Genomic DNA, 114,668 nt, shown 5'->3' on the forward strand with positions numbered 1-114,668 from the left:
CCAGATCTTCTCGGCGCTGGGCGCGATGTCGCAGGCCGGTGGCGGCGCGGCGGCGAGCCTGGGCGAAGTCGGCAAGGCCAGCGAGGATGCGGGCAAGGATGCCGCCGACCTCGGGCAGTCGGTGGTCGATGTCGCCGACAAGGTCGAGAACACCGGCACCAAGTTCGGCGCGGTCGCGGGCTTCCTGGCGGGGCCGTGGGGTGCCGCGATCCTGGTGGCGGTGTCCGTCCTGACGCCGCTGGTCGGCAAGCTGTTCGAGGCGGACGATGCCGCCGAAAAGGCCGCCAAGGGCGGGCTGGAACTGGTCGATGCTCTCAAGGAGCAGAACTACGCTACCGACGCGGGGAAAGCTGCGATCGAGGCGTATAACGACGCCCTCGAGAAGCAGATCAAGACCGGGCAGCTTGCGCGCGAGGAGTCGATCCGGAATGCCCAGGCGGCCGTTAATGCCGCCATTCATATCCGTAATGAAACTCAGGCCTTGCTCGACAAGGCAAAAGCCCAGGCGGCGCTCGCTGAAGGGCCGCAGCCGAACGTAGAAGGAGGTGTCGGCGTAGCGATGACGGGGGCGACCCTCACAGTCAACGCGATGAAAAGTGAACTGGATGCCAATCAAAAAATCATCGACGCCTTAAAAACCACTTTGCGCGGCCTGCAAGGCGATCAGGCTTCTGCAAACGCGAAAGCAAATGTTGACCCTATTGAGAGGATCAACCGGGCCTATGATCGACAGGTCGAGGCAGCTAAGCGAGCCGCTGCCGGCAACGATCGTTTGACCGCTAGCCTTGAAAAAACGCTGACCGCGATCGAGCGCAACCGAAAGGCAGAGGTCGATGCCGAACAAGAGCGGCAACGTGCCCTTAATCGTAAGCCCGAAAAAGTGTCGCTCGGCGATCAGCTTCAGCGTGAACAGGCTGCGACCGCCCTGGCCTATGCCCAGCGGTACAAAGGGCTCAGCGAGAATGACGCTGGAGATCGTGATCAGCTTCGCCAACTGTTCAGACAGGCGAACATCAACGTCGATCCCAAGATGGTTGCCTGGTGTGCGGCATTCGTAAACAGCGTTCTGGCGGCTGGAGGGGTCAAAGGGACCGATAGCTTATCGGCGCGGTCGTTCCTCAATTACGGCCAGTCCACCGACGATCCCAACAAGGGCGACATCGTCGTCTCCCGGCGCGGCAGGAATGAGGCGCAGGGCCATGTCGGCTTCTACCAGGGCACGGACGCCAAGGGGAACATCCTGGTCTTGGGCGGCAACACCAGCGATAAGGTCGGCACCTCGACGATCGCGCGCAAGGACGTGCTGGGCTTCCGTCGCGCACCCACGGCGGCCGAGGCGTACAAGGATGCCGAAAAGGACGCGCAGGATGCGCTGAAGGATTTTCAGAAAGACCTGGAACAGGTCACCGCACAGTATCTGCCCGCGACCGCCGAGGCGAAGAAGTACGCCGACGAGCTGGCGCGGATCGACAAGCTGGCCAAGTCCTACGATCCCAAGAAGGCCGATAGCGGTTTGTCGGCCGAGGATGCCGAGGCGGCGCGCAAGGCGCTGGCGACCGCGCATGAAAAGCGGCTGAAGGAGATCAACACCACGCCCGAGCAGAAGGCCGCCGAGGACGCCAAGAAGGCGATCGACGGCGTCATTTCGTCGCTCGGCGAGGAACTGACCGCGCGCAAGGCGCTCGATCCCGTCACCAGGGCGATGGCCAAGCACCAGGACGAACTGAACAAGCTGTCCGGGGAAGCGCGGGTCAAGAAGGAAGCCGAGCTGCGCGCCGGCTATGCCCAGGTCGAGGCGTATAAGGAGATCGAGGAGGCGACGCGTGCCGCCGCGCAGGCGCAGCGTCAGTTCCAGGACCTGGCGCTGGACGCCTTCGACGCGATCGTCGTCGGGGGCGAGAAGGCCGGCGACGTGATCGACCGCCTGGCGCAGACCATCGCGTCGGCCGCGATCGAGGCGACCGTGTTCGGCACCGGACCGCTGGCGGCGCTCCTGAAGGCCCCCGGCGCTGGCGGCAAGGGCGCGACCGCGCCCGCCGCGTCCGGTGTCACCGGCGTTGCCGGCCAGCTGGTCGCCGACCAGATCGGCAAGACGACGGGCAAGTCTGTCGGTGACCGGCTGGACAAGCTGTTCGGTGACAAGACGAGCAAGGCCCAGCTGCTGCAAAATGCGGGTTATGGCTATACCGCTGCCAGCGTCACCGGCGGCAACGGCATCGGTGGTGCGCTGGGCGGGGCGCTGGGCGGCAAAGCAGTCACTGCATTGCTGGGCAACCTTGGCGGCTTTGCCGGGCCGATCGGCTCGGTCGTCGGCGGCATCCTGGGCGGGATCGTCGGCAACCTGTTCAACAAGCCGAAATCGGGCAGCGCGGTCATCACCTCGGTGGATACCGGCGCGACGCTGGGGGGCAACAAGGAGATCACCGCCGCGCTGTCGGGCAGCGCCAAGTCGATCCAGTCGGGCATCCAGAAGATCGCCGACCAGCTGGGCGGCGGGGTGGGCGCGTTCAGCGTCTCGATCGGCAAGCGGGAGGATTACTACCGCGTCGATGGCAACGGATCCACGCGGGTATCGGACAAGCATCCGGGCTCGGGGCTACTCTACAACGGCAAGGATGAGGCGGAAGCCATCACCATCGCGATCGCCAATGCGATTGCGGACGGGGCGGTGACAGGGCTGTCGCCAAGGGTGCAGCGTGCCATTCAATCGACGCCGGACATCGACAAGGCGTTGGCCGAGGCGGTGAAGGTCCAGGACCTCGAACTGACGATGGGCGGCATCACCGCCCAGATCGACAAGGCGTTTGCCGATTTCGAGCGCCAGGCCAAGGATCGTGTCCGGATCGCGCAGACCTACGGCTTCGACGTAGTCGCGATCGAGAAGAAGAACGCCGAGGACCGGGTGAAGCTGGCCGAACAGCTGACCAAGCAACAGGTCGGCAGCCTGCAAAAGCTGATCGAGGAAATGACGACCGGGTCGCTGGCCGAAGGTACGGCCATGGACAAGATCGCAGCCGTCAACACCTCGATCGCGAAGGCCAAGGCCGACCTGGACGCGGGCGTCGAGGGGGCGGGCGACACGCTCGCCTCGCTCTACCAGCAGCGCCTGGCGCTTTCCAAGGAGGCCTACGGCACCACCTCGGGCTATGCCGCCGATCGCGCCGCCACGCTCGATGAGGCGCGGACCGCGATCGCCAAGGCCAATGCGCGGATCGTGGCGGCGTCGGGTGGCACAAGTAGCGATCCGGCGCTCAAGACCACCAACTCCGCGCTGGCAGCCGCCAACACCACGCTCGATGAGATGGCCGACCAGAATGCGCGGATGGTCGCGGCGCTGGAGCGTAGCAACGAGTTGCTGGCGTCGATGGCGAGCAGTAGCAGCCCTTATTATGGCAACCTCAAGCAGCTCGCTGTCGTCTGACACTGGCGCAAGGTCACGCGATCGGCTAAGCCACCACCCAGCGGACACTTCCACTGCCGACCTCATGCCCGCCTAGGCGGGCATATTTTTTGGGCAGACACTGGGGCACTCGCATGAGGTGCCCAATCATCCGCCCCTTTCCATCTGATGGCCGCCAACGTCGTACTGGTGGAGGCGCGACCGCGTAGCGCCGGTGACGGGGCCGCCGTCACTGTTCGCCTGGCCGGGTGCGGCGGGTCCTATCCCTATTTCTATGACAACGCGCATTGGAAGGCCGGCATCGCCGGATTGCCGCGCACCATTGCATCGCTCGATTTTGATGGCGAGCAGCTGGGCGGCGGTGGCGTGCCCCAGGCGATGGAACTTGGCTGGTCGCCCGCGACCCGCGCGGCGCTGGCCGATGTCGCCGCGCTTTACTGGGCAGATGCCCCTATCACGGTGCGGATCGGCCCGGAGGGTGACGCGCTGCCGCCGATCGCGGCATCCGGCTTGGTCCTGGACGGCGCGGTCGAGGGCGGGAGTTTGCGCATCGCGCTGTCGGACGCGGCGGCCGAGCTGAAGAAGCCGCTGCTGAACGAGCGCTTCCTAGGCACGGGCGGGATCGAAGGCCCGGTCGAGCTTGAGAATATCATCAAGTCCCGCAGCTGGGGCCGGTGTTTCAATGTGCCGGGGCAGCTCATCGAGCGCGCGAACAACATCTGGTGTTTCGGTGACCCGCGTCGCGCCTGGCAGCGGTTCGTCCAGGTGCGTGACCGGGGCGTGGCGGCGACGGAAGTTCTGTTGCTCGCGTGGCAGGGTACGCCCGAGGCCACCTTCGCGGCGCTGAAGGGCGCGGCTGCACCCGAGGGCGGGTGTGTGGTCTGCCCGTCGATCGCTTGCGTGAAGTGGTGGTCCGAGCCCGCCGGTGACCTGAAGGCCGACATCGAGGGCGAGACGGCGGGCGGTTATGTCGAGACCGCCCCGGAGATCGTGGCGCGTCTGGTGGCGGTCCGCTCCGCGATCCCGATCGCGGCCGGCGCGGTAGCGGAGGCCCGCGCCTGGCGTCCTGCACCGTATGGCTCGCGCGTCGATAATGAGTCGACCACCGCCGCCGACGCGATCAGCGAGGTTCTGGGCGACGTGTCGCTTTCCTGGCTGCTGATCGGTGGCGCGATCCGTTTCCGGCGCTGGGAATGGACGGCATCGACGCGGGTGGCGCGTAGTCACCGGGTGTCTCGGCGCTCGACGGTGAAGCCGGTGGCCACACGCAAGCTGGGCTATCGGCGCAACTGGTCGCCGATGGCGCGTGGTGACCTGGCGGCGATCGTGCTGGCGACGGACGTTGCCTATGAGGATGGCACGCCCGTCGAGGCGTTGAAGCCAGCCCAGCCCGGCGCGGACAAGACTGCTGACCACCCCGAGGCATTCGTCCAGTGGACGGGCAGGCCAGCGGCGGATGTCGTCGCCGACCTCAACCAGAACATCCTGAACGTCGCCGCTGAAATGGTGGTCAACGGCACCTGGCGGGCGGGCACCGACCAAATCCTGTTCGTGGACGGCAAGCCCATCCGGCAGGTGATCGAGCAGATCGCCTTGACCCAGGAAGGCCTCTCGCTGTTCGTCACGCAATTGCAGGAGGTCAATGCCAACACCGGAACCGCGCGGTTCATGTTCGCGGCGAATGCCAACGGAGATATAGTTGGCATTCAAGGAACCGCAGGCGGCAAGATCAGCGGCCTTAGCTTCGTCGCCGGAAGGTATCAATTCGTGGACCCGAACGGCGGCAACGCGATCAACGCGCTGGTCTATGACGAAGACGATGTGTGGCGCTTGCGCAAGGTCGAGGTGACCGAGATCAAGGCGGACACCGTCATCACCAAGCATCTGGTCACGTCCTCGATCAGCCAGACGCGGGTGGCCCCGGTCAGCGGCAACATCTCGATTGCCCGCAACGCCAGCGCCAACGTCGCGAGCGTGTCGATGACCAAGCAGGAGCCGGACAGCGTCATGAAGGTGACGTTCTTCGGCATGTTCCAGTCCGACGACGACATCCAGATGACGTGCACCGTCGAGGTGGACGGAGCCACCTCCTATCCGGCCGGGCGCATCAACAACGTCTTCGATAGCACGCAGAGCAAGGCCGAGTCGACCCTTACCCCGTTCGTCTACATCTACGACCTTCCGGCGGGAGACCACACCTTCGTGTTCAAGGTCGTGAATCAGGAGGTCGATAACATCGCGCTGATCGTCAAGATGGGGTCGGCCATGGAAGTCCTCGAACAGAAAAGGCCGCTTCTCTGATGGCTGACCAGACGCTTACTCCGCAGAATGTCGCGGACTTCATCGCGGTGTGGCAGGCATGGGGCGCAAGCGTTGACCAGTTCAACGCATGGATGATGGGCACCGCGACCGGCGGGCCGAACGGCGACGGTCGCTACCCGCTGACCAACCGGAGCAACCAGACGGTGCTGGTCATGTGCCCGGCCAAGCTGGCGACGCTTGTCCCGACCGGCCAGCCCTTTGACTGGGCCTTCGATTGCTACAGCCCGCGCGAGATGGTCCGGGTCGCCACCGGCCTGTCACCGCTGCGCGCGCCGCGCGTGCTGATCCTGTCGGAAATCCGCGCGTTCGTGGACGTGGCCGACATGTCGCCATCCCAGTCCTACGGGATTAGGATGAACGTCCGGGTGGACGGCGCGTCGATCCTGTCCGCACCGCTGCGCATCCTGCCCGGCCAGCTATCGAGCAAGGCGGACGGCACGCCGCAACCGACGATTTCGACCCCGCGCATCCCCGACGACGCGCTGGTCAGCATCGATGTCGAGGCGGAGGGCTCGGGCGCGCGCGGCCTGAAGGTCTATCTGAAGGGGAATTACGAATGATCCTCCAGAGCCGAAAGCCGCGCGTCATCCTGCGGGCGGATTTCCTGACCGGCGACTATCAGGCGAACAACGCCGCGTTCGCGTCCGCCATGGCGATGAAGGAGATCGAGATCGCGGGGCCGGGCGGGGTGTCGGCGGCATCGTCCGGCGCGCTGTATATCGCCCCGGCCGGGCAACCCCGGATCGTCCCCGGCCTCGGTTTCCTACGCGAACCTGCGGCCAAGAACCTGCTGTTCATGCGCAACGCCGCGCCGGTGTCGATCGAGGGGTGGACGCTGCTCAACAGCCGACCCAGCGGCGCGTCGGCCGCCCTTGTCGATGATACCGACAGCCTGCGATTTGCCCGCACGCCGGACGGCAGCGAGTACATCTTCGCGGCGCTGCTGGATGCCGGCGTCATGAACGGCAAGGTGGTCGAGTTCTACAATCCGAGCACGACGACCGACTTTGCCATTCCGTTCTTCAGCGCCGGGGCGGGCGCGCGGGTGGCGTCGAGCGTCTATGCCAAGTCCATCACCGGGGCCTGCTATCTGACCGTCACGGGCGGCGGTGGATCGACGGCCGACTATTTCGGCGGGCAATGGGCGCGGATCGGTCGCGTGCACACCGCAACGACCACTGGCGGGCAGGGCCGCCTTGTGGTGCGGCCGGGCGGCCGGGTCCGCGTCATCCTGGCGCAAGTCGAGATGGAGGTGATCACCAGCCCCATCGTCACGGTCGGCCAGCCGGTCGCGCGCGGTGGCGACATATTGGAGGTGAGCGGGCGCAACCTGTTCGATCGGCCCCATACGATCGTCATCGAGGCGGAGATCCAGCAGCAGAACAATATCGAGCGCACGTTCATGCAGCTGGGCAATCCGAACGGCGAGGTCATGACGGTGGCGCGCACCACCGACCATGCGCTGACCGGCACGCAGTGGGATAGCCATAAGCGGCCTTGCGTGCCCCGGCTCTACGGGCCCGGCAAGGTCCGCCTGGCCCACCGGGTCAGCACGCGCGGCCAGACGATCGCGGCGGCCGGGCTATGCGCCCATGCGCCGTTCCTGGAGCCGCCCGCCCGACTGGACCGGCTGGCGGTCGGCGCGCGGCTGGACGGCACCTTGCCGATGTCGGGATGGGTGCGCTCGATCGAGATCATCGAAGAGGTCGGCGACGATGACCTTGAGGCGCTGACCGCCGACCGGAATGACGCCTTCCTGGCCGAGACGCGGCGTTATGTCAGCCCGACCGGCGACGACAGCAAGGACGGACGTACCCCGGCGACCGCGTGGAAGACGCTGGCCAAGGCGGCAGACGGCACGCAGTTCTGGCCGGGGACGCACTTCTTTCTCGAACGCGGCGGCTCCTGGAACGAGACGCTCCTGCCCGGCAACCGCTGTACATACCGCGCATACGGCTCCGGCGCTGCCCCCAGGGTCGGCATCGGCCAGCTCTTCGCGCTCGATGAGAACAGCGCCAGCGACTTCCGTGTCATGGGGCTGCACCTGACCGGTGCTCGGCAGCGCGGCGTCAACAGCTACGGCGGCTACGGCATCATGCTGGTGGACTGCGAGGTGTCGGGCAACGGCTCGCGTACCGATGACAATTCGATCGGGATCGCGATACGCGGCAACACCCGCAAGGCCGAGGCGGCGCTGGGCGCGGTTCCGCCATCCGTCACCGTGCAGGCCTATGCGACCACCGAAGCGGGGCTGACCGGCATCTTCCGGGTGGAATGCACGACAGGCGGCAGCGGATCGGCGACCCGGTGGCGGGTGCGCCGACCCGATGGTTCCCTGGTCACGGGCACGGCCAGCGGCGGGGTCGCATTCTCGGGCGGTGGCGTGTCCTTCACCCTGACCGGCACGGCGTCGGTCGGCGACGTGGTGGAAATCCGCAACAAGCCGTTCAGCGAGATCGCGCTGCCCACGACCGCCGTGGCCGAAGACGTGTGGATCGAGCGCTGCTACGTCCACGACAATATCGGCAAGGCGGCGGGCGATGCCGTCTATATCGAGGGCATCGGCGGCCTGGTCGCGGTCATCGGCTGCGACATTCCGCCGCCCGAGGGCGTGCAGGCCGACTGTATCCAGATCGGCCGGAACACCGCGCTCTACGTCTCCAACCCTGCCCATGCGATCGTGCGGGGCAACCGGGTCGCGGCTTTCACGGGCGGCGGCAAGGGCGCAATCGTGGTGCGGTCGGAAACCTGCCTGGTCGAAGGCAACCGGGTCCGGGGGCACAACTTCTGCATCGCCGTCATGGCGCGCGGGATCATCCGCTGGAATTACTGCGAGAACGCCGATCTCTACAATTATTCGTGGGGGATCGGGCCGGGCGAGGACAATGATGTCGTCGGCCAGGAGATTTACGAGAACGTCATCGTCGGTTGTCGGCGTGGCCTGTCCTTCTCGGGCAACGGCGGTTCGACCATGACCCTGGGCGGGCGCATCCCACGCCTGCAATACCGATCCGGCATCGCCGCCTGGTCCAATGACATCCGCAATGCCGATGCGGGCGTTTTCATCGATCGGCCGACCGGCGGGCGCATTCAGTTCAACACCGCGCAGAACGTGAAGACGCTGCTCGATCGCCGGACCCAGGCGCTGCCGCCGGGGCAAACCGAATTGCGCACGACGCTGGCCTTCGTGGCAGCCACCGCATGAGTGTCGATCCCCTCTTCGCGCAATGGCTGCAAGCCCAGGCCGATTACGTCGTGGTGTCGGACGCCGCCGGTCTGGCGAGGTGGGCTGCGACGGCCGTTACCGCCTCGCGCACGACATCGATCGCGACGAAAGAAGCCGCGCAGGCGGAAGCGGCGCGCCAGCTCGCGTTCTTCTCACGTGGGCCGTTCGCCATCGACGTACACGAGTTTGCCTCGACCGATTGGCTGGAGACGATCGGGCTGGTCGTGACGATCAGCAATGACGACCTCGGCTATGCTGACGGCATCGACGTGTTCGTCCTGGGGGTCGAAAGCGATGCCCAGACCGGGATCAGCGCGGTCACCGTTCTGCGCCCTCTGAAGGGTGTCTCATGAGCCGCTTAGTCATCGTCCAACCGCTTCTGGTCAGCGCCGCCGCCTCGACGCGTGGGACGGGTGCGGACAATCTTCGCTCCGCCAACCCCAAAGAGGTTTGGATGGATGGTGCAACCGGCGGCGATGTGTCGATCACCATCGACCTGGGCGTAGGCGCTACGATCGACACGATCTGCCTCGGCTATATCCGGGGGAGCGTGGCGGGCACCACCTGGTCGATCACCGGCGGCATGGTTTCGGCGGATCAGGTGGCGATCCAGGCTGCCACGTCTCTGCGCGTTCCGGACGCGGCCGACAGCTTCGAGCCGGTCAGCCACGGGCTTTGGTCGGGTGCAGCGCTGACGATCCGCTATCTGAAGATCACGTTGAGCCATCCCGGTCCCGACCGCCTTAGCGCAGGCGTCCTGGTGGTCGGCAAAGCCTTCCGCCCTGTCCTCGGTCAAGATTGGGGCGGTGGTCGCCAGCCGATCGACACGGGAACCGCGACTCCGTTGCCAGACGGTGGGTTCGCCACGGTCGAAGGCGTGATCAAGAGCGGTTTCAGTTGCACGTTGAGCGACCTTTCAGAGGCCGAGACCCTGCAACTGGAGCGGATCGCCAAGGCGTTGGGAACAGTCCGCCCCGGTCTCTTGATCGAGGACGACACCCGGTCGGCCGGGCTGATCACTCGCATGCATTACGGCCTGTTCGGCAAATGGAAGCCGTTCGAGCGCCGCAACCGTGCCCAGACGCGCTGGGACATCTCAATCGAGCAATGGGTGTGACTATGAGGATGTCGAAAAGACTGTTGTGCGCGGTCGTCGCTTTGGCGGCTGTTGCCGCGCCAGCGATCGCGCAGGTCAAGCGCGCGGGCGAGGTCGTCAACTCGCCGGCCGTGGTGGCCCTGACGTTGCCGAACGGTACCTACATCACGCCAGGCGCATTGGTTCAAATCGACCAAAGGGGCGATATCGTCGTGCAGCGTGAGGCGTTCCAGTTGGTCAACGCGAACACGTCCAGCGCGCCCGTCACCATCTACGGGGGCGACTACATCCTGTCACAGCTCTGCGGCTCTTACGGCACGCTACGGCTGGAAGTGCGCGGCGCAGACGGGCTGACCTGGTTGCCGCTGGTGACCAAGACCGCATCCGACAGCGGTTCCGGCACGGGTGTCGCGCTGGGCTCGTACGCCGTCGTTCGCGTCTCGGTCAGCGGTACGGCAGGCTGCTATGCCAGCTTGTCGCGGGTGCCTGCATAATGGTGCGCTTCCTCGATCGCATCGGCTTGGGCGGTGGACAGGTGCCGGGGTTCGTGCCGCCGTCATGGGTGCCGACGCCGGTGACCGATGCCGCCCGCTATATGTTCTGGGCGACACGGTCGCGGTTCCCATCCGGCACGCTGGTGACGGCCGCGACGGGCACGAACTATGTCATGACCCGGATCGTGCTGGCCTCGACCGTCCACACCGTCACCAATCCGCGCTTCCACTTTTCCGGCTTCGCCTCGACCGAGGGCGGTAGCAGCCCCCAGGAAACCGTGCTGCCTGGCAACGCCACGGTGATCGATGGCGTGTGGATCAGCGTCAACGGCGCGGCCCCGGTGCCGCTGACCTTCGCCGGACAGTCCGGGGTCTCGATCGCCAGCGGCAATATCGGGGCCTGGACCGACGAGCCGACGATCACGATCCCGCCCGAGGCCAGCGTGGCGATCTATACGCTCTACCATACCGCGTCGGGCGAAAAGCAGATCCCGGTCTATCGCATCCAGACCGCGCGCGGCGAACGGGTCTGGGGCGCGGCGGATGCCGCGACGCTGACGCCGATGCTGAATGCACCCGCGACGGCATCGACCGCGTCGCTCGATACCGGCTTCGGTCAGTCGATGCCTGCCTATTACGGCCCGGACATGACGGTCGCACGCGGCTGGGACGGTCGCCCGGTGGCGCTGGGCATCGTGGACAGCATCGGCGAGGCGCGGCAGGAATATGCCGCGGAGGCCGATGCGCGGGGCAATCTGGGCTGGCTTCGCCGCTGGCTCGACAAGGACGATCAGGCGTACCGGCGGGTGCCCTTCATGATGATGGGTATGCCCGGGGCCGGGTCGGCGCGCGAACTGGGCACCAACGCCACGCTTCGCTGGCAGGTGCTCGACCAGGCGGCGGCGTTCAACAGCGGTTCGGCGCTGCCTTTCACCATCGCGCTAAACCAGCTCGGACAGAACGACGCCAATTCGACCTATTCGACCATGCAGGGCAACTGGACCGGCTTCGTCGATCGGTTCAAGCAGCGCTACGCGAGCATCAAGATGGTGGCGACCGGCGTTCTGCCTCGCACCACCTCGACCAACGGCTGGACCAGCCGCGACGGACAGACAGCATCCCAGTATAACGAGTGGGCCTCGACCACGAACGGTTGGGGCAACGGCTTCAAATGGCAGCTGGAGGCGTTCAAGGAAGCGGGCGGCGGTGGTCGCCTTGCCGCTTACATCGATACCAGGCCCTATTGGTATGATGCATCGGCGCAGGGGACGTGGCCCGTCGTCGCGGATACCTACACGCTGACCGCGCAGGCGGGGACGGACGGCACCGCCACCTACACGACGATCCAGACGGCGACCGCTCCGCGTATCGGGGACGTGCTTGTAGGGGGTGGTTCATCGCTGACGGTGCAGGCGGTCACGGGTGACGGCCCCTACACGGTGACGACATCCGCCCGCGCCACGGTCATCCCGATCGGAACCGCCATGCGCCCCCAGGCCAGTGCCGAGGGGGTCCATCCCTTGCCGTCAGCGGTGCAGGCGATCGTCGCCGCCATTCCCCAGACACAGAAGGCGCTGCTGGCGGCATGACGCGGGATGCGACGGCAGGGATTATGAGAAATGAAATGCTCTAGATTGTCTTGTCAAAGACTCCAGAAGCTCTTGTCCCGCTTCAGCCTGTTCCTCCCGTCATGTGTCCACCCCCGGTCGGGGGATGGGCGGGGAGGGCCAGCCATGAGTCTTCGCGCATGCGCTCGTGACCTCCCCTTATGCGAAGGCCGAAACCATGGTGAAGCAGGATGCGATGCCGAAATTCCGATTTCGGAATTTATTCAGATGGTTAATGGAAGTTTAAATCGCGACCTTTCGCGTGGGTGGCGAAAGGTCGCGCTCCTGGCGATCAGCGTCGGCGTGCCGAGGCCAGCACGGGCGCATCCGCGTCGGTCATCCGCACCGGGCGGATCGTGCCGTCCGGGGCATAGGTGATACGGTCGATCGCGACGACGCGCTCGCCCTGAAACGGCCCCGGTCCCGGTGCGCGGTCCCAGCGGTGATAGACGATCAGCCACCGGCCATCGGGCGTCTTGACGAAGCTGTGATGGCCCGGCCCCTGATGCCGATCGTCGCTGGTCAGGATCGCACCGCGATAGCGCCACGGCCCGATGGGCGAGGGGGCGGTGGCATAATGGACCGAATAGTCCGGGCCGTTGAAGCGCCCATGGCTGTAGGACAGATAATAGACGCCGTTCCGCTCATGCATGAAGGCGCCTTCGGTAAATTGCGGCGGGTTGGGAACCTTCACCTCGCGCGCGACGGTGACCATGTCGGGCTTCAATTCCCATACGCGCAGGGTCGAGCCCGCGCTGCCACCCGCATAGAGATAGATTTTGCCCGACCGGCGATCGGGGAAGACCATCGGGTCGATCGCCTCGAACCCCTTGTCGCCGGTGATCAACGGGCGTCCGCTATCGCGGTACGGGCCCGCCGGACGGTCGGCCACCGCAACACCGATCCGGCTGGGGGTCGGATTTTGCGGACCGACCGAATAATAGAGATAATATTTCCCGTTCCGGGTCGCGATGCCGGGGGCCCAGAGGAAATGCTCGGGCGCGCCGTCATCCTTGATCCAGCCGATCTGGTCGCGCCGGATCAATTCGCCACGCGGACGCCATGTCTTGAGGTCGCGGCTGGAAAAGGCGCCGAACCGGTCGGCGGCCCAGCTTCCCCCCGGCCCGCCGGTGGGGAATACCCATAGTTCCCGGCCGATCATGACCGCATGGGGATCCGCTCCCTGGAATTGCGGATTGCGGGCGGTGACCGTGCCCGCCAGCGTCAGGGCGAGCGCACCGGCGGCGGCAAGGGTTCGCAACAGCTTCATCGTCATCCTCCCCGATCAGAAACGGAACCGCACGCCCAGCGAATAGGTCCGCTCGATATAGCGCACCTGGAACGGATAGCTGTCCCCGGCGGCGTTGTAGCTCCGCTCGGTCCGCACCGGCGTGCCCAGCAGATTGAGCACATCGAACGCGACCGTCACATTCTTCGTCGGCGTGACGGTGGCGGAAAAGTCCATCACCCCCAGGGCCTTCTGATAGAGCGGCGACAGGAAGCCGTTCTGCAGATCCTGATATTCGATCACGAAGCGCGACCGCCAATTATAGGCCAGGCGCGCCGAGAAGACCGGCCGCTCGTAGAGGCCGACCAGGTTGAAGGCGTGCTTGGAGACGCCGGGGAAGGACTGCCGCCCCGGCAGGCGGTCCTGGAAGGCGGGCTGCAACTCGGTCGCGGCATCGAGATAGGTGTAATTGGCCTGCATGCCGAAGCCACGCGCCCATTCAGGCAGCGCGTCGATGTCGAGGAAGCCGGTGAACGACGCCTCCAGCCCCTGGATGCGCCCCTTGCCGCCATTGCTGGGAGCGTTGACGCGGCGGTCGGGCTGGCCCGCAATCTCGGTCAGCACCGTGTTGCGGAAGATGAAGTTGTCGACGTCGCGGCGGAACAGCCCGGCGGTCAGCGACCCGGTGCGCGAGAAATACCATTCCAGCGATAGGTCGTAATTGTTCGAGGTCAGCGGGCGCAGGTTCGGATTGCCGCTGCTGATGTCGATGATGCAGTTGGGCGCGTCCGGCCCCGTCGTCGGATCACCCGCGACCGGCGTACAGGCCAGCGGCGCGGTGTTGACGACGCTCGACGGATTCAGATCGATGAAGTTGGGCCGCGTCCGCGTCTGGGTATAGGCGAGGCGCAGTTGCAGCGTGCGGGTTAGCTCTGCCCGGAGCGAGGCGTTGGGCAGGTAATCGGTATATTCGTTGGTCTGCGCCACCGGCGTAAAGGTGTTGGTCGCGGCGTCATAGGTGTTGCCGTTCACCCGCGTGCGCGTGCGGATGACACGCACGCCCAGATTGCCGTCGATCGGGATGCCGGGATTCACCGCATAACGGAGCTGCGCATAACCGGCATAGGCGCGCTCGTTCGCGGTGAACGTCTCCTGCTCGTTGAACGGCACGTCGCCTTCCGGGAAGCCCGCGATCCCGCGAAGCGCGTCGAGATTGGCGAACACGCTCTCGAAGGTCGCACCGGGGAACACCGTATCGCGCTGTGCCTGGTCGAAGCGGAAGCCGCGCGTGATCGGTGCGATCGTGACCGGCAACTGGTCATAACCGATGCCGCGGTCGAGCAGGCTTTGATAACGCTGTCCGTTGTACCGCGCGGCGTCGCGGTCGTTGAAGCGGAACCCGGCCTGGATGCGGGGCAGGAACGGGATGCCGGTCTCATACTCGGCATCGACTCGCGCCTGCACATCCTGACCCTCGGCGCGGAACTGGCGGTCGAACAGGCCGCGCAGCAGATAATTGGCCGGATCGGCGGCGTTGAAGTTCACGAACTCGAACGCGCCGCCGCCATGGTTGCCGCTGATGTCGAAGGCGACGTTGCGCGTGGGCGAACTGGCAAAGGCATAGTCGATATTGGCCTGATGCTCAGTATAGCGGCTGTTCGTGTAGGCGAGGTCGGTCGTCAGCTTCAGCCGATCGCCCGACCAGATCGCACCGCCCGCAATCTGATAGGTGTCGGTGCGCGCGCGGGTGAAGCCGTCATAGCCGTCTGGCGCGTTGGCGCCGCTGACCGTCATGCTGTTCGCCGCATTGCTGCCGTCGCCGCGCAGCACGACATTGGTATATTGCGCGTTCGCCCCGAAGGTCGGCACGAACAGCCAGTGATTGCGGTCCTCGGCACGGTAGCCCTGGAACAGCCCGTCGACATAGATTTCCAGCCGCTCGGCGGGCTTCCACTGGATCGCGGCATTGACCGATGGGCGCCAGCGGTTGCCGCTGCCATAGAACAGGCCATTGCCGTTGGGCCGGGTAAAGCCGAACGCATCGGCCGCGTCGCCCGGTGCGGGGGTGACGAACCGATCGACCTCGCGCGTCGAATCCAGATAGTCGATATTGGTCATCGCGGCGTTCACGAGCACGCCGATCTCGCCGATGCCGGTGTTCCAGCGGTCGCTGATCAGGATATTGCCGTTGTAATCGACGCTCTGGCTCTGCTGCCAATGCACCCCGTTGAGCGAGCCCGACAGCTCGAATCCATCGAAGTCGAACGGACGGCGCGAGCGGACATTGACCTGGCCGCCGATCCCGCCCTCGATCAGGTTGGCGGTGCCGGACTTATAGACTTCCAGCGCCTGCACCGCGCCCGCCGGGAAATCCTGGATCGCGACGAAGCGGTTCTCGGCGGTAAAGATTTCGCGGCCATTATAGGTGGTGGAGATGTCGGGCAGGCCGCGGATCTGGACCTGCGCCGCTTCGCCCGCCGCGCGGTTGACCTGAACGCCGGTGACGCGGGCCAGTGCGGCGGAGGCGGTCACGTCGGGCAGCTTGCCGATATCCTCGGAGACGATTGCATCGACGATCCCCTCGGCATTGCGCTTGATCGCCTGGGCGGAGGCCAGGCTGCGGCGCAGGCCGGTGACAACGATCTCACCCCCTTCGACGGGCGCGGCCTGTTCGGCGGGGGCGGGGGTGGTGGGGCTGACGCTCTGGTCGGCCGCGCCGACGGGCTTGGGGGCCTCCTGCGCGATGGCGGGGGCCGCCATGACGAGCGCGAGAAGCGAAACCGATGCCGAACCCCGTGCCGATACGGTCATAGCCATAAGCTGCCGCATGATCCTCTCCTGACAAAATATTGATAAGTCCGACTTTTTCACGGGCTTTGCGAAAGGCTGCTACAGAGCGGCGATCGGTTCATCAACCCCTGAAAGCCATATAATATGTTGGAAAGTCAGCGATTTCTTGGCTAACCTCGGCAAAACAAATCAGACCATTAGGGAGGAACGGGATGAGAATGCGGCTGCTGACGGGAATCGCGCTGGTCGCGATCATGCCCTGCGCGCCTGCCGAGGCGCGGGCCCGCTGGAGCGAGGCGCAGGCGAAGAGCTGGTATGATCGGCAGCCCTGGCTGGTCGGGGCCAATTACACGCCCGCCAGCGCGATCAACCAGCTTGAGATGTGGCAGGCCGAGACCTGGGATCCCAAGCGGATCGATTACGAACTGGGCCTCGCTCAGGGGATCGGCATGAACACGATGCGCGTGTTCCTCCACGACCAGCTTTGGGCGCAGGATCCGGAAGGCTTCAAGCGCCGCATCGACGAATTCCTGACCATCGCGCAGCGCCACGGCATCCGTCCGCTCTTCGTGCTGTTCGATAGCTGCTGGGACCCCGATCCCAAGCTGGGGCCGCAGCATCCGCCGATCCCCGGCGTCCACAATTCAGGCTGGGTGCAGGGGCCGGGCATGGCGGGGCTGCGCGACCGCGCGAACTGGCCCAAATATCGCGGCTATGTCCAGGGCGTGATCGGTGCGTTCAAGGACGATCCGCGCATCCTGGGCTGGGACCTGTGGAACGAGCCCGACAATGGCGCCGACCAGTATAAGGGGCAGGAGGGCAAGGAGCCGCTGGTTCGTGCGATGCTGGCGCAGGTGTTCGACTGGGCGCGCGCGGCCGAACCCTCGCAGCCGCTGACCTCCGGCGTGTGGCAGGGCGACGATTGGACGCCGGGCGGACGCAACTCGGCGATGGACAGGCTGCAATTGTCGCAGTCCGACGTCATCACCTTCCACGACTATAGCTGGCCCGAAACCTTCGAGCGGCGGATAAAGCAGTTGCAGCTTTATAAGCGGCCGATCCTGTGCACCGAATATATGGCGCGCGGCAACGGATCGACCTTCGACGGGGCGCTGCCCATCGCCAAGCGCTACAATATCGCGATGATGAACTGGGGCTTTGTCGATGGGAAGACGCAGACGCGGCTCCCCTGGGACAGTTGGAAGAAGCCCTATGTGCTGGAGGAGCCGACCATCTGGTTCCATGAGGTGTTCCGCGCCGATGGCCAACCCTATCGCCAGGCGGAAACCGATCTGATCCGCCGCCTGTCCGCCGCACCCAAGGGAGTGGTTCCGGCGGTGCGTTAAGGGGCGGGGGCGGCGAACCGATCGCCGCCCCCCGGACGTCACGCCCGAAGCCGGTACAGTCCCGCGTCATGCGGGGGCAGGGTCTGGGCGAAGCGGCCCTTGGCCCTGCCGAGGGAGGCGCCGCTCCATAGATCGGTCACGCCTACCTCCCGCGACAGGCCCAGATGATGCAATGCGAGGCCGACCTGTCTGGGCTTGTCGGTCGTGTTGAACAGCGCGAGGTAACGGTCGGCGGCGGCTCCCTCGGGCTTGGCGGACCAGATACGCGCGCCATCCTCCACGAAATGCGGCTGATTGTCGGTCGAGGCCTGGTTGACCGCCAGCACCGCGCGGTTGGTCAACAGCGCCAGCGTCGGCGCATCCAGATAGCGCAGGTCGCCGCCCATGATCAGCGGCGAGCGCGCGATCGACCATAGGGTCATCAGCGTCTTCTGCTCGTCGGGCGTGAATTTCGTATCGCGCTTGCCGAGCGCCAGCCGCCCGAGCGGGAGCATGTCGGCATCGGGCCAGGAGCCGGGCCCGCGATAGGGCGTCCAGTTTTCCAATCGGGTGAACTGCGCCTCCAGCATCGCCCATTCGTCCCAGAAATCGTCCGAGATGCGCCACATCTGCGCAAAGCGGCGGACATGGGGGCCGCGAAGGACGGGGGTCTCGCCTGGCGACAGGCTGAGGATCATCGGGCGGCCAGTGGCCCCGATCGCCTTGTGTGCCGCCTCGATCTCGGGCGCATGCGCGTCATAGGGGCGGCTCATATCGTCCATCTTGACGAAATCGACGCCCCACGACGCGTACAGCGCGAAGACGCTGTCATAATAGGCCTGCGCGCCCGCCTTGGTCATATCGACCCCGTACATGTCGGGGTTCCAGGCGCAGATGCTGTCGGTATCGGCAATATCGGCGGCGCGGTAGCGGGTGCCCAGGATCGGCAGGTTCTTCTTCACCGCCAGACGCGGAATGCCACGCATCAGGTGGATGCCGAACTTCATCCCCATGGCATGGACATCGGCCGCCAGCCTGGTGAAGCCCGATCCATCCGCGCTGGACGGAAAGCGGTTGGGTGCGGGGATCAACCGGCCATAGCCGTCCATCGCGGGCACCGGTTCGGCATTATAGGTATAGCTCGACGCCTCGGGCTCATACCACTGAATGTCGACGGTGAAGACGTCATAGCCGAAGGGCAGCAGCTTCTCGCGCATGATCGCCGCGGTCTCGCGCGCCTGCGCCTCGGTGATGGTGGTGGCGAAACTGTTCCAGCTGTTCCACCCCATGGGCGGGCGCGGCGCCAGGGGGCCTGCCGCGGGTCGCGCGCCCTGCGCCGCGCCGCTCGTCAGCATGGCGGTGCCTGTCCAGGCGGCACCCGCCAGCGCCTGCCTGCGGCTGATCGCCGCCCCGATGTCCGTCATTCCTCCACTCCCGTATCGATGGCTTATAGTCGAACAAGTGTAGAGCGGATGCGGGCCGCAGCAAGCGCTAGCACCGGGCAAAGGATGGAAATTCCTGCGATTTGGACGGGTCGTTAAAGTCCGACATTGCGCAGGCGCGCCCGTCATCGACCGGGCATGGGCTTCCGCTTGTCTTCCCGGGGAATTTTGTCGATCATCCGCTTTGGCGGCTGGCGGAGCCCGGTCGTTTCCTCCCCCGTTCCACAGGGTTCGCGATGCCGACTATCCTCGATCCAGGCCATGACGGCCCGACCCTCAACCGCCGTACGATGATGGCCGGGACGGGGGCGGCCATACTAGGCCTAGCCAGCCCCGTATCCGCCGAGCCCGGCATGGCGGCGATCGTCGATCCCGCCGCCCGCTTGCGCACGCTTCATAGCGGTGGGCGCTGGATGGAGGGGCCCGCCTGGGACAGTCGCCGGGGTGCGCTGATCTGTAGCGACGTGAAGCGCAACGTCATGCTGCGTATCGATGCCAAAGGCACAAGCGTGTTCCGTACGCCTTCCAACAACGCCAACGGCAATTGTTTCGACTCGCGCGGCCGTCTCCTGACCTGCGAGCATCGCACTCGCCGCGTGGTGCGGCAGGAGGCGGATGGCCGGATGACTGTCCTTGCCGATCGGTACCAGGGCAGGCGACTGAATTCGCCCAATGACCTGGCGGTCGCGCCCGACGGAGCGGTCTGGTTCACCGACCCGATCTACGGCATCACCGTGCCGGATGAGGGAATTCGCGCCGAACCGGAACAGCCGGGGCGCTTCGTCTATCGCATCGACTGCTCGGGCGCGCTGACCATGGTCGAGGGCGAGATGGACCAACCCAACGGCATCGTCTTTTCACCCGATGGCCGCACCTTGTATATCAGCGAGACCGGCGGCGCGATGAATCCCGACGGGCCACGCGAAATCCTGGCCTTCGACGTGGTCGATGGGCGCAGACTGGCGCGGCGGCGCGTCTTCGCGCGACTGGACCAAGGTATTCCCGACGGACTGGCGGTGGATCGGGCAGGACGCGTCTATGCCGGGGTGGCGGAGGGGGCGGGCATCTGGTCCGCCAATGGCGAACGGCTGGGCACTATCCCGACCCCGAAGCCCTGCGCGAACATCGCCTTTGGCGGGCGCGACGGGCGAACGCTTTACCTCTGCGCCACCGATAGCGTGCATGCGATCGCATTGCGGACGCAGGGCCTATTCTGAAGGCAGCGAGCGCGGCTGGCGTGCCGCGCCCGTGTCATGACCCTCAGTCGCGGAACAGCAGCGGCGCCATCGCCTGAAGGCTGCGCCGCCAGGTCTGGAATTCATGCCCCGTATCGGGGGATACGAAGAACACGCTGTTCAGTCCGGCCTGCTTGAGCGCCGCCGCATTGGCGCGCGGGTCGCTGCGCGGCCCACCGGGCGGGCCGCTGCGTCCGCCCTCCAACTCGCGGCTGCCGAAGCTGACAAAGGTCAGCTTGACCTTGTCGCGATAACCCGGCGTCGCGTTCACGTCGTCCAGCGAGACGGTGCCACCGCTGAGCAACCCGATATAGGCGAAGGTGTCGAGATGCTTGGGCGCGATCAGCTTGGTCTCGAACCCGCCCATCGACAGGCCCGCCATGGCGCGGTGACGCTGGTCGGACAAGGTCCGGAAATGCCCGTCGACATAGGGGATCAGCTCATTCAGCAACACGGTCTGGAAAGGGCGGATGTCGAATGCGGCCAGCCCGCCGGGAGCGCCCGGGCGCAGGTCGTTGGTCATGCCATAGGTCATGACGATGATGAACGGCCGCGTCTTTCCGGCGGCGATCAGATTGTCCATGATCAGATTGGCATGGCCCTGGTTCGACCAGGCGGTCTCGTCCTCGCCCCAGCCATGCTGGAGATAGAGCACCGGATAGCGCTCCCGCGCATTCTTGTCATAGCCCGGCGGCGTGTAGACGAAAGCCCGCCGCTGCGTCGCGCTACTGGGGGAGGGGAACAATATCTGCTCGACCCGGCCATGGGGCACATCCTTCAGCGCATAGAAATCCGCATCATGCGCCGGAATCTCGATCCCGCTTTCCCATCGGGTCGAGCCATAGAAGTTCAAAGTACCCGGATCGTTGAACGTCCCGCCATCGACCGTCAGGTGATAATAATGGAAACCTTCGTCCAGCGGCCCTTCCGACGTCCCGACCCATGCACCGTCCGGCCCTTTGGTAAGCACCGTGCCGCCTCGTCCGCCAAGCCCCAGGCTGACCTTCACCGCCTTGGCATCGGGGGCGACGATGCGGAAACGGGCATAGCCTTGCGAATTGACCTGCGGATAGGATTGGCCCGGCTGGTTGAGTGAGGAGGGTTTGAAGTCTTCGATGACGGGGGCCGCCGCAGCGGGGGCTGGCGCCTTCTGGGCGAAGGCTGGTGGGACCGCTACCATAGCCGATAGCAAAGCGGCGCAGACTAACCTCATCGACATCCTCCCGTTTCGATTGCCGGCCAGCCCTGTCGGCCATGCCTTGTGCGGGGCTATGGTGAACCCAAGTGCGATAGGACACAAGACCTGCCGCACATCGCTCCGATAACGGAGCAGATCGGGGGCTCGGATCGGAGTGTCCTGCTCGTCAAGGCGACTAGGGTCAGGACCCATTGATGTGAGCGTCGCGATCTGATTCAGGCTCCGCAAGGAGACCGAGATGAGTGACCTGTTTTGGCTGACGGACGAGCAGATGGAGCGGCTGCGGCCCTTCTTTCCCAAGAGCCATGGCAAGCCGAGGGTGGACGACCGGCGGGTGCTGAGCGGCATCGTATTCGTCAATCGCAACGGGCTTCGCTGGCGAGATGCGCCTAGCGAGTATGGCCCCCACAAGACGCTGTACAATCGGTGGAAGCGTTGGGGCGAGGCCGGCGTGTTCACGCGAATGATGGAAGGTCTGGCTGCAGCTGGCGCCGAGCCGCAGACGGTCATGATCGACGCAACCTATCTGAAGGCGCACCGCACGGCATCAAGCCTGCGGGTAAAAAAGGGGATCTTGGCCGCCTGATCGGCCGCACCAAAGGCGGTATGAATACCAAGCTACATGCCGTCGCCGATGCAAACGGGCGCCCCTTAAGCTTTTTCATGACCGCGGGCCAGGTCAGCGACTACACCGGCGCGGCAGCGCTGCTGGATGACATGCCGAAGGCGCAGTGGCTGCTCGGCGACCGCGGCTACGACGCCGACTGGTTCAGGGACGCCCTCCAGGCCAAAGGCATCCAGCCCTGCATCCCGGGCCGGCGATCACGCAACGAGCCGGTCAAATACGACAAGCGCCGCTACCGGCGCCGCAGCCGCATCGAGATCATGTTCGGCCGCCTCAAAGACTGGCGTCGGGTCGCTACCCGCTACGATCGCTGCCCCACTGCCTTCTTTGCCGCCGTCACCCTCGCTGCCACCGTCATCTTCTGGCTGTGATCAACGAGTCCTGACCCTAGGGCTCTCGCTATCGTCAGCCTATGGCGATGTTGTTCGACCGGTCGCGGTCGGGCAGCTTGTGATCGGGGTCGAGCTCGACCTTCACCACCTTGCCCGCCGGCACCGGCACCGCTGTGGATGTCTGGCGTATCCAAGTCTCGGCGGGCACGCGTATGTCGCGCGTCTTGCCATCGGCATAGCCGACCCGCAGCGTCGCGGGCATCACCAGCTTGTCGCGCGACGCCACCCGGACCAGCGGCGTACCGTCCTTGGCTGCCTCTATCCCCGTCACCGCCAGATCGAGTTGCCAGTTGTTGGCGTACCAGCCGCGCCACCAATAGGAGAGATCCTCGCCCGCCTCGCTTTCCATCGCGCGGAAGAAGTCGGCGGGTTGCGGATGGCGATAGGCCCAGGTGGCGATGAAGCGGCGGAAGGCGGGGTCGAAGCGCTCCGGCCCCAATATCTGTTCGCGCAGCAGGACCAGGCCCAGCGCGGATTTGAAATAGGTGACCGGATGCCGCCACTTTTCGATCACGGTATCCGCGCGGGACAGGATCGGCGGCGCATCCTTGTCGGCCAGGACGGGCAGGATCTCGTCGACCGGATTGCCGCCGCCCTCGGCATATTCGCTGTCGCGCTTGGGGCCATATTCGCCGTGGTTGAAGTCATCCGACTGATAGACGTCGATGAAGGTGTTGAAGCCCTCGTCCATCCACGCATGGCGTCGTTCGTCGAAGCCGACGATCATCGGGAACCAATTGTGCCCGATCTCATGCGCGGTGACCCAGAACAGCTCCTTGCCCGCGTCCTCGGGTGCGTCGAACACGATGCCGGGATATTCCATGCCGCTGGTCGGCCCCGCGACGTTGATCGCGGCGGGCCAGGGATAGGGATACCAGCGCGCCGAAAATCGCTCGACCGTGTCCTTCACATATTCGGTCGAGCGGCCCCAGCGCGCGGTCCCCGCGCTTTCGGCCGGGTAATAGGACATGGCGAGCGACGTGCCGCCGTTCGGCAGGCGGATGCGCGCGGCGTCCCAGGCAAAGGCGGACGAGGCGGCGAAGGCGACGTCGCGCGTATTTTGCATCCGGTAATGCCAGGTCAGCGTCCCGCCGCGCGTCGGGCGGGAGGCGGGATCGGCAATTTCCGCGACGCTGCGGATCGGGACGGTCGCATCGCTGCCCCGTGCCTTGTCCAACCGCGCGACCTGCGTCGGGGTCAGCACCTCGCGCGGGTTCATGAGCTCGCCCGATCCCGCCATCAGCATCGACGCGGGCAACGTCACCCAATAGTCGAAATCGCCATATTCGAGATAGAATTCCTGCGCGAGATAGGGTGCCGTGTCCCAACCGCGAATATCGTCATACACCGCCATGCGCGGATACCATTGCGCTATGTCGTAAATGTCGCCGCCCGGCGATTTGCCCCAGGAGGTGCGGCCGCCCCAGGCCTCGGGGATGGTATAGTGATAGCGGATCGTCACCACCGCCTTGGCATGCGGTGCGAGCGGTGTCGGCAGGCGGAGTTGCGCGCGGGTATCGCTGACCAGCGGCGTCACCGCTGCCGCCGGGCCGCCGGCGATGGCGACGCCGACCGCTTCCATCACCATGCCATCGGTATGGCCTGCCGGGGCACCGCCACGCGCCATGCCGCCGCGCGATACCGGCTTGTAGAGATTCTGGTCGATCTGCAGCCACAGCACGTCGAGCGTGTCGGGGCTGTTGTTGGTGTAGGTGATCGTCGCCGTCCCCGCGATCGTCCGGGTCGCGGGGTCGAGGGTCACGCGCAATTGATAGTCCGCGCGATTCTGCCAGAAATCGGGGCCGGGCAGGCCGTTCGCGCTGCGATAGCGGTTGACGGCCTGACCCATGTCGAACGGCGCGAAGGTCTCGCGCGGCTGATAGTCCTGCGCGCTCGCGGTGGCGGCGACCAGCGCGAGAAGGGGAAGGACGCGCCTCAACGGTCGAGCCTCGGCATGACGCGCTGCGCGATCAGCGACTCCTCGGCGGCGCAGCCCTGCGGCTTGGGGCTTGCGGGATCGGCACGCAGTCGGGCGATCTCCTCGCGGGCGGCTGTCAGATCCTGTTGGTAGGCGGGCTTGGTACGGACCAGCGCCATGGTCGCGCTGGCGGAGAGCATCCCGCCCTCCACCGCGCTTTCGTTATGCGCGCCGCAGACGAAGCGGCTGTCGCCATAGGCCCGGCCCCGGCGCAGGATCGGCCCGGCGCGGTCGGGTGCCAGTTCGGTGAGGATCAGCGCCCAGGTCCAGCCCCAGGTGGTATGGCCGGACGGATAGTCGAAGCTGTCGGCAAGCTGCGCGACCGGCTGGCACACCCGCCCCTTGTCCTGATGGAAGGGGCGGGCCCGGCGATAGACATTCTTGGCGATATTGGTCTGCCCGGCGGTATCGGCTCCGGCGCGCGACACCAGCCGGAGCGTCAGCGGCGCATTCTCCGGCGTCAGCGCGACACCGATGGCGCAGCTGAAGTCGCGCATCAGCGCGGGCCGCGAGGTATCGACATCGTTGGTCGCCAATTGCCAGCGCGGGGTATCCGCCAGCGTGCGCGTCGCCCGGAAAATCCTGCGGTCGGTATCGTAGCGTGGATCGCCCTTGCGTGGGGCGGGCTCGATCACCTGCGTCACGTCGAATTCGCCGGGGGCGAGATAACCCGCATAACCGTCATTCCTCGCGACGCTGGCGCTCGTCGACAAGGCGATCAACAGGCCACCCGCCAGACCGGCGACGACCCGCCGCGCGCGACGATTGGCGAATGAGGGGAGGGCGTTCATGGGCTGGGGCATGGACCGATCTCGTAAGGGGATTCTTGGGATACCATGTATCATTCGTTTCGCACCGGCAACGGGTGTTCGGTGTTTTCGGACGGGCAGCGGGGGTGGTGGTTGATCGCTCTAGCGCTGGTCGATGCTCGCACGGCGGTAATCAAGCGGCGGCTTTCGGTCGCCGAGCATGGCCTTGTACCGGAAGTCGGGGCCCCGGCGGCGGATCAGTTCGGCCTTGGCATCGGCCAGCAATTGCGGTGCGACCATCAGATCGGCGGCGGTCAGCGCGATGGTCTTCGCCGCGACGGTGCCGCCCTTGGCACCGATCGAGAAGCCCGATGCGGCCACCGCCTGCCAGCTATGGGCGGGCGTGCCCGGCACCCAGGTCGCCGCGTTGAGCCCGATCGTCGGCACCACCCATGACACATCGGCGACGTCGGTCGATGCGCCCATGTCCGCATCGGTGATCGCGGCGACGCTGGCCGCGCTTTCGAGCGGCTTTCGGGCCGGCAGGGTCGATTGAAGCCCGCTGGCCCAGGCATTTTCCTCCGGCGTCCAGCGCACACCACCGACCGCGTGCAGGTTCGCGTCCATCACCTTCGCCAACGTCTCGCTGGCCAGCATCGAATAGACGCCGCCGGTCGCCTCGAACTCGGATGTCGTACCGGTCGCGATCGCGGCCCCCTCGGCGGCCTTGCGGACGCGCTCCATCACGCCGCGAACGACCTGCGGGTCGGTGTGACGGACATAGTAATAGCTTTCGGCGAAATCGGGGACGACATTGGGCGCCTCGCCACCCTTGGTGACGACATAGTGGATCCGTGTCGTCATCGGCACATGCTCGCGCAGATAATTCACCGCGACGTTCATCACCTCGACCCCGTCCAGCGCGGAACGCCCCTTGTCGGGCGCGGCGGAGGCATGGGCCGACAGGCCGTGAAAGCGGAACTTGCCCGAGATATTGGCCTGGCTCGTCCCGGTGCTGACCTGGTTGATGTCGCCCGGATGCCAGTGGAGGACGGCGTCCACGTCATCGAAAAGGCCGGCGCGGACGAGGTAGACCTTGCCCGATCCGCCCTCTTCGGCGGGCGAGCCATAGACGCGGACCTCACCATCGATCCGGTTGGCGACCATCCAGTCCTTGACCGCCACGGCCGCCGTGATCGACGCCGCACCGAAGATATTGTGGCCGCAACCATGGCCCGCCGCCTGGCCGGCGATCGGCTCGCGCTTCGGCTCCGCGCGCTGGGCGAGACCGGGAAGGGCGTCATATTCGGCTAGGATACCGACCACCGGTCCTTTGCCACGCCGAAAGCTCGCGACGAAGGCGGTGGGCATGTCGGCGACGCCGGGCGTGACGGTGAAGCCCGCGCGTTTCAACTCGGCTTGCAACAGCGCGCTGCTCTTCGTCTCCTGATAGCCGACCTCGGCGGCATTCCAGATGGCGAGTGCGGTGCGCGCCAGATCGGGGGCACGCGCATCCACGTCCGCCAGGATCACCTGGCGCTGCGGCTCGGCGATCTGGGCGGTGGCCGGAGTGGCAGCGAGAAGAGCGAAGGCCAAGGTCATATGGTGCATGTCGAGCTCCTAGCGAACGGCTATGGCGGCGGCGTCGGGACGGCGGGTGTCGGCGGCGCCGAGGAAGCGTTCGCCATCGACCATGATCGACTGGATCGAACCCATGGTGTTCGAGCGGCGGACCTTGTGTCCCTTCGCTTCGAGCAGGGGGACGATGTCGGGCGAGAAGCCTTCCTCCAGCTCCAGCGCGGCGTCGCCGCCGCCCTGGTTGATGCGGGGGCGCTCCGCCGCCTCGCTGACGTTGAGGCCATGGTCGATGACGTTCGACAGGAGCTGCACCATCGTCGCGATGATATAGCCCCCGCCGGGGGTTCCGGTGACCAGCCATGGCCGGTCGGCGTCGAAGACGATGATCGGGGTGATCGTCGATCCAACGCGCTTGTTGGCGACGGGCCGCGTCGCGCGCCGTTCGCTGGCGGTGCCCCGGCGGCCCCAGGCGAGGTTGCCGAGGGAATTGTTGAGCAGGATGCCGGTCCCCGGCGCGACGACATGCGCACCATAAGAGGCGGACAGGGTGTAGGTGTTGCTGACCGCGTTGCCCGCCGCGTCCGCGACCGAGAAATGCGTCGTGTCGCGGCTTTCATAGGGATAGGGGTTGCCGTCGGGGACGTCGTCCTTGCCCAGCGACTTGTCCGCGCGGATCAGCTTGGCCCGCTCGGCGGCATAGCCCTTGCTGGCGAGGCCGAGCGCGGGCGTGCGCCAATCGGGGCCGCCGCCCACCAGCCGACGGTCGGCGGACACGATCTTCATCGTCTCGGACAACAGGTGCAGGTTGGCGACGCTGCCCCATTTCGCTTGCGCGACCGGAAAGGTTTCGAGGATGTTCATCGCCTCGGCGACGCTGACGCCCGAGGCGGTCGGCGGCATATAGGCGATGCGCTTGCCGCGATAGCTCGACCAGATCGGCGCGGAGACGATCGCGCGATAGCCTGCAAGGTCGCCCGCATTGATGATGCCGCCACCGGCGCGGATACCCGCCGCGATCCGTTCGGCCAGCGGACCGGTATAGAAGCCGTCGCGACCCTTAGCGGCGATCGTCCTGAGCGTGGCGGCGAGGTCCGGCTGGCGGAAGGTCTCGCCCGGCGCATAGGCGCTGCCGTCCGGCTTGAAGAACATGGCCGTCGCCGCGGGGTCGTCGGCCATCAGCTTGCGCTGCGCGGCCTGCGCGTGCGCCTCGTCGTCGGACAGGGTGACGCCCTTTTCCGCCATGGCGATGGCGGGGGCGATCAGCGTTCCCCAGGGCAGCGAGCCGAAGCGGCGGTGCGCCTCCCACAGCCCCGCGACGGTGCCGGGGATGGCCACGCCCTTCATCGACATGACCTTGGCGGGATCGACCTTGCCGTCCGTGCCGAGCAGCAGGTCGTCGGTCGTGTGGCGCGAGGCCTGGCCATAATAGTCGATGGCAATGTCCTGCGCGGGCTTGTCGTCCTTGGCCGCCATGTGGACGAGCATATAGCCGCCACCGCCGACATTGCCCGCGCGCGGCAGTGTCACCGCCAGCGCGAAGCCGACCGCGACGGAGGCGTCGACCGCATTGCCGCCCTTGCGCAGGATGTCCGCGCCGATGTCGGCGGCCAGCTTGTTCTGGCTGACGACCATCCCGCCCCGCCCGACGACCGGCTTGTGGATCTGGTCATAGGCGACGATGTCGCCGCCGGAGGGCGAACGAGCCTGTGGTTCCTCCTCCTGCGCGGCCAGCAGCGACGGGACGAGCAGCGCGATCAGCGCCAGACGATGGATGCGCATCAGAAGGACGCCTGGATATTGGCGTACCAGTAGCGGCCATAGGGATTGTACAGCGAACCGAGGAAGCCGTTCGACGATAGTGGCGGCTTTTCGTTGGTAAGGTTCCTGACGCCGATCCGCATGCGATGCTGCCCCTCGCGCTTGTTGCCCACGCTGACCTGGCCATAGAGGTTATAGGTCATCTGATCCTGGATCAGCCATGCCGCGCCTGTCGAATCGATCATGCCGGTATCGTCCACATCGCCGGTATATTGGGTAAAGCCCCCGATCTGGAAATTGCGATAGCGCCACGTCACCGTCCCGGTCGCGCGCCAGCGCGGCTTGCCGTTCTGGCGGACGAGATCACCCGCGTCGGCGATCCTGGTTCCGGCGTTGATCGTGCCGGCGGCGCGCGCGTCGATCAACGCCTGGATCGGATCGGAGGGTTCGAGGAAGAAGCGGCGGAGATAGGCGGCATTGGCGGACAGAGTCAGTTCCCCCGCGCCGAAATCGGGCAGCCGCCAGTCGAAGCCGAGGTCCAGGCCCGACGCCTGTTGCGGCAACAGGTTTACATAGCGATCATTGACATAGAGCACGCGGCCCGCGGGCTGGAGCCCCGATCCGGCGAACAGCGCGATGTCGTCGGCGGTCGGTGCCTGACGGACGACATTGGGGTTGGTAGTGCCGCCGACACGCGCCAGATAGTCGGCGATCAATGCATTGCCTTCGCCGAAGATGCCGACAATGCCCTTCTGCTTCACGTTCCAATAATCGGCGGTCAGGGTGATCCGGCCGATCACGGTGTCGAGGAAATGCGGCTCCAGTACGACGCCTGCGCTCCATGTGTTCGACGTTTCGGGCTTCAGATCGGGATTGCCCGAACGCTGCGCGCTGATCGCGAATGACTGGCTGCAATTGGCGAAGGAGCTGATCGCGCCGGTCCGCAATTGCGCCTCGCACCGCACATAATCCACGCGACTGTTCGAGCGGGTGACGACGCGAGCGTTGATCTGTTCGAGATTGGGGGCCTTGAACCCCTCCGCATAGGAGCCGCGCAGGCGGATGCCGCAGACCACGTCCCAGGCACCGGCGATCTTCGGCTTCGCGACCGAGCCGACGTCGCTATAATGTTCGAACCGCCCGGCAAGCTGGAATTCGAAGTTGCGGACCAGCGACCGCCCAGATCGGATGGCCCAGCCCCACCGCGCCCGCCACCAACGCGGCGAGCATCGCCGATCCGGTGCAGCGCGCGACGAATGCCACCGCGCGCAGCCTTCCGGCCGACCATGTCGGGCGCGGCGAGGCGATCACCGAAAGATATTGGCCTTGGCCAGTTCGATCACCTCGTCGCCGCGCCCGCTGAGCACGGCGCGTGCCGCATAGAGGCTGAAGCCCTTGGCCTGTTCCGCCTGGATCTTGGGCGGCATGATCAGTTCGAACCCCTCGGTCACCACATCGACCAGCGCCGGGCCGTCATGCGCGAAGGCGTCGCGCAACGCCTGTTCCAGCGCATCGGATCGCGTGACGCGGACGCCGAAATAGCCCATTTCGCGCGCCACGGCGGCGAAGTCCGGATTGTCGAGCGAGACATTGGTGTCGACATAGCCCGATGCCTTCTGCTCCAGTTCGACAAAGCCCAGCGTCGAGTTGTTGAAGACGACGATCTTGATCGGCAGCGCCATCTGCACCGCGGTCAGCATGTCGCCCATCAACATGGACAGCCCGCCATCGCCCGACAGCGATATGATTTGCCGCCCCGGAAACGCGCCCTGTGCGCCCAGCGCCTGGGGCAGGGCATTGGCCATCGATCCGTGGTTGAACGATCCGACAATCCGCCGCCGACCGTTCATCGTCAGATAGCGCGCGGCCCAGACGGCGGGCGTGCCGACATCGGCGGTGAACACCGCGTCCTCCGCCGCGATCCGATCGATCAACGTCGCGACATATTGCGGATGAAGCGGCTTTTCCCCGGTGCGCGGGGTGGCGAGGTCGTCCAGCCCCTTGCGGGCATCGCGATAATGCGCCCGCGCCTTGTCGAGGAAGGCGCCGTCGCGTCCTGCCCGGATCAGGGGGAGCAGGCCGCTGGCCACTTCCTTCACATCGGCGACCACCGCCATGTCCAAGGGCACGCGCCGCCCCAGCGCGCTCGGGTCGCGATCGACCTGCACCACTTTCGCCTTGTCGGGATAGAAATTGCGATAGGGGAAGTCGGTGCCCAGCATCAGCAGCGTGTCGCACTCCATCATCGCGTGATAGCCCGACGAGAAGCCGATCAGCCCGGTCATGCCGACGTCATAGGGGTTGTCATACTCGATCCATTCCTTGCCGCGATAGGCATGGACGATCGGCGCCTGGAGCGCTTCGACCAGCGCCACGACCTCATCATGTGCGCCTGCGGTGCCCGAACCGCATAGCAGCGTGACCGCTCGGGATTGGTCGAGCAGCGCGGCGATGCTGGCCAGATCCTGCGGCTGCGGCACCAGCCGGGGCGTTGCGGGCGGCGCGAAGGCCACCGCGCGCGTCTCGGGCGCGGGCTGCAACGCGACGTCGCCGGGGATGACCAGAACCGCGACCCCGCGCTGCCCGATGGCGGTACGGATCGCCCGGTGCAGAAGCTCCGGCATCTGGCGCGCGTCCTGCACCATTTCGCAGAAATGGCTGCATTCGCGGAACAACTCGGTCGGGCGCGTTTCCTGGAAATAACGCAGCCCGATCTCACTCGACGGGATATGCGCCGCGATCGCCAGCACCGGCACGTGATTGCGGTGACAATCGTAAAGCCCGTTGATGAGATGCAGGTTGCCCGGCCCGCAACTGCCCGCGCACACCGCCAGTTCGCCCGTCACCGCCGCCTCGGCCCCGGCGGCGAAGGCGCCGGCTTCCTCGTTTCGTACGTGCATCCAGGCGATCTTGCCCGACCGGCGCATGCTGTCGTTGAAGCCGTTGAGGCTGTCGCCCGTCACACCCCAGATACGCGACACGCCGGCCTCGACCAGCGTGTCGTTCAACATATCGGCGATCGTCCTGGCCATAGTCCGCTATTCCCTTGCCGTGGCGGGCCGAACGGCCCTTTCAGCAGGAGATAACGTTTCGGCTGCGGCAAGTTGCGTTCGAAGTGCAGCCCGTCGATTGCAGTTTATGCATGCAACCGATGGAAAAAGCTGCCGATGTCTCTGCCTGGGGGACATCGGCAGCGGTCTTCACTCCGCCGCCTGGAGCAGGGGTTCGGGCTTCAGCGCGCGACTGGAGGCGCCGTTCAGGCCTACCGGGACCGATCCCGCGATCGTCGCGCGGCGCAGGTGACGCCGCTGTTTGCCGAAGTCGGCGATCGCCCGGTGCTGCGTTGCGCGATTGTCCCAGATCGCCACGTCGCCAGGCTGCCAGCGCCATCGCACCGTGTTCTCGGGCTTGGTGACCTGATCCTGCAAAATCTGGAACACGCGGTTGGAATCGTCGCGGTTGAGGCCGACGAAGCTCTTGACGAAATTGCCCAGCAGCAGCGCCGTCTCGCCGGTCACCGGATGGATGTGCACCACCGGATGCTCCGTTTCATAGACGGTGGAGGCGAAAGTCTCGCGGTGGCGGCGGATCGCCTCCGACGATGCCTCCGGACTGGCGGTGGCATAGTCATAGGCGTTGGTATGCACCGCGCGCAGATCGTCGACCAGCGCCTTGAGCGCGGGGGGCAACCCGTCATAGGCGGCGACGGCATTGGCCCATAGCGTGTCGCCGCCCGCCGGTGGGATCACCAGCGCGCGCAGGATCGATGCGGCGGGGAAGGCGGGGAGGAAGGTGATGTCGGTATGCCATTGCGATGCCGCCTCGCCCTCGCGCGAGTTGAGTTCGAGCAGGAAGCGCGACCCTTCCGCCACCGGGACGGTGGGATGCGCCAGCGGCTCGCCCAGCCGTGCGGCGAAGGCTTCGTGCGTTTCGTCGTCGAGATGCGTCTGGCCACGAAAGAAGATCACCTTGTGGCGGCCGAGCGCCTGTTTGATCGCGTCGACGGTCGGGTCGTCGAGATCGCCGGATAGCGCGACGCCGCGGATTTCGGCCCCGATCCGCCCTGCGACGGGCACGATGTCGAGCGGGTTCTGGGTGTCGGCGGCATTGTAGAATTGGTGCTGGATCACGGTCATGTCACACACTCCTTCAGGCTTCGACGGGAACGGTGGCCGCACGCGCATCGAGTGCGCGGCGGATCGCGGCGTGGCGGGTCTGGTCGAGCGGAAAATGCCAGATCAGCGCAGCCGAGATGATGTGCGCGACGGCAGGGCCGAGCGCGAAGACGTATTTGAGGGCTTCCAGCGCGGCGGGCGCGCTATGCCCCTTGGGCTGGAAGCCCAGCCAGGCGAGCAAGGGGAGCGCGAGGCCGATGCCGATCGCGGGACCCGCCTTGGTCGCCAGGCTGAAGACCGAGAAGAACAGGCCGGTGCGGTTATGCCCCGTCGCCAATTCGTGCGCGTCGGCGACATCGGCGACCATCGCGCGCAGCATCAGGTTGCCCGACCCCTGGGTCAGCCCCTGCGCCACCGCCAGCGCGATCAACAGCCACAGCATGTCGGGGAAGACCGCGAGCAAGGCGATGTTGATCGCCGCCTGTGCGAGTTCCCCCGCAATCGCCGTCTCGCGCTTGCCCAGCCGTCGCCCGATCGCCAGCCAGAGCGGCCCGGCGGCAACGCCGAAGACGAATTGCAGGAGATAGAGCCCGCTCGCCCATTGCGGCAGCCCCATATAGCTGACGCAGAAGAAGGCGATCAGCCCGGCGCGGATCGACTGGCCCGCGGTCACCGCCAGATCGGAGGCGAGCACGCGCAGCAGCAACCGGTCTCGGAAGACGACCGTTGCCGTCCGCCAGAAGCCGATGCGATGGGAGGGCAGGGCGGCGACCGGCGGTTCGGCTATCGCGTTCAGGCCCAGTGGCAGAGCAACCGCCAGGGTCCCCAGGACGAAAAGGCCTGTGGCGTGCAGCTTCAGCACGCCGTCCGCCGGGCGCCATTGCTCGATCAACGTCGGCAGGATCAGAACCAGCAACAGACCGATGGCGGACATGGTCTGTTTGTAGGTCACGATGCGTGTGCGCTCATGATATGCGTCCGACAACTCCCCCGCCCAGGCGGAGAAGGGAATTTCGATCATCGTCCAGCCCGCGTAGAAGACGAAGAGGGCGGCACCCAGATAAAGCGGTGCGACGGTTGCGGGCGGAAAGAACAGCAGCGCCGAGCCGATTCCGAACAGCAGGCCGCCCGCCGCGATCCACGGCTTTCGTCGCCCGAAGCGGCTGCGGGTGCGATCCGATAGCGTACCGACGATCGGATCCGCCGCCACGTCCCAGAAGCGGCCGAGGAAGAAGATGAAGCCGATCGTCGCCAGCGACAGCCCGAAATGGCTGGCATAGAGCTGCGGCACGAACAGCGCGAGCGGAAGGCCAGCACCCGCCAGCGGAATGGAGAGTGATCCAAAGCCGATCAGTCGGTGCGCCGCCGCGCCGTCGCTCCGTTCGACGGAGCCTTGGTCGCGCGGGGCGCGTACGTCATCGAAGGGAATGCTGGCCATCGCCGTCTCCGTCAGAAACGGACCTTGAGCGTCGCGCCATAGGTGCCCGGATCGCCCAGAATGGCGGAGACGAGCCCGTAATTGACGACGTTCAAAGTCTGGAAATAGTCTTTGTCGAACAGGTTGCGTGCCCAGACCGACAGGTCGTAGCGACCATCCTCGCCCAGCCGGATGCCGGCGCGCGCATTGACCAGGCCATAGCCGGGGACGAGCCCGTATCGGCTGTTGCTGGCGACGGTGTAATAGGAGGAGCGGTACGACCAGTCGCCGTGCAGATAGGCCTCCGCACCGCCGCCGATCGTGCGGGTCACGTCGGCGCCGACCGAGGCCGCCCATTTGGGCACACCCGCCAGACGCTCGCCCGTGAAATCGCGCACCGGCGACCCGCCGGGACTGGCGGCGGTCGGGTTGAGCGCCTCCACCGGTGTCGGGCCGTTGGGATAGTCGCGATAGGTCGCGTCGGTATAGGCGACCGAGCCGGTCAGGCTCAGCCAGTTGGCGGGGCGGACCGCCAGATCGCCCTCCAACCCACGTGAGCGGACCTTGGGGATGTTGGCGATATAGTTGATATAGGTGTTGGTGCCGATCACCTGCTGCACGATCGTCGTCTGATAATCATGCACGTTGGTCTGATAGGCAGCGAGGTTGAGCGTCACGCGCCGGTCGAGGAACTGTGATTTCAACCCGACCTCGAAATTGTCGACCGTTTCGGGCCGGACGACCGGGTCGATCCCGGCGGGGAGATTGGTGAGGTTCAGGCCCTGCGACTTCGCGCCGCGCGAATAGGTGGCATAGACCAGCACGTCCTCCACCGGCTTCCACCCCAGCGTGGCGAGCCCCGAGACGCTGTCGTCGTCGGTGTCGACCGAAAAGGCCTGAACCGGGGTCAACGCGTTGCGGATCGCGGCGACGCGCGCGATCTGTGCTGCGGTCAGCCCGGTGCTCGGCTGCGCGAAGAGAAGGTCGTTGGCGTAGCTGCCCCATTTCTCTTCATGGGTGTAGCGGAGACCGCCGGTCAGGCTGAGCGCGGGGCTGATATGCCAGGTCGCCTGGCCGAAGAATGCCCCGCTCTTGGTATGCGGATCGGACCGGGCGCCGGAGAGCAGGCCGTTGGTGGCGATGCTCGCGACCGTCTGATTGTCCGATGGGAACAGCGCGAGCGCGGCATCCGGCCCGAATTCGGTGCGGCCATAGCCGCGCACCACCTGCTGGAAATAATAGACGCCCAGCAGCCAGTCGACCGTGCGGGAGCCGGTGGAGGCGAGCCGCAATTCCTGGCTGAACTGCCGCTGGAAATTGAGGATATGGCCCTGCGTGTTGATCGACAGCGCGGTCAGGTCGCCGTCATTGCGCGGGAACCAGTTCCATTGCCGCACCGCCGTGATCGAGGTCAGCGCCGCGCCGCCCAGATCATAATCGACCTGACCCGACACGCCCCAAGTGTCCATATTCGCCTGGAACGGCGAATTGGCGTCGGTCCGGCGGGCGAAGGGATCGATCGGCAGCGGCGTATAATTCGGGAAACGCGCCAGCCTCTGGAGGAAATTGTTCGCGATGGGGGCGCCATTGTCATAGGCCGTGAAGGTCCGGACCGGCACGTTGATGCAGCAGGACTGGTCCTGCTGGCCCCAGTCGCCGATGACGCGGATGGTCAGGGCGGGGGCGGGCGTCAGCAGCAACTGGCCGCGCACCGTGGCATTCTCATAATCATGGACGCGGCGCCGCGTCGTCGTGTCGTAGAGAAAGCCGTCGCGGCGCGTATAGGCGGCGCTCAGGCGAAAGGCAGCCAGGCCGTCGATCAACGGGCCGGTGACGGAGCCGCGCACCTGTCGATAATCGTAATTGCCGATATCGGCCTGTCCGTCGGCGTGCCATTGAAACTGCGGCAGGCGGCTGGAGATGTTGATCGCGCCTGCGGTGGTGTTCTTGCCGAACAGCGTGCCCTGCGGTCCGCGCAGCACCTCGACCCGATCGAGATCGACGAGGTCGAACTGGCTCTGTCCGACGCGCCCATAATAGACATTGTCGATATAGACGCCGACGCCATTCTCCAGACCGTCATTGGTCAGCGCGACATTAGAGCCGAGCCCGCGGATGTTGATGTTGGTGTTACGCGGATTGAAGCTGAAGACCTGGAGCGACGGCACCAGTTGCTGCACCTGATCCAGCCGATAGTCGCCACGGATCCCGAGCTGCTCCGCGCCGACCACGCTGAGCGCGATCGGCACATCCTGCGCCCGCTCTTCGCGCCGTCGTGCGGTGACGAGAATTTCAGCAGCGGAATCATCCACGGCGTCGGCCGCTCGGACATCGGTGCTTGGCGCAGTCGCCTCCGCCTTTGCCGATACATCGTTGCTGGCGAGAACGACCTGTGCGGCGGCACCCGAGGGCAGCAGCGCGGTGGCGGCGAGCAGCAGGTAGCGGCGGCGATGGGCGAGCGCCATCGTTGCCGGAAATCCCCTTTTCATGGATTGGCTTTCTTATGGTTTTGGCGATCGATCGCGGGCGCGTTCCTTCCCGTGCGGACGCGCCAATCGCGGCCGACATGGGGCGGAACCGTCGCTCGAAAAGGCCGGGCGTTACCCGGCGGCGCGGTCGTTAGCGGTCAGTATGTCGGATGCTTCGCCCCGGCGGGCGGATCGTGGAATCGGATCGGGCTCATCCCTGTCTCCCTCATGCACCGGGCCATCGGCGCAGGGATAATCCTATCGATAAGATGGGAATTAGGGGAAAAGCATATGTTGCGTAGCGGTTAGGCAAGCTATCCGCACCGGCGGTTCGCCAGCAGATCATTTTTCCTGTCGAGGGAGGATGGCTGTGTCACCCTAGCGACGCCGACATGGCGGACATGCGATGGTACGCTTTTCAACCGCTTGGCCGCCGCGATCCACCGCTCGGCGTGCGTCGGGAGCGTCCGAGACAGTCATGTCGGAGCCGATAGCCAAGTGCCCGACTTCCGGGGGACATAAGGACGTGATGGTGTCCACCACCGCATGCCCCCGGAGTGACCTAGAGACGGATGCCCAGGCCGACGCCGAACACCAGCGGGTCGAGGCCGAGCTTTACCTTCTGGGTGCCAGCCGCGGCGGTGTCGAGCTGAACGCGCGTGTCGATGTCGATATATTTGACGTCGAGATTCAGGAAGACCTTCGGCGTGATGTCTATGTCGACCCCGGCTTGCGCCACCCAGCCGAAGCTGTCCTTCATGTGGACGCGGGTCGTGCCGACGGCGGCCTGCAGCCCGTCGGATGCCTTCTCGTTCCAGAAGATCGTGTAGTTGATGCCCGCGCCGAGATAGGGACGCACATGGCTGGCCGGTGCGAAGTGATACTGTGCGGTCAGCGTCGGCGGCAGGACCCAGGTGGTCGCCAGCTTGCCGATGCCGCCGGTCGTGCCGCTCGTCCCCTTGGCGGTATGTTTGGTCGTCGAGGCGATCAGTTCGAAGCCGATATGGTCGGTCGCCATATAGGTCACGTCCAATTCGGGCATGACCGCGTTGCCGACAGACAGCCGTTCCTGTGGAAAGGCGGGGGTGATGCCGCCCGAATCCTCGTTCGGTACGACCGTGATCGCGCGCGCGCGCACCAGCACGTCACCGGCCGCGATGCCGATGCGGGGCGCGGCATTGGGCGGCTCGGCGGTCTGCGCCATGGCGGGAACCGCGACGGTGGCGGCGGACATCGCCCCCAGCGCCAACGCCGCGTTCTTTACGATCGTCATTCCCCGAACCTCCTTTGTCACGACAGGGTGTGAGGGAAGACGTAAACCCGCAGCTCCCGAGCCGACTTGACCACGGACAAGCCCGAAGTTGATCGCGGTCAAATTTCAAAGCGTTGACGGGCGGACGGGCGACACATTCATCTCTCCCTGCTACACTGGGTCCCATGATCCAGACCAAGATTTGCGCGGATTGTGCCGTCCGCGATCATGCGCTGTGCGGCAGCCTCGACGATCGCGAGTTGAAGGTGCTGAACGAACTCGGCCAACGTCGCCATGTCGCTCGGGGGCAGACGGTGGCCTGGAGCGGCGACGAGGCGGTGGTGTGCGGCAACGTCCTGTCGGGCGTGCTGAAACTGGTGGCCGGGACGGCGGACGGTCGCGAGCAGATCGTGGGCCTGCTGTACCAGGCGGATTTCTTCGGTCAGCCCTATGCCGGGGTGACGGATTTCACGACCGTGGCGTTGAGCGACGCCGAATTGTGCGTGTTTCCCCGCGCGGCGTTCCAGAATGTCCTGGAAGAGCATCCGCGCATGGAACATCTGCTTCTCCAGCGCACCTTCGCGTCGTTGAACGAGGCGCGCGGGCGGATGCTGGTGCTGGCGCGGCAGTCGGCGAGCGAGAAGCTGGCCGGTTTTATCGTCGATGTCGCGGGCCGCCTGGGGGAGAAGGCGTGCAACGCATGTCCCGACACGCCGGTCCGCTTCGACCTTCCCCTGACGCGCGGTCAAATCGCCGATGTTCTGGGCATGACGATCGAAACGGTCAGCCGCCAATTGACCCGGTTGAAGGAGGCGGGCGTCATCGCTTTGCCAGGCGGTCGCGCGATCACGATCATGGATGGCGCATCGCTGGCCGCGCGGGCCGAGGCGGCCTGAGCTTTCGCACCGCCCCCGTACGTCGGCAGGACAATATAGGGGCTAGGATCATGGCCGCGCCCGGAAGCGGTGCCATGATCCCGATATATCCATCTATTCCATCGGTCCGCGCGTCGGCGGCAGGTCCTCCTCCTGCGGCAGGTGGAATTCATGCCACATGCCGTTCAGGATACCGAAGCCGAGCGCGAGGCCGAGGCCAAGAACCCAGGAAAAATACCACATGGCAGGAGCCTTTCAGTAGAAATCGGGACTGGTGCGCACCGCGTCGCTGGTCACGCGCCCGAACATCACCCGGTATGCCCAGGCGGTGTAGGCGAGCACGATCGGCAGGAAGACGATGGTGACGATCAGCATGATGCCCAGCGTCTTGTGCGTGGAGGATGCGTTCCATACCGTCAGGCTGCTATGCGCATCGATGCTGGATGGCAGGATGAAGGGAAACATCGAACAGCCCACCGTGGCGATGATCCCCGTCGCCGCCAGTGAGGAGCCGGTGAAGGCCAGCGCCTCGCGCCCGCCACGGATGCCGATCAGCGCCAGCACTGCACCGGCAAAACCGATCAGGGGCAGCGCCATCATCCAGGGATAGGTCGTATAGTTGGTCAGCCATGCGCCGCCCGCCGGTTCCGCCGTCATGCGCAGCGGGTTGGACGGCCCCTGCGGATCGACCGCGCCGATGACCCGGTATCCGATATCGCCCCAGGCGACGAAGGCGAACCCGGCCGCGAAGAGCAGGATCGCCGCGATCGCCGCCACCGTTCCGAAGGTTCGCGCCCGGTCGTGCACCGGCCCATGCTCGACCTTGATCGATAGCCATGCCGCGCCGTGCAACACCAGCATCGCCACCGACAACAGGCCGCACAGCAGCGCGAAGGGGGTGAACAGGCCGATCAGCGTGCCGTCGTAAAAGGCGCGTAGATCGCCATCGAGACGGAAGGGCGCACCCAGCAGCACGTTGCCGACCGCGACGCCGAAGACCAGTGCGGGCACCAGTCCGCCGACGAACAATGCCCAGTCCCAACGAGCGCGCCATGCCGGGTCGGGCTTCTTCGAACGGTATTTGAACCCCACCGGCCGTAGGATCAGCGCGGCCAGAACGAGGAACATCGCCAGATAAAAGCCCGAAAAACTGACCGCATAGACGAAGGGCCAGGCGGCGAAGATCGCGCCGCCCCCCAGGATGAACCACACCTGGTTGCCCTCCCAGGTCGGCCCGACCGAGTTGATGACCATCCGCCGCTCGGTATCGTCCCTCGCGACGAAGGGCAGGAGGGCGGCAACGCCAAGATCGAACCCGTCGGTCAGCGCGAAACCGATCAGCAGCACGCCGAGCAGCGCCCACCAGATGAGGCGTAGCATTTCATAATCGAACATGTCCCAGTCCCTTTCTTCAGGCGGTGACGGGAATGGCGGCGGGGATCGCACCCGGTGCCGGCTGGTCGTCGCGTTCCTCGGGACCATGGGCGATGGCAGCGAGGATCAAGCGCACCTCGATCACCGCCAGCATGCCATAGAGCAGGGTGAAACCCGCAAGCGTCGTCCATAGCGCCCCGCGCGACAGCGAACTGGTCGCCAGGAAGGTCGGAAGCACGCCCTCAATCGCCCAAGGCTGTCGCCCCAGTTCGGCGACGAGCCATCCCAGCTCGATCGCGACCCAGGGCAGCGGGATCGCCGCCACCGCCAGCTTCAGGAACCAGCGCGCATCCATGTGCATCCGAAGCGAACACAGGGTGAAGGCGGTCGCGAACAACCCGATCATTGCGAAGCCGATCGCCGCCATGATGCGGAAGCTCCAGAAGAGCAGGCCGACATCGGGCACCGTGTCCCAGGCCGCCGCCTCGATCTGCTTTGGCGTCGCGCTGCGCGGATCGGCCATTTGCCGCTTGAGCAGCAAGGCATAGCCCAGGTCGCGCTTGTGCGCCTCGAACCGTGCCCGCTGGACCATGTCCTGCGGGTCGGCCTTCAGCCGTTGCACCGCGTCATAGGCGATCACCCCCGAGGCGATGCGCTCCTGCGCTTTCAGCACCAGTTCGGACATGCCCGTCACCGTGCCGTCCAGGCTGCGCGTCGCGATCAGGCCGAGCAGCCACGGAATCTCGACCTTGTAGCGCGTCTCGCGTGCCACCGTGTCGGGATAGCCGAACAGCGTCAGGCCCGACGGCCCCGGCTCGGTATGCCAGACCGCCTCGATCGCGGCGAGCTTCATCTTCTGGTTGTCGGTCAGCGCATAGCCGCTCTCGTCGCCCAGCACGACGACCGACAGCGAGGAGGCGAGGCCGAACGCCGCCGCCACCGTCATCGACCTGCGCGCGACGGGCAGGAAGCGGCCCTTGAGCAACCAGAAGGCCGACACGCCCAGCACCACGACCGAGGCGCAGACATAGCCCGCGCTGACCGTATGGACGAACTTGGCCTGGGCGACCGGGTTGAATAGCACCGCGCCGAAATCCGCGACTTCCATCCGCATCGTATCGGGGTTGAAGGTCGCGCCGACCGGATTCTGCATCCAGCCATTGGCGATCAGGATCCACAGCGCCGACAGGTTGGTGCCGAGCGCGACCATGAAGGTGACGATCAGATGCCCCAGCTTCGACAAGCGGTCCCAGCCGAAGAACATCAGCCCGACGAACGTGGCCTCCAGAAAGAAGGCCATCAGTCCTTCGATCGCTAGTGGCGCGCCGAAGATGTCGCCGACATAATGCGAGAAATAGGACCAGTTGGTGCCGAACTGGAATTCCATGGTCAGGCCGGTGGCGACGCCCAGCACGAAGTTGATGCCGAAGATTTTGCCCCAGAACCGCGTCGTGACCCGCCATTCCGGGCGATTGGTCATGACATAGACCGATTCCATGATGACCAGCATCATCGACAGGCCGAGCGTCAACGGCACGAACAGGAAATGATACAGGGCGGTGGCCGCGAATTGCAGCCGTGACAGGTCGATGACTCCGGGGTCCATGTGACTCCTCCATAAAAGGAGCCATCCCCGGCCCCTTGTCGCGCGAGTCGCTAGGCGTCGGTCCGGGTTCCGACATTGACGGCGGTCAAAGACGGTGGCGGCCGTCGCTGCGACGGTCCCGGCATGACGACGGTCACTCATGATCCCATCGCGGCCAAGGCGCGCACCCGATGGCTGAAGCAAGCGGCCGGACGCCGTGACGGTGCAGCGGGCCTGTTGCTGCTCGATACGGGCGCAGCGATCGGCTTTGCGGCGGGGATCGCGGGCGGGGTGACGGCGGTCTCGACACAGGCGATGCTTCTGCCCTGGCTATTGCTCGCGGTCGCGGGCGGCGGCTTGCGCGGCGCGTTCGCCACCATGGCCATGCGGCAGGGGGCGGTGCGGGCGGGGGCGTCAAGCGGGTGCAACGGCGGCGCGTCGTCGACGCCGTGCTGCACCGGACGGCCGGGGAAGCTTTGGACGGCGGGATGCTGGCGACGCGTGCCGTGGATGCGGTCGAGGCGCTGGACGGCTATGTCGCGCGCTTCCTGCCCGCGCGAAAGGCCGCCGCCGCCGCGCCGATACTGGTGATCGCCGCGACCGCCTGCGCCAGTTGGGTCGCGGCGCTCATCCTTGCCGCAACCCTGTTGCCCTTCGTCGCGACGATGATCCTGGCGGGCGGCGCGGCGGCGGAGGAATCGCGCCGCCAGTTCGTCGCGCTGCATCGCCTGTCGGCGCGGTTCGCCGACCGCGTGCGCGCCCTGCCGGTGGTGCTCGCCTTTCGCGCCGAAACCCGCGAGACCGACGCCATCGGCGCGGCGGCGCAGGAACTGGCGGAGCGCACCATGCGCGTTCTGCGCGTGGCCTTTCTGTCCTCCGCCGCGCTGGAGTTCTTCGCGGCGCTGTCGGTCGCGCTGGTTGCGGTCTATTGCGGCTTTTCGCTGCTCGGCCTGCTGCCCTTCGCCGCGCCGGAGACGCTGACCCTGGGCAGCGCTTTCTTCGTGCTGGCGCTGGCACCCGAATTCTATGCGCCGATGCGTCGGCTCGCTGCCGCCTATCATGACAAGCAGGCGGCGGAGACGGCGGCCGATGCGCTGATCCCGCTGCCCGATCCGGTTGTCGCGACGGCGGAAGCAGTGACGGTTCCGCTCGCCTTGCGCGACGTGACGATCCATTATCCGGGCAGCGACGCACCCGCCGTGTCGCATCTGTCATTGCATATCGATGCAGGCGAGACGGTGGCGCTGCTGGGCCCGTCGGGCAGCGGCAAGACCAGCGTCCTGCATCTGCTGCTGGGGCTCGTGCCCTTGTCGGCCGGGACGATCGAGGCGGGTGGTAAGGCCTTTGTCTCTCTGGCCGGACAGGCGAGTTGGGCGGGGCAGCATCCCCTGCTGATCGCGGGTACGATCCGCGAGAATCTCGTGCTGGCGCATCCACAGGCCGACGAGATGGCGATCCACAGGGCGGTCGCGGCGGCGGGGCTTGGCCCGATGCTGGCGCGTCGGCCGGGCGGACTGGACGCGCCGCTCGACGCGCGGGGCAGCGGCCTGTCTGGCGGCGAACGGCGGCGGATCGCGCTGGCCCGCGCCTTGCTCCGCCCCGCGCCGTTCCTGCTGCTCGACGAGCCGACCGCGCATCTCGATGCGGCGGCCGAAGCCGATCTGATCGCGACCATCGCGCGTGCCGCCCATGGGCGTACGACGCTGATCGCCACCCATAGCACCGCGCTCGCTGCCATCGCGACGCGGGTCGTCCGCCTGGGACCTGCCGCATGACCCTTCATAGCCTGATCGCCGCCGAACGGCGCAACGAACGCCGCCGCTTGCGACAGGCTGGGGCCTGCGCCGCCCTGGTCGCCGCCGCGTCGGTGCTGCTTCTCGCGCTGTCGGGCTGGTTCCTGACCGCGGCGGCGCTGGCGGGTGGGGCGGGGATCGTCGCGGCGCAGACCTTCAACTATATGCTGCCCTCCGCCGCGATCCGTTTGCTGGCGATCGTACGGACGGGCGCGCGTTATGGTGAGCGGCTGGCGGGGCATGGCGCGGCCTTCGGCGCGCTGGCGCGGCTGCGTCCGGCGCTCTACCGCGCCCTCACCGCTGCGCCCCCCGCCATGGCGCTGGCACTTGGCCGGGGCGAGGCGACCGCGCGACTGATCGGCGATGTCGATGCGGTGGAATGGCGGTTCGTGCGGCTGTCGGGGCCCTGGGGTGTCGCCGCCGCTCTGCTATCCGGTGCGGCGCTGACCTCGCTGGGAGGCTGGCCAGCCATGGTCTCGACGCTGGCGTGCGTGGCGGGCGCGCTGCTGGTGGGGCGCTACTGGGCGCGTCAGTTCCAGGAGCGGGGGCGGGCGGTGCAGCGCGCCGCCGGCGTCTTGCGCGAAGAGGTCGCCATGCTCGGCGGTGCGGCAGCGGAGCTGCGCTGCTTCGCGCTAGAGGATTGGGCGGCGACCCGGATCGCGGCGGCGGGCGACCGGCTGGCCGAGGCGCAGGTCCGGCAGGCCGGGGTCGCGGCGCGGTTCGAGGCGCTGCACGCTATCGGCATCGCCGTCGCGGCCGCATCGGCGCTGGCGCTGGCGGCGCGGGCGGGCGCGCCGACCGCGGCACTCGCGGCGCTGGCGGCGGCGATGACGGTCGATGCGATCGCGCCGCTACTGCGATCGCTGACCGAAGGCGGACGGCTGCGCGAGGCGGAGGCGCGGCTCGATGGGATATTCGGCGCGGTGGAGGCGGAGCGGCCGGTCGGCGCCTTGCCGGGTGACGCGGTGCTGACCATCGATGGCGACCGCTTCGCACCCGGTACGCGCATCGCGCTGACGGGACGTTCGGGATGCGGCAAGACGACGCTGATTGAGGGGATGCTGGCGCTTCGTCCGCTGGCGCCCGGGTGGATCAAGGTCGACGGACGGGATGCGACGACCCTCTCGCCCGAGACGCTGCGCGCGACCTTCGCCTGGGCGCCGCAGGATGCCGCGCTCCTCACCGGTACGGTTCGCGAGAACCTGCTGCTTGCCGATCCCGATGCGGACGAGGATCGGATGTGGCAGGCGCTGGAGGATGCGGCGATCGACGGCGTGGTGCGGGCTTTGCCGCAAGGGCTCGATAGCTGGTTGGGCGACGATGGCACGCGCCTGTCGGGTGGCGAGAGGCGGCGTCTGTCACTGGCGCGGGCCTTTCTGGCGGATGCGCCCTGGCTGCTGCTCGACGAGCCTGGCGAGGGGTTGGATGCGGAGGTCACCGCCCAGGTCGCGCGCCGTCTCGACGCACGGCTCGCGCGGACCGGGCAGGGGATGATCCTGGTCAGCCACCGCCCGGAGCTGACCGCGCTGTGCGAGCGACAATGGTCGGCGGAACGCACGCAGCGCCGGTCCGCCGCCTAGGAGCATCCCGCAATGGCGGCGAGGCGTACCGGGTCGATCAGGCGTAGCCGATGCGGCCCGGATGTGACGATCAGCCCCTGTTGATCAAATCCGGTCATGTGGCGGCTCACCGTCTCGATCGCCAGGCCCAGCGCCTCGGCCATCGCGCCGCGCGACAGCGGCGATCGGAACAGGCCTTGCGCATCCGCCTCGCACCGCTGCGCCATGTCGATCAGCAGCGCGGCCACGCGCGCTTCCGCCCGGCCGCGAGCCAGAATGGCCATCCACCGGCGCGCTTCGGCAAGTGTCGCCCATGTGCGTTTTAGCAGGAGCCGTCCGATGGCGGGCTGGTCGATCAGCAACGCCTCCAAGGGCCCGCGCGGATAGACGCACAGATCGGCGTCGTTCAGCGCTACGATCGTGTCGGGCGATCGTTCGGCAAAGAGGATGCCGGCAAAGTCGCCGGGATAGAGCAGGCCGACGATCTGCACACGCCCGTCCGGTTCGCCCCGCAACACCTTGAGCACGCCGGAGACGAGATTGGCGCAAGTGGCGGCGGGTTCGCCCGCCCAGCCCAGCGCCTGCCCGGCGGCCAGCCGACGGCGACGACCGATATGATTCAGCGCCACGATCTGTCGACGATCCAGTTCCGCGCACAGGGCCACGCCATGGGCGGCACAGGCCGCACAGCGCGGCGGCGGGTCAGACGGCATGGCTGAAGCGCATATCGTCCTCCGTTCGCCATGCATCGAAGGCGGCGGCGATACTGCGCGCATAGGGCAGGGCATCGCCGTTCAGCCTCAGGCGCGTCCCCTGCCAGTCGATCAGTCCGGCCTGCTCGAAACGGTCGAGGCGCAGGCGGATCGCCTCCCGTTCGGGCAGATCGGCGAGTTCGGCGCGGCCGTGGCACAGCACCGCTGCGATCGCCCTGGCGCGTCGTTGCTCCACCGGGTCGCGCGCCACTCCTCGGGCGGTGGCGAAGCGACCCGCGCCGATCGCCTGATGCCACTCCCCGGCATTCTTGGCATTTTGCAGCAGGCGATCGGGAAACTCGCTGATCGCGCTGGCGCCCAGCCCGATCAGGATCTCAGCCTGATCGTCGGTGAAGCCCTGGAAATTGCGGCGCAGCGTTCCGCTGTCGGCGGCGCGGGCCAGGGTGTCGTCGGCAAGCGCGAAATGGTCGAAGCCGACCGTGCGATAGCCCGCCGCGATCAGCCGCTCATGCGCCAGCGCCGCCTGTGCGAAGCGCTCCGCCGCACCGGGCAGCGCGCGTGCATCGATCCGTCGCTGGTGCGGGATGAGGTGCGGGACATGCGCATAGCCGAAAACCGCCAGCCGTTCCGGGGCGAGCGCAATGCTCTGCTCCAGCGTCGCCGCCAACGCTGCTTCGTCCTGTCCGGGCAGGCCGTACATCAGGTCGAAATTGATCGAGCCAACCCCGGCGGCGCGAAGCAGGCCGACTGTTCGGATAATCTCGTCATGCGGCTGAACCCGGCCGATCGCGGCCTGAAGCGCGGGGGCGAAGGTCTGCACGCCTAAGCTAGCGCGCGTGACGCCGGCATCCGCGACGACCGCCGCCCAGTCGGAGTCGAACCCGCGGGGATCGATTTCCAGCGACAGGGTCGTCCGTTCGCAGGCGAATGCGGCACGAAGATGCGCGACCAGCGCGGCAAAGGCGGCGGGCGGAATCGCATTGGGGCTGCCCCCGCCAAAGGCGATCCGCCCGATCCGCCCCCGTCCGCCCAGCCGCGCGGCGACCAGATCGATCTCCTCATGCAACCGCGCCAGATAGGCGTCGAGTCGTGCGGTTCGGTTCGCCGCCCCGGTATGGCATCCGCAATACCAGCAGATCGCCCGGCAATAGGGGATGTGCAGATAGAGCGAGATCGACGTATCGCCCTCCACCGCGTCCAGCGCGGCGGCCATGTCGCCATGGCCCACCGCATCCCGGAATTCGGCGGCGGTGGGATAGCTGGTGTAGCGCGGCACGGGCCGTGCGAGTAGTTCGGGATGATAGGGCCACATGCCCGACCTTGTGCCCCGCTGCCGGGTCGATGCCTTTGACCGCTGTCAAACCGGCGATCGCAGGTGGTCGGGCTGCGGGATGCGCTATCGCCGTGCGGCGGCGAAGCGCTCCGATACCGTCTTCCAGTCCACGACCTGCCACCATGCATCCAGATAGTCGGCGCGGCGGTTGCGGTGCTTCAGATAATAGGCATGTTCCCACACATCGTTGCCGAGCAGCGGCGTGCCGTGGGTTTCGGCCACGTCCATCAGCGGATTGTCCTGATTGGGTGTCGAGGCGATGGCGAGCCTGCCGTCCGGTCCCAGGATCAGCCAGACCCAGCCCGAGCCGAAGCGCCCCGTGCCTGCCGTTTTGAACGCCGCCTTCATCGCGTCCATTGACCCGAAGGCGGCATCGATCGCCCGCGCGAGTTCGGGCGAAGGCTGGCCGCCGGTGCCCGGACGCGCCATCGTCTTCCAGAAGAAGCTGTGGTTCCAATGGCCGCCCGCATTGTTGCGCACCGCCGCCGGTTCCGACCCGGCGCCGGCGAGCAACTGCTCCAGCGACCGCCCCGCCAGTGCCGGATCGGCGGCGATCGCCTTGTTGAGCGCATCGACATAGGCCTGATGATGCCGGTCATGGTGCAGCGTCATCGTTTCGGCGTCGATCACCGGCTCGAGCGCGGTGGCCGGATAGGGAAGCGGCGCAAGGACGAACGGCGTCGTGGCCTTCTGTTCCTGCGCGGTGGCGGGCGTTGCAAGCGCGGCGAGACAGGCAATCCAGTATGTCATCGTTGCTCTCCGGTTCAGGGGGCCTGGTGTGATGTGCGGTCCGGCACAGGTCGCCGCTATCCGCGAACGCGGCGAAGCCGTCCGCTGATCGCGGTGCCTGTCATTCGGCGGCCTGCAACTGCGGCGTGCCCCATGCGGGGAAGGGGTCGTGCAGCGTGGCCCACAGGTTCGGCGTGAAGGCGGGGGCGGCGAGGAGACAGGCGTCGAGCCGCTGCCGGATGCGTGCCTCGTCCATGCCGATGCCGATGAACACCAGTTCCTGTCGCCGATCGCCCCAGATGGGGTCCCAGTGGCTGGCGACGAACTCCTCGAACCGGCCGTCATCGGGCCACTGGTTCTTCGGGATCGACGCCCACCACCGGCCGAGGCGCGAGCTCATCGTCTGGCTGCCCGCCACCGCCAGTTCGCCGACCCAGTCTGGCCGCGTCGCCAGCCAGAAATGCCCCTTGGCGCGCACTATGTGATCCAGCCCGCCATCGGTCAGGAAGGCGCGGAACTTCGCCGGATCGAAGGGCTGCCGGGCGCGATAGACGAAGCTCTCTATGCCATATTCCTCCGTCTCGGGCTGGTGGTGCTCATAGCCGTACAGCTCCTTGGCCCAGAGCGGGTGGCGCGACGCCTTCTCCTCGTCGAACAAGCCGGTGGCGAGAACGAGGTCCAGATCGACCCGGCCGTGGTCGGCGGGCACGATGACGGCATCGGCGTTGAGGCTGGCGACCAGCTTCCTGACGGTCGCGAACTGTTCGGGCGATACCGACGACGCCTTGTTGATCACCACCACATCGGCGAACTCGATCTGTTCCACCAGCAGGCCGACCAGACTGCGCGTGTCCTCCTCACCCATCGTCTCGCCCCGATCGGCGAGGAAATCCTGGCTGGAATAATCGGCCAGCAGGTTGATCGCATCGACCACGGTCACCATCGTGTCGAGCCGCGCGACATCGCCCAGCGACACGCCCTCCTCGTCGCGGAAGGAGAAGGTGGTGGCGACCGGCAGCGGTTCGGAAATGCCGGTCGACTCGATCACCAGATAGTCGAACCGCCCCGCCTCGGCGAGCGCGCGCACCTCCGCCAGCAGGTCGTCGCGCAGCGTGCAGCAGATGCAGCCATTGGTCATCTCGACCAGCGCCTCTTCCGATCGCGAAAGTGCCGCCTCGCCGCCCCGCACCAGATCGGCGTCGATATTCACTTCCGACATGTCGTTGACGATCACCGCGACGCGGCGCCCCTCGCGATTGGCCAGGATATGGTTGAGCAGCGTCGTCTTTCCCGCGCCGAGAAAACCCGACAGCACCGTGACGGGGAGACGATCCTGAGACGGAAGGGTTGCCATGACGATATTCCCATGTGATACGTTACAACATAACGTAACGAAAAGAGCTATTCGGTGTCCAGTGTCTTCAAGATCGCTTTTGGTCGGCAATATTGGCTCGACGGTTTCGCGGTGACCGCGTCGGTGCTGTGCCTGATCCACTGCCTGTTGCTGCCGGTCCTGCTGGTCGCGCTGCCGGTGCTGGCGACGATGCTGACGGTGCCCGAAAGCTTCCATGCCGTCGCCTTCGCGCTGGCGCTGCCGACCAGCATGCTGGCGATGGCGCTGGGGCGGCGGCGGCATGACAGCCGCTGGCCCCTGCTCCTCGCGGTTGTCGGGCTGGCGCTGCTCGGTATCGGAGCCTTTGCCGTCTCGGTCGAGACGACCGAGCGCGGGGTCAGCAGCCTGGGCGCAGTGCTGCTCGCGGTGGCGCATGTCGGGAATTGGCGCGCCATGTCGCATGGGAAGGGCGCACCCGCCGCCTGTCCGGCGGAGGACCAGGCATGAGCGGCGTGGTGGCGGACGCGCGCATTCCGGTGTCGGTACTGACCGGCTTTCTCGGCAGCGGCAAGACGACGGTCCTTAATCATCTGGTCCGCTCGGCGGACATGGCGCGGGCGCTGGTCGTCATCAACGAGTTCGGCGCGGTCGGGCTGGATCACGATCTCGTCGCGCGGTCGAGCGAGGATATGGTCGTCGAAATGATCGGCGGCTGCCTGTGCTGCACGATCAGGGGCGATCTGGCGCGCACCTTGCGGGACGCACCGTGGCGCTTCGCACGCCATGGCCAGCCATGGTTCGACCGGGTGGTGATCGAGACGACGGGGCTGGCCGATCCGGCACCGATCCTGCACACGCTGATGACCGACCCCCGGCTGGCGTCGCTCTATCGGCTCGACGCGGTCATCGCGACGGTCGATGCGGCGACCGGAATGGCGACGCTGGACAGCCAGGCCGAGGCGGTCAAGCAGGCCGCGGTTGCCGATCGGCTCTTGCTGACCAAGACCGATCTGGTCGGGATGGGCGCGCAGGACAGGCTGCGCGATCGCCTGGCCACGCTCAACGCCGCCGCACCGGTTATTCCTGTCACCAACGGCATCGTCGACGCCGCCCTATTGTTCGGCGTGGGGCTGTACGATCCCGCCGCCAAGAGCGAGGATGTCCGCCGCTGGCTGGCCGACGAAGCCTATGAGGACGGGCACCACCACCACCATCACGACCATCACCACCACGACGTCAATCGCCATGACGACGGCATCCGCGCCACCTGCCTGACCTTCGACACGCCGCTCGACCCGGTCGCCTTCGACCGCTGGCTGGGGCTGCTCACCATGTTCAAGGGCGCGGACCTGCTGCGCGTGAAGGGAATCGTCAACCTGGCGGGGTTCGATGCGCCGGTGGTGGTGCACGGCGTGCAGCACATATTCCACCCGCCGGTCGAGCTGGAACGATGGCCATCCGACGACCGACGCACGCGCATGGTGTTCATCACGCGGGGGATCGACCCGGAGGAGCTTCGCGGAACCCTGGCCCTGATGACGCTGGGGCTGAACGAGGTGCAGTTGCAGGGGCTGGTGGAGAGCGTCGCGGCGAGCGACCGCGTATGACCCATGACGGCAAGGTCGCGCCCCGGCGGCGTTGTGGCGAGATCGAGGCGCTGGTCCATGGCATATTGGCGGAAGGGGGCCGACCGCTCAGCGCCTATGACATTGCCGCGCGGGCCAGCGAACGGGTCAACCCGATCGTCCCGGCGCAGGTCTATCGTACGCTCGCGCGACTGGTCCGCCAGCGGCTTGTGCTGCGGGTGGAGATGCTGCGCGCCTATGTCGTGTGTTCGCGGCCGATCGATCTGTGCCTCGTCTGCCTGTCTTGCCACCATGTGCAATTGATCGAGCATGGCGCGATGCGGTCCATCCAAGCGCAAGCGGTGCAGCGCGGTTTCGTACTGGCCGCCGCACCGCTCGAAGCCGCCGGCTTGTGCGATGCCTGCGCCGGCCATGCCTCTGCGTCATCCGCGCGAAACATGGCTGCGACAGGATATGGTCATGCTTGATCTCACCCCGACCCGCCGCTCCGCCACGCTCGGCCTGACCGCCACCGCCTTTGCGGGCCTTGCCCGTATCGCGAATGCCGCCGTCCCCGACACGGGCCGGGTCGGATACGGCCCGCTGCTGCCCGATCCCGCCGGACTGCTCGACCTGCCAAGCGGCTTTTCCTACCGCATCGTCTCGGCGCTGGGTGACAGGATGGACGATGGGCTGGTCGTACCCGATCACGCCGACGGCATGGGCTGCATCCCGCTGCCCGGCAAACGCCATGCCCTGGTCCGCAACCACGAGCTTTTGCCCGAGGATGCCGCAAAGGGTGCGCGTGCCGGTGCCTTGGGAGCGGCGTTCGACCGCCACCCCGATGGGCTCGCCCTGCCGGGTGGTACGACCACGCTGGTCATCGACGATGCCAGCGGACGGGTCCTGTCACAGCATCTGAGCCTGGCGGGAACGATCCGCAATTGTGCTGGTGGAACGACGCCATGGGGGAGCTGGCTGACCTGCGAAGAGGATGTGACCCGTGCGGGCGGCGGCGTGTCGCAGGATCATGGCTGGGTCTTCGAGGTGCCGGCGGCGGCGCGCGGGCGCGTCGATCCGGTGCCGTTGCGCGCCATGGGTCGTTTTAACCACGAGGCGGCGGCGGTCGATCCGCGCACCGGCATCGTCTATCTGACCGAGGATCGCGACGATAGCCTGCTCTATCGGTTTCTGCCCGCCCGCCCCGGCCGGCTGGCGGCGGGCGGACGGCTTCAGGCGCTCGCGGCGCGCGATCCGGCTCTCCGCGACAGCCGGAACTGGACGGGTATCGGCGTGGCGCCGGGCGAATGGCTGCCGACCCGCTGGATCGATCTCGACCATGTCGATAGCCCGCAGGACGATCTGCGCGCGCGCGGCGCGGCCGCTGGAGCATTGTTGTTCGCCCGTGGCGAGGGCATCCATATGGGCCGTGGCGAACTCTATTTCTGCTGTACGTCGGGCGGAGCTGCCGGGCTGGGCCAGATCATGCGCTATCGCCCCGCCCGCGACGAAGGGCATCAGGCGACGGGCGGTATGGTGCAGATCTTCGTCGAGTCGACCGGCAAGCCGATGCTCGACTTCGGCGACAATCTGACGGTCGCGCCGAACGGCCATCTGATCGTGTGCGAGGACCAATATACCGAGACCGTCACCAACCGGCTCATCGGCGTCACGCCCGCGGGGCAGACCTATATATTGGGCTTTCTGCACGCGCAGACCGAGTTGGCGGGGGCCTGTTTTTCACCCGATGGCCGCACCCTCTACGTCAACCTTTACAACCCGGCACGGACCCTGGCGATCACCATGCCCGCAAGCGTGCTGGCTTGAGCTTTTCGCCGCTTTTCGGGGCGTGCTTTTGGTCCATTGCTGTCGCTGCCGAGGAACGTAACGGCTGACGGCATTGCCGATCCGTGGAGGATAGCTGGGGCCCGATGCGGATACGGCGCAGGGCCCCATCCCGAACCGATTTGCCTCCCGAGAATTCCACAAACATCTTAATCCCTTACCAAATGCGATTGACTCGCATTATCCATCGTAGCTAAGGGCGATCCCGCATTGTCCGCGACGGACCTCAAAGGCAGCGGATACCAGGGGCGGGAGACCTATGAAGATTTATTGGGGTGTCGGGTTGCTGCTGTCGTCGGCGGCATCGCCGGTGGTGGCGCAGGAAAAAACCGGCGACGCACTGCGCAACAGCGAGATCGTCGTGACGGCCACGGGGCAGACTCAGGCGACGTCGGGAACCAAAACCTCGACGCGTTTGATCGAAGTGCCGCAATCCATCTCGGTCATCACCCGCGAGGAACTCGACGTCCGCGCGGTCCATAGCGTCACCGAGGCGCTGGCTTATACCGCGGGCGTCCAGGCCGAGCAGGACGGTATCGACAGCCGTGCCGACAGCTTTTCGGTACGCGGCTTCGCGGCCGGCAGCTTCAGCGACAATCTGTTCCTCGACGGCATTCGCCTGCCGGCCGGTGGGCAATGGACGCGGACCGCGTTCGACCCGTTCGCGCTTCAGCAGATCGAGGTCCTGAAGGGCCCTTCGGCGGTTCTGTTCGGGCAGGTGGCGCCGGGCGGTATCGTCAATCTGGTAACGAAGCGCCCGACCGCGCGTCCGCGAGGCGAGATCATGGTCCAGGGGGCCGGGTTCACCGATCTCGGCAAATGGCAATATCAGGGCGCGGCCGATGTATCCGGGCCGCTCACACGCGACGGCACGATCAGCGCGCGGCTCGTCGGCCTGGCGCGCTATGGCGATGCACAGATCGATGCGATCAAGACCGGGCGTTATTATATCGCCCCCAGCCTGAGCTGGGCACCCGACGCGGCGACCAGCATCACGCTGATGGCGCAATATCAGCGTGACGAGGGTGGATCGACCTTCCAGTTCCTGCCTGATGTCGGATCGCGGCAGCCGGGGGCGGGGGGGCGCCATATCCGGCTCGACGCCTTTCTTGGCGAACCCCAGTTCAACACCTTCGACCGCGACCAGTATCTGGTCGGATACGAAATGCGCCATGCCTTTTCCGATCGGCTCGAGCTGAGGCAGAATGGTCGCTACACCCATGTCGAGACGCTGTTCCAGGGAACCGTACTGCGTGGCGGCACGCTGGCCAATGGTCAGACGATCAACCGGCGCGCGGTGCAAGGCGTCGGCCATTCGGATGGCTATGGCCTTGATACCAAGATCGAAGGCCGTATCGACACGGGTCCCCTGGCGCACCGGGTACTGGTCGGCCTCGATCTGCTCGATACCGAATGGCGGCACCGGCGCGATCTGTCGACGGACGTTCCGCCGATGCCCGACATCTTCAATCCCGTGTCGCAAGGCGTGGGGCGGATCTTCCAGACGCTGAAGCCGCAGGTCTATCTGAACGCGCGGGTGGAGCAGGTCGGCGCCTATGGTCAGGATCAGATCACGCTCGGCCAGCTTCATGTCACGCTGGGCGCGCGCTATGACTGGGCGAAGAACCATCAGGTCAACGAACTGGCGACCGGCAGCACCGATCCGGTGACGCTGACCAAGGCCGACAAGATGACGTGGCGGGCAGGCGCGACCTGGGTCTCACCGAGCGGCCTTGCGCCCTATGCCAGCTATTCCACCTCGTTCCAGCCAACGACCGGCCAGTATTTTGACGGCACGCCGTTCAAGCCGACGACCGGCGAGCAATATGAGGCGGGCGTCAAGTTCCAGCCGCGTGGCAGCAACGCGCTGCTGACTGCGGCGGCGTATCAGTTGACCCAGAACAATCTCGCCAGTCCCGACCCGGACGAAAGCCATGTCTGCGCGGGCGGAACCTGTCAGGTCCAGACCGGACAGGGCCGCATTCGGGGAGTCGAATTGGAGGGCAAGGCGACGCTGGTCGGCGGGCTTAGCATGATCGCGACCGGCACCTATATGGACAGCGAGATCACGCGTGGCGCGGCCGGGCAACAGGGCAATCGGCTGGCGCAGGTGCCTGATTGGATGGGTTCGCTATTTGCCGACTATCGCTTTGCCGAGGGCGGGCCGCTCGGCGGGGTCGGGCTTGGCGGCGGCGTACGCTATGTCGGCGTTTCCTATGGCGACACGGCCAATGCCTATCGTGTGCCCAGCTATACCCTGTACGATCTGTTCCTGCGCAAGGCCTTTGCCAGCGGCATCATCCTGTCGGTCAATGCGCGCAACCTGACCAATCATCGCTATGTCGCGCTGTGTTCGTCGCCTTCCGCCTGTTATTACGGGTCGGGGCGGACGCTGAATCTCCGGCTGCAATACCGGTGGTGAGCATGCTGGCAACCCTCTTGCTCGCACTGGCCGGACCCGCCGCGCCGGTGGCGGCGGAGACGCCCTATACGCTGTCGCACAGCGTCGAGCGGGTCGTCCACGCCAAAAGCGGAGAGGCGTATCGCATCTTCATCGCCTGGCCGGAGGCGCCTCCGCCGCCCGGCGGCTATCCCGTGCTCTACGTGCTGGATGGCGAGGATAATTTTGCGATCGCGGCGCTCACCGCGCGCCGGCTGGCGCGGGCAGGCGCGCGGAGCGGCGTTTCGGATGGCATTGTCGTCGGGATCGCGGCCTGGCCGCTGGAGCGCCGCGTCCGCGACTATACGCCCGCGACGCCCGGCTGGAGGATCCCCGCGACCATGCCCGCCAGCGGACTGGCGACCGGTGGAGCGGAGGCCTTTCTCGACCTCATTGAAGGTCAGGTGCAGCCGCTCGTCCGCCAGCGCTGGCGGGTTGATCTGTCTCGGGAGACGCTGCTCGGCCACAGCTTCGGCGGTCTGGTCGGCTTGCATGCCGCCCTGACCCGCCCGGCGATGTTCGATGCGGTGGTCGCGGTCAGTCCGTCGCTCTGGTTCGGCGATGGGCTGATCGCACGCGAAGCCGCCACGGCGACGGACGGACCCCGCATCCTGATCGCAGAAGGGGAGGCTGCCGCTGCATCCCCCGCCGAACTGGCCCGGTCGCTTGATCGCGGCGGGCGGATGGGTCGGGCGCGTTTCCTCTCGCTGCCGGGGCAGTCGCACGGAACGACGATGCTGGCGGCCATGGCCCCGGCGATCCGGTTCGCCTTTGGGGGGCCGGAACGATGATTTCCGATGGCGCGTGGTGTTTGCCGCGATCGGCGTAGCATCGTGTCTCTATGCCAGCGCCTCTGGTTGGCGCATCCTTTGGCGGCTCGCCGGGGCGATGCCGTTGCGGGCGGGATCAGGAGAAGGCGACATCGGCCAGCATCCGGGCATGGGCGAATGCGTCACGCGCACCTTGAAGCATCCGGGAGATGTCTGCCTGGTCCCGGTCGAGCCGGTTCACCGCCTCGATAAAGGCTTTCCAGGAAGGCCAGCGCCTATCGGGACGCGCAGCGAGATGTCGGGGCCCAAACGATCCGTCGAGGCCCAGCGCGGCTGCGCGTCTCGACAGTGATGCGGCGTCGAGATTCAACCCTTGCGCCACCCATAGCCTGGCGTGTCGCCGTCATGTTTTTCAAGGCGTGTCACGGTGGGTCGTGCGATACTGACCGTCAAACCCTTCCACTTAAATGGCCGCGCGATCAGCTATGGATGCATCTCGCCGACTCCTTCGTCGCCTACACTTTTATTTCAGCGTCAAGCCGCTGAGCGTCTTCACAACTTTCGGAGATATCGTAAAATTTGGACGTCAGGACGAAATTGTTCATCGTCAATCCGATCCCGCAAATGACAGGACTGAACACCTAAACGGCGATTTGACCAGAAATTCGGGTGGAGTGTCGTTGCGAGCAGCCAGGCGGGCCTGAGGCTTGTTCGCTGGATTTCCTTTGAATGAGCCGCATTCGGCTTGCATTGGCCGGGCAAATGAGGGACTAATCGGGAAACAAAATAGCGGGGATTCACTCGCCAGGCATACGAGTGCAAACGCACCACGGGGCCGTAGAATGGGAGAGGGTCCTATGTCTGCGGTCTATTCGCTATCATCATGCATTGAATGGCAGTTCGCCGAAGCTGGAGCGCTGGATGCGCGTCTGCGCGCGGCCAAGGCGGCCGGGTTAGAGCTGGCCGAATTTCACCTTTGGCGTGACAAGCCCATCGACGCGCTCGCGATGGCGCTCTCGGACACGGGAATGCGGCTGACCAGCCTGTGCGTCGATCCGCGCCGCTCGATCGTCGATCCCGCCGAGCGTGAGGAGATGGTCACCGCCGTTCGCGAAACCATCGCCGCCACCGCCAAGCTCGGCAAGCCCGCCCTGATCGTCGCCTCGGGTTTCCGGGTGGAGGGCATGAGCGAGCAAGAGCATTTCGACAATGCCGTGGCCGCCTTGCGCGCCGCGGCAGATGCGGCGGAGGAGGCGGGCGTCATGCTCCTGCTCGAGCCGCTCAACACCCGGCTTTTCGCGACCATGTATCTGGTCAGCACCACGCTCGGCCTCGACCTGGTCGAGGCGGTGGGCAGCCCGAACCTGCGTCTCCTGTACGATGTCTGGCACAGTGCCGTGATGGGTGAGGACATGCGCACGGAACTCACCGGGCGTATTGATCTGGTCGCCCATGTGCAGGTCGCCGATATGCCCGACCGCAACGAGCCGGGGACCGGCGCTGTCGACTGGAAGGAGGTCACGCAGACCTTGCGTGATCTTGGCTATACCGGCGCCATCGGTCTCGAATATTTTCCGACGCTGCCCATGGTGCAATCGCTGGCCGTTTCGCAAGAAGCGCTGGCCGACTGACCCGCATCCGCTGCTTCCCAGTCCTGAACGGGTCATCGTCATGCAAAAAAGCGAATTGGGCTTTGTCGAGCGCCTGAGTTACGGCTTTGGCGACATGGGAACCAGTCTGGCCTATAATATGGCCAGCGGATTCCTGCTGTTCTACTACACCAATGTCGTGGGCTTGCCTGCGGCGTCGGTCGGCACGGTATTTCTGGTCGCGCGGATATTGGACGCCGTGGTCGATGTGCTGGTCGGCATCGGGGTCGACAAGACCCGCACGCGCTGGGGGCGTACCCGCGTCTATTTCCTGTGCACGGCCATTCCCTATGCGCTGTTGACCGTTGCCGTGTTCTCGATGCCTGCATGGAGCCAGGGCGCGCAACTCGTCTACGCCTTCGTCACCTTCAAGGCGCTGGGTATCGTCATGTCGCTTCAGGCGATCCCCTATACCGCGTTGATGCCGATGATGACGCTGGACGGCAAGGAGCGGCTGCGGCTGTCGGGCCTGCGTTCGATCGGCACCGCGACCGGCGTCGTGCTGGGAACGGCGGCGGTCATGCCATTGGTCGGTTTGCTAGGCGGAGGAAACCAGCAGCGAGGGTTCACGCTCGTTGCCGTGCTGTTCGCGATCGTCGGGCTGATCTGCACGCTGGCGCTCTTCCGCAACTGCAAGGAGCGGTACGAGGATGATGCCCCGCCGGGCTTCGCCATTCTTTCCGCGGTCGGCGAGATGTTGCGCAACCGTGCCTGGCTGGTCGTCTTCTTCCATTGCCTGCTTTATTTCGCACGCTTCGGCATGATGATGGCCGCCACCGCCTACTTTGCCATCGACGTCATGAAGCGGCCATGGATGATCTCGGTCATGCTGCCTGCCGTGGCGGGTATGCTGCTCCTATCCGCCTTCTTCGCGCCCGCAATCCTGACGCGCACCGGCCTGCGGAACGGCACGGCCGGCGCGCTCGCCATCGCGGCGGTGCTGTTCGGAGCGTTGCCCTTCGTTCAGGACAATGTGCCGGTATTTCTGGGCTTCTACGTCGCGGGCTGCCTGGCGACCTCGATCACGATCACCTCGACCTATGCGATGATCGCGGAAACCGTAAATTACCACGAGGCGAAGTTCGGCGCCCGTCGCGAGGGGCTGTTATCCGCAGGCATCAGTCTTTCGACGAAGCTCGGCATGGCGCTGGGCACGGCCGGTTTCGCCTATGTGCTGGGCGCATTCGACTATGCCCCCGGCCATGTCAGCGACACCGCGCGGGAGGCCATCCGCTGGACCTATAGCGGCGGCGCGGTGGCGGTGCTCGCCGTCCAGACGCTCGTCGTTCTCTGCTGGCCCCGGACGGGACCGGCCAAGCCTTAGTCATACCAATCCGGGTGTCGCGCGGCGACGCATCCGTGAAAACGATGGAAACCGACATGAACAAAGATACGATCGGCATAAGCCTGGATCTGATCAATCGCCATTATCAGGAACCCAACCGAAACCGGTATGAAGGCAAATATTTCTGGGAGGAGCTGTATCCGCTGATCAGTGCGAGCGGGTTTCGCGCGATCGAGATCCCCTATGAGCCGGTCTGGCAATTTGGCGGCCGCAGCGGCGTTCCGATGAACCGCTATTGCATCAACACAAAATATCAAAGCGCCGCCAATTACCGGGACGTGTTGCGGCAAAGCGGCATCGACCGGGTCGTCGGCGTTACATTCGATCCCAATCTGTTCATGCGCAATGACAATCTGGGCTTCTTCTTCGGTGCCAGCGGCCATTTCGCGGGCGAGGCGCTTTCCCATGCCGCCGACCTCGGTGCCGATTATTTCGCGATCAGCCCGTCCGCCTTTTACGGGCGGATGGCGCACTATCACCCCGATCTGGACGCGAAGATGGATGACATCGTCGCGCGCGCGACCGAACTGCTTCAGCGCCTTGCCGCCAAGGCGCAGGAGGTGGGCGTCACCCTGGTGCTCCGTAACGAATATTGGAGCCTTTTCCGGGGCGAGCGCATCCTTCCGCTGCTCGACGCCCTGCCCGAAAGCGTCACGCTCGACGTCGATACCGCGACCTTGACGATCGCGGGCGTTTCGCCCGCCGCGTTCATCAGCGCGCATATCGGCCGGATCGGCTGCGTGCACCTCACCGATACCGATTTCCTCGATACGGACGAGACATGGAAGAGCCCGAACCCCGAATTCCCTGCCGGGCGGGCCACACAGGTGTTCCGCGATCCCGGAACCGGATCGGTCGATCTGTCGCGTATCGTCCAGCTACTGGATGATCTGGGCTATGATGGACCGGTCGTCTGCAGCGCCCGCCAGACACGCGATCCGTTCCGCGCTCTTCTGCGCACTCGTGCCTTCCTCAACCAACTGCCGAACCAGGCCGGACGGAGTGCCCTGTGATGCCCAATATCCGCTACGCCAATATGAGCCATTGGAAGGCGATCCCCTATCGGCAGATCGAGAACTTCCGCGATTTCTATTACGAGAACAATACGAACTCCGCCTATTATTCCGACTGGGACACGATCCTGAAATACCAGTCGGCGCTCGGCTTTGACGGTATCGAGATCGCCCCTTGGGACCTGGCTGACATCCTGCCCCTGTTCGGATCGCCCGAGGCATTCACCGCGTTCGCGAAGGATCGCGGCGTCGATGTGATCGGGATGTTCCACGGCGCCCATGCCTCGCATGCCGCCGATCATTTCGAGGAAGCGGTGCGCTCGGGACGGGAAGCCGTCGACACGATCGTGAAGTTCGGCGGCACCTATATGAACACCTGTCCGACCAACAACTATTACGGGTCGGGTCCGCTGTCGCGCGAACAGGTTCAGCAATGTGCCCGGACGATCAACGAGATCGGGCGCTATGCGACCGACCACGGCGTCAAGATCGGTCTTCACAACGAGTTCTTCTGCGCGATCAATCTGCCGAACCACCGCGAGTTCATCGAAAGCACCGATCCTGAGCTGGTTCACTATTGCATCGACACGGCGCAGGTCGCGATCATGGGCGAGGATCTGCTGACCTTCTACGAGGATTATCACGACCGGATCAGCACCTTCCACCTGAAGGATACGGCCTCGGTCCGCCAGCCCGATGAAGTCCGCTATGCTCAGGACCCGGAGATCACCGATGACGGCACACGCTGGTTCTGGGAGCCCGGCCTGGGTGAGTTGGACCTGAAGGGCCTGTATCACCTGTTGAAGAAATATCAGTTCAAGGGCTGGATGTCGGTCGAATATGACGGGTCGCCGGACCTTCTCGCGTCAATGGCCCTGACGCGATACCACCTCGATAAGGAATTGCGGCCCATCTACGACTGAGGGGAGGGCGCAACTGCCCCCCTCAATCGAACAGCCGCTCCGGCAGGCGGGTCAGCAGCAAAGCGATGGCCAGCAGATCCGCCGCCACCACCAATGTCGCGATCAGGAAGGCGGTCACGGGCGGCCGATGATCGCCCGTCATCGAGAAATAGATGGTGGCGATCAGGGCCGTGCCCATGGCGCCGCCGATCTGTTGCATCGTCTTGTGCATGGCCCCCGCGACACCCGCGTGATTGCGATCGACGCGTGACAGGGTGATCGGCCCCAAAGGGCCGCTGAGGGTGCCCATGCCGACACCCGCGAATAGCAGCAACGCGCCGATGACCACGCTCGGAAGGGCGATGTGCACGGCGACCCCGGTCGCCGAACAGGCGAGCGTCATCAGGATCGCACCCGTTATCGGCACACGACGTCCATGGACAGGCAGGGCCTTGCGCCCGATCTGACTGATGCCCGCCATGACCCCCATTCCAAAAGGTATGTGGAGCAGCGCGACATCGACCGGGCTGTAGCCCAGTCCCTGTTGCAGCGTCAGGCTGAAGGTCAGCAGGAAACCGCCCGAGGCGATCGCGAAGGCGCCCGTTGCCGCCAGTCCGACCCGAAAACTGCGGTCATGGAACAGCGACGGTTCGATCAGCGCCGATCCCAGTCGGGACCGGCGTGCGCCTTCATAACGCCAGAACCACCACCATAGGCCAGCACTCGTCAGGACCAATGCCGCCGTCCACCACGGCCACCCGGCGCTCCGCCCCTCGATCAGGGGGAGCAGCAGCGTGCCGAGCGCGAGGAACAGCAACAGCGATCCCGGTCCGTCGACACGCAGCGCATGGCCCGAGCGTCCCGGTGGCAGCAACGTCAGCCCGGCAATCAGCGCCAGCACGCCGAAGGGCAGATTGATCAGGAAGACGCTGCGCCAGCCCAGATCGAACGGGTTGAGCTGGATGAGCAAACCGCCAAGCACCGGGCCGCCGATCGCCGCCAGCCCTCCGACCACGCCAAAGGCGGCCAGGCGGCCGATCCGTTCGCTCGGTGAATATAGCAGCTGGATCAGCGCCACGCCCTGCGGCGCCATGATCGCCGCCGCCGCTCCCTGCGACAGCCGCGCGACGGCAAGCGTCGTCGCATCCTGCGCCAGTCCGCACCCCAGCGACGCGATGGAAAACCCCGCCACCCCGATTGCGAACATCCGCGCATAGCCGAACAGGTCACCCAACCGACCGCCCACGACCAGCAGCACGGCGAAGGTCAGGAAATAGCCCGACACGACCCATTGCATCGCGCGGTCCGACGCCCCCAATCCCTGCTGGATTGCGGGCAGTGCGGTGTTGACGATCGTCGAATCCGCCACGTCCATGACGAAGGCGAGCAGCACCGTCGCGAACGCCAGCGTCCTTTGTCGCTCGCTTAACCGATCCGAAACCGCGCGTGTCGCCACCGTGATGATCCTTGCTTGACAGAGTGGCACGTCATGGCGATACCACGTATCAGAATGCAAGTTCTAATTAAGCCGTAAGAGCGGCGAATCGATTGGGAGAGAAGCCGATGGTCATGACGCCGGAAGACCCCGAGGCACGCCGACCCGGTATAGGTCAGGGTATCACCGTCATCACCGCCGGCTTTTTGCCGATTCTGGCCATCGCGTCGCTATTTCCGGCGGTGCCGTCCATTATCGACCATTTCTCGGCAGATCCGTCCGCGTCGTGGAAGGTGCCCGCCATGGTATCGGCGCCAGGCCTGACGATTGCTGTGGTCGCGCTGTTCGCCGGGATTCTCGTCGATCGCTTCGGACGGCGCAAATTGATGCTGGCCGCGACCCTGCTCTACGCGCTGTTCGGCGCGGCGCCCTTTTTCCTCGACAGCCTGAACGGCATCTACGCCTCGCGGCTGTTGCTGGGCGTGTCGGAGGCGGTGATCCTGACCACGCTCAACACGCTGATCGGCGATTATTGGGACGAGAAGGGGCGGCGCAACTGGTTGACCATGCAGGGACTGGCCGGGCCGTTCCTGGCCAGCGGCGTGATCCTGGCTTCGGGCTTCCTGACCGGCCTGCGCTGGAACGGCATCTTCCTGATCTATCTGGTCGCCTTCCCGATCTTCATCGCGGCGGTGAAGTTTCTCTACGAGCCGGAGAGCGATGCGACGGCGCGCAAGATGCTGGGCATCGGCCAGGCGCCCGCGCGTACGCCGTTCCCGATGGCGTCGGTCGCCATGATCGGCGGCGTGACCCTGTTCGCCTCTGCCCTCTACTATGTCTTCATCATCAATGGCGGCATGGCGTTCCGCGAAGTCGGTATCCAGTCGTCGCAGGACCTCAGCAAGCTGACCTTCATTCCCAGCCTGTTCGTGATGCTGGGCTCTGCGATCTTTTGGGTGACGGGTCGGGCACGCCCGGTGGTGCAACTCGGCATCTTCCTGTCGTTGATCGGCGGTGGGTTGGCGACGATCGGCCTGGCGCCGGACTGGCGCTGGATGATTGCGGGCCTCGTCGTGCAGCAGACCGGAGCGGGCATGGCGGTGCCGACCCTGATCGCATGGGCGCAGACCAAGCTGCCCTTCGAGCATCGCGGTCGCGGCATGGGTGTGTGGACCGCGTGTTTCTTCTTCGGCCAGTTCTCCAGCCCGTTCCTGGTCTCGATGTTCCGAACCCAGGCGGGGACGATGCAGGCGGCATTCCTGATCATGGGTGCCGCCGGGGTCGTCGGCGCGGTCACGGCCTTCCTTATCGCGTCAGCCCGTCGTGGCGGCGGTACGCCGGCCATTGCCGCGGTTGTCTGATCCCCATTCCTACCATTCAGGACGACATGATATGACGATCAAGCGGGGCGTCAGCCTCTATAGCTATCAGAACGAAACCTTCCTTGGCAAAATGTCGCTGGAGGACTGCATCCGCACCACTGTCGGCTTCGGTGCCGACGGGATCGAGGTGATCGGCGAACAGACCTTCTGGGGCTGGCCCGAAGCTGGCGTCGCGGACGAGAAGATCGCCGAGTGGCATCACCTGATCAATAAATATGACGCGGTGCCGGTCTGCCATGACTTCATGCTCGACTATAAACGCTACAAGGGCCGCGAAATGCCGTTCGCCGAGCAGGTTGCGAGCGTGCGAAAGGATATCGAATTCGCCGCAAGGCTCGGCGTGAAATATGTCCGCGCGCTGGTGGCGATTGCACCTGAGGTGCTGGTCGCCGCCGCGCCTTATGCCGAGGAAAAGGGGATCAAGATCCTGATCGAGGTGCATGCCCCGCTGCACTTCGACCATCCCTGGATCGTCCGCCATGCCGAAGCCTTTGAAAAGTCGGGCAGCGATGCGCTGGGCTTCCTGCCCGACATGGGCATGTTCCTGTTCCAGTTTCCGCCGGTGTGGAAGGAGCGCTTCATCCGCAACGGCGTGCCCCAGAACATCGCCGACTATATCACCAAGGCCTATGAGGACCGGGTTCTCAGCGAATATGTCATCCTGAACGTGCGCGAGATGGGCGGGGTCGGCCCGGCGATCGCGATGGCGGAGACGCTGCGCCACAATGCCGCGTTCGAGCCGAAGCGGATGCTCGATTACATGCACCGCATCCACAATGTGCACGGCAAATTCTACCAGATAGATGAGAATCTGGTCGAACCCAGCATCCCCTATGACGAGATCGTCCAAGTCCTGAAGCAGGGGAATTACGACGGCTATATCTGCTCGGAATATGAGGGCAATCGCTGGATCGAGGACGCGCATGAGGTCGACTCGGTCGAACAGGTCCGCCGCCATCAGGACATGCTGAAGCAACTCATCGACGTGCCCGCCAACACCACCATCGCCGCCTGAAGGACTTGACCGATGTTCGACAACAAGATGATCGTGGAAGACAGCCTGAAGGCGACCGACACCGGTTTCACCATTGAGGCGCGGTTGCCCTATTATCGGGGCCTGGGCCTGTCGATGATCGAGAATGTGGCGGTCAGCGTCGATGGCGAACCAGTCCGGCGCGAGGACATCACCGTGTCGCTGCGTGGGCGCACTTGGACGCTGGACGAGATGGAAACCGAATATAGCGACCGCTGGAATTTCGGCGAGAAGGCGCTGGTGGGCGTGAAGCGGGCAGGGGGGCTGGCGCCGGGCGAGCACCGGATCGAACTGGCCGAGACGATGCGCATCTCCTATCTGCCGTTCGTGCCGACGACCAAGGATAGCAAGACGCTGATGCTGCGCTGATCGGCGGCTTCGGTGAATAAGAAAAGGGGCGGCCTTCCGATCGGAAGGCCGCCCCTTTTCTTATGTGTCGTTTAGATCGCGCCTTCCTTCAGCATCGACACGGCGTTCGCGCAGGCCCGCGCGGTCAGCGCCATATAGGTCAGCGACGGGTTCTGGCAGGCCGAGGACGACATCTGCGCGCCATCGGTGACGAACAGGTTGGGCACGTCATGCGCCTGGCTCCACTTGTTGAGCACGCTTGTCCGGGGATCATGCCCCATGCGCGCGCCGCCCATCTCGTGAATGGCCGAGCCCCCTGGATTGGGCGTGTCCATACCCATGATGACATGGCCCCCGGCGGCGGTCAGCATCGCGGCGGCTTCCGCCTTGGCATCGGCGAGTGCGGCATGTTCCTGCGCCCCGTGTGAGAAGTTGATGCGCAGGGCGGGGAGGCCCGCGGCGTCCTTGACGGTCGGGTCGAGTGTGATGCGGTTGCTGGGACGCGGCATGGAGTCGGCAAAGGCGACCAGCACCATGCGCCACATGCCGGGCTCACGCAGGCTGTCCTTATAGTCTTTGCCCACGCCGGGCGCGCGCTTGCCACCCGTCCAGGCTGCGCGGAATGCGCCGCCCTGATAGGAGAAGCCGCGCGTATGCCCTTTGCCGTCGATCGTATCCAGGTTGCGGAAGCGCGGGATGACCACACCGGTCGGGCGATTGCCGAAATAGGTATGCTGCTCGAACCCCGGCATGACCGCGATCCCGGCGACCGTCTGGGCATGGTCCATGATGTGGGTGCCTAGCACGCCGCTGGAATTGGCAAGGCCGTGGGGATTGGCTTCGTTCGCCGAGCGAAGCAGCACGCCGACGCTGTTGAACGATCCGGCGTTCAGGAACACGATCCGCGCATGGGCGCGCTGTCGCGTGCCGTCCTTAGTGTTGATGAACCGCACGCCGGTGGCGCGGCCGGTCGCCGGGTCCTGCTCGACCGCCTCGACCACCGCGTCGGTGACGAGCGTCAGATTGCCGGTCTTTTGCGCGGCGGGCAGCGTCGAACTCTGCGTTGAGAAATAGGCGCCATAGGAACAGCCGCGCGCGCATATCGAGCGATACTGACACGCCGCGCGCCCCTGGTCGGGCTTGGCCTCGGTAAGATTGGCGTTGCGTCCGATCGTCAGGCGGCGGCCGGGCCATTGCCGACCGATCACCTCGCGCGTGTGTTGCTCGACGGCATTCAGCGCCATGGGCGGCTGGAAGCGTCCATCGGGAAGCTGGGGCAGGCCCTCCGCCATGCCCGCAACGCCGACAAACTCCTCAACCTTGTCGTACCAGGGTGCTAGATCGGCGTAGCGGATCGGCCAGTCGGTGCCATGCCCGTCGCGGCGATTGGCGTCGAAATCATAATCCGACCAGCGATAGCATTGCCGTCCCCAGGTCAGCGACCGCCCGCCCAGCTGGTAGCTGCGCCACCAGTTGAATTCGGTTTCGCCTTCGGTGGTGTAGGGGTTCTCGCGGTCGTTGACGAAATGGTCCTGCGTGAACTCGGTAAAGTGCCGGTTCTTGCGCTGGACGGCATAGTCCTTGCCATAGAGTTCGGCGTCGCCGACCCCGCGAAATTCCAGATCCCAGGGTGCCAGCGTCTCGCGCGTGTAGCCGCTGCCATGTTCGATCATCGGCCCACGCTCGATCATCAGGACCTTCAGCCCGGCTTCGGTCAGTTCCTTGGCCGCCAGCCCCCCGGTAATGCCCGAGCCCACCACGATGGCGTCGAAAACGGGTTGTTGCGCCATCAGCTGAACTCCACTGCGGTCCAGTCGCTCGACCAGGCGCGGTTTCCGGGGATATAGGGGATGTCGGCGTCCCACCGACCGGGGACGAGCTCATATTGCAACTCGCGTGAGCCGCCGACCTCGGAGGTATAATAGGCGGTGAGGATCAGGCCCTTCAGCTTGCGCCAGGGCGATTCGACCGCGTCGGGTCCAGCATCGGCAAACGCAGCCTTGTCGATCGCCGCGACTGCTGCCTCCCGCCCGGCCGGGGGGACGGCCAAATAATCGCCATGCGTCGCGGCGTCGAGCTGCCATTCCAGCCAGTCGAGATAGTCGAGCGTCCCATTGCGGCGTTGATGGCGGGTGATCGTCGCGGGCAGGGCCGCTCCGGCGGCCGGAGCGCGGGTGCCGTCCAGCCCATGGGCAAGCGCGAGTATGACGAAGTCATGCGCGCCGATCTCGCCCGCGCCGGGGGTGGTGGTTCGGGGCAGGACACGCTGGGCGACGTCGCGCAGAAGCGCACGTTGCCGGTCGGTGACGACCTCTGCCGTGTCGGTCCAGCGGACGGCGGCGACGGGAACGCCCACCGCCATCGCGAACAGCGCCGCCCCTCCCAATAGCTCGCGCCGAGCCAAGCCCGTATCGGCCATGCCGTGCCTCATCCTCGCCTACGCCGCTTTTGCCAGCGGCTATAATTAGAACTGTCATTCTAGTAAGGCGATTTGGAAGACGGTGCAAGCGCTAAGCGCGGGTGGGGCGCGCCTTGGGGCTGGTCGAAAGATAGGCGGCGAGCATGTCGGCCAGATCCGCCTTCAATTCGGTCCAGTCGCCTTCGCCCGCCGCGTCGATCGACGAGCCGAAGCCCAGATAGCGCGCGATCGAGGCATAGAGGATACGGAAACCCGCATCGGCGGCATGCTCGGGATCGGGATGGCGGATCGAGTCGCGATTGCTGAGCAATGCGGCGATCACCGCCTCGCTGGTGCGGCCATAGCTGCGCTTGCCGATGGCGGCGATCACCGGATCGGCGCTCGCGCGGAGCATCAGCGGGCGCATCAGGTCGGCATAGCGTCGCAGCACTTCGGCCACCGATTCGACCAGATCGTGCACCATGTCGATCAGGCCGCCGCCGCGCGCAGCCAGATCGGCGATCACGGCCAGCATGTCGGCGTCCACCCGTTCCAGCACCCGCAGCTGCACGACATGGACAAGGTCGTCCTTGCTGTCGAAGCGGCAATAGATCGAACCGATCGACACTTTGCCGTGCTTGGCGACCTCGTTCAGCGTGAATTCGTCCGAACCGCGCTGCGTCATCAATTCCTCGGCGGTGGCCAGCATCCGCTCGAAACTCGCCTTGCTGCGGCCCTGCTGTGGCGCGCGCGCCTTCGCCAAGATCGTCTCGATATCCATCAACACCCCATTGACAGCCCGTGGGGGACCGTCATATCAGAATTGCAGTTCTAATTTTATTTTAGACGAACCGCATCAATGCGGCAACGCGCCGGACCACGGCGGGCATGATAAAAAGGGAGAGGTTTGATGCGTTTCTCGGTATTTCTCAACGCACGGTCCATGGCGCCTGACGAGGATCGCGCGCTGATCCATGGTCTGACCCGCCATGCCGAGCGGGCCGCGGCGCTCGGTTTCGACGCGCTTTTCATGCCGGATCACCATTTCAACGGCTATATGCCGATCGCCAGCGACAGCTATATGTTCGCATCCTATCTGGCGGCGAAATTCCCGCACATGCATTTCGGCTTTTCGGTGACGTCGGTGCCGCTGCATCACCCGGTGCGCTTCGTCGAGCGGATCAACATTCTCGACCAGCTGACCGACGGCAAGCTGCTGGTCGGTGTCGGCTCGGGCACCACGCCCGAGGAGATGATCGGCTTCGGCGTCGATTACCGCGATGCGGGCGCCATTTCGGAAAAGAACCTCGCCCTGGCCGAACAGCTTTGGGCCAAGACGATGGACGATCCGGCGGTCGAGATCGACAACGGCCCGCACCAGGGCCGGGTGCTGCAACGGATCGCACCGGCGCCCTATAGCGAGGGCCATGCCCGGTTGATGCCGGTGGCGATGAAGGAGTCGAGCGCCCGCCGCGCCGCGGAGAACGCCTGGCCCGCCTTCATCCCGGCCTTCACCCCGCCGCAGATCGGCGGGACCGAGCCTATGAAGCACGTCGCCAAATATTTCGGCATCTACCGCGCCTTGCTGGACGAAGCCGGGCACAGTGCGGAGAAGATCGCCCGCGCACTGGACTGGACGACCCATACCTATCAGCTGGTCCATCTGGCCGACAGCGACGAACAGGCGCGCGACGAGATGATGACCATCCTGCGCGCCTATCAGGACGCGATCGAACGCGAGGCCGAATTCAATGCCCGCGCCGAATCGAACGACGCCAACAAGAAGACCGACCGTACGCCCAACGCGCTGACCGAGGACTGGATCGGCACCTGGTGCCTGTACGGCTCGCCCGAGACGGTGATCGAACATCTCAAGCCCTATGAGGAACTGGGCATCGGCAACATCCTGTGCGGCACGACGACCGGTCCATTGACCGACGAACGGCTGCGGCTGGGCGACCAGACGCTGCGGCTGCTGTCCGAAAAGGTCATGCCCGCGTTCAAGAAGGCCTGAGCCGATGGTACGGCATATCGTGGGGATCGGCGGCACCTTCCGACCCCGTTCGTCGAGCGAGATGCTGGTCCGCTCGGTCTTGGCGGAGTGCGAGCGCATGGGGGCGAAGACCACCATGTTCGACGGTCCGGCGCTGGCGGCACTGCCGCACTTCAACCCGGAGCGTCCCGAGCGTACCGCCGAACAGGAGGCCTTCGTCGCCGCGCTGCGCGAAGCGGACGGTCTCGTCATCGGGACGCCCGGCTATCATGGCGGCGTATCCGGCGTGGTGAAGAACGCCATCGACCTGCTTGAGGATCTGCGCGGGGACGAGCGGGTCTATTTCGATGGCATGCCGGTGGGGCTGATCGTTTCGGCGGCGGGATGGCAGGCGGGCGGCGTCACGCTGGCGGCGCTGCGCGGGATCGTCCATGCCATGCGCGGCTGGCCGACCCCGGCGGGGATCGCGATCAACTCGATCGCGCAGAAGCCGTTCGGCGCGGACGGCGCGATCGTCGATGATGGCGTGGCGGGGCAGATCGCGACCCAGGCCCGGCAGATCATGGCCTTCCGGCTGGAGCCGGTCGCATGAGCGCGCTGACGCTCGCGCAGCAGGCCAGCCTGACCGCCGGAGCGGCCATGTGGCGATCGGTCGCGATCCCGGAGGCGGGTATCCCGTCGCTGCACATGAGCGATGGGCCGATGGGCATCGCGAGCGGCAAGGTCGACGAACGCGACGTTGCGCGCCTGTCGCCCTGCGCAACGGCACTGGGCGCCAGCTTCGATGTCGCGTTGATCGCGCGGGTCGCGGCGCTGGTCGGTGGCGAGGCGATCCGCATGGGTGTCGACCTCGTTCTGGCGCCCAACGTCAACATGGCGCGCAGCCCGCTTGCGGGGCGGGCATTCGAGTATTTTTCCGAAGACCCGCTGCTGACCGGCCTGGCCGGAGCGGCATGGACGCGGGGGCTTCAGTCGACCGGCGTCGGCGCCTGCGTCAAGCATCTGGTCTGCAACGATAGCGAGACCGACCGCGACCGCATGAACGCGGTGGTGGACGAGCGGACTCTGCGCGAAATCTATCTGCTGCCCTTCGAGCTTTGCGCGGCAGCCGGGGCGGGGGCGATGCTGACCGCCTATAACCGGGTCAATGGCGACTGGTGCGCCGAGCACGGCCATATCTCGACCATCGTGAAGCGCGAATGGGGTTTCGAGGGCCCGTTCATCAGCGACTGGTTCGGAACGCATTCGACGGGGGGCAGCCTGAACGGCGGGCTCGACCTCGAGATGCCGGGGCCAGCACGCTTCGTCGGTGCCAAGGCCGTCGCGGCGGTCGAGGCGGGAGAGGTCGCGGCCGAGCGGGTGGCCGATGCCGCCGAGCGGGTGGCCCGAGCGGCCCGCCGCTGGTCCGGTCCGAAATCGGCGCCCGAAGAGGATGCCGATGCCTTGCTGGTCGAGGCGGCGGCGGCCGGTATGGTGCTGCTGCGCAATGAGGGGGATTTGTTGCCGATGACGCCGGGCAGGCATCGCCGGATCGCGGTGATCGGCCCGAATGCTGCCGCGCCCTGCTATCAGGGCGGTACCTTTGCCAAGATCGCGCTCTCGCCCGATGCGGCTCGCCCCCTGGAGGCCATCATGGCGCGATATGCAGGGACCGCGGACATCGTCTACGAACCCGGCGTCGACCCGCAACCGCGCCTGCCCGCCATGCCCGTCGCGCCCGTGCGGGGCGAAGGGCAAGGCATGACGGTCGAATATTTCGTCGATGGCGATCTGTCCGGCCAGCCCATCGGGCAGGAAGTGCGCGATACCAACTCGCTCGTCTGGTTCGTCGGCGTCCATGATCAGGGGGTGTTCGACCGTTCGGCTGCGATCCGTGCCAGCGGTTGGTTTACGGCCTCTGCGGATGGCGCCCACCGCTTCTATGTCGGCGCGACCGGCGCGGTCAGATTGAAAGTCGATGGCCAGCCGCTGATCGACCAGCCCGAGCGGATGGCGGCGTCCGACGTCATGGGATCGCTCAAGCGGGGCGATGCCGACAGTGCCGAGCTGATGCTCACCGCCGGGCAACGCGTGCTGGTCGAGGTCGAATTCCACTATGACGGCGCCCGCGTGCATGGCCTCTGGTACGGTATTCGCGGCCCGGACAGTGCGGAGGCGATGCTGGCGCGAGCGATCGAGGCCGCGACCGGCGCCGATGCGGTGATCCTGATGATCGGCGAAACGTCCGACTCCAGCGTCGAGAGCAAGGATCGGCCTGATACGGCGATCGCGCCGGAGCAGCGCACGCTGATCGACGCGATCTGCGCCGCGAACCCAAACACCGCGATCATCGCCAATATCGGCCATGCTTTCGATGCGACGTGGAGCGACCAGGCATCCGCGCTGATATCCGCTTGGTATCCCGGCGAGGGGTTCGGCCCCGCGCTCGCGGCGGTCCTGGCGGGCGATGTGGAACCGGGAGGCCGTCTGCCAGTCACATTGGCACGGCGGGAGGCGGACTATCCCGCCCTGTCCCTCCAGCCGGACGGGCAGGGGGACCTAGCTTATGACGATGGTGTGCTGATCGGCTATCGGGGTCTGAAAGCGCGGGGAACGACGCCGCTCTACGCCTTTGGGGCAGGGCAGGGTTATACGCGGTTCGAATGGTTGGGTGTCGACGCCGACGGGGGTGATGTTCTGGTCCGATTGCGCAATGTCGGCGATCGTGCCGGAAGCGACGTCGTGCAGCTCTATCGTCACGCCCCCGAATTCGCGCTGGTCGGATTCGCCAAGGTCACGCTGGCGGCGGGAGAAACCGCGACCGTTCGGGTGACTCCGGAGCCCCGTCTGTTCCGCATCTGGGGGGATCATGGTTGGCGCGTTGCGGTCGATCGTGCGGTGTTGGCCGTCGGTCGGGCAAGCGACGATCTGCCCTTCACCGTTGAGGTGACGTTATGAAGGCGTTGTTTCATGCATTTGTCCTGACGGCGCCGTTCCTGGCTCCCGCTGCGATCGCCGGATCAGGCGCGACGCTGACCGAGCGCAACCGCGCGATCATCACCGACTTCGCCGATCGCTTCTATACCCGCCGCGATGTGGCGGGGGCGTTCGAGCGCTACGTGGTGCCCGACTATATCCAGCATAATCCGGGGCTGGCCGATGGACGGGAGGCGGCGGTCGCCGCGCTCGCCCCCAAATTCGCGACGCCGGGCGCCCGGTTCGATGTGAAACGGATCATCGTCGACGGCGACATGGCGGTCATTCACCTCCATGGCCGCACCGATCCGGCCTCCGCCGGCGGCGCGGTCGCGGACATCTATCGCCTGAAGGACGGCAAGATCGTCGAGCATTGGGACGTCATCCAGCCCATGCCGACGACCTCGCGCAATCCGCATCCGATGTTCTGAACGACCGCGCAAAATAATCGGGCGGGGCTGTATATCAGCGCTTGACTCGAACAATAAACAGAACAAACATTCTAGTTCTAAACGAGAGGCGGGTACGCCTCCGATCAAAGGAGAGGGGATCGTATGATGAGGTTCCGTCGCGTCGCAACCACGGCGCTCACCACCACCGCCATGTGGGTGGCCAACCCGGCCTTTGCCCAGGTCGCCGATCCAGCCGGTGCCACGCCCCAGACGTCGGCCAACAAGACGACGACGGCGGCGTCCTACGATACGATGAATTCCGAAGACATCATCGTCACCGCGACCAAGGTCGAAACCCGGTTGCAGGATACGCCGATCGCCATCCGCGCGATCGGTGGTGCGGACCTGACCAAGGCGCAGGTGACCGACGTCAGCGGGCTTCAGCGTCTCGCCCCGGATCTGGGCATCACCCCGGACTCGGTCTTCACGAAGATCGCGATCCGGGGCGTATCCAGCCAGGATATTTCGGAAAGCGCCGATCCGGCGCTGACCGTTTCGATCGACGGCGAGTATATCAATCGCCCGGTCGGCCTGAACGCCAACTTCTTCGACCTGGAACGGATCGAAGTCCTGCGCGGGCCGCAGGGGACGCTGTTCGGTCGCAACTCGACGGCGGGTGCGCTCAACATCGTCGCGGCCAAGCCGGTGCTCCAGAGCTTCGAGGGCTCGGCGACGGCGGGCTATGGCAATTACAACGCGATCTACGCAACGGGCGCGGTCAATGTGCCGATCGGTGACAGGCTGGCGATCCGCGTGGCCGGACTGCACAATCAGCATGACGGCTATGTCAACAACGGCCCGGCGGGGCGCGGCGACGATGCCAATGTCGATGCGGTCCGCGGCAGCATATTGTTCGCTCCCGGTGCGCTCGAGGTCTATCTTGCGGGCGAATATGTCGACATCGACCAGACCGGGCCGATGCAATATGGACTGCCCGTCAGCGGGACGACCCCCGGGGTAACGGAACTGCCCGCGTCCGTGGCCTCGCCCACGACCTATCCCACACTGGCCCAGCGGCAGGTCCCGTCGTTCGTGGACGTGCCGCAGGGCTTCGATCCCGCCAACTTCCCCCTCGGCCGGATGGGCAGCTTCAAGAGCCAGCAATATGCGGTGCGCGGTCGCATCTCCTATGATTTCGGCGGTGCGACGCTCAGCTACATCGGCGGTTACCGGCATGTCGACAACCAGGCCGTCATCCCGCAAAACGGCTATCTGCCGGAGCTGTTCACTTTCTATAACGACCGCTACGACACGCGCACGCAGAGCCATGAGGTCCGTCTGAACGGCGGTACGCAGGGCCAGTTCGTCTGGCAGGTCGGTGGCTTCTATTTCCACGAAAACCAGATCATCGCGCGTGGTCTTTATTGACTACGGCAAGTGCCTTCGCCAATTTCTTCTATCGCCCCTACGTCACCTCGGACTCCAAGTCGGCCTTTGCCCAGGCGACCTATTGGGTCGTGCCCGACACGCTGAGCTTCACCGGCGGCATTCGCTATACGGATGACAAGAAGGACGCGAAGTACATCAATTACGGCTTCTATCGTTCGCCGACCATGGCACGGCCGCCCGCCGACGGCAGCGGGGCGGGGGCGTTGATCCGCTATCCGACCTATAAGGAAGACAAGATCACCTGGACGGCGGGTGTCGAATATAAGCCCGCCCGCGACAACCTGCTCTACGCGAAGGTCAGCACCGGCTACAAAAGCGGCGGCTTCGATCTGGTCGGGTCGTTCAACGCGGAAAATCTGACCGCCTATGAGATCGGCTCGAAGAACCGCTTCATGGGCAACCAGCTCGAATTCAACGCCAGCGCCTTCTATTACGACTATAAGGACCAGCAGGTTCAGGTGTATATCGACACCACGGTCGGCGCGCGCACCTTCAACGCGGGCAAGAGCCGGGTCTGGGGTATCGAAACCGACACCGCCGTTCGCCTGTCGCCGAACGACCGGGTCAGCCTGATCGTCAACTATATCGATGCACGGTTGCAGCAGTTCGCGGGCATTCCGGCGCCCACGCTGGCCAACCCGGCGTCCACTGTCGCGCGCCTGACGCTGGATCTGGCGGGCAATGTCGCCCCGCAAGCCCCGAAATGGACGATCGGTATCAACTATACCAAGACGATCGAGCTGGGTGACGGCTACAAGCTGGTTGCCAACGGCTTCAGCCGGTTCAAGTCGCGCTACTTCCTCACCGCCTTCAACTACAAGGGCGACGAAGTGGATGCGTTCACCACCACCGATCTCAGCCTGGAACTCAACATGCCGAACAACCGGTTCAGCATCCAGGGCTATGTCCGCAATCTGGAGGACAATCGGGTGAAGACCTATGCCGGGTTCACCGGCGGCGGCATCAACATCTACAACTGGAATTTCGGCCAGCCGCGCACCTACGGCGTGCAGGGCTCATTCCGCTTCTGACGACCCTTTCCCCGGCGGGGCGGGTGGCCACCGCCGGGGAATGCCTCACCCCTGGAGCATGACATGGCAAGAGTGACCGAGATCCGTTACGTCGGCTACGGCGTCGCCGACCTTGATGCCGAGCGCGCTTTTTATCGCGACGACTGGAAACTGGTGGAGGCGGGCGAGCAGGACGGCCTGCATCACTTCGCCGCCGAAGGGCATGACGAGGCCTATGTCGTTCGCCTGCGGCAGGATGATGCCAACCGTATCGACGTCATCGCGCTGGCCGCCAACACTCGCGCCGATGTCGATGCGTTGCATGACAAGGTCGTGGACGCGGGTTGCCGGATCATCTTCGCCCCGCGCGACCTGACGACGATGGGCGGGGGCTATGGCTTCCGCTTCTTCTCGCCCGACGGTCTGCCCTTCGAGATTTCGTCGGATGTCGAGCGCCGCACACCACGTGTGCTCAGCCGCTGGGAAGGCATTCCGCAGAAGATCAGCCATATCGTGCTCCACTCGCCCGATCACCGGGCGATGGTGGCCTTCTTCACCGACGTGCTGGGCTTCCGCGTATCGGATTGGCTGGGCGATTTCATGTGCTTCCTGCGCTGCAACTCGGCCCATCATCGTCTCGCGATCCTGCCGGGGCCGCCCTGCCTCAACCATGTCGCCTATGACATGCTGACCGTCGACGACATGATGGCGGGCATCCGGCGCCTGAAGCAGGCGGGGACGGACATTCGCTGGGGGCCGGGTCGCCATACGGCGGGCAACAATACCTTCAGCTACTTCACGACACCCAACGGTTTCGCGGTCGAATATACCTCCGAGCTGGAGCATGTCGATTTCGAGACCCACGAGCATCAGGTGCATGTCCCCGGCCCCGGCACGATGGACCAATGGGGCATCGGTGTCGGCGGTCCGCAGACCATGCCGCATCCCAAGCCCGATGCCGGGCTGTTCCAGCCAGTCCTGGTGTAGGCCCGATGGCGCTCTACGAACCCTTTCCCAACTATATCTGGAATCTGTCGGTCGCGATCGCGATGGAGTCGGGCGCGCAGCTCGGCGAGATCATCGACATGTGCCAGCCGATCAAGGACGCGGCGGCCAGCGGCGCGGACGCCGGCACGCCGATGTTCATGAAGGCCTGGGCCGCGATGGGCGACAAGCTGATCGCGCTTGCGGCCGAAGATGAGGCGAAGGGGCGGGGCTTCTCCGCCTCCAACAAGCTGGAGCGGGCCAGCCTGTACCTCATCACCGCCGAGCGAATGCAGGGCCATGGCCATCCGGGCCGCCGCGAAACCTTTGCACGGGCGCGCAATGCCTTCGATCATTCTACGGTGTTGGGTCAACTCAACCGGCAGCGTGTGGAAATCCCGTTGACGGTCGGCACCATGCCCGCGCTCTATACCCGCGCGCCCGGTGACGGCTGTAAGCCCGTGGTCGTGTTCTGCAACGGTCTCGATAGCTGCAAGGAATTGCTCTACTGGACGCGGCTACCGCAGGAACTGGCGCGGCGCGGCATTTCGACCCTGTGCGTCGACCAGCCAGGCTCTGGCGAAGCATTGCGGCTTCAGGATCTGCCGGTCGATCCGCACAGCGAACACTGGGCCAGCGCGGCGGTCGACTGGCTGGAACGGCAGCCCGATGTCGATCCCAAGCGGATCGGCATGACCGGCATTTCGCTGGGCGGACACTTCGCCCCCCGCGCGGTCGCCTATGAGCCCCGCTTCGCCAGCGGCGCGGTGTGGGGGGCGAACCACAATTGGCGCGAGGTGCAGGACAGGCGCATGGCGCGCGAGGGCGAAAACCCCGTTCCGCATTACTGGGCGCATGTCCACTGGGCATTTGGCGCCAAGGATCAGGAAGATTTTCTCGCCAAGTCGGAGGCGATGAACCTCAACGGCCATATGGATCGGATCAAGGTGCCGTTCCTCGTCACCCACGGCGCAAACGACCGCCAGATCAGTGTGAAATATGCCGACGACCTTTACGATCAGCTGGTGAATTCGCCCCGCCGCGAGAAGCTCGTCTTCACGGCGCGTGAAGGCGGTGTCGAGCATGTCGGAGCCGACAACATGGCCTATGGCCGCGACCTGATTTCCGACTGGTTCGCCGAGACATTGGGAGGGCACACGGCATGACGCGCCGCATCGTCGACCTGTCGATCGCGATCGACCCGGAGGTCATCACCGACCCACCCTTCATGCGCCCCAGCATCACGCGCCAGACGCACCGCGAGACGGTGGCGGAGGCCGCGATGTTCTTCCCCGGCATCACCGCCGAGGCGATGGCGGGTGGCGAGGGCTTTGCCGCGTCCGAGATGCTGACGCTCAGCACGCATAACGGCACGCATCTCGATGCGCCCTGGCATTACCATCCCACGATGGACGAGGCGCTGGCGGATGGCGGCAGGCGTGCGCTCACCATCGACGAGGTTCCGCTGGAATGGTGCGTCCAGCCGGGCGTGAAACTCGATTTCCGACACCTGCCCGATGGCCATGTCGTGACGGCGGCCGAGGTCGAAGCGGAACTGGCACGGATCGGCCACGAGCTACGACCGCTCGACATCGTGCTGGTCAACACTGGCGCAGGGGCGGCGCTGGGCCAGCCCGATTTTCTCGGGCGCGGGTGCGGCATGGGCTATGAAGCAACCATGTACCTGACCGAGCGCGGTGTGCGCGTGACCGGCACCGACGCCTGGAGCTGGGACGCGCCGTTCAGCCACACCGCGGCGCGCGTCGCCCAGACCGGTGACTATTCGCTGGTCTGGGAAGGGCACAAGGCCGGGCGAGAGATCGGCTATTGCCACATGGAAAAGCTGACCCGCCTGGCCGAGCTTCCGTCCACCGGTTTCACCGTCTCCTGCCTGCCGGTGAAGGTGAAGGGCGGCTCGGCGGGCTGGTGCCGCGCCGTCGCCATCTTCGAGGATTGATCGCGATGCGGCTTGCGACCCGTGACGATGGCAGCCGGGACGGAGCGCTGGTCGTGGTCTCGACCGACGGCCGCATCTCCCTGGATACGGGCCTTTCGATGCAGGCGGCGCTGGACGATTGGACGCGCGTCGAACCCGCTCTGCGCGCACTGGCCGGGCGGGTCGAGGCGGAGGGGGAGGCGCTGGACGGCACCACGTTACTGGCTCCGTTACCGCGCGCCTGGCAGTGGCTCGACGGCTCGGCCTTCCCGACGCACGGCGCGTTGATGCAGAAGGCATTCAACCTGCCGCCGATCGAGACCGACAAGCCGCTGATGTATCAGGGCATGTCGCACCGCTTCCTCGCGGCGACGCAGGACGTGCCGCTCCCCAGCGAGGCCGACGGCATTGATTTCGAGGGTGAGTTCGCGGTGGTGACGGGCGATGTGCCGATGGGGTGCACGCCGGAGGCGGCGCTTGGCCATGTCCGATTGGTCCTCCTGCTCAACGATTGGTCGTTGCGCGCGATCGCCCCGATCGAGATGAAGACCGGCTTCGGCTGGGTCCAGGCGAAGCCCGCCTGTTCGGTCGCGCCTTTTGCGGTCACGCCCGAGGCACTTGGCGATGACTGGCGCGACGGCCGCGTCTGCCTGCCGCTGACGGTCGAGATCAACGGGGCGTGGTTCGGAAACCCGGTGGGCGACGAGATGGCCTATGGCTTCCACGAATTGATCGCGCACGCCGCACGGACCCGCGACCTGCCCGCGGGGACGATCATCGGTTCGGGCACCGTGTCGAATGTCGATCATGCGCGGGTCGGCTCCACCTGCCTGTCCGAACGCCGGGCGATCGAGATGATCGAGGGCGGAGCGCCGCGCACGCCCTTCCTGTCCTTCGGCGATCGGGTGACGATGCGGGCGGGGCCGCTGTTCGGCTCCATCGACCAGTGCGTGGTCCGCGCATGACCGGCGGCCACGCCTTTCTCTCCACCCCCGAGGAGATCATCGACGAAGCGCGTAACGGGCGCATGTTCATCCTGGTCGACGATGAGGATCGCGAGAATGAGGGCGATCTGGTCGTCCCTGCCCAGATGGCGACGCCCAACGCGATCAACTTCATGGCGCGGCATGGGCGCGGTCTGATCTGCCTCGCGATGGCGCGTGCACGGGTCGAACAGCTCGGTCTGGACCTGATGACGCGCACCAACGGGACGCGGCACGAGACGGCCTTTACCATCTCGATCGAAGCACGCGATGGCGTGACCACCGGCATTTCCGCCGCCGACCGCGCCCGCACCATCGCGGTTGCGATCGACGCGGCCCAGGGCGGGGACGCGATCGTGAGCCCGGGTCATGTCTTCCCGCTGGTTGCGCGCGACGGCGGCGTGTTGGTCCGCGCCGGGCATACCGAGGCGGCGGTCGATGTCGCGCGGCTCGCCGGGCTCAATCCCTCCGGCGTGATCTGCGAGATCATGGACGAGGACGGGACGATGGCGCGGCTCGACCGGCTCGTCACCTTCGCGCAATTCCATGGATTGAAGATCGGGACGATCCGCGACCTGATCGCCTATCGTCGCCGTCACGATCATCTGGTTGAAAAGCGCGCGGAAACGGTGTTCGACAGCGAATGGGGCGGACAATGGCGGGCCATGACCTTTTGGAACCGCGCGACCGGCAGCGAGCAGGTCGCGCTGGTCAAGGGGAAGGTCGATCCGACGCGGCCGACGCTGGTGCGGATGCATGCTCTGTCGCCCTTTGTCGACCTGTTCGGTGAGGCGGGTGCGCGCAGCGGTCTGCTTCGCCGGTCGATGGAGGCGATTGGCCGGGAGGGAAGCGGGATCGTCGTGGTCATCAACCGCCCACGCCCCGATGGCCTGACGCTGGCGATCCATGCCCGTGCCGGTGCAGCGGTGCCCGATATGGGGGAGCTGCGCGACTATGGGGTGGGCGCGATGATCCTGAACGAATTGGGCGTCGAGGAAATGATCCTGTTGACCAACAGCCGCCACACGCTGGTCGGGCTGGAGGGCTATGGGTTGCGCGTGGCGGGTGAGCGCGCGATCTGATCGCGTCGCGAATCAGTTAGTGCCCATTTGGCGATAGGCGCGCGGCGATACGCTCGTATGGCGGGTAAAGAAGCGCGTGAAATAGGCCGGGTCGGAAAAGCCGATCGAATAGCCCACCTCCGCCACCGACAAATTGGTCTAGAGGGGCGCCCGCTTGGCATCGAGCATGGCGTGCTGGTCCAGCATCGCGGCGGGGGATAGAACCGCGATCCGGGCACAGGCGACACGCAGGCGGCTTTCGCTGGTCCTAGTGCGTCAGCATAGTCCGCGATGGGTTCGCGCAGCCGAAAACGCTCATCGATCCGCGCGCGGAGACGGGCAACGAGGGTGTGAGGATGGCGCGGCACAGACCGCGCGCCGCCCTGCATCGCGGCCAAGGCACACAGTGTCTCGACCAGGATTGTCAGCAGCACGGTATCCATCGCCGCGCCATGTCCCGGTGCGGACCACCTCAGCTCCCCGCATCATGGTCACAATCCCGGCGCGGATCGTCACCATGTTCGCCAGCTCCCACCATTGCTGACCGCCCGGTGGGCTAGGGGAACTGCATCCGGTCTGCGTTGGGTTCCACAATCCACAGTCCACACTCCAGCCGGGCAAGCAGCAGAGGTTCGATGCCATCGAGACCGCCGGCCTTCAATTCGGGGCTCTGAAAATAGGTAGAAATCAATTCGTCTGCACGATCGCGTGCGGACGGGCAGGGGCTGCCCGTCGCCTTCAGCCGAGTTTGCGCCTCTTAGAACCGTTGTTCGAGTGCGGCCTTGGCCTCGAGGAAGAGCATCGTTGCTTCGCTGCCATTCTTGGTGCCCAGCGATACCTTCCACAACACCCTGCCGTCGAATGCAGGGCGCAGCTTCTCGGGGATCTGTCGGCGCAGATAATAAATGCCGGTCGAAGGGTGTTTCCAGGGTGTCGCCATGAGAGCCATTTCAATGCTCGCTGTACCTGTGCGCTGTACCAGCGAGCGGCAAAAAATGGCTTAATCGCGCAATTCTGCGCTCTTGAGCGCAGATGGTGACCCCTACGGGACTCGAACCCGTGTTTTCGCCGTGAGAGGGCGACGTCCTAGACCGCTAGACGAAGGGGCCGTGTGCGGTGGAGGGGCGCTGTTAGCGGGGGTGCGAGGGGGCGTCAAGCCGGGACAGTGCCAAAATGTCAGGAATCGCAAAAAGGGCGGGGCGACGAACCGGTCGCCCCGCCCCTGGCATGTCGGTCAGGCTGCGGCCTTGCGGCGTTCGGCCATTTCCTCGTTGAGCATCTCGGCTAGCAGGAATGCCAGCTCCAGGCTCTGGCCCGCATTCAGGCGCGGGTCGCAATGGGTGTGGTAGCGGTCGGCGAGCGACTGTTCGGTCACGTCGATCGCGCCGCCGGTGCATTCGGTGACGTTCTGCCCGGTCATCTCCGCATGGATGCCGCCCGCATGCGTACCTTCGGCCCGGTGAACCGCGAAGAAGCCGCGCACTTCGGCAAGGATCCGGTCGAAGGGGCGCGTCTTGTAGCCGGTCGCCGCCTTGATCGTGTTGCCGTGCATCGGGTCGCACGACCAGACGACCGGATGGCCCTCGCGGGTGACGGCGCGGACCAGCTTGGGCAGATGCGCCTCGATCTTGTCATGGCCATAGCGGGTGATCAGCGTCATCCGCCCCGGCACCCGACCCGGATTGAGCGTGTCGAGCATCCGCAGCAGTGCCTCGGGCTCCAGGCTCGGGCCGCACTTCACGCCGATCGGATTGCCGATGCCGCGCAGGAACTCGACATGCGCCGAGCCCTCGAACCGGGTCCGGTCGCCGATCCACAGGAAATGCGCCGATGTGTCATACCAGTCGCCGGTCAGCGAATCCTGACGGGTCAGCGCCTGCTCGTAAGGAAGCAGCAGGGCCTCATGGCTGGTGTAGAAGCTGGTCTGCGCAAGCTGCGGGACCGAGGCGGGGTCGATGCCGCACGCCGCCATGAAGTCCAGCGCCTCACCGATCCGATCCGCAGTCTCGGCATATTTCTGCGCCCAAGGGCTGCGGCCCATGAAGTCATGGGTCCAGCGATGCACCTGATGCAGATTGGCATAGCCGCCCTGCGCGAAGGCGCGCAGCAGGTTGAGCGTCGCTGCCGACTGGGCATAGGAACGCAGCATCCGCTGGGGATCGGGAATACGGGCTTCGGCGGTGAAGGCGATGTCGTTGACATTGTCGCCGCGATAGCTGGGCAGCTCGACTCCGCCGATCACCTCGGTATCGGCCGAGCGCGGCTTGGCGAACTGGCCCGCCATGCGACCCAGCTTCACCACCGGCAGCTTGGAGGCGAAGGTCAGGACGACCGCCATCTGCAGGATGACGCGGAAGGTGTCGCGAATGTTGTTCGCGCTATGCTCGGCAAAGCTTTCCGCGCAGTCGCCGCCCTGGAGCAGGAAACCGCGGCCCGCCGCGACTTCGGCCAGTTCGCCGGTCAGGTTGCGCGCTTCGCCCGCAAAGACCAGCGGCGGATAGGTCGCCAGCGTCTTGGTCGCGGCGTCCAGCGCGTTCTGATCGGGGTAGCGGGGAAGCTGGCGGGCCTCGGCACTTGTCCAGCTATCAGGGGCCCATTTCGCGGCCATGGTCGTCCTGCTCTTTCGTCTTCTGGCTATCAATCCGATTGCCCATGCGCCGAATCCTGTCGATACGCAATGAAGTTGGCGTTTGGGCCCATCAAGTCGCGCCCTTTGTTGCGCATGATACGGCTTTGCGCCGAGCGGTTGGCGGTTGCGCCGACCGGTTTTGCGGATCGCGGGCGGAGCGGCTAGCAGAGGGGCGATGTCGCGTGTCTCCATCCTGTCGTCGGCGTTCGTCGCCCTGTCCGCATTTTTGCTGGCCGTGCCGCCCCAGGCGCCGGCCGCGATACCGGCCGTGGCGGAGCAGAGCGATGACCGCGCGCTGTTCGCGGCGATGCGCGAGGCCGACTTGCGGCTGGCGTCGATCGCTTGGCGGCTGGCGACGGCCAATGCCGCCTTGTGCCGCGACGTCGCGCCGACGCCGGGATTGGTCGTCCACGCCATCGACCAATATGACCCTGGCGTGCGCAAGCAACTGCCCGCCCTTTTCGGTTTCGAGGGGCCGGTCGCGGTCGAGGCCGTGGTGCCGGGAAGCGCCGCCGCCAAGGCCGGGGTGGAGGTCAATGATACGATCGAAGCGGTCGACGGCAAGCCCCTTACGGTCAGTCAGGCGGGCGCGAATCAGGCCAGCACCGCGACTCGCGACGCCGCCCAGCGACAGATCGCCGCCGAGCCCGCCGACCACCCGTTGCGCCTGACGCTGTTACGGCATGGCCAGCGCCGGGAGGTGACGATACCGGCCCAGCCGGGATGCCGCTCCCGCTTCGAGATGATGATGGGCCCCGGCCTGTCGGCGTCGGCGGATGGCGACATCGTCCAGATCGGATCGCGCTTTTTCGAGCGGTTCGACGATCGCATGATCGCGGTGGTGGTCGCTCATGAATTCTCGCACAATATTCTGCATCACCGCGATCGGCTGGACGCGGCGGGTGTGAAGCGGGGCCTATTGTCCGAATTCGGCCGCAATGGGCGGCTGTTCCGCCAGACCGAGACCGAGGCCGATCTGCTGGGCGTCATCCTGATGCGCAATGCCGGTTACGACCCGCAGGATGCGGTGCGCTTCTGGCGCGAGCATGGCGGCGAGGTCGATGGCGGGCTGTTCCGTAGCAGGACGCATCCCTCCTCCTCCGCCCGCGCCGACGCCGTGGCGGCGGAGATCGCAGCCATCCCGGCGGACGCGCCGACCCCCTATCGCCCGGCTTTGCTCGACCGAGCCGCCGCGCCGTTGCAGTAGAGCGTGGGGGTATAGGGATTGTCTCCGGCTCTGATGCACGGCAAGGGCGCGATCATGGATATTCCCGCACGCTATGCCGACTTCATCCAGTGGGTCGGAGACGGAACCGGCATGGCCGATAGCCTGCTGCACGTTCATGCGGGCATGGCGGTGCTGTTCCTGGCGCGAATCCTGACCCGCAAATCGCTGGCGACGCCGATCCCGCTGGCCTGCGTCGCGTTGGCGGAGGCGGCCAATGAGATACTCGACCGCCTGCATTACGGGTCGTGGCGCTGGACGGACACGCTGGGCGACATCGCCAACACCATGTTCTGGCCGACCGTGCTGTTCATCGGCCTGAGGATGCGGTCACCGCGCGGACGACGCTGATCGCGAAATAGCCGGGGGAGGGGGGGCTCACCCCTCCGACGGCGCGGGCTTCCAGTCCCAACCCAGCGGATCGCCGTCCATCACCTCGACCCCGGCGGCGAGCAGCGTGTCGCGAATCGTATCCGACCGGGCGAAATCCTTGTCCGCCCGCGCGGAGCGGCGATCGGCCAGATGCGATTCGATGGTCGCCTCGTCCAAGGTCGCATCCTTAGGGCGCATGCGCAGGTCGGCGCGGGTCAGCGTGGTCAGGGGCAGGCCGAGCGTCGCTTCGAAGTCGGCCAGCGCCGCCAGCCGTACACCCGGCGAGAGCTTCTTGTCGCTCAGCATTTCGTCCAGCACCGGCAGGGCGCGCGGCGTCGCCAGGTCGTCCGACAGCGCGGTGTCGAGTCGTTCGCGATAGGGGGTGGCGTCGCCCTTTTCGGGGGCATCGGCGCGGGCGCGCAGCCCCTCGACCGTCTGGACCAGTCGCTTCAGCCGTACCTGCGCGGCGGCCAGGCCGTCCCAGCCAAACTCCATTTCCGACCGATAATGGGCCTGAAGGCACATCAGGCGATAGGCGAGCGGGTGGAAACCGCGATCGATCAGCGTCTGGAGGGTCAGAAACTGGCCGGAGGATTTGGACATCTTGCCGGTCCGGTCGACCAGGAAGTTGTTGTGCATCCAGATGTTCGCGCCGGTCTCGGCCGAGCATTCATGCGCCTGGTTCTGCGCGATCTCATTGGGATGATGGATTTCGCGGTGATCGATGCCGCCGGTATGGATATCGAACTGCGCACCGAGATATTGTTTGCTCATCACCGAGCATTCCAGATGCCAGCCGGGTGCGCCGCGGCCCCACGGGCTGTCCCACTCCATCTGGCGATGTTCGCCCGGTGCGGAGGCGCGCCAGATGGCGAAGTCGGCAGGGTGCCGCTTGCCCGCGACCGGATCGATCCGGCTTTCGCCCTCGTCGTCCTGATGGCGCGCCAGGCGTCCATAATCGGGCACCGTCGTCACGTCGAAATACAGGCCGTCGGGGAGGCGGTAGCAGTGCTTGGCCTCGATCGCCTTGGCGAATTCGATCATCTGCGGAACATGGTCGGTCGCCAGCGGAAAGCGGGACGGGTCGGCAATGCCCAGATCCTTCAGATTCTGCTTGAACGCCCGGGTATAATGGTCCGCGATCGCCCAGATGTCCTGGCCGCTCTTTTTCGCGGCAGCCTCCATCTTGTCGTCGCCCGCATCCGCGTCGGAGGTCAGATGCCCGACATCGGTGATGTTGATGACATGGGTCAGCGGCCAGCCCTTCCACCGCAGCACGCGCGACAGCGTGTCGGTGAAGACATAGGCACGCAAATTGCCGATATGCGCATAATTATAGACGGTCGGACCGCAGGAATAGACGCGGACATTCGCCGGATCGATCGGCCGGAACGTCTCCGTCGCGCGGGTCAGGCTGTTGTACAGGATCAGCGGGATCGTCGGGTTATGGGACGCGGTCATGCCCTGTGCCTTAGCCATGTCCGCTTCGCCCCGAAAGGGGGCCCCGGTCCGGTGGAAGCGGGACCGGGGCCGACGCGATGACAGGGGAGGCATCGCGTCTGTTTCGTTCCCAGGCCTGAAAGGCCCATGAACATGTCAGGGTGTCCGGCGTACGGGAGGTGGCCGGACGAGAGCATCCATAAGAGTCCCCGCATCACGGCAGCATGGCTGGGGCATGACATCGGCGTTCATTTCGTTGCACCGGGGTGCGGGGGGGGAGCGAATTGCGATCCAACGGGTTGTATTCAGCCGACCGCGCTGCTAGGAGCGCCCAACGATGCGGCCACAGTATTCTGCGGCCGCTTTATCCTGTTTTGCCGGAGCAATTCGTTTTTATGCAGATCATCGTTCGCGACAACAATGTGGATCAGGCCCTCCGCGCGCTCAAGAAGAAGCTGCAGCGTGAAGGCGTGTATCGCGAAATGAAGCTCCGTCGCCACTATGAAAAGCCGTCGGAAAAGCGCGCTCGTGAGCGTGCGGCCGCGGTGCGTCGCGCCCGCAAGCTGGAGCGCAAGCGCGCCGAGCGCGACGGCGCACGGTAATAGGCCGATCGGTCGAGCGCCCGTCCCGCTGCCGTCATCGGCAGGGGAATGGTGCCCGACCGGATGGTTGCCGATTCGTTCCGGCGGGTCGGCTTTCCGCGCTTTAGGGGCTTTCTCTTGATCGCTCCGACCAACGCCCACGCACAGAGCGAGAAGCTGGCATGTCCGTAACCGCTGTTCCCCTTCGTCCCGTCCGGCGTTCCTATCTGGCCTGGATATGGGTTGCGGTGGTCGCTGCGATCGTGCTGGCCGCGCTGCTTGCGCGGCAGGGCGATGCCGCGCTGTTGCGCGAGGCGCGCGGTTCGGGCGTTGTGACCACGGCGTCGGGTCTCCAATATAAGGTGATCCAGCCGGGTCAGGGCGGTGCCCATCCGACCGCAACCGATGTGGCGCTGGTCAACTATACCGGTCGTCTGATCGACGGCACCGTTTTCGACAAGTCGCAACAGCCTGCTCCGATGCCGCTGGCGGGTGTTCTGCCCGGCTTCGCGGAAGCGCTGAAGCTGATGCCCAAGGGTGCGAAATATCGTTTCTGGCTGCCGCCGCAGATCGGCTATGGTGCCCAGGCGAACGATAAGATCCCGGCCAATTCGACTTTGGTGTTCGATGTCGAGCTGCTCGACTTCATTCCCGAGTCGGTGCTTCGGCAGATGCAGGCGCAGCAGTCGATGATGGGCGGAATGCCCGGTGGGGCCCCCGGCGGCGTTCCCGGCGCGCCGTCACCCCGCTGATCGATAGGCTCCGTCTAGGGGCCTGACAGACCGAAATGCGATCGCCGGAGTCCTCACCAGGACTTCGGCGATTTTTCGTTGAGAGCATGTCGCCGCGGAAGGCGGGGCTGTCACGGCGGGAGGGTCGATCGACATCGATGCCATTCCTACCGTCGCAGCAAGAGGCCTATCCCCGTCAGGAAGCCGTTTCGGTCGATAGATCGGACGGGCTTCCGATCTGGCTGAACCACTATGATCGCCCGACAGGCGGGTGTTTCGGGACAGGGCACTTTCATCCGGTGCCGCGTCGCTCGTTGGTCACGACGCCTCAGGACGCTTCTCCTGCGTACATCGTGCGATTATCTGTCCCTTAAGGGCAGGATTGAAGGCTGGCCTGTCGAACGTCGGATCGTACCCGGGGCGTGCGACCCTCCCCCACCTCTCCGTCGCCCACGGCCAGGCACGGAGTGCCGCGCCAAATGGAGCGCCCTTCTGCCTCGGGTCATCTTCTCAGGACAAAAAAATAGCGGCCCGAAGGCCGCTATTCCTTTCAGCCGTGAGGCTGGAGCAACTTAGTTGCTGTCGGCCGAATCGTCCGAATCGGCGACCACAACGATGCCCGCAACAACGGCAGCAGCTGCGAGAACCGCAACCAGGATGCCACCGCCGGCCAGGCCGTTCTTCTTGGCAGCCGGAGCCGAAGCGCGAACCGACTTCGAAACCGAGAGGCTGGCAGCCGGGTTCGCAGCCATCGCCGGAGCGACGGTCATCGAAACGGCGGCAGCGGCGACGAGAAACTTCCCAAGACGCATGTCGAACTCCCTTAAGATATGCCAGTGAGGCCATGGCACGGAGACCGGTACATGGCAACCCCACCAACGAGTATGGGACAGTTATGCTCCCACACTGGTGCGGCAATGCAACATTACTTCACCGCCGCGCGGCTATACTGTGCTTTGCCGGCAAACGGAATGCCCCGGCAATCGTTTCGGCCCGGTAAAGAGGCCTCAAGTAGAGAAAATAACCTGCTCGGTGCCTTCCAGCATCAGGGCGGTCAGCCGGTCGCTTTGATAGGCGCCGGTGTCTATCCCGATGCGGTGCGGCAGAATCTCTGCCGTATCAGCGACCGTGTGGCCGTGGACGACCATCTTCTCCATCGGTGCCCGATGATCGAGAAAGGGATCGCGTATCCAACGGGTCTCGGCCATCTTCTGCTCGGCGAAGGGGATGCCCGGACGGACACCGGCATGGACGAAGGCATAATCGCCCATGATCAGCATCTCCTTCAAATTCGACAGGAAATGCTGGTGGGCCGCGGGGACGATGGCGTTCAGCCGTTCATGGACCTCGGCATAGTCGAGCCGTTCATACTGCTCGGCCGTCACGCCATAGCTCATCATGGTTTCTCGCCCGCCGATCCGGCAGAACAGGCGAAGCGCCTTATCGTCGCCGTCGATCGCGCGAAGCAGGATTTCCTCGTGATTGCCCATCAGACAGTGAACATGCCGATCCGAGGCGGCAAGCCGGCTGATCCGCTCGACCACGCCCGCCGAATCGGGGCCTCGATCGATCAGGTCGCCCAGGAAGACGATGTGACGCTGCAACGGCACACGGCCGGCATGATCGGAATCGATCTGGTCGAGAATCCGGTCGAGCAGATCGAGGCGGCCATGAATGTCACCGACCGCATAGACCCGGACGCCCGGGGTCATGATCGGCACGAAATCGGGCGTGCGCTTTCGAAGATTCAATAACTTGGCAAGCATGGATGATCTGATGTCCGCAACAGGCGATTGTCCTTAGGCTCCCCCACCCCCCCATGCAATGCGAAGGCGTGCTCAGCCCTGATCGGGCCAAAGCCCCCGCGTATCCAGGACGATCTTGCCGCGCCGCTCCTCCAGCGGGATCGATCGAAACAGGTCGTGGTCGACCAGAACGACCATCGCCTCGCAAGTTTCCAGCGCGGTGTCGATGTCGATCAGGGAAGCGCCGGTCCCGTCAAAGGCGCGGGGAAGGCTGGTCGCATAGGGCTCGACAATGCAAAGTCTCTCGCCGAATCGCCGGGCGAGCGCCGCCGCGACCTTGAGCGCGGGGCTTTCACGAAAGTCGTCGATATTGGCCTTGAAGGCTAGGCCTAGGCAAGCGACCGGACGGTCGGGGGACTGCGCCTCGATCATCGCGGTGGCGCGGGCAATGACATGGTCGGTCTTGCCGTCATTCACCTCGCGCGCGGTCCGGATCAGCGGCGTGTTGGCGGGATCGGCCGCAACCAGGAACCAGGGATCGACCGCGATGCAATGGCCGCCGACGCCGGGACCCGGCGACAGGATGTTGACGCGCGGATGGCGGTTGGCCAGCCGGATCACCTCCCATACGTCGACGCCCAACGTGTCGGCGACCAGGCTCAGCTCATTGGCGAAGGCGATGTTGACGTCACGAAAGGCGTTCTCGGTCAGCTTGGTCATCTCCGCGGCCCGCGCGGTGGTGGTGACGCAGGCCCCGCGCACGAACCGGCGATAGAAGGTCAGCGCCTTGCGCGCGCATCGCGGCGTGATGCCGCCGATCACCCGGTCATTGTCGATCAATTCGACCAGAATTCGCCCGGGCAGAACGCGTTCGGGGCAATAGGCGATGGCGATGTCCGCCTGTTCGCCCGTTCGCGTCAGGCCCGGCATCTTCAGGTCGGGGCGTTCCCCGGCGATCAGGTCGCGCACCTGCTCGGTCGTACCGACCGGCGACGTCGATTCGAGGATCAGCGTATCCCCCGTCTTCAACACCGGTGCGACCGCGCGGGCGGCGTCGAGGACATAGGTGATGTCGGGCTGGCGTGCTTCGGTGAAGGGCGTAGGCACCGCGATCACGAACACATCGGCGGGCGCGACGGTCAGCGACGCCTTCAGGCTGCCCCGTGCCACCACGCCGGAAACGAGGCCGTCCAGATCGACCTCCTCGATATGCACGCGGCCCGAATTGATCGTCTCGACCACCGAGGGGGTGACGTCGACGCCCGTCACCATCGCACCCGTCCGGGCGATGACGGCAGCGGTGGGCAGGCCGATATAGCCCAACCCCATCACCGTGACCGAAAGCTCAGAGTCCAAGGGCATTGTTTATGATCCTGCTGATCCGGTCGGCGGTGTCACCGTTCCCGAATGGGTTATGGGCGCGCGCCATGGCGGCGTGACGCTCGGGGTCGTCGAGTAGGGCGAAGAGTTCGGCGGTGATCCGGCCCTCATCGGTCCCGACCAGCCGCGCGGTGCCTGCCGCCACGCCTTCGGGTCGCTCGGTCGTCTCGCGCATGACGAGCACCGGCTTGCCGAGGGCAGGAGCTTCCTCCTGCACACCGCCTGAATCGGTCAGGACGATGTACGCGGCGTCCAGGGCACGGACGAAATGCGGATAGTCCAGTGGTGCGATCCGCGCGATCGCGGGATGGTCGCCCAATATCTCGTCCATCACCTGCGCGACATTGGGGTTGGGATGCATGGGAAAGAGGATGCCTATGTCGGGCCGCTCGGCGATTCGCCGCAGCGCGCGTGCGATCGAGGCCATGCCGTCGCCGAAATTCTCGCGCCGATGGGTGGTGACCAGCACGATCCGCTTGCCCGCCATCCGCGCCAGCACCGGGTCAAGATCGGCCGCGAGCGAGGGATTGGCGGCGATCCGGTCGCGCGTCCAGTGCAGCGCGTCGATCACACTGTTGCCCGTCACATGGACATGGGCCGGATCGATCCCCTCCGCGCGCAACGCGGCGGCGGCGGTTTCGGTGGGGGCGAAGTGCAGCGCGGCGATAGGTGCCACGATCCGTCTGTTCACCTCCTCCGGCCAGGGCTGATAGATGTCGCCCGAGCGGAGCCCAGCCTCGACATGGGCGACCGGTATCTTGCGGTAATAGGCGGCCAGCGCGCCGGTCATGGCGGTGGCGGTGTCGCCCTGAACGACCACCATTGCGGGTCGCACCGCATCCATCACCTCGCCCAGACCGGTCAGCAGCCGCGCGGTCAGTCGGTCGAGCGACTGGCCCGGTTCCATCAGGTCCAGGTCATGGTCCGGGGTCAGCCCGGCAATGGCCAGCACCTGGTCCAGCATGCCGCGATGTTGCGCCGTCACGCAGGTTCTGACCGGTGCGCCTGTCGCAGCGAGAGCCCGGATCACCGGGAAAAGCTTGATCGCCTCGGGACGCGTTCCAAAGACGACGAGGATGGGTGCCGGGTTCATGGATCGCATTATTATCCTGTCGCTTTTAAGGACATCCTAACCGTATCGGCTCGTCGCGGCTCTATGTTGCGGCGCAAAATCGCGGTAAAGCCGGCCGTGTCCAGGGAGGTTTCATGACGATCAAGAAAGTGCGCAAGGCGGTATTTCCGGTGGCCGGTCTGGGAACGCGATTCCTGCCCGCGACCAAGTCGATGCCCAAGGAAATGCTGACCGTCGTCGACAAGCCGCTGATCCAGTACGCCGTCGAGGAAGCGCTGGAAGCGGGGATCGAGCAAATCATCTTCGTCACCGGTCGCGGCAAGGGCGCGCTGGAGGACCATTTCGACATTTCCTACGAACTCGAAGCCACGATGAAGGCGCGGGGCAAGAGCCTGGCCGTGATCGACGGCATTCGCCAGAAGCCGGGCAGCCCCGTCTATGTCCGCCAGCAGGAGCCGCTGGGCTTGGGCCATGCGGTGTGGTGCGCGCGCGAGATCGTCGGCGACGAGCCCTTTGCGGTGCTGTTGCCCGACGAACTGATGGTCGGCGGCTTCATGAAGCAGATGGTCGAGGCCTATGACAAGGTCGGCGGCAATGTGATCGGCGCGCTGGAAGTGCCCGATAGCGAAACCGACAAGTACGGCATCATCTCGCCCGGCAAGCAGGACGGCCGCCTGACCGAGGTGACCGCGCTGGTCGAAAAGCCCAAGGGCAAGGCGCCGTCGAACCTGATGATCCCCGGCCGCTATATCCTCCAGCCCGAGGTGATGCAGATCCTCGACGCGCAGGAACCGGGTGCGGGCGGCGAGATCCAGCTGACCGACGCGATGGCCAAGCTGATCGGCAACCAGCCTTTCCACGGCTTCACCTTCGACGGTCAGCGTTACGATTGCGGCGACAAGGCGGGTTGGCTGACCGCCAATCTGGCGCTGGGCGTCGCACGCGAGGACATCGGTCCCGCAGTGCGCGAATTCGCCAAGACACTGTTCGCCTGATCGGATTTCAGTGTTTGGAAAGGGGGGCGGGGCCGATAGGTCGCCGCCCCTTTTTCGTTGCGGTGGCTTTTCGCAAGCTCAGAGCTTCGCCGCCAGGCCTCAGCGATGGTGAAGAGGCAAGTCCTACCGCCGCTTGCCGCGCCGACCGAGCCAGCGGAAGGTCAGCAGGATCACGGTGGGCCACAACATCGTCGCCCACATGTCAGACCAGCTGGCCGCGAGGTTCCCCTCGTCCGTCGGGTAGAAGGGCTGGAGCAGGTCATAGGCTTCGTTCAGCGTCTCGATCGCCAATACGGTCAGCCAGCATCGCCAATGCCACGGGGCCCGACGCAGGACGAGCGCGGTGAGCACCAGGATCGCCATCCCGAAATGCGCATGCAGCGCCGAATCGGGCAGGCCGGTGATCTTACCGATCCAGCCCTTGTCTCCGGTCCAGTCGAGCCAGCCGGGGGGCGGAGACGGGGGCGGGGCGGCCTTCACTGCGACGCCGCGATGGCGTGGCGGCACCGGCATCCGGGGTCCTTGGGCAACGACAATGTCCGGAACCGCATGGTCAGCATGTCCGCGATCAGGATGCTGCCCGCGCTGTCGCGGCCAAAAGGTGCTACCGCGCGCAGCGTCTCCAGTGCGGCAAGGCTGCCCATCACCCCCGTCACCGGTCCCAGCACCCCGTCATCGGCACAGGTCAGCCCCGCCTGATCGGCCGTATCGCCGACGAAGCAGCGGTAACAGGGCTTGTCCGCCTCCCATCCGCGATAGACCGCCAATTGCCCCTCAAATTGTCCCACCGCCGCCGAGACGAGGGGGATGCGATTAGCCAGCGCCGCATCGGCCACCGCCAGCCGCGTCGCGAAATTGTCGCAGCCGTCCAGCACGACATCGGCACCGTCGATCAGCGCATCCACATTGTCCGCCGTCACCCGCGTGCGGTGGACGCTGACCGCGACATGCGGGTTCAGCCGCGCGACATGGGCGGCGGCGGCATCGACCTTGGGGGTGCCACGATCATCGGTGGCAAAGATGGTCTGGCGTTGCAGGTTGGACGGCTCGACCACATCGTCGTCGATCAGGATCAGCGATCCGATCCCGGCGGCGGCTAGATACTGGATGGCGGGCGATCCAATCCCGCCCGCGCCGATCACCGCGACCGTCGCCTGCTTCAACCGCATCTGGCCGCCGCCGCCGAATTCCCGCAACACGATATGACGGGCATAGCGGGCAAGTTCGTCGTCGGTCAGGATCATCCCGGCCATGTATAGGTGATGACCGTACGATACCAGCGATCGCCCGCCATCATCGTGCGGTGCGTCAGGTGGCGGATCATCCGCTGCGCCACGCCCGCGCTATATTGCTCGACCGTCGGGCAACCGATGGCGAGCGGCACCACGCTGTTCGCGATGCCATCCGGTCCGACCCTCACGGCAAGGGGGACCACCAGCACCATCTGTTCGTCCGTGGCCTTCGCTCGCGGGCACCGCCCGGAGGCGACTTCCTCGCGAACGAAGCGCACCAGTTCGGGCCCGGCGGGGGGCAGGGTGATCGCCGCGAGGGTCGACCAGTCGTGCGGCGGCTCGGCAGGCGTCGGCACGGGCGGCGTCGGTGCGGTGGCCTGCAACACGGCGGCGAGCAGCGACAGTGCGATCATCGCCCGGTCGATCCAAATCCCCCGGCACCCCGCTGAGTCTCCTCAAGCTCTTCGACCAGGGTCAGGGTCGTGCGTTGCACGGGGGCGGGAACGAGTTGCGCGATACGCTCGCCGCGTACCACCTCGAACGATTCGTCCCCCAGGTTGGCGAGGATCACCTTCACCTCGCCGCGATAATCCTCGTCGATCGTACCCGGCGTGTTGAGGCAGGTGATGCCGTTCTTCAGCGCCAGGCCGGATCGCGGGCGAACCTGCACTTCGTAACCCGGCGGGATGGCGATGGCGAAACCGGTCGCGACGGCAGCGCGCTTGCCGGGCAGCAGGGTCAGCGTCTCGGCCGCGACCACGTCCATGCCCGCCGCCCCGGACGTGGCATAAGCGGGAAGCGGAAGCCCTTCGCCATGGGGCAAGCGTTTGACGGCAATGGAGATTGGATCAAGCGTCATGGCCGTGCTTGTAGCGCATCGGCGATACGTTGTGCGAGCCCCTTGGCGACATCGTCCTTGCCCATCCGCTCCCAGCTTTCGACGCCATCGGCGGTGATCAGGTGAACGCGGTTGGCGTCGCCCCCGAACACATCGCCCGATACATCATTGGCGACGATCCAGTCTGCGCCCTTGCGTGCACGCTTGGCGACGGCATGGTCGATGACATTCTCGGTCTCCGCCGCGAAGCCGACGACCAGTGGGGGGCGGTTGGGGGAAGAAGCGACGGTGGCGAGAATGTCGGGATTTTCGACCAGGGTAAGTGCCGGCGCAGCGCCGCCATCTTTTTTCACCTTCTGCCCTGCCGCCTCGACTCGCCAGTCGGCGACGGCGGCGACCATCACGGCGGCATCGGCGGGCAGCGCGGCCTCGACCCCGGCCGCCATTTGCCGGGCGGTCTCGACATCGACTCGCGTCACGCCCGCCGGAGTCGCCAGCGCCACCGGCCCCGCCACCAGGGTCACCCGCGCGCCCAGCCGGGCCAGTGCCCCGGCGATCGCGAAACCCTGTCGGCCCGAGGAGCGGTTGGCGATGTAGCGGACCGGGTCGATCGGCTCATGCGTCGGCCCGGCGGTGACCAGGACATGCCGCCCGGTCAGCGGGCCGGGGGCGGGGGCGAGCGCGGCTTCGATCGCCGCCAGGATGGCGGGCGGCTCGGGCAGGCGGCCGGGGCCGAATTCGCCGCATGCCATCGCGCCTTCGTCGGGCGTCATCACCGCCACCCCGTCCGCCCGCAGCCGTGCCACGTTGCGCTGGGTCGCCGGATGAAGCCACATGCGGACGTTCATCGCGGGGGCGACCAGCACCGGCGTATCGGTGGCCAGCAACAGGGTCGTCGCCAGATCGTCCGCCGACCCGTTCGCCATCCGTGCCATCAGGTCGGCGGTGCCGGGCGACACCACGACCAGATCGGCTTCGCGGCTAAGCTGGATATGGCCCATCTCCGCCTCGTCCTTCAGATCCCACAGGGTGGTGAAGACCTGGTTTTCCGACAACGCAGCCAGCGTCATGGGGGTGACGAAGTGGCTGCCCCCCTCGGTCAGAACGCAGCGGACGCTGTGCCCCTTCTTGCGGAGCAGGCGGATCAGTTCGCAGCTTTTATAGGCGGCGATGCCGCCGCCGACGATCAACAGGATATGGCTCATCGCACGACTCGCGTCACGGTGATGCGCCGCCGGTCGCGTGCGGCGACGATCAGCTCGCGTACCGCATCGGGGGCGAAGACGACGCCCAGAAAGAACAACGGGGAAAGTCCCAGCATCATCGCCGGGGCTCCAGTCAGCAGCGCCGCCACTCCATAGGCCAGCATCGTCATGCCCGCCCGCCGCGCGAGCGCCTGCCGCCAATTCGCCCAGCCCAGCGCCGCCAGCGCGCTCAGAGGCACGACCAGCACCATCGGCAGGAAACCGACAGCGTTGATCGAGGCGAGACTCGCCACCCAGCTACCGGGCGCGAGCACGAAAAAGGGGGAGCCCATGGCGGGATCGGCGGCGCTGACCAGATCATTCAGCGCATGGGCATGGGCCGCCAATATCAGCAGCGCGATGGCGAGTGCGACTATCCAGCCGATCGCCTCCCGCCGCGCTTCGGCCTGCCACGCCAGCGCCAGCATGACCATGCCGTGAAGCAATGCCACCGGGCTGAGGATCATCGCCGCCAAACCCAGCGCGACGGCGCTGAGGCTTCCCTCGGGGCGGCGCTGCACCAGCGACAGGGCGATCAGCATCGCCGCCCACGCCTCCGGCACGGCCGCCATCGCCCGGTCGATCAGCGGATAGAGACCCGCCGCCAAAAGGATCGCCGCAAGGATCAGGGGACCGTGATGGCTGATGACCGGTGCGACCCGGCGCAGCCAGCTCGCCAGCACCGCCACGCCCAGCATCACCATCAGCCCCTGTCCCACCATTTCGGGCAGGGCCGCCAGCGTCACGGTCAGCGCGGGCAGGGGCACGGCGATGAGCGCAGGCCGCAATGCCCGGCCATTCTCACGCAAGGCGTCGATCGCGGCCGAATAAAAGGATTGCCCGTGCCGGACATGATCCAGCATGGCGCGCGACACGGGCGACAGATGGTCGCCCACCGGCTCGACCATGGCTTGCGTGCCGATCGCGATCGCCACGAACAGGATTAGCAGAGCGAGGATACCCGTCGCGGCCAATGGCGATACGGTCGACAGCCGCCCCGGCTGACCCAGCCAGAGCGGTCGCGTCGTACGGCGCGAGGGGGCGGAGGGCGCGCTGCCCGGCATCCTTACCCCCGCATCCTCACCGCAGCACGGCCAGGGTCGCCGCGACGCCCGCCGCCGCCGACAGCATCGAGAGAAGCGCATAACGCCAGCCGCCGCCGATCCGCACCACTTCGATCTGCTTCAACGGGGGAGCGGGGGGCTCGCCGCCCGGCGCGGGGTAGCGCGCCTCGATCCGGCGGACCAGATCGGGCAGGCGAGCGATGGTGCGCACATCCTCGATCAGCCGGTCGGCGATCTTCGCTTCGGGGCCGAGTTCGGTACGAATCCATTCGCGTACGAAGGGGGCGGCCGAGTCCCACAGGTTGATGTCGGGGTCGAGGCTGGTCGCCACGCCCTCGACCATCACCATGGTCTTTTGCAGCAACAGCAGATGCGGCTGCGTCACCATGTCGAAATCGCGGGTGATCGAGAACAGGCCGTCCAGCATCATGCCGATCGACATGTCCTTGACCGGCAGTCCGCGCATCGGCTCGCCCACGGCACGCAGCGCGGTGGCGAACTCCGCGACATTGTGGTGCGGGGGCACATAGCCCGCCTCGAAATGGATTTCGGCGACGCGCTTATAGTTGCCGGTGATCAGGCCATAGAGGATCTCGGCCAGCCAGACGCGCGCGCGCCGGTCGATCCGGCCCATGATGCCGAAGTCGATCGCGGCGATCTTGTTGCCGGGCAGGGCGAAGAGATTGCCCTGGTGCATGTCGGCATGGAAGAATCCTTCCGCGATCGCCTGGCGCAGAAAGGCGCGGACCAGCGTCTGGGCAAGGTGCGGCAGGTCATACCCCGCCTCGACCAAGGCCTGGCGGTTGGACAGCTTGATCCCGTCAATCCATTCGACCGTCAGCACCTTGGCGGTCGAGCGCGCCCAGTCGATCTGGGGCACCATAAAATCGGGCTCGGCGGTCATCGCCTCGGCGAGTTCGGAGGCCGAGGCGGCTTCCCGCCGGAAGTTGAGTTCGCGCAGCGTCCACCGGCGGAAATTCTCGACCGTCAGGCGCGGGCGCAGGCGGGCGGCCTCGCCGCTCATCCCCTCGACCTGCGCGGCGGCCCATTGATAGGTGTCGATGGCGCGGGCGAAGTCTTCCTCGACGCCGGGGCGCAGCACCTTGACCGCAACCGTCCGGCCATCGGTCGTCACCGCACGGTGCACCTGCGCGATCGAGGCGGCACCAACCGGCGTCTCCTCGATCGAGGAAAAGAAGTGCGAGGGCGGCCGGCCCATGCTGGCTTCCATCGCGGCGCAGATGGTCGCGAAGGGGACGGGAGGCAACTGGTCCTGAAGCCGCAGCAGATCGTGCGCGGCATCGTCGCCGACCAGATCGGGACGGGTCGCCAGCGTCTGGCCCAGCTTGATCGCGGCCGGGCCGATCGCCTGGAACGCATCGGCATAGGCGGGCTTGGCAGGCACGCGCGCACCGAACCGGGCGACACGCGCCAGCCGCCTCACCGGCGCGGGCGTGTTGGGATCGCGCTCGATCCCGCGCAACGCGCCATGCCGCGCCAGCGTCCGCCCCCATTTGAGCAGACGCCACAGATGCACCACCGGCTGGGTCACAGGGCGAATCCGCCCGGACGTCCCTGCATCAAATCTTCCAACCCGAATGGATCGCGACCAGGCCGCCCATGATCGGCTCGACCCTGGTCTCGATAAAGCCGGCCTCGCGGATCATGCCCTCGAAGGTCGGCATGTCGGGGAAGCGACGGATCGATTCGATTAGGTAGCGATAGCTGTCCGCATCGCCTGCCAGCATCTGGCCCAGCTTGGGCACCAGCTTGTGCGAATAGGCGTCATAGACTTCCGAGAAGCCCGGCCAGACGGTGGTTGAAAATTCCAGGCAGAAGAAGCGCCCGCCGCGCCGCAGCACCCGGTGCGCCTCACGCAACGCGGCCGGAATGTCGGTGACGTTCCGGATGCCGAACGCGATCGTATAGGCGTCGAAGAATTTGTCGGGAAAGGTCAGTACTTCGGCATTGGCCTCGGTCCAGACCAGGCCGTCGAGCCCACGCTCCGCCGCGCGCTTCATGCCGACTTCCAGCATCGCCGGATTAATGTCGGCCACCGTGATGCTCGCGCCCGATTCGGCCAGGCGGAAGGCGATGTCGCCCGTGCCGCCCGCCATGTCGAGGATCTGGTCGCTGGCGCGCGGCTTCACCCGGCGGACGAAGCGATCCTTCCATAGCCGGTGCATGCCGCCCGACATGGCGTCGTTCATCAGGTCGTATTTGGAGGCGACGTTGGTGAAGACGCCGCCGACACGGGCGGCCTTTTCGTCGCGGGGCACATCTTCATAGCCGAAGGAGACGGTATCGCTCATGGTCTTGCCCTAGCCCGGCCTTGCTGGCGGGGCAAACGCTACCTAGCTGTTTGGGCGACGAAAGCCATTCCAGAGAGACGATGCCCGAACTTCCCGAGGTAGAGACCACCGTGCGCGGCCTGACGCCGGTGCTGTCGGGCGAGCGGTTGACGCTGGTCGAGCCGCGCCGCGCCGACCTGCGTCGCCCGTTCCCCGCCGAGCTGCGCCAGCGAATGACGGGCGCGCGGGTCACGGCGCTGGGGCGTCGCGCCAAATATGGCCTGATCGACACCGATCGCGGCGACACCATGGTCTTTCATCTGGGTATGTCGGGGCGCTGGCGGATCGATCCGGGTGAGCCGCTGGCGCACGACCATCTGCTGCTGGAAACGGGGGCAGGGCGGCGGCTGGCGCTGAACGATCCACGGCGATTCGGCTTTGTCGATCTCTGGCCGACGGCCGATCTGGCTGGCTATCCGCCCTTCCTCGCCATGGGGCCCGAGCCGCTCGGCCCCGACTTCACCGCCGATTATCTGGCGGCGGCGCTGGAGGGGCGCTCGGCGCCGATCAAGGCGATGCTGCTCGACCAGCGGATCGTCGCGGGACTCGGCAATATCTATGTGTGCGAGGCGCTGCACATGGCGAAGATCACGCCCGGGCGCGCGGGCGGGCAGATTTCGCGGGCGCGACTCGTGCGGTTGGTCGAGGCGATCCGAACCGTGCTGGAGGCCGCGATCCTAGCGGGGGGATCGTCGCTGCGCGATTATGTCCGGCCCGATGGCGAATTGGGCTATTTCTCCAAGGAATGGCGGGTCTATGGCCGAGAGGGCGAGGCCTGCGAATGCGGCGCGATCGTCCGGCGGCGAACCGACTCGGGGCGGTCGACTTTCTGGTGCGCTACCTGCCAGCGCAGTTGACGGACGGCGCACCAACCGGTAAGGGGCGCGGCTTCAAAGCTGGTGCGTCGCGCCGCTATCCCTTTTGATCGAGATTTAGAGGTTTTCATGGCGAACACGCCGCAGGCCAAAAAGCGTATCCGTCGCAACGAGCGTCGCGCCGTCATCAACGGCAACCGCGTCAGCCGCATCCGTACCTTCGTGAAGAAGGTCGAGGCCGCTCTGGCCGCGGGCGACAAGGAAACCGCGACGGTCGCTCTGGCCGCGGCGCAGCCCGAAATGGCACGCGGCGTCGCCAAGGGCGTGCTTCACAAGAACACTGTGGCGCGCAAGTTCTCGCGCCTGACCAAGCGCATCGCCGCGCTGGCCTAAAAGCCTCTCGGTTACCGCGACGAATGAAACCCGCCGGGGGCGGTCCCCCGGCGGGTTTTTTCGTGTGCGCGCGAGGCATGTTAAGGGTTTTTACGGACTCGATTTCGGGGAACCATCCGGCGTTTCGTGCAACGCGAGGATAATCCGCGATTCGAGTGATTCGGACTTTTGGGGGCATCCGAGGGCTCGGGTTAATTTCGTGTAATATCAGTTAGTTATGAGATTGTTTGACGGGATTCTGCGGGCTTTGCCCTGTCAATCCGGTTTATTTCAGATTTATGGCCGGACACGGTCTTGATCGGACCCCGTCATGGCTCATAATCGGTATCCCAGCAGCGGTGCTTCATGCCCGCGTCATGGACATAGCGAAGTGGCATAACCGGGCCGGATCCGTTTGATTCGCCCATGGGGTTCTTGTCGCCGATTGGAACGGGGTCCGTCCGCATCATCGCGGTCGGCATGATTGGAGTGCGCTGGTGACGAATTGGCAGGCAACGCGTCCGACGACGGACCAGGCTCGTGCCTGGGCGCGCGTCCGCGCGAACCTGCGCGAATCGGCGGGTGCGCGTCTGTTCGACCAGTGGTTGAAGCCGATGGAACTGATCGAGGGTGACGAGCCCGATACGGTCCGCCTGGCGCTTCCTTCGGCTTTCGCGACCAATTGGGTGCGCAGCCATTATGCGGACCGCCTCCACCTGGAATTCAAGGCCGTGCTGCCAGAGGTGCGCGCCGTGCTCATCGAAACCCGTGCGCCCAGCAAGGTGGCCCGACTGACCACCGAGTCGCTGGAAGCCACGCCGCTGCGCGTGGTCGCGCGTAACGAACAGCCGCAGCCACAGCCGGTCGAGGATGACGAGCAGCCATCGCTGTTCGCCGAGCCCGCCCCGCGTAAGCGGGCGGCCCCCGCTGTCGTCGAGGCCCCCGCACCGGCCACCCGTTCGGCGGCGCGGAGCGCGGCAAAGTCCGCCAGCCCGGTCGCTGCGGCCGCCCCGGCGCCTGCGCTTCGCGTCCCCAGCGATCGTCCGCCGCTCGATCCGCGCCTGACCTTCGACCGTTTCGTGGTCGACTCGTCCAACCGGGTGGCGTTCAACGCCGCGCTGTCGCTGGCCGAGCCGGGCCCGCCGCGTTTCAGCCCGCTTTTCCTCCACGGCGGTACCGGGCAGGGCAAGACCCACCTGATGCATGCCATCGCCCATGCCTTTCTCGAGTCGCATCCCGATGCGATCGTGCTGTGCATGTCGGCGGAGCGCTTCATGTTCGATTTCGTCGCGGCGATGCGCGCGCGCGATACCTTCAGCTTCAAGTCGCGGCTGCGCTCGGCCGACCTGCTGCTGATCGACGATCTTCAGTTCATCGCGGGCAAGGATTCGACGCAGGAAGAATTCTTCCACACGGTCAACGAACTGGTGGGTGCGGGCAAGCGGCTGGTCATCTCCGCCGATCGTTCGCCCCAGTCGCTCGACGGGGTGGAGCCGCGGATCATCGGGCGTCTCGGCGCGGGGCTGGTCGCGGACATCAAGGCGCCCGACCTGACGCTGCGCCGCACGATTCTGAACCGCAAGGTCGCCGACCTGCCCGAGATCGAGGTTCCGACCGATGTGCTCGATCTGCTCGCCTCGCGGATTCGCGGCAATATCCGCGAACTCGAAGGCGCGCTGAACCGGGTCGTCGCCTATGCGCAGCTGACCGGCGACAAGATCGATCTGGAATTTGCGGTCGCGACGCTGGGCGAGGTGCTTCGGGGCGCGCAGCGGCGGATCACCATCGATGAGATCCAGAAGCTGGTCAGCCGCCATTTCGAATTGAAGCCGCTCGATCTGGTTTCGGCCCGCCGCGCCCGCGCCATCGCGCGCCCGCGCCAGATCGCCATGTATCTGGCCAAGCGCCTGACCACCCGCTCGCTGCCCGAGATCGGCCGCAAGTTCGGCGGACGCGACCATTCGACCGTGATCTATGCGGTGCGCAAGATCGAGGAACTGCGCGACACCGACCGCGATATCGACAATGCGGTGCGGGTGCTGATGAAGGAACTGGAGGGCTGAGGTTCCGCCGAGCGGGCGGGGGCGTGGCCTTCGACTTCGCTCGTCTATTCACCCCAGATCGGCCAGGACACGCGCGAGCGTCGGCGCCCGCCCGTAGCGGAGCGCCCGTTCCCCGGCGACCTCCAGCAGCTGTACGAGCCCCGGCCGCACGGCGCGTCGCCAGCGCCAGCAATATATCAGGAACGCCAGATCCAGCCGTTCCGGGCATTCGGGTGCGCTATCGGGTCGGACCTGCCCTCGATAGCGCGCCACGCGCCGCAGGATACGCGGGATGGTCACGCGGCGCGGCAGATCGAGCAGGATGATCCGATCCGCCCGTGCCAGTCGCTCGTCCATCGCAGGCCCATAGCGGGCATGGGAATAGTTGCCGTCGATGGCCCATCGGGGTTGTGCGGCGATCGCCGCCAGATCGGCGACGAATGCATCCCTTGGCCGGGCGACCCAGCCGGGACCATGGAACAGCGCATCGGCGTGCCAAACAGGCAGGGCCAGGCGTTGGCTCAATTGCCGGGCCAGCGTCGACTTGCCGCTGCCCGGCGGCCCCATCACCATGATGCGGGTGACGGGGCCGGGGGGCATCAGATTTGCAGGCCCATGGTCCGCTGCACGTCGAGCAGCATCGGCGCGGCCAGATCGCGCGCCTTCTCGGCGCCACGCTCTAGGATGCGCCCCACCTCGCCACGATCGTCGAGCAGCCGGGTCAACCGCTCGCGGATCGGACCCAGCGTGGCAACCGCAAGGTCCGCCAGCTCGGGCTTGAACGCGCCGAAGCCCTTGCCCGCGAACTGCGCCAGCACGTCGGCGGGCTCGCGGTCCGACAGGGCGGCATAGATGGTGACCAGATTGCGGGCCTCGGCCCGGCCTTCCAGCCCGTCCAGCGTCTCGGGCAGGACGTCGGGATCGGTCTTGGCCTTGCGGAACTTCTCCGCGATCACCTCATCGCTGTCGATCAGCTTGACCAGCGACATTTCCGACGGATTCGACTTCGACATCTTCGACGCGCCATCGCGCAAGCTCATGATGCGCGGCGCCGCCTTGCTGATCAGGGGCTGGGGCAGGGTGAAGACCTCGCGCTCATAGTCGTTGTTGAACTTGGTCGCGATGTCGCGGGCCAGTTCCAGATGCTGCTTCTGGTCCTCGCCCACCGGAACGTGCGTGGCGTTGTAGAGCAGCACGTCGGCGGCCATCAGCACCGGATAATCGTACAGGCCGACGCTGGCACCCTCGCGATTCTTGCCCGCCTTGTCCTTGAACTGGGTCATCCGGTTCAGCCAGCCGACGCGCGCGACATTGTTCAGCAGCCAGCCCAGCTCGCTATGCTGGGGCACGCGGGTCTGGTTGAACAGGATCGAGCGTTCGGGATCGATCCCGGCCGCGATCAGCGTCGCGGTCATCTCGATGGTGTTCGCGGCCATGTCGGCGGGCGCGATCCATTCGGTCAGGCCGTGCAGGTCGGCGATGAAGTACATGGTCTCGCCACCCTGGGACTGGATGTCGTCCTGCATCGCCACCCACTGCTTCACGGCGCCCAGATAATTGCCGAGATGGAGATTGCCCGTGGGCTTGATGCCGGAAACAACGCGCATGATGGTCCTCAAGAGTTGCGGCGAACGAGCCGCTTGATGTCCGCTGCCCGGAAGGCCCCGGTGGCGAAACTGGCCACCGCATAGACGAGCACGCCCGTCGCGACCAGTAGGAGGAGTGCGCCCCAGCGCTCCACATTGGTGCCGGTGACATAGGGCTGGAACCGTTCGTTGAGCAGCGCCATCGCCCCGCCCATCAGCAGCGCGGCCACGCCCATCCGCCAGCTGCGTCGCCGCAACTGCGCATCCGCGACGAAATGCCCCCGCTTCGCCAGCGTGCGATAGAGCAGCACGACGTTGACCGTGGAGGCGATCGCGGTGGCGAGCGGCGGGCCCATATGCCCCAGCCACCAGATGAAGATCAGGTTGAGCACCAGATTGACCAGCATCGACCAGGTCGCATAGCGCACCGGCGTCCGGGTATCGGCGCGCGCATAATAGCCCGGGGTCAGCACCTTCACCAGGATATAGCTGGGCAGGCCGATCGAGAAGGCCGCCAGCGCTTGCGCGGTATAATAGCTGTTGGTCGCGGTGAACTTGCCATGCTCGAACAGCGCGGCGACGATCGGCTGGCCGCAGACGATCAGCGCGACCGTCGCGGGCAGGGTGAGCAGCAGCGCCAGCTCCATGCCCCGGTTCTGCGTCTCCATGGCCTCGACCTCGCGCCCCGCACCGAGCAGGCGCGAGACGGTGGGGAGCAGGACGGTGCCGAGGCCGATGCCGATCAGCCCCAGCGGCAACTGGTTCAGCCGGTCGGCGGCGTAGATATAGGACACCGAGCCGGCCGGCAGGAAGCGTGCGGCCAGTGCGGTCGAGATGACCAGATTGATCTGCACCGCCCCCGCACCGGCGGCGGCGGGCAGGATCAGCTTCATCAGCCGTTTGACGTCGTCGTTGATGACGGGCCATCTCAGCTTCAGCCGCACGCCTGCGCGACGACAGGCCCACCAGAGCCAGACGAATTGCAACAACCCCGCGACCGATACCGCGATCGCCTGATTGCGCGCGGTCGCCATCGGGTCATGCGTGTGAAAGAACAGCAGCGCGACGATCAGCGTCAGGTTGAGCAGGATCGGGGCGGCCGCATTCACCCAGAAACGGTGAAGCGAATTGAGGATGCCGCCCAGCAACGACACCAGGCTGATGAACAGCAGATAGGGAAAGGTCAGCCGGTTGAGCAGGACGATATAGTCGAACTGCGCGGGGCTTCCCTTGCCATAGCCGAAGGTCTGGATCCAGGTGACCGGCCAGGCCGCCAGCTCGACCAGCGCGGTCATGACGATCAGGACCGGCAACAGGACCGACAATGCGTGCTCGGCAAAGGCGAGGCCGTGCGCCAGCCCGGACCCTTCCTCGGTCTTGTCACCCTCCGCCACCTTGCGGTTGAACATCGGGATGAAGGCGGCGGAAAAGGCGCCCTCCGCGAAGAGGGCGCGGAACATGTTGGGCAGGCGAAACGCGATCTGGAACGCGTCGGAAGCGAAATTCGCCCCCACGAAGCGGAAGAACAGCGAATCGCGAACCAGACCAAGCACGCGGCTGGCCAGAGTCAGCCCGCCGACCGAGCCCAGCGCCTTGGTCAGGTTCATCGATCGGGCCGGATCAGGCGTGGCCGGTTTCCGGGGTGTTGGGCTGGGCGGTGCCCGCCTGCGCCTCGGCCTGCTGGAGATAGAGCTGGGCGAAGTCGATCGGCTCCAGCATCAGCGGCGGGAAGCCGCCGTCACGGACCGCATCGGCGAGCACGCGACGCGCGAAGGGGAAGAGCAGGCGCGGCGCTTCACCGAGCATGAAGGGCTGGATCTGATCGACGGGCACGTTGCGGAAACCGAACAGGCCCGCATAGCTCAGGTCGACGATGAAGGCGGTCTTGCCCTCGGACTCGGCGCGAACCTCGATCTTCAGGACCAGCTCATGGACTTCCTCGCCCACCTGGCTGGCGGCGATGTTGAACTGCACGTCGATGCCCGGCGCGGCCTGCGCCTGATAGATGCCGGGCGCGTTCGGGTTCTCGAACGACAAGTCCTTCACATATTGCGAGATCAGACCGGCGGCGGGACCGGCGTCCTCGCCCTCGCCGGTCGGCGCTTCGAAGCCTTGCGGCAAACCCTGTTCGTCCATCGTCGATACCTTCTTGCGTGAGATCAAGGGGAGTAGGGAACCGAAAGGGCGGGTTCGCGCGTTCGGCCCAATGGCCGTTGCGCGTAGCAGCGGGCAGGCACGGATTCAACCTTGCCCTCTTCTGTCGGGAGCGCGGGTTTTCATTGTCGGCCCGTGCGCCTATATCGGTCCTGATAGTGAAAGGCGCCTGTGTTGTTATTCTACGTCGTTCTTCTCGCGATGGTCGCGCTCTTCCTGGCATTGCGGCTGTACAGCGTGCTGGGCAAGCGTACCGGCCATGAACAGCAGCCGCTGCCGCGCAGTGCGGACGATCGCCCGCTGCCGGTGACGCTGCCGCGCACGACGGAGGCCGCACAGGGAACGGTGCCGGTGGTGAACCGCAACATCGATCCGCGCGCCGAGCAGGGACTGCGCTCGGTGATTTCGGGCGAGCCGGGTTTCGACGTGACCCAGTTCCTAGGCGGTGCGCAGGCGGCCTATCGCATGACGCTGGAAGCATTCTGGAAGGGCGATGAGGACGCGCTGGCCGATCTGGTCGAGGCGGACGTGCTGGCCGCCTTCTCCGAAGCGATCGAGCAGCGGCGCGAGGCCGGGCAGACGCTCGACAACCGCCTGATCCGCGTCGACAGCGCCAGGATCGTCGACGCCCAGGTCGAGGGCCGCCAGGCGCGGATCACCGTCCGCTTCGACGCCGACATCGCCGCCATCACGCGCGATGCCGAAGGCCATGTCATCGCCGGTTCGCTGAGCGATGCGGTCGAGACCCATGACGTCTGGACCTTCGCCCGCACGCTGAAGAGCGGCGACCCGAACTGGAAGCTTGTCGATACCGACGAAGCCTGACGCGGTTACGGGGGGATAGGGGGCCTTGAAAGGGTTTCGCGTCGCGGCGATCGTCGCGCTTTCGATCAGCGTTTCGGCCTGTGCCGGTCGGATCGTGCCGCCCGGTGCGTCCGGTGACTATCCGTCGCGCGCGCCACATCAGCCATCCACCCGTCCGGTGCCGCGCCCCCAGGCCGGCGGGTCGGCGGTGCAACCGAACGGCCCCAGCGTTTCGCGTGTGCCTTCGGGGCCGGTACGCATCCTGCCGTCTACGCCGCTGCCCGCGACCCCGGTGGCCGCCGTGCCGGGGGCGACCAATGCCGCGCAGGCGGGACTGATCGCCGGACCGGCGGTCGCCACCCTGCCGATGACCGAACCCCAGGCGGAGGCGGCACGGGCGGCGTTCCTGCTGTCCTGCCCCGGCCTGATGCGGCGTACCGACACCAGCGGCTTGACCCAGGGTACCGATTGGCAGCCTGCCTGCCAGGCTGCCGCCAACGTGCCGAACGGCGGCGCCCGCGACTTTTTCGCACGCTATTTCGAGGCGGTGCAGGTCGGCGACGGGCGTTCGCTCGCCACCGGCTATTACGAGCCTGAAATCGCCGGATCGCGGGATCGGCGTTCGGGTTACGAAGTGCCCATCTATGCGCGGCCGCGCGACCTGATCGACGTCGATCTCGGCGCCTTCTCGACCGATCTGAAGGGCAAGAAGGTTCGCGGCAAGGTGCAGGGCACCAACCTCGTCCCCTATGACGACCGAACCGCGATCGAGCAGGGCTCGCTGGCGGGCCGTGCGCCGATCCTGGCCTGGGGCGCGGACCCGATCGAGGTGTTCTTCCTGCAGATCCAGGGCTCGGGGCGGCTGCGGCTGCCCGATGGCGGGATCATGCGGATCGGCTATGACAGCCAGAATGGCCGCGATTACACCGGTATCGGCGCGCTGATGAAGGCACGCGGCCTGCTGGGTCCCGGCCAGACCTCGATGCAGGGGATCGTGCAGTGGCTGCACGACCACCCCGAAGAGGGCCGGGCGATCATGCGGGAGAATAAGAGCTTCGTCTTCTTCCGCGAATTGTCCGGCGCCCCGCAGGGGGCGATGGGCTATGCGGTGACGGGGCAGGTCAGCGCCGCCGCCGACCCCAAATTCGTGCCGCTGGGTGCGCCCGTCTTCCTGTCGATGGACCGGCAGGACGCGACCGGCCTGTGGGTCGCGCAGGACACGGGCGGCGCGATCAAGGGATCCAACCGCTTCGACACCTTCTGGGGTGCGGGGGAGACGGCGCGGGCAGTGGCGGGCGGCATGTCGGCACGGGGCACGGCGTTCCTGCTGCTGCCGATCGGCACGCTGGCGCGGGCCGGGATCGCCAGCCCGAACGGGACCATCGGTGCGACCCCTCAACCCTGACGAAGCGCAACTCTGGGCGCGGGTGATGGAGACGGTGCGTCCGCTGCGCGCCGCCGTCGTCCCCGCGCGTCCCGCACCTCCGCCGCCCACCATGGAGGCGGTGCTCCAAGAAACGCCGGGTGCGCCCAAGGTGCGGGTGAAAGGCCGGGTACCGCCGCTGCGCCAGCCGGCGTCCGTTCCGGCCGCGCCCAAAAAGGGGCCGGGTGAGACGCTGGACGGCGGTTGGGACAAAAGGCTGTCGCGGGGCAGCGTGATGCCCGACAGTTCGCTCGATCTCCATGGTCATACGCTGGCCTCGGCCCATGCCATGCTCGACCAGGGGCTGGGGCGGGCCATTGCGCGCGGCGACCGGGTGCTGCTGCTCGTCACGGGCAAGCCGCCGCGTCCCGAAAGCGAGCGACCCCATGCGCGCGGCGCGATCCGTGCCGCGATCAGCGACTGGCTGGGTGCATCGCGCCACGCCGATGCGATCGCGGCGATCCGAAACGCACATCCCCGGCATGGCGGACAGGGCGCGCTCTATATTGTCTTCAGGCGCCCGCGCGAGCGATGACGCCGGCATAGATGCGGGTCAGCGCATAAAGATCCTCGACCGCCACCGCCTCGTCCACCTTGTGCATCGTCGCGTTGAGCAGCCCGAACTCCACCGTCGGACAGAGCTTCGACAGGAAGCGTGCGTCGGAGGTCCCGCCGGTCGTCGACAGCTCGGGCTCGATCCCGGTCTCGGCACGGATGGCGTCGGCGATCATTGTGGAGAATGATCCCGGCTGGGTCAGGAACGCCTCGCCCGAAATGCGTCCCGTCACCTGCGCGGCGGGGGCATGGGATCGGGCGATCGCGGTGATCCGCTCGATCAGCGCCTGGCCGCGCTGTTCGTCGTTGAAGCGGATCGACAGCCGCGCCTGCGCCGACCCCGGAATGACATTGTGCGCCGGATTGCCGACATGCAGGTCGGTGATCTCGATATTGGATGGCTGGAACCAGGCATTGCCGGTGTCGAGCGTCACCGCCTCGATCTCCGCCAGGATCGCGACCAGCGGGGTGATCGGATTGTCGGCCAGATGCGGATAGGCGACATGCCCCTGCCGCCCGGGCACGGTGATCCAGATATTGACCGAACCCCGCCGCCCGATCTTCATCATGTCGCCCAGCCGGTGTGCGGAAGTCGGCTCGCCGACCAGGCACAGGTCGGGAGCCACGCCCCGCTCGGCCATCCGGTCGATCAGCGCGCGGGTGCCATAGATGGCGGGGCCTTCCTCGTCGCCGGTGATGATCAGCGACAGGGGGATGCCGGGCGTGGCGGGAAGCGCCGCGACGAAGGCGGCGACCGCGCCCTTCATATCCACCGCGCCGCGCCCGAAGAGCAGGCCGTCCCGCACCTCGCCGGAAAAGGGGGAGCCCTGCCACCCATCACCAGCGGGAACGACGTCGACATGTCCGGCAAAGGCGAGATGCGGTCCCGAACCGGCCCGCGTCGCCAGCAGATTCTCGACCGGGCCATCGGGGGCCTCGCCGACCGTGAAGCGATCGACGGCAAAGCCCAGCGGCTCCAATGCGGATTCCAGCACGTCGAAGACGCGACCCCGCGCGGGCGTGACGCTGTCGGCGCGGATCAGGGACTGGGCGAGGTGCAGGACGTCGGTCATGCCGCGGGCATAGGCAGCGGCGTGGCGAACGGCAATTCCCCCAAGTCGAGGATCGTCACGCGGAACGGACCCCCGACGCCCCGGCATCGTTCTGTTGCCGGTGAACAGGAGGAACGCGATGAACGACCCGGATCATAAGGGGCATAAGGCGGGCGGACGGCTGGCGATGTGGCTGGTCATCGCGGTGGGGATCGCGGCGATCCTGCTCTATGTCTTTGCCTCGCGCGTCGCCGAACCGGCGACGGAGCAGCGTGCGCCGCTGAACGAGGTGAGGCCGACGGCGCAGTGAAACGGGACGGGGCGGGGGCATGTGCATGCGCAAATCACCCCGCCCGCCATCCGGCCGAAACCGCGCAGGCTGCCGAAATCAGCGCACCGGCTGCTCGAACCGCTCAATCACCCATTCCTCTTCCTGTGCGGCGGCGATCCAGTCCTGCATGAACGGGTGACGAAGCACCGCGTCCATATAGGGTAGGGCAAAGCGCGCGACCGGAAGCTGATAGGTCACGATCCGGGTGATGACCGGCGCGAACATGATGTCGACCGCGCCGAATGCGCCGAACAGGAAGTCCCCCTCGCCACCGAAGCGCGCCCGCGCCTGCGCCCATAATTCCATGATACGCTTCAGGTCGACGACCACATCCTCGTCCGGCGTCTGGGCCGGATAGACCTGACGGATGTTCATGCTGTGCTTGCGGCGAAGCGCGACGAAGCTGGAATGCATTTCCGCCGCCATCGAACGCGCCATGGCACGGGCGGCGTCATCGGCGGGCCAGAAACGATCGCGCCCGACCTTGTCCGCGAGATAATCGATGATGGCGAGGCTGTCCCACACCACTGCATCGCCGTCCCACAGGATCGGTACCTTGCCCGATGAGGGGGCGAATTCGGCTCCCTCGCGGCGCTTGTCCCAATCCTCGTCATAGAGCGGCACGACGACCTCCTCGAAGGGCAGGCCGGAATGCCGACAGGCGAGCCAGCCGCGCAGGGACCAGGAGGAATAGGCCTTGTTACCGATGATCAGCTTCATGGCCCAAGGCGTAACAACCCCGGCCGGGCCTAGCAACCGCACAAAAAAGGCCCGTTCGGGGAACCGAACGAGCCTTTGTCGATGTCGCGAAAGGGCGGAGGATCAGCCGATCGCTTCCAGCACCGCCGCGCGGAGTTCGGGGATGCCCATGCCGCCCTCGCTGGAAGTGGCGAGGATGTCGGGGTGCGCGGCGGCGCGTTTGCGTGCCTCGGCCTGGGTACGCTCGACCACGGCGGCGAGTTCGGTCGCCTTCACCTTGTCCGCCTTGGTCAGGACGATGCGATAGCTGACCGCGGCCCGGTCGAGCATCTCCAGGATCTCACGATCCACTTCCTTGATGCCATGGCGCGAGTCGATCAGCACCAGCGCGCGCTTCAAGGCCTGCCGCCCGCGCAGGAAATCGTTCACCAGGAAACGCCACTGCTTCACCATGTCCTTGGGCGCCTTGGCAAAGCCATAGCCCGGCATGTCGACCAGCCGCAGCGTCGGCGGCGTGCCGACGTCGAAGAAGTTCAGCTCCTGCGTCCGGCCCGGCGTGTTCGAGGTCCGGGCCAGGCCGTTGCGGTTGGTCATCGCGTTGAGCAGCGACGACTTGCCGACGTTCGACCGGCCCGCCACCGCGACTTCCGGCACGATCGGATCGGGCAGGAATTTCAGCGCGGGCGCGGACTTCAGGAATGAGACGGGGCCGGCGAACAGCTTGCGCGCCGACTCGACCAGTTCCTCGGAAAAACCGGTCGGTTCTTCGGAGGGGAGGGGGGTGGGAAGCTCGCTCACTTGACGGCGGGCTGCTTCAGGCCCGGATGACGGGCGTAGAGCAGGCGCTGCTGCAGGATCGAGATGCAGTTGGTCGTGATCCAGTAGACCTGAAGACCGACCGCGAACGGCGCCATCACGAACATCAGCACCCAGGGCAGGATCGCGAAGACCTGCTTCTGCGCATCGTCCATCGGCTGCGGGTTCATCTTGAACTGGAAGTACATCGAGATGCCCAGCAGGATCGGCACCACGCCGATCGCGATGAAGTGCGGCGGCACGAAGGGCAGCAGGCCGAACAGATTGACCGGGGTCAGCGGATCGGGCGCGGACAGATCCTTGATCCACAGGACGAAGCCCTGGTGTCGCATCTCGATCGTCAGCATCAGCACCTTGTAGAGCGCGTAGAAGATCGGAATCTGGATCAGGGTCGGCAGACAGCCCGCCAGCGGATTGACCTTCTCCTGCTTGTAGAGGGCCATGACCTCCTGCTGCATGCGGACCTTGTCGTCCTTGTAGCGTTCCTGCAGCGCCTTCATCTTGGGCTGCACCGCGCGCATCGCCGCCATCGAGGCGAACTGGCGCTGCGCGATCGGGAACATCAGTGCGCGGATGGTGACGGTCAGCAGGATGATTGCGACGCCGAAGTTGCCGACCAGACGGAACAGCCAGTCGAGATAATAGAAGATCGGCTTTTCGAGGACGCGCAGATAGCCCCAGTCGAGCGCGTAATCGAGCTTCGTCGCGCCTTCCTTGTCGGTATAGCGGTCGAGCAGCGCGACTTTCTTGGCACCCGCGAAGAAGCGGGTAGTCTGGGTGATCTGCTTGCCCGGCGCCAGCGTCTGCGGCTGAAGCGTGTAGTCAGCCTGATAGGTCTGGCCCGCGCCCGCGCGGAACTGGCCGTCGAATGCCTTGGACTGGTCGGGGATCAGCGTCGCCAGCCAATATTTGTCGGTAAAGCCCAGCCAGCCGCCGGTGGTGGTGAAGCGGGTGGGGGCCTTGTCCAGGTCCTTCCAGTTGGGGCCGTAATGCGCGGTGCCGTCATTGACCGACATCGGGCCGACATGAATCGTCCAGGTGTCCGGATCGGCCGAGATGCCGCGATTGACATAGCCATAGGCCGCGACCGGCACCGCCGCATTGCCCGTATTGGCCACCGTCTGCTGGACGGTGAACATGTAATCCTTGTCGACCGACAGGGTAATCTGGAAGCGCTGGCCCGTCGCATTGGCGGCGGTCAGCGTGACCGGCTGGCCGGGGCGCAGCACGGGCGCGCTGGCGGTCCACACCGCATCGGCGGCGGGCGGGTTCAGCCCGTCGGTGCGCCAGCCGAAGCCCGCGAAATAGGCGCCTTCCGCACCCGCCGGCGACAGCAGCCGGATCGGCGGCGAATTCTTGTCGACCGTCTGCTTATAGTCGAGCAGGACGAGGTCATCGATCCGCGCGCCCTTCAGGTTGATCGAGCCCTTCAGGCGCGGCGTTTCGATCGCCACGCGCGGGGTTTCGGCCAGCACGACGCGGCGGTCGCGAATCGCGCTCGGCGTCGTGGCGGTTGGATTGGCCGTCGAGTTGGCCACCGGCACCTGCTTGCCATCGACGATCTTGGTCGCGGGCGGATTGTTCGGGAAGAACTTGTTCTGGATGAGCGGCCATCCGAACAGGATCAGCGCCGCGATCACCGCGAACACGACGAAATTCTTGCGGTCTTGGTTCACGTGGAAACCCCAGTAGTGTCAGGGGACCGGGTCGGGTCCGTGCCCGCCCCAGGGATGGCACCGCGCAATGCGCTTGAGCGCCAACCAGCCCCCTTTGACCGCGCCATAGCGGCCAATGGCCTGTATTGCATAGGCCGAACAGGATGGTTGATAGCGGCAAGTGGGCGGTAAAATGAGCGAGGGGCCGAGCTGCCAGCCCCGCGCGATGAGAATCAAGGCCCGCGCGAACAGGGTCACGCGGGCTCTTGAGACGATGTCGCGGCCGGGGTCGCGGGCTGGCGATGCGCGCCGCCACGGGGGCCGCGCCCCTTGCCGCGACCATGGTGGACGCGCGGTTCGCGCGGCCTCTGATCGCTGGCGGTCTCGGGGGAGGCGGCGCGGGTCAGCGCCTTGGCCAGCTCGGCGGTGAGCGCGGCATAATCGCGCTCGATCCCGCCTTGCCGACCGATCAGGACATGATCCGCGCCGGATATGCCCTTGATCGGCAAAAGATCGCGCGCGAGCGACCGCAACCGGCGTTTCATCCGGTTGCGAACGACGGCATTGCCGATCTTCTTGGTGACGGTGAAGCCGACGCGAATCGCGGCGTCACCGTCATCACGCGGGCGTACCTGCAGCACGAAGCCGGGCATCGCCACGCGTCGCCCGCCATTGGCCGCGAGGAAATCGCGGCGGCGGGTCAGCGTCGTGATTACGCCGACAGCTTCTTGCGGCCGCGCGCACGACGCGCCCGGATCACCGCACGGCCGCCGGGGGTCGCCATCCGCGTACGGAAGCCGTGACGGCGAGCGCGCACCAGATTGCTCGGCTGAAAGGTCCGCTTCATCGTTCATTCCTTGGATACGTCTGAATAAAAACGGCCGCCACGAGGACGGCCTTGGTGGCAAGCCGCTTACGCAAACCGGGCTTCCAAGTCAATCGGGTGAACGCGTCCGTCCTACGTCATCTTCCCCTTGCGGCCCGCGCCCATCCTTTGCAGGGATGCCGTGCGGGCGGGGGAGTGCCCGTGCAAGGGGGAAAGCACATGGCGACCATCGTGTCCACGGTGGCCTATCTGGGTCTGGAGGCGCGCGCCGTCGAGGTGCAGGTCCAGCTGATCGCGGGCCTGCCCGCCTTCAATCTCGTGGGACTCGCCGACAAGGCGGTCGGGGAAAGTCGCGAGCGGGTCCGCGCCGCCATCGCCGCCATGGGCCTTGCCCTGCCGCCCAAGCGGATCGCGGTGAATCTATCGCCCGCCGACCTGCCCAAGGAAGGATCGCATTTCGACCTGCCGATTGCGCTCGCGCTGCTCGCGGCGATGGGGGTGATCGACGCCGAACTGCTCGCCGATCATGTCGTGGTGGGCGAACTCGCGCTCGACGGGCGGATAGGGCCATCGCCGGGCGTGCTGTTGGCAGCCATTCATGCGGGTTCGGTCGACAAGCGGCTGATCTGCCCCGCCGCGCAGGGGGGCGAGGCCAGTTGGGCCGGGGGCGGATCGGTGATCGCCGCGCCCGATCTGTTGTCGCTGATCAACCATCTAAAGGGTCATATCGTCCTGCCGTTGCCCGAGGGTGGTTTGGTGGAC

General features: G+C 66.0%; 104 protein-coding genes and 1 tRNA gene (1 of these 105 running past the window's edge). 51 read left to right on the plus strand and 54 right to left on the minus strand.

The window, feature by feature from the left end; translation table 11 throughout:
- The 8 genes from ACWPWT_RS12465 to ACWPWT_RS12500 form a co-directional block, all read left to right on the plus strand.
- Positions 1-3,421: TIGR02594 family protein (locus tag ACWPWT_RS12465; protein ID WP_454279936.1), on the plus strand; the 3,421-nt coding region annotated here is incomplete at its 5' end.
- A gap of 147 nt (positions 3,422-3,568) precedes the next feature.
- Positions 3,569-5,701, plus strand: a complete 2,133-nt coding sequence (locus ACWPWT_RS12470) for a hypothetical protein (protein WP_454279937.1) — start codon at positions 3,569-3,571, stop codon at positions 5,699-5,701.
- Positions 5,701-6,282 carry a hypothetical protein gene (locus ACWPWT_RS12475; RefSeq protein WP_454279938.1) on the plus strand — a complete coding sequence of 194 codons (582 nt, stop codon included), beginning with the start codon at positions 5,701-5,703 and terminating at the stop codon, positions 6,280-6,282. The genes ACWPWT_RS12470 and ACWPWT_RS12475 overlap by 1 nt, the downstream gene beginning before the upstream one ends.
- The gene (locus tag ACWPWT_RS12480) at positions 6,279-8,927 is read left to right on the plus strand and encodes a hypothetical protein (protein WP_454279939.1); all 2,649 of its coding nucleotides are present in this window, start codon (positions 6,279-6,281) and stop codon (positions 8,925-8,927) included. The genes ACWPWT_RS12475 and ACWPWT_RS12480 overlap by 4 nt, the downstream gene beginning before the upstream one ends.
- Entirely contained in the window at positions 8,924-9,301 is a 378-nt protein-coding gene (locus ACWPWT_RS12485) for a hypothetical protein (protein ID WP_454279940.1), read from the plus strand. Before ACWPWT_RS12480 ends, ACWPWT_RS12485 begins: the two co-directional genes overlap by 4 nt.
- Entirely contained in the window at positions 9,298-10,065 is a 768-nt protein-coding gene (locus ACWPWT_RS12490) for a hypothetical protein (protein WP_454279941.1), read from the plus strand. Before ACWPWT_RS12485 ends, ACWPWT_RS12490 begins: the two co-directional genes overlap by 4 nt.
- Positions 10,066-10,067: 2 nt before the next feature.
- Positions 10,068-10,538 (plus strand): hypothetical protein, encoded by a 471-nt coding sequence (locus tag ACWPWT_RS12495; RefSeq protein WP_454279942.1) that lies wholly within the window; start codon positions 10,068-10,070, stop codon positions 10,536-10,538.
- Complete coding sequence (locus ACWPWT_RS12500) at positions 10,538-12,127, plus strand: SGNH/GDSL hydrolase family protein (RefSeq protein WP_454279943.1); 1,590 nt, start codon at positions 10,538-10,540, stop codon at positions 12,125-12,127. Before ACWPWT_RS12495 ends, ACWPWT_RS12500 begins: the two co-directional genes overlap by 1 nt.
- A gap of 310 nt (positions 12,128-12,437) precedes the next feature.
- Here the strand turns inward: ACWPWT_RS12500 and ACWPWT_RS12505 are convergent, their stop codons facing one another.
- Together ACWPWT_RS12505 and ACWPWT_RS12510 are read right to left on the minus strand one after the other, a co-directional pair.
- The gene (locus ACWPWT_RS12505; RefSeq protein WP_454279944.1) at positions 12,438-13,415 is read right to left on the minus strand and encodes a family 43 glycosylhydrolase; all 978 of its coding nucleotides are present in this window, start codon (positions 13,413-13,415) and stop codon (positions 12,438-12,440) included.
- 15 nt (positions 13,416-13,430) lie between these two features.
- Complete coding sequence (locus ACWPWT_RS12510; RefSeq protein ID WP_454279945.1) at positions 13,431-16,202, minus strand: TonB-dependent receptor; 2,772 nt, start codon at positions 16,200-16,202, stop codon at positions 13,431-13,433.
- Between the two features lie 179 nt (positions 16,203-16,381).
- Between ACWPWT_RS12510 and ACWPWT_RS12515 the strand changes: the two genes are divergently transcribed.
- Positions 16,382-17,509 (plus strand): 1,4-beta-xylanase, encoded by a 1,128-nt coding sequence (locus ACWPWT_RS12515; protein ID WP_454279946.1) that lies wholly within the window; start codon positions 16,382-16,384, stop codon positions 17,507-17,509.
- A gap of 38 nt (positions 17,510-17,547) precedes the next feature.
- Here the strand turns inward: ACWPWT_RS12515 and ACWPWT_RS12520 are convergent, their stop codons facing one another.
- Positions 17,548-18,912 (minus strand): glycoside hydrolase family 27 protein, encoded by a 1,365-nt coding sequence (locus ACWPWT_RS12520; RefSeq protein WP_454279947.1) that lies wholly within the window; start codon positions 18,910-18,912, stop codon positions 17,548-17,550.
- 254 nt (positions 18,913-19,166) lie between these two features.
- On the opposite strand from ACWPWT_RS12520, the gene ACWPWT_RS12525 reads away from it, so the two are divergent.
- Positions 19,167-20,147, plus strand: coding sequence for an SMP-30/gluconolactonase/LRE family protein (locus ACWPWT_RS12525; RefSeq protein WP_454279948.1), 981 nt, complete (start codon positions 19,167-19,169; stop codon positions 20,145-20,147).
- A 43-nt stretch (positions 20,148-20,190) separates the two neighbouring features.
- Here the strand turns inward: ACWPWT_RS12525 and ACWPWT_RS12530 are convergent, their stop codons facing one another.
- Positions 20,191-21,345, minus strand: a complete 1,155-nt coding sequence (locus tag ACWPWT_RS12530; RefSeq protein ID WP_454279949.1) for an alpha/beta hydrolase-fold protein — start codon at positions 21,343-21,345, stop codon at positions 20,191-20,193.
- A gap of 256 nt (positions 21,346-21,601) precedes the next feature.
- Between ACWPWT_RS12530 and ACWPWT_RS12535 the strand changes: the two genes are divergently transcribed.
- A protein-coding gene (locus ACWPWT_RS12535) for an IS5 family transposase (RefSeq protein ID WP_454278138.1) occupies positions 21,602-22,359 on the plus strand; the annotation gives its coding sequence in 2 pieces (ribosomal slippage) (positions 21,602-21,935 and positions 21,935-22,359; 759 coding nt in all).
- Between the two features lie 34 nt (positions 22,360-22,393).
- Here the strand turns inward: ACWPWT_RS12535 and ACWPWT_RS12540 are convergent.
- From ACWPWT_RS12540 to ACWPWT_RS12585, 10 genes are all read right to left on the minus strand, one after another.
- On the minus strand, positions 22,394-24,319 hold the full coding sequence (locus ACWPWT_RS12540; RefSeq protein ID WP_454279950.1) for a M1 family metallopeptidase: 1,926 nt from the start codon (positions 24,317-24,319) through the stop codon (positions 22,394-22,396).
- Positions 24,316-25,161, minus strand: a complete 846-nt coding sequence (locus tag ACWPWT_RS12545) for an acid phosphatase (RefSeq protein WP_454279951.1) — start codon at positions 25,159-25,161, stop codon at positions 24,316-24,318. The genes ACWPWT_RS12540 and ACWPWT_RS12545 overlap by 4 nt, the downstream gene beginning before the upstream one ends.
- Positions 25,162-25,269: 108 nt before the next feature.
- On the minus strand, positions 25,270-26,718 hold the full coding sequence (locus tag ACWPWT_RS12550) for an amidohydrolase (protein WP_454279952.1): 1,449 nt from the start codon (positions 26,716-26,718) through the stop codon (positions 25,270-25,272).
- A 9-nt stretch (positions 26,719-26,727) separates the two neighbouring features.
- Positions 26,728-28,464 carry a gamma-glutamyltransferase gene (gene ggt / locus ACWPWT_RS12555; RefSeq protein ID WP_454279953.1) on the minus strand — a complete coding sequence of 579 codons (1,737 nt, stop codon included), beginning with the start codon at positions 28,462-28,464 and terminating at the stop codon, positions 26,728-26,730.
- A complete protein-coding gene (locus ACWPWT_RS12560) occupies positions 28,464-29,633 on the minus strand; it encodes a TonB-dependent receptor domain-containing protein (protein WP_454280964.1) in 1,170 nt (389 codons plus the stop codon). The genes ggt and ACWPWT_RS12560 overlap by 1 nt, the downstream gene beginning before the upstream one ends.
- Before the next feature lie 117 nt (positions 29,634-29,750).
- Entirely contained in the window at positions 29,751-31,475 is a 1,725-nt protein-coding gene (gene poxB, locus ACWPWT_RS12565) for a ubiquinone-dependent pyruvate dehydrogenase (protein ID WP_454279954.1), read from the minus strand.
- Positions 31,476-31,643: 168 nt separating this feature from the next.
- Positions 31,644-32,579: a TauD/TfdA dioxygenase family protein gene (locus tag ACWPWT_RS12570; RefSeq protein ID WP_454279955.1), complete on the minus strand. Its 936-nt coding sequence runs from the start codon at positions 32,577-32,579 to the stop codon at positions 31,644-31,646.
- A 13-nt stretch (positions 32,580-32,592) separates the two neighbouring features.
- Positions 32,593-33,996 (minus strand): MFS transporter, encoded by a 1,404-nt coding sequence (locus ACWPWT_RS12575; RefSeq protein WP_454279956.1) that lies wholly within the window; start codon positions 33,994-33,996, stop codon positions 32,593-32,595.
- A gap of 11 nt (positions 33,997-34,007) precedes the next feature.
- The gene (locus tag ACWPWT_RS12580) at positions 34,008-36,464 is read right to left on the minus strand and encodes a TonB-dependent receptor (protein WP_454279957.1); all 2,457 of its coding nucleotides are present in this window, start codon (positions 36,462-36,464) and stop codon (positions 34,008-34,010) included.
- Between the two features lie 541 nt (positions 36,465-37,005).
- Positions 37,006-37,716, minus strand: a complete 711-nt coding sequence (locus tag ACWPWT_RS12585) for an OmpW/AlkL family protein (RefSeq protein WP_454279958.1) — start codon at positions 37,714-37,716, stop codon at positions 37,006-37,008.
- 164 nt (positions 37,717-37,880) lie between these two features.
- Here ACWPWT_RS12585 and ACWPWT_RS12590 point away from each other — a divergent pair, with 164 nt between their 5' ends.
- Positions 37,881-38,591: a Crp/Fnr family transcriptional regulator gene (locus ACWPWT_RS12590; RefSeq protein WP_454279959.1), complete on the plus strand. Its 711-nt coding sequence runs from the start codon at positions 37,881-37,883 to the stop codon at positions 38,589-38,591.
- A gap of 93 nt (positions 38,592-38,684) precedes the next feature.
- Here the strand turns inward: ACWPWT_RS12590 and cydX are convergent, their stop codons facing one another.
- Genes cydX through ACWPWT_RS12605 form a run of 3 tightly spaced genes read right to left on the minus strand, consistent with a single transcriptional unit; the run spans position 38,685 to position 41,550 of the window.
- The gene (gene cydX / locus ACWPWT_RS12595; RefSeq protein WP_454279960.1) at positions 38,685-38,813 is read right to left on the minus strand and encodes a cytochrome bd-I oxidase subunit CydX; all 129 of its coding nucleotides are present in this window, start codon (positions 38,811-38,813) and stop codon (positions 38,685-38,687) included.
- A 12-nt stretch (positions 38,814-38,825) separates the two neighbouring features.
- Positions 38,826-39,965, minus strand: coding sequence for a cytochrome d ubiquinol oxidase subunit II (gene cydB / locus ACWPWT_RS12600; RefSeq protein ID WP_454279961.1), 1,140 nt, complete (start codon positions 39,963-39,965; stop codon positions 38,826-38,828).
- Positions 39,966-39,981: 16 nt separating this feature from the next.
- Positions 39,982-41,550 (minus strand): cytochrome ubiquinol oxidase subunit I, encoded by a 1,569-nt coding sequence (locus tag ACWPWT_RS12605; RefSeq protein ID WP_454279962.1) that lies wholly within the window; start codon positions 41,548-41,550, stop codon positions 39,982-39,984.
- A gap of 401 nt (positions 41,551-41,951) precedes the next feature.
- On the opposite strand from ACWPWT_RS12605, the gene cydD reads away from it, so the two are divergent.
- Together cydD and ACWPWT_RS12615 are read left to right on the plus strand one after the other, a co-directional pair.
- A complete protein-coding gene (gene cydD / locus ACWPWT_RS12610) occupies positions 41,952-43,304 on the plus strand; it encodes a thiol reductant ABC exporter subunit CydD (protein ID WP_454279963.1) in 1,353 nt (450 codons plus the stop codon).
- Positions 43,301-44,902, plus strand: coding sequence for an amino acid ABC transporter ATP-binding/permease protein (locus ACWPWT_RS12615; RefSeq protein WP_454279964.1), 1,602 nt, complete (start codon positions 43,301-43,303; stop codon positions 44,900-44,902). Before cydD ends, ACWPWT_RS12615 begins: the two co-directional genes overlap by 4 nt.
- Here ACWPWT_RS12615 and ACWPWT_RS12620 read toward each other — a convergent pair.
- The 4 genes from ACWPWT_RS12620 to ACWPWT_RS12635 form a co-directional block, all read right to left on the minus strand.
- Positions 44,899-45,594: a Crp/Fnr family transcriptional regulator gene (locus ACWPWT_RS12620; RefSeq protein ID WP_454279965.1), complete on the minus strand. Its 696-nt coding sequence runs from the start codon at positions 45,592-45,594 to the stop codon at positions 44,899-44,901. The two genes, ACWPWT_RS12615 and ACWPWT_RS12620, sit on opposite strands and share 4 nt — an antisense overlap.
- Complete coding sequence (locus ACWPWT_RS12625; protein WP_454279966.1) at positions 45,584-46,906, minus strand: radical SAM protein; 1,323 nt, start codon at positions 46,904-46,906, stop codon at positions 45,584-45,586. Before ACWPWT_RS12625 ends, ACWPWT_RS12620 begins: the two co-directional genes overlap by 11 nt.
- Positions 46,907-46,990: 84 nt before the next feature.
- Complete coding sequence (locus ACWPWT_RS12630; protein WP_454279967.1) at positions 46,991-47,677, minus strand: superoxide dismutase; 687 nt, start codon at positions 47,675-47,677, stop codon at positions 46,991-46,993.
- Between the two features lie 100 nt (positions 47,678-47,777).
- A complete protein-coding gene (locus tag ACWPWT_RS12635; protein WP_454279968.1) occupies positions 47,778-49,010 on the minus strand; it encodes a GTP-binding protein in 1,233 nt (410 codons plus the stop codon).
- Positions 49,011-49,064: 54 nt separating this feature from the next.
- Between ACWPWT_RS12635 and ACWPWT_RS12640 the strand changes: the two genes are divergently transcribed.
- The 6 genes from ACWPWT_RS12640 (at position 49,065) to ACWPWT_RS12665 (ending at position 55,630) form a co-directional block, all read left to right on the plus strand.
- Positions 49,065-49,496: a MerC domain-containing protein gene (locus tag ACWPWT_RS12640; protein ID WP_454279969.1), complete on the plus strand. Its 432-nt coding sequence runs from the start codon at positions 49,065-49,067 to the stop codon at positions 49,494-49,496.
- Positions 49,493-50,596, plus strand: coding sequence for a CobW family GTP-binding protein (locus ACWPWT_RS12645; RefSeq protein WP_454279970.1), 1,104 nt, complete (start codon positions 49,493-49,495; stop codon positions 50,594-50,596). The genes ACWPWT_RS12640 and ACWPWT_RS12645 overlap by 4 nt, the downstream gene beginning before the upstream one ends.
- Positions 50,593-51,042: a Fur family transcriptional regulator gene (locus ACWPWT_RS12650; protein WP_454279971.1), complete on the plus strand. Its 450-nt coding sequence runs from the start codon at positions 50,593-50,595 to the stop codon at positions 51,040-51,042. The genes ACWPWT_RS12645 and ACWPWT_RS12650 overlap by 4 nt, the downstream gene beginning before the upstream one ends.
- Positions 51,035-52,381, plus strand: coding sequence for an alkaline phosphatase PhoX (locus ACWPWT_RS12655; RefSeq protein WP_454279972.1), 1,347 nt, complete (start codon positions 51,035-51,037; stop codon positions 52,379-52,381). Before ACWPWT_RS12650 ends, ACWPWT_RS12655 begins: the two co-directional genes overlap by 8 nt.
- Positions 52,382-52,658: 277 nt before the next feature.
- Positions 52,659-54,821 carry a TonB-dependent siderophore receptor gene (locus ACWPWT_RS12660; RefSeq protein ID WP_454279973.1) on the plus strand — a complete coding sequence of 721 codons (2,163 nt, stop codon included), beginning with the start codon at positions 52,659-52,661 and terminating at the stop codon, positions 54,819-54,821.
- 2 nt (positions 54,822-54,823) lie between these two features.
- A complete protein-coding gene (locus ACWPWT_RS12665) occupies positions 54,824-55,630 on the plus strand; it encodes an alpha/beta hydrolase (protein WP_454279974.1) in 807 nt (268 codons plus the stop codon).
- A 115-nt stretch (positions 55,631-55,745) separates the two neighbouring features.
- On the opposite strand, the gene ACWPWT_RS12670 is transcribed toward ACWPWT_RS12665, so the two are convergent.
- Positions 55,746-55,991, minus strand: coding sequence for a hypothetical protein (locus ACWPWT_RS12670; RefSeq protein WP_454279975.1), 246 nt, complete (start codon positions 55,989-55,991; stop codon positions 55,746-55,748).
- Positions 55,992-56,466: 475 nt separating this feature from the next.
- Here ACWPWT_RS12670 and ACWPWT_RS12675 point away from each other — a divergent pair, with 475 nt between their 5' ends.
- From ACWPWT_RS12675 to ACWPWT_RS12690, 4 genes are read left to right on the plus strand one after another with little or no spacing between them, the layout of a single operon-like run.
- Complete coding sequence (locus ACWPWT_RS12675) at positions 56,467-57,240, plus strand: TIM barrel protein (protein WP_454279976.1); 774 nt, start codon at positions 56,467-56,469, stop codon at positions 57,238-57,240.
- A gap of 40 nt (positions 57,241-57,280) precedes the next feature.
- The gene (locus tag ACWPWT_RS12680) at positions 57,281-58,582 is read left to right on the plus strand and encodes an MFS transporter (RefSeq protein WP_454279977.1); all 1,302 of its coding nucleotides are present in this window, start codon (positions 57,281-57,283) and stop codon (positions 58,580-58,582) included.
- Between the two features lie 56 nt (positions 58,583-58,638).
- On the plus strand, positions 58,639-59,616 hold the full coding sequence (locus ACWPWT_RS12685) for a sugar phosphate isomerase/epimerase family protein (RefSeq protein WP_454279978.1): 978 nt from the start codon (positions 58,639-58,641) through the stop codon (positions 59,614-59,616).
- Complete coding sequence (locus tag ACWPWT_RS12690; RefSeq protein ID WP_309697524.1) at positions 59,616-60,539, plus strand: sugar phosphate isomerase/epimerase family protein; 924 nt, start codon at positions 59,616-59,618, stop codon at positions 60,537-60,539. The genes ACWPWT_RS12685 and ACWPWT_RS12690 overlap by 1 nt, the downstream gene beginning before the upstream one ends.
- A 22-nt stretch (positions 60,540-60,561) precedes the next feature.
- Here ACWPWT_RS12690 and ACWPWT_RS12695 read toward each other — a convergent pair whose 3' ends face one another.
- The gene (locus ACWPWT_RS12695) at positions 60,562-61,974 is read right to left on the minus strand and encodes an MFS transporter (protein WP_454279979.1); all 1,413 of its coding nucleotides are present in this window, start codon (positions 61,972-61,974) and stop codon (positions 60,562-60,564) included.
- Positions 61,975-62,087: 113 nt separating this feature from the next.
- Between ACWPWT_RS12695 and ACWPWT_RS12700 the strand changes: the two genes are divergently transcribed.
- The 3 genes from ACWPWT_RS12700 to ACWPWT_RS12710 are packed head-to-tail and all read left to right on the plus strand — an operon-like array spanning position 62,088 to position 64,737.
- On the plus strand, positions 62,088-63,314 hold the full coding sequence (locus ACWPWT_RS12700) for an MFS transporter (protein ID WP_454279980.1): 1,227 nt from the start codon (positions 62,088-62,090) through the stop codon (positions 63,312-63,314).
- Positions 63,315-63,345: 31 nt separating this feature from the next.
- On the plus strand, positions 63,346-64,350 hold the full coding sequence (locus ACWPWT_RS12705; RefSeq protein ID WP_454279981.1) for a sugar phosphate isomerase/epimerase family protein: 1,005 nt from the start codon (positions 63,346-63,348) through the stop codon (positions 64,348-64,350).
- Positions 64,351-64,362: 12 nt separating this feature from the next.
- Positions 64,363-64,737, plus strand: coding sequence for a C-glycoside deglycosidase beta subunit domain-containing protein (locus ACWPWT_RS12710; protein ID WP_261269625.1), 375 nt, complete (start codon positions 64,363-64,365; stop codon positions 64,735-64,737).
- A gap of 71 nt (positions 64,738-64,808) precedes the next feature.
- Here ACWPWT_RS12710 and ACWPWT_RS12715 read toward each other — a convergent pair whose 3' ends face one another.
- The 3 genes from ACWPWT_RS12715 to ACWPWT_RS12725 form a co-directional block, all read right to left on the minus strand.
- Complete coding sequence (locus ACWPWT_RS12715) at positions 64,809-66,506, minus strand: GMC oxidoreductase (RefSeq protein ID WP_454279982.1); 1,698 nt, start codon at positions 66,504-66,506, stop codon at positions 64,809-64,811.
- On the minus strand, positions 66,506-67,135 hold the full coding sequence (locus ACWPWT_RS12720) for a gluconate 2-dehydrogenase subunit 3 family protein (protein ID WP_261269623.1): 630 nt from the start codon (positions 67,133-67,135) through the stop codon (positions 66,506-66,508). Before ACWPWT_RS12720 ends, ACWPWT_RS12715 begins: the two co-directional genes overlap by 1 nt.
- Positions 67,136-67,226: 91 nt before the next feature.
- A complete protein-coding gene (locus tag ACWPWT_RS12725; RefSeq protein ID WP_309697511.1) occupies positions 67,227-67,895 on the minus strand; it encodes a TetR/AcrR family transcriptional regulator in 669 nt (222 codons plus the stop codon).
- A 129-nt stretch (positions 67,896-68,024) separates the two neighbouring features.
- On the opposite strand from ACWPWT_RS12725, the gene ACWPWT_RS12730 reads away from it, so the two are divergent.
- The 11 genes from ACWPWT_RS12730 (at position 68,025) to ribB (ending at position 79,898) form a co-directional block, all read left to right on the plus strand.
- The gene (locus ACWPWT_RS12730) at positions 68,025-69,128 is read left to right on the plus strand and encodes an LLM class flavin-dependent oxidoreductase (RefSeq protein WP_454279983.1); all 1,104 of its coding nucleotides are present in this window, start codon (positions 68,025-68,027) and stop codon (positions 69,126-69,128) included.
- Positions 69,129-69,132: 4 nt separating this feature from the next.
- Positions 69,133-69,699: an NADPH-dependent FMN reductase gene (locus tag ACWPWT_RS12735; protein WP_454279984.1), complete on the plus strand. Its 567-nt coding sequence runs from the start codon at positions 69,133-69,135 to the stop codon at positions 69,697-69,699.
- Positions 69,696-72,044, plus strand: coding sequence for a glycoside hydrolase family 3 protein (locus ACWPWT_RS12740; protein WP_454279985.1), 2,349 nt, complete (start codon positions 69,696-69,698; stop codon positions 72,042-72,044). Before ACWPWT_RS12735 ends, ACWPWT_RS12740 begins: the two co-directional genes overlap by 4 nt.
- Positions 72,041-72,493: a nuclear transport factor 2 family protein gene (locus tag ACWPWT_RS12745; protein WP_261269618.1), complete on the plus strand. Its 453-nt coding sequence runs from the start codon at positions 72,041-72,043 to the stop codon at positions 72,491-72,493. Before ACWPWT_RS12740 ends, ACWPWT_RS12745 begins: the two co-directional genes overlap by 4 nt.
- A gap of 126 nt (positions 72,494-72,619) precedes the next feature.
- A complete protein-coding gene (locus ACWPWT_RS12750; RefSeq protein WP_454279986.1) occupies positions 72,620-73,882 on the plus strand; it encodes a TonB-dependent receptor plug domain-containing protein in 1,263 nt (420 codons plus the stop codon).
- Complete coding sequence (locus ACWPWT_RS12755; protein ID WP_454279987.1) at positions 73,879-74,934, plus strand: TonB-dependent receptor domain-containing protein; 1,056 nt, start codon at positions 73,879-73,881, stop codon at positions 74,932-74,934. Before ACWPWT_RS12750 ends, ACWPWT_RS12755 begins: the two co-directional genes overlap by 4 nt.
- Before the next feature lie 63 nt (positions 74,935-74,997).
- Entirely contained in the window at positions 74,998-75,900 is a 903-nt protein-coding gene (locus ACWPWT_RS12760; protein WP_454279988.1) for a VOC family protein, read from the plus strand.
- A 5-nt stretch (positions 75,901-75,905) separates the two neighbouring features.
- Positions 75,906-77,063, plus strand: coding sequence for an alpha/beta hydrolase family protein (locus tag ACWPWT_RS12765; RefSeq protein ID WP_454279989.1), 1,158 nt, complete (start codon positions 75,906-75,908; stop codon positions 77,061-77,063).
- The gene (locus ACWPWT_RS12770; protein ID WP_261269614.1) at positions 77,060-77,854 is read left to right on the plus strand and encodes a cyclase family protein; all 795 of its coding nucleotides are present in this window, start codon (positions 77,060-77,062) and stop codon (positions 77,852-77,854) included. The genes ACWPWT_RS12765 and ACWPWT_RS12770 overlap by 4 nt, the downstream gene beginning before the upstream one ends.
- Positions 77,855-77,859: 5 nt before the next feature.
- Positions 77,860-78,798 (plus strand): fumarylacetoacetate hydrolase family protein, encoded by a 939-nt coding sequence (locus ACWPWT_RS12775; RefSeq protein WP_454279990.1) that lies wholly within the window; start codon positions 77,860-77,862, stop codon positions 78,796-78,798.
- On the plus strand, positions 78,795-79,898 hold the full coding sequence (ribB, locus tag ACWPWT_RS12780) for a 3,4-dihydroxy-2-butanone-4-phosphate synthase (RefSeq protein ID WP_454279991.1): 1,104 nt from the start codon (positions 78,795-78,797) through the stop codon (positions 79,896-79,898). Before ACWPWT_RS12775 ends, ribB begins: the two co-directional genes overlap by 4 nt.
- Before the next feature lie 12 nt (positions 79,899-79,910).
- Here the strand turns inward: ribB and ACWPWT_RS12785 are convergent, their stop codons facing one another.
- The 4 genes from ACWPWT_RS12785 to ACWPWT_RS12800 form a co-directional block, all read right to left on the minus strand.
- On the minus strand, positions 79,911-80,024 hold the full coding sequence (locus ACWPWT_RS12785; protein ID WP_454279992.1) for a helix-turn-helix domain-containing protein: 114 nt from the start codon (positions 80,022-80,024) through the stop codon (positions 79,911-79,913).
- Between the two features lie 610 nt (positions 80,025-80,634).
- Positions 80,635-80,817: a DUF6538 domain-containing protein gene (locus tag ACWPWT_RS12790; protein WP_454279993.1), complete on the minus strand. Its 183-nt coding sequence runs from the start codon at positions 80,815-80,817 to the stop codon at positions 80,635-80,637.
- 93 nt (positions 80,818-80,910) lie between these two features.
- A tRNA-Glu gene (locus tag ACWPWT_RS12795) sits at positions 80,911-80,986 on the minus strand.
- A 125-nt stretch (positions 80,987-81,111) separates the two neighbouring features.
- A complete protein-coding gene (locus ACWPWT_RS12800; protein WP_261270171.1) occupies positions 81,112-82,485 on the minus strand; it encodes a class II 3-deoxy-7-phosphoheptulonate synthase in 1,374 nt (457 codons plus the stop codon).
- Between the two features lie 196 nt (positions 82,486-82,681).
- Between ACWPWT_RS12800 and ACWPWT_RS12805 the strand changes: the two genes are divergently transcribed.
- Entirely contained in the window at positions 82,682-83,713 is a 1,032-nt protein-coding gene (locus tag ACWPWT_RS12805; protein WP_454279994.1) for a M48 family metalloprotease, read from the plus strand.
- 54 nt (positions 83,714-83,767) lie between these two features.
- Positions 83,768-84,082 (plus strand): hypothetical protein, encoded by a 315-nt coding sequence (locus ACWPWT_RS12810; RefSeq protein ID WP_454279995.1) that lies wholly within the window; start codon positions 83,768-83,770, stop codon positions 84,080-84,082.
- A gap of 27 nt (positions 84,083-84,109) precedes the next feature.
- Here the strand turns inward: ACWPWT_RS12810 and cysS are convergent, their stop codons facing one another.
- Positions 84,110-85,564, minus strand: a complete 1,455-nt coding sequence (cysS, locus tag ACWPWT_RS12815; RefSeq protein WP_454279996.1) for a cysteine--tRNA ligase — start codon at positions 85,562-85,564, stop codon at positions 84,110-84,112.
- Between the two features lie 374 nt (positions 85,565-85,938).
- Here cysS and rpsU point away from each other — a divergent pair, with 374 nt between their 5' ends.
- Positions 85,939-86,145: a 30S ribosomal protein S21 gene (gene rpsU, locus ACWPWT_RS12820; protein WP_007404630.1), complete on the plus strand. Its 207-nt coding sequence runs from the start codon at positions 85,939-85,941 to the stop codon at positions 86,143-86,145.
- Positions 86,146-86,306: 161 nt separating this feature from the next.
- Positions 86,307-86,876: an FKBP-type peptidyl-prolyl cis-trans isomerase gene (locus tag ACWPWT_RS12825; protein ID WP_454279997.1), complete on the plus strand. Its 570-nt coding sequence runs from the start codon at positions 86,307-86,309 to the stop codon at positions 86,874-86,876.
- Positions 86,877-87,427: 551 nt separating this feature from the next.
- Here ACWPWT_RS12825 and ACWPWT_RS12830 read toward each other — a convergent pair.
- The 4 genes from ACWPWT_RS12830 to wecB all read right to left on the minus strand — a co-directional run bounded on the left by ACWPWT_RS12830 (position 87,428) and on the right by wecB (position 91,073).
- Positions 87,428-87,667 carry a hypothetical protein gene (locus ACWPWT_RS12830; RefSeq protein WP_042490327.1) on the minus strand — a complete coding sequence of 80 codons (240 nt, stop codon included), beginning with the start codon at positions 87,665-87,667 and terminating at the stop codon, positions 87,428-87,430.
- A gap of 195 nt (positions 87,668-87,862) precedes the next feature.
- Complete coding sequence (locus ACWPWT_RS12835) at positions 87,863-88,621, minus strand: metallophosphoesterase family protein (protein WP_454279998.1); 759 nt, start codon at positions 88,619-88,621, stop codon at positions 87,863-87,865.
- Positions 88,622-88,693: 72 nt separating this feature from the next.
- On the minus strand, positions 88,694-89,962 hold the full coding sequence (wecC, locus tag ACWPWT_RS12840) for a UDP-N-acetyl-D-mannosamine dehydrogenase (RefSeq protein ID WP_454279999.1): 1,269 nt from the start codon (positions 89,960-89,962) through the stop codon (positions 88,694-88,696).
- A complete protein-coding gene (gene wecB / locus ACWPWT_RS12845; RefSeq protein ID WP_454280000.1) occupies positions 89,946-91,073 on the minus strand; it encodes a non-hydrolyzing UDP-N-acetylglucosamine 2-epimerase in 1,128 nt (375 codons plus the stop codon). The genes wecC and wecB overlap by 17 nt, the downstream gene beginning before the upstream one ends.
- Before the next feature lie 113 nt (positions 91,074-91,186).
- Between wecB and galU the strand changes: the two genes are divergently transcribed.
- Positions 91,187-92,047 (plus strand): UTP--glucose-1-phosphate uridylyltransferase GalU, encoded by an 861-nt coding sequence (gene galU, locus ACWPWT_RS12850; RefSeq protein WP_267434124.1) that lies wholly within the window; start codon positions 91,187-91,189, stop codon positions 92,045-92,047.
- A gap of 123 nt (positions 92,048-92,170) precedes the next feature.
- Here galU and ACWPWT_RS12855 read toward each other — a convergent pair whose 3' ends face one another.
- The 8 genes from ACWPWT_RS12855 to ACWPWT_RS12890 are packed head-to-tail and all read right to left on the minus strand — an operon-like array spanning position 92,171 to position 98,737.
- Entirely contained in the window at positions 92,171-92,560 is a 390-nt protein-coding gene (locus ACWPWT_RS12855) for a hypothetical protein (protein WP_454280001.1), read from the minus strand.
- Positions 92,524-93,291 carry a HesA/MoeB/ThiF family protein gene (locus ACWPWT_RS12860; protein ID WP_454280965.1) on the minus strand — a complete coding sequence of 256 codons (768 nt, stop codon included), beginning with the start codon at positions 93,289-93,291 and terminating at the stop codon, positions 92,524-92,526. Before ACWPWT_RS12860 ends, ACWPWT_RS12855 begins: the two co-directional genes overlap by 37 nt.
- Complete coding sequence (locus tag ACWPWT_RS12865) at positions 93,288-93,692, minus strand: hypothetical protein (RefSeq protein WP_454280002.1); 405 nt, start codon at positions 93,690-93,692, stop codon at positions 93,288-93,290. Before ACWPWT_RS12865 ends, ACWPWT_RS12860 begins: the two co-directional genes overlap by 4 nt.
- Positions 93,689-94,138 (minus strand): dUTP diphosphatase, encoded by a 450-nt coding sequence (dut, locus tag ACWPWT_RS12870; RefSeq protein WP_454280003.1) that lies wholly within the window; start codon positions 94,136-94,138, stop codon positions 93,689-93,691. Before dut ends, ACWPWT_RS12865 begins: the two co-directional genes overlap by 4 nt.
- Positions 94,135-95,322 carry a bifunctional phosphopantothenoylcysteine decarboxylase/phosphopantothenate--cysteine ligase CoaBC gene (coaBC, locus tag ACWPWT_RS12875; RefSeq protein ID WP_454280004.1) on the minus strand — a complete coding sequence of 396 codons (1,188 nt, stop codon included), beginning with the start codon at positions 95,320-95,322 and terminating at the stop codon, positions 94,135-94,137. The genes dut and coaBC overlap by 4 nt, the downstream gene beginning before the upstream one ends.
- Positions 95,319-96,425: a hypothetical protein gene (locus tag ACWPWT_RS12880; RefSeq protein WP_454280005.1), complete on the minus strand. Its 1,107-nt coding sequence runs from the start codon at positions 96,423-96,425 to the stop codon at positions 95,319-95,321. The genes coaBC and ACWPWT_RS12880 overlap by 4 nt, the downstream gene beginning before the upstream one ends.
- Positions 96,426-96,441: 16 nt before the next feature.
- Positions 96,442-97,977 (minus strand): 2-polyprenylphenol 6-hydroxylase, encoded by a 1,536-nt coding sequence (gene ubiB, locus ACWPWT_RS12885; protein ID WP_261270156.1) that lies wholly within the window; start codon positions 97,975-97,977, stop codon positions 96,442-96,444.
- Positions 97,978-98,005: 28 nt separating this feature from the next.
- Complete coding sequence (locus tag ACWPWT_RS12890) at positions 98,006-98,737, minus strand: class I SAM-dependent methyltransferase (protein ID WP_454280006.1); 732 nt, start codon at positions 98,735-98,737, stop codon at positions 98,006-98,008.
- An 80-nt stretch (positions 98,738-98,817) separates the two neighbouring features.
- On the opposite strand from ACWPWT_RS12890, the gene mutM reads away from it, so the two are divergent.
- The 3 genes from mutM (at position 98,818) to dnaA (ending at position 102,026) form a co-directional block, all read left to right on the plus strand.
- Entirely contained in the window at positions 98,818-99,633 is an 816-nt protein-coding gene (gene mutM / locus ACWPWT_RS12895) for a bifunctional DNA-formamidopyrimidine glycosylase/DNA-(apurinic or apyrimidinic site) lyase (RefSeq protein WP_454280007.1), read from the plus strand.
- Positions 99,634-99,720: 87 nt separating this feature from the next.
- Entirely contained in the window at positions 99,721-99,984 is a 264-nt protein-coding gene (rpsT, locus tag ACWPWT_RS12900) for a 30S ribosomal protein S20 (protein ID WP_007404699.1), read from the plus strand.
- Between the two features lie 476 nt (positions 99,985-100,460).
- Positions 100,461-102,026: a chromosomal replication initiator protein DnaA gene (gene dnaA, locus ACWPWT_RS12905; RefSeq protein WP_454280008.1), complete on the plus strand. Its 1,566-nt coding sequence runs from the start codon at positions 100,461-100,463 to the stop codon at positions 102,024-102,026.
- Between the two features lie 48 nt (positions 102,027-102,074).
- Here dnaA and ACWPWT_RS12910 read toward each other — a convergent pair whose 3' ends face one another.
- From ACWPWT_RS12910 to secB, 4 genes are read right to left on the minus strand one after another with little or no spacing between them, the layout of a single operon-like run.
- Complete coding sequence (locus ACWPWT_RS12910) at positions 102,075-102,605, minus strand: topology modulation protein (RefSeq protein WP_454280009.1); 531 nt, start codon at positions 102,603-102,605, stop codon at positions 102,075-102,077.
- Positions 102,605-103,612: a tryptophan--tRNA ligase gene (trpS, locus tag ACWPWT_RS12915; RefSeq protein ID WP_454280010.1), complete on the minus strand. Its 1,008-nt coding sequence runs from the start codon at positions 103,610-103,612 to the stop codon at positions 102,605-102,607. Before trpS ends, ACWPWT_RS12910 begins: the two co-directional genes overlap by 1 nt.
- An 8-nt stretch (positions 103,613-103,620) precedes the next feature.
- The gene (gene murJ, locus ACWPWT_RS12920; RefSeq protein ID WP_454280011.1) at positions 103,621-105,198 is read right to left on the minus strand and encodes a murein biosynthesis integral membrane protein MurJ; all 1,578 of its coding nucleotides are present in this window, start codon (positions 105,196-105,198) and stop codon (positions 103,621-103,623) included.
- 13 nt (positions 105,199-105,211) lie between these two features.
- Positions 105,212-105,727: a protein-export chaperone SecB gene (secB, locus tag ACWPWT_RS12925; protein ID WP_261270204.1), complete on the minus strand. Its 516-nt coding sequence runs from the start codon at positions 105,725-105,727 to the stop codon at positions 105,212-105,214.
- Positions 105,728-105,919: 192 nt separating this feature from the next.
- Between secB and ACWPWT_RS12930 the strand changes: the two genes are divergently transcribed.
- Genes ACWPWT_RS12930 through ACWPWT_RS12940 form a run of 3 tightly spaced genes read left to right on the plus strand, consistent with a single transcriptional unit; the run spans position 105,920 to position 108,507 of the window.
- Positions 105,920-106,570 carry a Tim44/TimA family putative adaptor protein gene (locus tag ACWPWT_RS12930; RefSeq protein ID WP_454280966.1) on the plus strand — a complete coding sequence of 217 codons (651 nt, stop codon included), beginning with the start codon at positions 105,920-105,922 and terminating at the stop codon, positions 106,568-106,570.
- A gap of 25 nt (positions 106,571-106,595) precedes the next feature.
- Complete coding sequence (locus ACWPWT_RS12935; RefSeq protein ID WP_454280012.1) at positions 106,596-107,954, plus strand: MltA domain-containing protein; 1,359 nt, start codon at positions 106,596-106,598, stop codon at positions 107,952-107,954.
- 25 nt (positions 107,955-107,979) lie between these two features.
- Positions 107,980-108,507, plus strand: a complete 528-nt coding sequence (locus ACWPWT_RS12940) for a Smr/MutS family protein (RefSeq protein WP_454280967.1) — start codon at positions 107,980-107,982, stop codon at positions 108,505-108,507.
- On the opposite strand, the gene dapE is transcribed toward ACWPWT_RS12940, so the two are convergent.
- Positions 108,485-109,600 carry a succinyl-diaminopimelate desuccinylase gene (gene dapE, locus ACWPWT_RS12945; protein ID WP_454280013.1) on the minus strand — a complete coding sequence of 372 codons (1,116 nt, stop codon included), beginning with the start codon at positions 109,598-109,600 and terminating at the stop codon, positions 108,485-108,487. The two genes, ACWPWT_RS12940 and dapE, sit on opposite strands and share 23 nt — an antisense overlap.
- 118 nt (positions 109,601-109,718) lie before the next feature.
- Between dapE and ACWPWT_RS12950 the strand changes: the two genes are divergently transcribed.
- On the plus strand, positions 109,719-109,889 hold the full coding sequence (locus ACWPWT_RS12950; RefSeq protein WP_261270146.1) for a hypothetical protein: 171 nt from the start codon (positions 109,719-109,721) through the stop codon (positions 109,887-109,889).
- Positions 109,890-109,967: 78 nt separating this feature from the next.
- Here ACWPWT_RS12950 and ACWPWT_RS12955 read toward each other — a convergent pair whose 3' ends face one another.
- The 6 genes from ACWPWT_RS12955 to rpmH form a co-directional block, all read right to left on the minus strand.
- The gene (locus ACWPWT_RS12955) at positions 109,968-110,630 is read right to left on the minus strand and encodes a glutathione S-transferase family protein (RefSeq protein ID WP_454280014.1); all 663 of its coding nucleotides are present in this window, start codon (positions 110,628-110,630) and stop codon (positions 109,968-109,970) included.
- Between the two features lie 102 nt (positions 110,631-110,732).
- The gene (gene yihA / locus ACWPWT_RS12960) at positions 110,733-111,407 is read right to left on the minus strand and encodes a ribosome biogenesis GTP-binding protein YihA/YsxC (protein WP_261270144.1); all 675 of its coding nucleotides are present in this window, start codon (positions 111,405-111,407) and stop codon (positions 110,733-110,735) included.
- The gene (yidC, locus tag ACWPWT_RS12965) at positions 111,404-113,101 is read right to left on the minus strand and encodes a membrane protein insertase YidC (protein ID WP_454280015.1); all 1,698 of its coding nucleotides are present in this window, start codon (positions 113,099-113,101) and stop codon (positions 111,404-111,406) included. The genes yihA and yidC overlap by 4 nt, the downstream gene beginning before the upstream one ends.
- Before the next feature lie 18 nt (positions 113,102-113,119).
- Positions 113,120-113,332 (minus strand): membrane protein insertion efficiency factor YidD, encoded by a 213-nt coding sequence (gene yidD, locus ACWPWT_RS12970; RefSeq protein ID WP_042490341.1) that lies wholly within the window; start codon positions 113,330-113,332, stop codon positions 113,120-113,122.
- A gap of 2 nt (positions 113,333-113,334) precedes the next feature.
- Positions 113,335-113,733 (minus strand): ribonuclease P protein component, encoded by a 399-nt coding sequence (gene rnpA, locus ACWPWT_RS12975; RefSeq protein ID WP_454280968.1) that lies wholly within the window; start codon positions 113,731-113,733, stop codon positions 113,335-113,337.
- 59 nt (positions 113,734-113,792) lie between these two features.
- The gene (rpmH, locus tag ACWPWT_RS12980) at positions 113,793-113,927 is read right to left on the minus strand and encodes a 50S ribosomal protein L34 (RefSeq protein WP_261270201.1); all 135 of its coding nucleotides are present in this window, start codon (positions 113,925-113,927) and stop codon (positions 113,793-113,795) included.
- Between the two features lie 198 nt (positions 113,928-114,125).
- Here rpmH and ACWPWT_RS12985 point away from each other — a divergent pair, with 198 nt between their 5' ends.
- Positions 114,126-114,668, plus strand: the beginning of a protein-coding gene (locus ACWPWT_RS12985) for a YifB family Mg chelatase-like AAA ATPase (protein ID WP_454280016.1). 972 nt of this gene lie beyond the right edge of the window; 543 of the gene's 1,515 nt are visible here — the first part of the coding sequence; its start codon is at positions 114,126-114,128; its stop codon lies beyond the right edge, outside the window.

This window comes from Sphingomonas sp. Marseille-Q8236 (assembly GCF_965112005.1).

Coding starts and splice junctions, on each gene's coding strand:
- ACWPWT_RS12805 (WP_454279994.1), top strand. CDS start 82,682: ATGTCGCGTGTCTCCATCCTGTCGTCGGCGTTCGTCGCCCTGTCCGCA.
- ACWPWT_RS12775 (WP_454279990.1), top strand. CDS start 77,860: ATGCGGCTTGCGACCCGTGACGATGGCAGCCGGGACGGAGCGCTGGTC.
- dapE (WP_454280013.1), bottom strand. CDS start 109,600: ATGACCGACGTCCTGCACCTCGCCCAGTCCCTGATCCGCGCCGACAGC.
- ACWPWT_RS12825 (WP_454279997.1), top strand. CDS start 86,307: ATGTCCGTAACCGCTGTTCCCCTTCGTCCCGTCCGGCGTTCCTATCTG.
- ACWPWT_RS12605 (WP_454279962.1), bottom strand. CDS start 41,550: ATGGACCCCGGAGTCATCGACCTGTCACGGCTGCAATTCGCGGCCACC.
- ACWPWT_RS12690 (WP_309697524.1), top strand. CDS start 59,616: ATGCCCAATATCCGCTACGCCAATATGAGCCATTGGAAGGCGATCCCC.
- ACWPWT_RS12650 (WP_454279971.1), top strand. CDS start 50,593: ATGACCCATGACGGCAAGGTCGCGCCCCGGCGGCGTTGTGGCGAGATC.
- ACWPWT_RS12470 (WP_454279937.1), top strand. CDS start 3,569: ATGGCCGCCAACGTCGTACTGGTGGAGGCGCGACCGCGTAGCGCCGGT.
- ACWPWT_RS12950 (WP_261270146.1), top strand. CDS start 109,719: ATGAACGACCCGGATCATAAGGGGCATAAGGCGGGCGGACGGCTGGCG.
- ACWPWT_RS12730 (WP_454279983.1), top strand. CDS start 68,025: ATGCGTTTCTCGGTATTTCTCAACGCACGGTCCATGGCGCCTGACGAG.
- ACWPWT_RS12495 (WP_454279942.1), top strand. CDS start 10,068: ATGAGGATGTCGAAAAGACTGTTGTGCGCGGTCGTCGCTTTGGCGGCT.
- ACWPWT_RS12860 (WP_454280965.1), bottom strand. CDS start 93,291: ATGATCCTGACCGACGACGAACTTGCCCGCTATGCCCGTCATATCGTG.
- poxB (WP_454279954.1), bottom strand. CDS start 31,475: ATGGCCAGGACGATCGCCGATATGTTGAACGACACGCTGGTCGAGGCC.
- ACWPWT_RS12630 (WP_454279967.1), bottom strand. CDS start 47,677: ATGACATACTGGATTGCCTGTCTCGCCGCGCTTGCAACGCCCGCCACC.
- ACWPWT_RS12865 (WP_454280002.1), bottom strand. CDS start 93,692: ATGATCGCACTGTCGCTGCTCGCCGCCGTGTTGCAGGCCACCGCACCG.
- ACWPWT_RS12705 (WP_454279981.1), top strand. CDS start 63,346: ATGACGATCAAGCGGGGCGTCAGCCTCTATAGCTATCAGAACGAAACC.
- rnpA (WP_454280968.1), bottom strand. CDS start 113,733: ATGCCCGGCTTCGTGCTGCAGGTACGCCCGCGTGATGACGGTGACGCC.
- ACWPWT_RS12485 (WP_454279940.1), top strand. CDS start 8,924: ATGAGTGTCGATCCCCTCTTCGCGCAATGGCTGCAAGCCCAGGCCGAT.
- ribB (WP_454279991.1), top strand. CDS start 78,795: ATGACCGGCGGCCACGCCTTTCTCTCCACCCCCGAGGAGATCATCGAC.
- ACWPWT_RS12855 (WP_454280001.1), bottom strand. CDS start 92,560: ATGCCGGTGCCGCCACGCCATCGCGGCGTCGCAGTGAAGGCCGCCCCG.
- ACWPWT_RS12760 (WP_454279988.1), top strand. CDS start 74,998: ATGGCAAGAGTGACCGAGATCCGTTACGTCGGCTACGGCGTCGCCGAC.
- coaBC (WP_454280004.1), bottom strand. CDS start 95,322: ATGAGCCATATCCTGTTGATCGTCGGCGGCGGCATCGCCGCCTATAAA.
- ACWPWT_RS12635 (WP_454279968.1), bottom strand. CDS start 49,010: ATGGCAACCCTTCCGTCTCAGGATCGTCTCCCCGTCACGGTGCTGTCG.
- ACWPWT_RS12515 (WP_454279946.1), top strand. CDS start 16,382: ATGCGGCTGCTGACGGGAATCGCGCTGGTCGCGATCATGCCCTGCGCG.
- ACWPWT_RS12500 (WP_454279943.1), top strand. CDS start 10,538: ATGGTGCGCTTCCTCGATCGCATCGGCTTGGGCGGTGGACAGGTGCCG.
- ACWPWT_RS12655 (WP_454279972.1), top strand. CDS start 51,035: ATGCTTGATCTCACCCCGACCCGCCGCTCCGCCACGCTCGGCCTGACC.
- ACWPWT_RS12590 (WP_454279959.1), top strand. CDS start 37,881: ATGATCCAGACCAAGATTTGCGCGGATTGTGCCGTCCGCGATCATGCG.
- galU (WP_267434124.1), top strand. CDS start 91,187: ATGACGATCAAGAAAGTGCGCAAGGCGGTATTTCCGGTGGCCGGTCTG.
- ACWPWT_RS12715 (WP_454279982.1), bottom strand. CDS start 66,506: ATGGCGCAACAACCCGTTTTCGACGCCATCGTGGTGGGCTCGGGCATT.
- rpsU (WP_007404630.1), top strand. CDS start 85,939: ATGCAGATCATCGTTCGCGACAACAATGTGGATCAGGCCCTCCGCGCG.
- secB (WP_261270204.1), bottom strand. CDS start 105,727: ATGGACGAACAGGGTTTGCCGCAAGGCTTCGAAGCGCCGACCGGCGAG.
- ACWPWT_RS12750 (WP_454279986.1), top strand. CDS start 72,620: ATGAGGTTCCGTCGCGTCGCAACCACGGCGCTCACCACCACCGCCATG.
- ACWPWT_RS12770 (WP_261269614.1), top strand. CDS start 77,060: ATGACGCGCCGCATCGTCGACCTGTCGATCGCGATCGACCCGGAGGTC.
- ACWPWT_RS12800 (WP_261270171.1), bottom strand. CDS start 82,485: ATGGCCGCGAAATGGGCCCCTGATAGCTGGACAAGTGCCGAGGCCCGC.
- dut (WP_454280003.1), bottom strand. CDS start 94,138: ATGACGCTTGATCCAATCTCCATTGCCGTCAAACGCTTGCCCCATGGC.
- ACWPWT_RS12735 (WP_454279984.1), top strand. CDS start 69,133: ATGGTACGGCATATCGTGGGGATCGGCGGCACCTTCCGACCCCGTTCG.
- ACWPWT_RS12720 (WP_261269623.1), bottom strand. CDS start 67,135: ATGGCCGATACGGGCTTGGCTCGGCGCGAGCTATTGGGAGGGGCGGCG.
- cydX (WP_454279960.1), bottom strand. CDS start 38,813: ATGTGGTATTTTTCCTGGGTTCTTGGCCTCGGCCTCGCGCTCGGCTTC.
- ACWPWT_RS12765 (WP_454279989.1), top strand. CDS start 75,906: ATGGCGCTCTACGAACCCTTTCCCAACTATATCTGGAATCTGTCGGTC.
- ACWPWT_RS12575 (WP_454279956.1), bottom strand. CDS start 33,996: ATGGCCAGCATTCCCTTCGATGACGTACGCGCCCCGCGCGACCAAGGC.
- ACWPWT_RS12955 (WP_454280014.1), bottom strand. CDS start 110,630: ATGAAGCTGATCATCGGTAACAAGGCCTATTCCTCCTGGTCCCTGCGC.
- ACWPWT_RS12700 (WP_454279980.1), top strand. CDS start 62,088: ATGACGCCGGAAGACCCCGAGGCACGCCGACCCGGTATAGGTCAGGGT.
- wecB (WP_454280000.1), bottom strand. CDS start 91,073: ATGAACCCGGCACCCATCCTCGTCGTCTTTGGAACGCGTCCCGAGGCG.
- wecC (WP_454279999.1), bottom strand. CDS start 89,962: ATGCCCTTGGACTCTGAGCTTTCGGTCACGGTGATGGGGTTGGGCTAT.
- ACWPWT_RS12710 (WP_261269625.1), top strand. CDS start 64,363: ATGTTCGACAACAAGATGATCGTGGAAGACAGCCTGAAGGCGACCGAC.
- ACWPWT_RS12580 (WP_454279957.1), bottom strand. CDS start 36,464: ATGAAAAGGGGATTTCCGGCAACGATGGCGCTCGCCCATCGCCGCCGC.
- ACWPWT_RS12475 (WP_454279938.1), top strand. CDS start 5,701: ATGGCTGACCAGACGCTTACTCCGCAGAATGTCGCGGACTTCATCGCG.
- ACWPWT_RS12550 (WP_454279952.1), bottom strand. CDS start 26,718: ATGCACCATATGACCTTGGCCTTCGCTCTTCTCGCTGCCACTCCGGCC.
- trpS (WP_454280010.1), bottom strand. CDS start 103,612: ATGCGCGTTGTTTCCGGCATCAAGCCCACGGGCAATCTCCATCTCGGC.
- rpmH (WP_261270201.1), bottom strand. CDS start 113,927: ATGAAGCGGACCTTTCAGCCGAGCAATCTGGTGCGCGCTCGCCGTCAC.
- ACWPWT_RS12890 (WP_454280006.1), bottom strand. CDS start 98,737: ATGAGCGATACCGTCTCCTTCGGCTATGAAGATGTGCCCCGCGACGAA.
- ACWPWT_RS12940 (WP_454280967.1), top strand. CDS start 107,980: ATGGAGACGGTGCGTCCGCTGCGCGCCGCCGTCGTCCCCGCGCGTCCC.
- ACWPWT_RS12625 (WP_454279966.1), bottom strand. CDS start 46,906: ATGTGGCCCTATCATCCCGAACTACTCGCACGGCCCGTGCCGCGCTAC.
- ACWPWT_RS12725 (WP_309697511.1), bottom strand. CDS start 67,895: ATGGATATCGAGACGATCTTGGCGAAGGCGCGCGCGCCACAGCAGGGC.
- ACWPWT_RS12910 (WP_454280009.1), bottom strand. CDS start 102,605: ATGCCCCCCGGCCCCGTCACCCGCATCATGGTGATGGGGCCGCCGGGC.
- ACWPWT_RS12530 (WP_454279949.1), bottom strand. CDS start 21,345: ATGGTAGCGGTCCCACCAGCCTTCGCCCAGAAGGCGCCAGCCCCCGCT.
- ACWPWT_RS12490 (WP_454279941.1), top strand. CDS start 9,298: ATGAGCCGCTTAGTCATCGTCCAACCGCTTCTGGTCAGCGCCGCCGCC.
- rpsT (WP_007404699.1), top strand. CDS start 99,721: ATGGCGAACACGCCGCAGGCCAAAAAGCGTATCCGTCGCAACGAGCGT.
- ACWPWT_RS12745 (WP_261269618.1), top strand. CDS start 72,041: ATGAAGGCGTTGTTTCATGCATTTGTCCTGACGGCGCCGTTCCTGGCT.
- ACWPWT_RS12835 (WP_454279998.1), bottom strand. CDS start 88,621: ATGCTTGCCAAGTTATTGAATCTTCGAAAGCGCACGCCCGATTTCGTG.
- ACWPWT_RS12790 (WP_454279993.1), bottom strand. CDS start 80,817: ATGGCGACACCCTGGAAACACCCTTCGACCGGCATTTATTATCTGCGC.
- ggt (WP_454279953.1), bottom strand. CDS start 28,464: ATGCGCATCCATCGTCTGGCGCTGATCGCGCTGCTCGTCCCGTCGCTG.
- ACWPWT_RS12830 (WP_042490327.1), bottom strand. CDS start 87,667: ATGCGTCTTGGGAAGTTTCTCGTCGCCGCTGCCGCCGTTTCGATGACC.
- mutM (WP_454280007.1), top strand. CDS start 98,818: ATGCCCGAACTTCCCGAGGTAGAGACCACCGTGCGCGGCCTGACGCCG.
- ACWPWT_RS12660 (WP_454279973.1), top strand. CDS start 52,659: ATGAAGATTTATTGGGGTGTCGGGTTGCTGCTGTCGTCGGCGGCATCG.
- ACWPWT_RS12480 (WP_454279939.1), top strand. CDS start 6,279: ATGATCCTCCAGAGCCGAAAGCCGCGCGTCATCCTGCGGGCGGATTTC.
- ACWPWT_RS12505 (WP_454279944.1), bottom strand. CDS start 13,415: ATGAAGCTGTTGCGAACCCTTGCCGCCGCCGGTGCGCTCGCCCTGACG.
- ACWPWT_RS12585 (WP_454279958.1), bottom strand. CDS start 37,716: ATGACGATCGTAAAGAACGCGGCGTTGGCGCTGGGGGCGATGTCCGCC.
- ACWPWT_RS12880 (WP_454280005.1), bottom strand. CDS start 96,425: ATGCCGGGCAGCGCGCCCTCCGCCCCCTCGCGCCGTACGACGCGACCG.
- ACWPWT_RS12810 (WP_454279995.1), top strand. CDS start 83,768: ATGGATATTCCCGCACGCTATGCCGACTTCATCCAGTGGGTCGGAGAC.
- ACWPWT_RS12510 (WP_454279945.1), bottom strand. CDS start 16,202: ATGCGGCAGCTTATGGCTATGACCGTATCGGCACGGGGTTCGGCATCG.
- cydB (WP_454279961.1), bottom strand. CDS start 39,965: ATGTTCGATTATGAAATGCTACGCCTCATCTGGTGGGCGCTGCTCGGC.
- ACWPWT_RS12570 (WP_454279955.1), bottom strand. CDS start 32,579: ATGACCGTGATCCAGCACCAATTCTACAATGCCGCCGACACCCAGAAC.
- cysS (WP_454279996.1), bottom strand. CDS start 85,564: ATGACCGCGTCCCATAACCCGACGATCCCGCTGATCCTGTACAACAGC.
- ACWPWT_RS12740 (WP_454279985.1), top strand. CDS start 69,696: ATGAGCGCGCTGACGCTCGCGCAGCAGGCCAGCCTGACCGCCGGAGCG.
- ACWPWT_RS12525 (WP_454279948.1), top strand. CDS start 19,167: ATGCCGACTATCCTCGATCCAGGCCATGACGGCCCGACCCTCAACCGC.
- ACWPWT_RS12620 (WP_454279965.1), bottom strand. CDS start 45,594: ATGCCGTCTGACCCGCCGCCGCGCTGTGCGGCCTGTGCCGCCCATGGC.
- ACWPWT_RS12680 (WP_454279977.1), top strand. CDS start 57,281: ATGCAAAAAAGCGAATTGGGCTTTGTCGAGCGCCTGAGTTACGGCTTT.
- murJ (WP_454280011.1), bottom strand. CDS start 105,198: ATGAACCTGACCAAGGCGCTGGGCTCGGTCGGCGGGCTGACTCTGGCC.
- ACWPWT_RS12545 (WP_454279951.1), bottom strand. CDS start 25,161: ATGCCCCAGCCCATGAACGCCCTCCCCTCATTCGCCAATCGTCGCGCG.
- ACWPWT_RS12615 (WP_454279964.1), top strand. CDS start 43,301: ATGACCCTTCATAGCCTGATCGCCGCCGAACGGCGCAACGAACGCCGC.
- ACWPWT_RS12685 (WP_454279978.1), top strand. CDS start 58,639: ATGAACAAAGATACGATCGGCATAAGCCTGGATCTGATCAATCGCCAT.
- ACWPWT_RS12675 (WP_454279976.1), top strand. CDS start 56,467: ATGTCTGCGGTCTATTCGCTATCATCATGCATTGAATGGCAGTTCGCC.
- ACWPWT_RS12645 (WP_454279970.1), top strand. CDS start 49,493: ATGAGCGGCGTGGTGGCGGACGCGCGCATTCCGGTGTCGGTACTGACC.
- ACWPWT_RS12520 (WP_454279947.1), bottom strand. CDS start 18,912: ATGACGGACATCGGGGCGGCGATCAGCCGCAGGCAGGCGCTGGCGGGT.
- ACWPWT_RS12665 (WP_454279974.1), top strand. CDS start 54,824: ATGCTGGCAACCCTCTTGCTCGCACTGGCCGGACCCGCCGCGCCGGTG.